At 65.3% G+C, this 112,742-nt stretch carries 107 protein-coding genes, 1 tRNA gene and 1 other RNA gene (2 of these 109 only partly in view); 61 read left to right on the top strand and 48 right to left on the bottom strand.

Annotated elements, in window-relative coordinates; translation table 11 throughout:
• A protein-coding gene (locus tag U0023_RS05130) for an NAD(P)H-quinone oxidoreductase (protein WP_009763410.1) crosses the window boundary here: on the bottom strand, positions 1-559 show its 5' portion. Its footprint begins 440 nt before the window's first position; only the first 559 of its 999 coding nucleotides appear in the window; it begins with the start codon at positions 557-559; the stop codon falls past the left edge of the window.
• Between the two features lie 101 nt (positions 560-660).
• Here U0023_RS05130 and U0023_RS05125 point away from each other — a divergent pair, with 101 nt between their 5' ends.
• The 4 genes from U0023_RS05125 to U0023_RS05110 all read left to right on the top strand — a co-directional run bounded on the left by U0023_RS05125 (position 661) and on the right by U0023_RS05110 (position 2,326).
• Entirely contained in the window at positions 661-867 is a 207-nt protein-coding gene (locus tag U0023_RS05125) for a DUF1192 domain-containing protein (protein WP_009763411.1), read from the top strand.
• An 88-nt stretch (positions 868-955) separates the two neighbouring features.
• Complete coding sequence (locus U0023_RS05120) at positions 956-1,111, top strand: hypothetical protein (protein ID WP_154661133.1); 156 nt, start codon at positions 956-958, stop codon at positions 1,109-1,111.
• A 110-nt stretch (positions 1,112-1,221) separates the two neighbouring features.
• Positions 1,222-1,752 carry a protease adaptor protein RcdA gene (rcdA, locus tag U0023_RS05115; RefSeq protein ID WP_009763412.1) on the top strand — a complete coding sequence of 177 codons (531 nt, stop codon included), beginning with the start codon at positions 1,222-1,224 and terminating at the stop codon, positions 1,750-1,752.
• A gap of 235 nt (positions 1,753-1,987) precedes the next feature.
• Positions 1,988-2,326, top strand: coding sequence for a low affinity iron permease family protein (locus tag U0023_RS05110; RefSeq protein ID WP_009763413.1), 339 nt, complete (start codon positions 1,988-1,990; stop codon positions 2,324-2,326).
• Between the two features lie 78 nt (positions 2,327-2,404).
• Here the strand turns inward: U0023_RS05110 and rpmE are convergent, their stop codons facing one another.
• Entirely contained in the window at positions 2,405-2,644 is a 240-nt protein-coding gene (rpmE, locus tag U0023_RS05105; RefSeq protein ID WP_009763414.1) for a 50S ribosomal protein L31, read from the bottom strand.
• A gap of 164 nt (positions 2,645-2,808) precedes the next feature.
• On the opposite strand from rpmE, the gene U0023_RS05100 reads away from it, so the two are divergent.
• From U0023_RS05100 to pip (U0023_RS05090), 3 genes are all read left to right on the top strand, one after another.
• Positions 2,809-4,608 (top strand): ABC transporter transmembrane domain-containing protein, encoded by a 1,800-nt coding sequence (locus U0023_RS05100; protein WP_040638686.1) that lies wholly within the window; start codon positions 2,809-2,811, stop codon positions 4,606-4,608.
• 129 nt (positions 4,609-4,737) lie between these two features.
• Complete coding sequence (locus U0023_RS05095; RefSeq protein ID WP_009763416.1) at positions 4,738-4,911, top strand: DUF3606 domain-containing protein; 174 nt, start codon at positions 4,738-4,740, stop codon at positions 4,909-4,911.
• 68 nt (positions 4,912-4,979) lie between these two features.
• Entirely contained in the window at positions 4,980-5,933 is a 954-nt protein-coding gene (pip, locus tag U0023_RS05090; protein ID WP_009763417.1) for a prolyl aminopeptidase, read from the top strand.
• 1 nt (position 5,934) lies between these two features.
• Here pip (U0023_RS05090) and U0023_RS05085 read toward each other — a convergent pair whose 3' ends face one another.
• The 9 genes from U0023_RS05085 to tkt form a co-directional block, all read right to left on the bottom strand.
• Positions 5,935-6,963, bottom strand: coding sequence for a peptidoglycan -binding protein (locus tag U0023_RS05085; protein WP_009763418.1), 1,029 nt, complete (start codon positions 6,961-6,963; stop codon positions 5,935-5,937).
• Positions 6,963-7,925, bottom strand: coding sequence for a hypothetical protein (locus tag U0023_RS05080; protein WP_009763419.1), 963 nt, complete (start codon positions 7,923-7,925; stop codon positions 6,963-6,965). Before U0023_RS05080 ends, U0023_RS05085 begins: the two co-directional genes overlap by 1 nt.
• Before the next feature lie 125 nt (positions 7,926-8,050).
• The gene (locus tag U0023_RS05075; RefSeq protein WP_009763420.1) at positions 8,051-8,845 is read right to left on the bottom strand and encodes an inositol monophosphatase family protein; all 795 of its coding nucleotides are present in this window, start codon (positions 8,843-8,845) and stop codon (positions 8,051-8,053) included.
• 129 nt (positions 8,846-8,974) lie between these two features.
• Positions 8,975-9,874, bottom strand: a complete 900-nt coding sequence (locus tag U0023_RS05070) for a tetratricopeptide repeat protein (RefSeq protein ID WP_009763421.1) — start codon at positions 9,872-9,874, stop codon at positions 8,975-8,977.
• Positions 9,874-10,524, bottom strand: a complete 651-nt coding sequence (locus U0023_RS05065; protein ID WP_009763422.1) for a thiamine phosphate synthase — start codon at positions 10,522-10,524, stop codon at positions 9,874-9,876. Before U0023_RS05065 ends, U0023_RS05070 begins: the two co-directional genes overlap by 1 nt.
• Positions 10,525-10,751: 227 nt before the next feature.
• Positions 10,752-11,840, bottom strand: a complete 1,089-nt coding sequence (gene fba, locus U0023_RS05060; protein WP_009763423.1) for a class II fructose-bisphosphate aldolase — start codon at positions 11,838-11,840, stop codon at positions 10,752-10,754.
• A gap of 119 nt (positions 11,841-11,959) precedes the next feature.
• A complete protein-coding gene (locus tag U0023_RS05055) occupies positions 11,960-13,150 on the bottom strand; it encodes a phosphoglycerate kinase (protein ID WP_009763424.1) in 1,191 nt (396 codons plus the stop codon).
• Positions 13,151-13,163: 13 nt separating this feature from the next.
• The gene (gene gap / locus U0023_RS05050; RefSeq protein ID WP_009763425.1) at positions 13,164-14,171 is read right to left on the bottom strand and encodes a type I glyceraldehyde-3-phosphate dehydrogenase; all 1,008 of its coding nucleotides are present in this window, start codon (positions 14,169-14,171) and stop codon (positions 13,164-13,166) included.
• Positions 14,172-14,215: 44 nt separating this feature from the next.
• On the bottom strand, positions 14,216-16,219 hold the full coding sequence (gene tkt / locus U0023_RS05045; protein ID WP_009763426.1) for a transketolase: 2,004 nt from the start codon (positions 16,217-16,219) through the stop codon (positions 14,216-14,218).
• Between the two features lie 325 nt (positions 16,220-16,544).
• Between tkt and U0023_RS05040 the strand changes: the two genes are divergently transcribed.
• Positions 16,545-16,841 (top strand): DUF4164 domain-containing protein, encoded by a 297-nt coding sequence (locus tag U0023_RS05040; RefSeq protein WP_322883771.1) that lies wholly within the window; start codon positions 16,545-16,547, stop codon positions 16,839-16,841.
• Positions 16,842-16,844: 3 nt separating this feature from the next.
• Entirely contained in the window at positions 16,845-17,213 is a 369-nt protein-coding gene (locus tag U0023_RS05035) for a cell division protein ZapA (protein WP_009763428.1), read from the top strand.
• Positions 17,214-17,423: 210 nt separating this feature from the next.
• Here the strand turns inward: U0023_RS05035 and U0023_RS05030 are convergent, their stop codons facing one another.
• Positions 17,424-17,705, bottom strand: a complete 282-nt coding sequence (locus tag U0023_RS05030) for a hypothetical protein (RefSeq protein ID WP_009763429.1) — start codon at positions 17,703-17,705, stop codon at positions 17,424-17,426.
• 178 nt (positions 17,706-17,883) lie between these two features.
• Between U0023_RS05030 and ssrS the strand changes: the two genes are divergently transcribed.
• The 13 genes from ssrS (at position 17,884) to tolB (ending at position 28,213) form a co-directional block, all read left to right on the top strand.
• A non-coding RNA gene (gene ssrS / locus U0023_RS05025) (6S RNA) lies at positions 17,884-18,040 on the top strand.
• Positions 18,041-18,044: 4 nt separating this feature from the next.
• Positions 18,045-18,626: a 5-formyltetrahydrofolate cyclo-ligase gene (locus tag U0023_RS05020; protein WP_009763430.1), complete on the top strand. Its 582-nt coding sequence runs from the start codon at positions 18,045-18,047 to the stop codon at positions 18,624-18,626.
• Positions 18,627-18,639: 13 nt separating this feature from the next.
• Positions 18,640-19,461, top strand: coding sequence for a TIGR00282 family metallophosphoesterase (locus U0023_RS05015; protein ID WP_009763431.1), 822 nt, complete (start codon positions 18,640-18,642; stop codon positions 19,459-19,461).
• Between the two features lie 57 nt (positions 19,462-19,518).
• Complete coding sequence (locus U0023_RS05010; protein WP_009763432.1) at positions 19,519-20,211, top strand: exopolysaccharide biosynthesis protein; 693 nt, start codon at positions 19,519-19,521, stop codon at positions 20,209-20,211.
• Between the two features lie 248 nt (positions 20,212-20,459).
• Positions 20,460-21,206: a YebC/PmpR family DNA-binding transcriptional regulator gene (locus tag U0023_RS05005; RefSeq protein ID WP_009763433.1), complete on the top strand. Its 747-nt coding sequence runs from the start codon at positions 20,460-20,462 to the stop codon at positions 21,204-21,206.
• 107 nt (positions 21,207-21,313) lie between these two features.
• Entirely contained in the window at positions 21,314-21,817 is a 504-nt protein-coding gene (gene ruvC / locus U0023_RS05000; RefSeq protein WP_009763434.1) for a crossover junction endodeoxyribonuclease RuvC, read from the top strand.
• A 160-nt stretch (positions 21,818-21,977) separates the two neighbouring features.
• Entirely contained in the window at positions 21,978-22,595 is a 618-nt protein-coding gene (gene ruvA, locus U0023_RS04995; RefSeq protein WP_009763435.1) for a Holliday junction branch migration protein RuvA, read from the top strand.
• A gap of 93 nt (positions 22,596-22,688) precedes the next feature.
• Positions 22,689-23,735 carry a Holliday junction branch migration DNA helicase RuvB gene (ruvB, locus tag U0023_RS04990; RefSeq protein WP_009763436.1) on the top strand — a complete coding sequence of 349 codons (1,047 nt, stop codon included), beginning with the start codon at positions 22,689-22,691 and terminating at the stop codon, positions 23,733-23,735.
• 46 nt (positions 23,736-23,781) lie between these two features.
• Entirely contained in the window at positions 23,782-24,189 is a 408-nt protein-coding gene (gene ybgC, locus U0023_RS04985) for a tol-pal system-associated acyl-CoA thioesterase (RefSeq protein WP_040639013.1), read from the top strand.
• A 305-nt stretch (positions 24,190-24,494) separates the two neighbouring features.
• On the top strand, positions 24,495-25,238 hold the full coding sequence (gene tolQ, locus U0023_RS04980) for a protein TolQ (RefSeq protein WP_009763438.1): 744 nt from the start codon (positions 24,495-24,497) through the stop codon (positions 25,236-25,238).
• 12 nt (positions 25,239-25,250) lie between these two features.
• Positions 25,251-25,697 (top strand): ExbD/TolR family protein, encoded by a 447-nt coding sequence (locus tag U0023_RS04975; RefSeq protein WP_009763439.1) that lies wholly within the window; start codon positions 25,251-25,253, stop codon positions 25,695-25,697.
• Between the two features lie 29 nt (positions 25,698-25,726).
• Complete coding sequence (tolA, locus tag U0023_RS04970; protein WP_009763440.1) at positions 25,727-26,851, top strand: cell envelope integrity protein TolA; 1,125 nt, start codon at positions 25,727-25,729, stop codon at positions 26,849-26,851.
• 27 nt (positions 26,852-26,878) lie between these two features.
• A complete protein-coding gene (tolB, locus tag U0023_RS04965; RefSeq protein WP_009763441.1) occupies positions 26,879-28,213 on the top strand; it encodes a Tol-Pal system beta propeller repeat protein TolB in 1,335 nt (444 codons plus the stop codon).
• 41 nt (positions 28,214-28,254) lie between these two features.
• On the opposite strand, the gene U0023_RS04960 is transcribed toward tolB, so the two are convergent.
• Both U0023_RS04960 and U0023_RS04955 read right to left on the bottom strand, forming a co-directional pair.
• A complete protein-coding gene (locus tag U0023_RS04960) occupies positions 28,255-28,869 on the bottom strand; it encodes an HdeD family acid-resistance protein (RefSeq protein ID WP_009763442.1) in 615 nt (204 codons plus the stop codon).
• 201 nt (positions 28,870-29,070) lie between these two features.
• Positions 29,071-30,582 (bottom strand): phospholipase D-like domain-containing protein, encoded by a 1,512-nt coding sequence (locus U0023_RS04955; protein WP_009763443.1) that lies wholly within the window; start codon positions 30,580-30,582, stop codon positions 29,071-29,073.
• A gap of 259 nt (positions 30,583-30,841) precedes the next feature.
• Here U0023_RS04955 and pal point away from each other — a divergent pair, with 259 nt between their 5' ends.
• From pal to glmM, 5 genes are all read left to right on the top strand, one after another.
• Complete coding sequence (gene pal / locus U0023_RS04950; protein ID WP_009763444.1) at positions 30,842-31,342, top strand: peptidoglycan-associated lipoprotein Pal; 501 nt, start codon at positions 30,842-30,844, stop codon at positions 31,340-31,342.
• A gap of 112 nt (positions 31,343-31,454) precedes the next feature.
• Complete coding sequence (gene ybgF, locus U0023_RS04945; protein ID WP_009763445.1) at positions 31,455-32,420, top strand: tol-pal system protein YbgF; 966 nt, start codon at positions 31,455-31,457, stop codon at positions 32,418-32,420.
• Positions 32,421-32,451: 31 nt separating this feature from the next.
• Entirely contained in the window at positions 32,452-33,477 is a 1,026-nt protein-coding gene (tilS, locus tag U0023_RS04940) for a tRNA lysidine(34) synthetase TilS (RefSeq protein ID WP_009763446.1), read from the top strand.
• 145 nt (positions 33,478-33,622) lie between these two features.
• On the top strand, positions 33,623-35,542 hold the full coding sequence (gene ftsH, locus U0023_RS04935) for an ATP-dependent zinc metalloprotease FtsH (RefSeq protein ID WP_009763447.1): 1,920 nt from the start codon (positions 33,623-33,625) through the stop codon (positions 35,540-35,542).
• Positions 35,543-35,770: 228 nt separating this feature from the next.
• Positions 35,771-37,126 (top strand): phosphoglucosamine mutase, encoded by a 1,356-nt coding sequence (gene glmM / locus U0023_RS04930; RefSeq protein WP_009763448.1) that lies wholly within the window; start codon positions 35,771-35,773, stop codon positions 37,124-37,126.
• A gap of 208 nt (positions 37,127-37,334) precedes the next feature.
• Here glmM and U0023_RS04925 read toward each other — a convergent pair whose 3' ends face one another.
• Both U0023_RS04925 and U0023_RS04920 read right to left on the bottom strand, forming a co-directional pair.
• Positions 37,335-40,496, bottom strand: coding sequence for an efflux RND transporter permease subunit (locus U0023_RS04925; protein ID WP_009763449.1), 3,162 nt, complete (start codon positions 40,494-40,496; stop codon positions 37,335-37,337).
• 58 nt (positions 40,497-40,554) lie between these two features.
• On the bottom strand, positions 40,555-41,826 hold the full coding sequence (locus U0023_RS04920) for an efflux RND transporter periplasmic adaptor subunit (protein ID WP_009763450.1): 1,272 nt from the start codon (positions 41,824-41,826) through the stop codon (positions 40,555-40,557).
• A 209-nt stretch (positions 41,827-42,035) separates the two neighbouring features.
• Here U0023_RS04920 and U0023_RS04915 point away from each other — a divergent pair, with 209 nt between their 5' ends.
• The 5 genes from U0023_RS04915 (at position 42,036) to purU (ending at position 47,246) form a co-directional block, all read left to right on the top strand.
• Entirely contained in the window at positions 42,036-42,830 is a 795-nt protein-coding gene (locus tag U0023_RS04915; protein WP_245272988.1) for a hypothetical protein, read from the top strand.
• Between the two features lie 35 nt (positions 42,831-42,865).
• Positions 42,866-43,210: a hypothetical protein gene (locus U0023_RS04910; RefSeq protein WP_040638690.1), complete on the top strand. Its 345-nt coding sequence runs from the start codon at positions 42,866-42,868 to the stop codon at positions 43,208-43,210.
• A gap of 190 nt (positions 43,211-43,400) precedes the next feature.
• Complete coding sequence (locus tag U0023_RS04905) at positions 43,401-44,573, top strand: phosphoserine transaminase (protein WP_009763453.1); 1,173 nt, start codon at positions 43,401-43,403, stop codon at positions 44,571-44,573.
• Between the two features lie 179 nt (positions 44,574-44,752).
• A complete protein-coding gene (gene serA, locus U0023_RS04900; protein ID WP_009763454.1) occupies positions 44,753-46,345 on the top strand; it encodes a phosphoglycerate dehydrogenase in 1,593 nt (530 codons plus the stop codon).
• A gap of 37 nt (positions 46,346-46,382) precedes the next feature.
• Positions 46,383-47,246 carry a formyltetrahydrofolate deformylase gene (purU, locus tag U0023_RS04895; protein WP_052600647.1) on the top strand — a complete coding sequence of 288 codons (864 nt, stop codon included), beginning with the start codon at positions 46,383-46,385 and terminating at the stop codon, positions 47,244-47,246.
• A 137-nt stretch (positions 47,247-47,383) separates the two neighbouring features.
• Here purU and U0023_RS04890 read toward each other — a convergent pair whose 3' ends face one another.
• Positions 47,384-48,289 (bottom strand): DMT family transporter, encoded by a 906-nt coding sequence (locus U0023_RS04890; protein ID WP_009763456.1) that lies wholly within the window; start codon positions 48,287-48,289, stop codon positions 47,384-47,386.
• Between the two features lie 76 nt (positions 48,290-48,365).
• Between U0023_RS04890 and U0023_RS04885 the strand changes: the two genes are divergently transcribed.
• Together U0023_RS04885 and U0023_RS04880 are read left to right on the top strand one after the other, a co-directional pair.
• Positions 48,366-49,229, top strand: coding sequence for a type 1 glutamine amidotransferase (locus tag U0023_RS04885; RefSeq protein WP_009763457.1), 864 nt, complete (start codon positions 48,366-48,368; stop codon positions 49,227-49,229).
• 133 nt (positions 49,230-49,362) lie between these two features.
• Positions 49,363-50,286, top strand: coding sequence for a PepSY-associated TM helix domain-containing protein (locus U0023_RS04880; protein WP_040638691.1), 924 nt, complete (start codon positions 49,363-49,365; stop codon positions 50,284-50,286).
• Positions 50,287-50,715: 429 nt separating this feature from the next.
• Here U0023_RS04880 and U0023_RS04875 read toward each other — a convergent pair whose 3' ends face one another.
• Positions 50,716-51,225 (bottom strand): DUF2244 domain-containing protein, encoded by a 510-nt coding sequence (locus tag U0023_RS04875; RefSeq protein WP_009763459.1) that lies wholly within the window; start codon positions 51,223-51,225, stop codon positions 50,716-50,718.
• A 20-nt stretch (positions 51,226-51,245) separates the two neighbouring features.
• Here U0023_RS04875 and nth point away from each other — a divergent pair, with 20 nt between their 5' ends.
• Positions 51,246-52,001, top strand: a complete 756-nt coding sequence (gene nth / locus U0023_RS04870) for an endonuclease III (RefSeq protein ID WP_009763460.1) — start codon at positions 51,246-51,248, stop codon at positions 51,999-52,001.
• A 57-nt stretch (positions 52,002-52,058) separates the two neighbouring features.
• Here the strand turns inward: nth and U0023_RS04865 are convergent, their stop codons facing one another.
• Both U0023_RS04865 and U0023_RS04860 read right to left on the bottom strand, forming a co-directional pair.
• Entirely contained in the window at positions 52,059-52,325 is a 267-nt protein-coding gene (locus U0023_RS04865) for a hypothetical protein (protein ID WP_009763461.1), read from the bottom strand.
• A gap of 3 nt (positions 52,326-52,328) precedes the next feature.
• Positions 52,329-53,126: an undecaprenyl-diphosphate phosphatase gene (locus U0023_RS04860; RefSeq protein WP_009763462.1), complete on the bottom strand. Its 798-nt coding sequence runs from the start codon at positions 53,124-53,126 to the stop codon at positions 52,329-52,331.
• Between the two features lie 178 nt (positions 53,127-53,304).
• On the opposite strand from U0023_RS04860, the gene U0023_RS04855 reads away from it, so the two are divergent.
• Positions 53,305-53,997: a glutathione S-transferase family protein gene (locus U0023_RS04855; RefSeq protein ID WP_009763463.1), complete on the top strand. Its 693-nt coding sequence runs from the start codon at positions 53,305-53,307 to the stop codon at positions 53,995-53,997.
• On the top strand, positions 53,895-55,136 hold the full coding sequence (gene queG / locus U0023_RS04850) for a tRNA epoxyqueuosine(34) reductase QueG (RefSeq protein WP_083861437.1): 1,242 nt from the start codon (positions 53,895-53,897) through the stop codon (positions 55,134-55,136). Before U0023_RS04855 ends, queG begins: the two co-directional genes overlap by 103 nt.
• A 42-nt stretch (positions 55,137-55,178) precedes the next feature.
• Here the strand turns inward: queG and U0023_RS04845 are convergent, their stop codons facing one another.
• Both U0023_RS04845 and U0023_RS04840 read right to left on the bottom strand, forming a co-directional pair.
• Positions 55,179-56,111 carry a GNAT family N-acetyltransferase gene (locus U0023_RS04845; protein WP_009763465.1) on the bottom strand — a complete coding sequence of 311 codons (933 nt, stop codon included), beginning with the start codon at positions 56,109-56,111 and terminating at the stop codon, positions 55,179-55,181.
• Between the two features lie 177 nt (positions 56,112-56,288).
• Positions 56,289-57,827 (bottom strand): YifB family Mg chelatase-like AAA ATPase, encoded by a 1,539-nt coding sequence (locus U0023_RS04840; protein ID WP_009763466.1) that lies wholly within the window; start codon positions 57,825-57,827, stop codon positions 56,289-56,291.
• Positions 57,828-58,110: 283 nt separating this feature from the next.
• On the opposite strand from U0023_RS04840, the gene U0023_RS04835 reads away from it, so the two are divergent.
• Complete coding sequence (locus U0023_RS04835; RefSeq protein WP_083861438.1) at positions 58,111-59,223, top strand: sensor histidine kinase; 1,113 nt, start codon at positions 58,111-58,113, stop codon at positions 59,221-59,223.
• Positions 59,216-59,668 (top strand): response regulator, encoded by a 453-nt coding sequence (locus U0023_RS04830; RefSeq protein WP_009763468.1) that lies wholly within the window; start codon positions 59,216-59,218, stop codon positions 59,666-59,668. The genes U0023_RS04835 and U0023_RS04830 overlap by 8 nt, the downstream gene beginning before the upstream one ends.
• A gap of 9 nt (positions 59,669-59,677) precedes the next feature.
• Here the strand turns inward: U0023_RS04830 and mutS are convergent, their stop codons facing one another.
• Positions 59,678-62,398, bottom strand: a complete 2,721-nt coding sequence (mutS, locus tag U0023_RS04825) for a DNA mismatch repair protein MutS (protein WP_009763469.1) — start codon at positions 62,396-62,398, stop codon at positions 59,678-59,680.
• Positions 62,399-62,548: 150 nt separating this feature from the next.
• Between mutS and U0023_RS04820 the strand changes: the two genes are divergently transcribed.
• A complete protein-coding gene (locus U0023_RS04820; RefSeq protein WP_009763470.1) occupies positions 62,549-64,840 on the top strand; it encodes an NADP-dependent malic enzyme in 2,292 nt (763 codons plus the stop codon).
• Positions 64,841-64,859: 19 nt separating this feature from the next.
• On the opposite strand, the gene U0023_RS04815 is transcribed toward U0023_RS04820, so the two are convergent.
• The gene (locus tag U0023_RS04815; RefSeq protein WP_009763471.1) at positions 64,860-66,026 is read right to left on the bottom strand and encodes a DUF305 domain-containing protein; all 1,167 of its coding nucleotides are present in this window, start codon (positions 66,024-66,026) and stop codon (positions 64,860-64,862) included.
• Positions 66,027-66,221: 195 nt separating this feature from the next.
• Between U0023_RS04815 and U0023_RS04810 the strand changes: the two genes are divergently transcribed.
• The gene (locus tag U0023_RS04810) at positions 66,222-66,833 is read left to right on the top strand and encodes an HAD family hydrolase (protein WP_009763472.1); all 612 of its coding nucleotides are present in this window, start codon (positions 66,222-66,224) and stop codon (positions 66,831-66,833) included.
• A gap of 129 nt (positions 66,834-66,962) precedes the next feature.
• Positions 66,963-69,428 (top strand): ATP-dependent helicase HrpB, encoded by a 2,466-nt coding sequence (hrpB, locus tag U0023_RS04805; RefSeq protein ID WP_009763473.1) that lies wholly within the window; start codon positions 66,963-66,965, stop codon positions 69,426-69,428.
• Between the two features lie 263 nt (positions 69,429-69,691).
• On the opposite strand, the gene U0023_RS04800 is transcribed toward hrpB, so the two are convergent.
• The 4 genes from U0023_RS04800 to aroA form a co-directional block, all read right to left on the bottom strand.
• The gene (locus tag U0023_RS04800; protein ID WP_009763474.1) at positions 69,692-70,069 is read right to left on the bottom strand and encodes a methylglyoxal synthase; all 378 of its coding nucleotides are present in this window, start codon (positions 70,067-70,069) and stop codon (positions 69,692-69,694) included.
• A gap of 12 nt (positions 70,070-70,081) precedes the next feature.
• Complete coding sequence (locus U0023_RS04795) at positions 70,082-70,885, bottom strand: DUF1194 domain-containing protein (protein ID WP_009763475.1); 804 nt, start codon at positions 70,883-70,885, stop codon at positions 70,082-70,084.
• A 215-nt stretch (positions 70,886-71,100) separates the two neighbouring features.
• A complete protein-coding gene (gene cmk / locus U0023_RS04790; RefSeq protein ID WP_009763476.1) occupies positions 71,101-71,742 on the bottom strand; it encodes a (d)CMP kinase in 642 nt (213 codons plus the stop codon).
• Between the two features lie 7 nt (positions 71,743-71,749).
• On the bottom strand, positions 71,750-73,099 hold the full coding sequence (gene aroA, locus U0023_RS04785) for a 3-phosphoshikimate 1-carboxyvinyltransferase (RefSeq protein WP_009763477.1): 1,350 nt from the start codon (positions 73,097-73,099) through the stop codon (positions 71,750-71,752).
• Between the two features lie 174 nt (positions 73,100-73,273).
• On the opposite strand from aroA, the gene U0023_RS04780 reads away from it, so the two are divergent.
• The 3 genes from U0023_RS04780 to U0023_RS04770 all read left to right on the top strand — a co-directional run bounded on the left by U0023_RS04780 (position 73,274) and on the right by U0023_RS04770 (position 76,225).
• Positions 73,274-73,657, top strand: a complete 384-nt coding sequence (locus U0023_RS04780; RefSeq protein WP_009763478.1) for a TIGR02300 family protein — start codon at positions 73,274-73,276, stop codon at positions 73,655-73,657.
• Positions 73,658-73,737: 80 nt separating this feature from the next.
• Positions 73,738-73,813, top strand: a tRNA-Ala gene (locus U0023_RS04775).
• A 195-nt stretch (positions 73,814-74,008) separates the two neighbouring features.
• Complete coding sequence (locus U0023_RS04770) at positions 74,009-76,225, top strand: malate synthase G (protein ID WP_009763479.1); 2,217 nt, start codon at positions 74,009-74,011, stop codon at positions 76,223-76,225.
• A 34-nt stretch (positions 76,226-76,259) separates the two neighbouring features.
• Here the strand turns inward: U0023_RS04770 and U0023_RS04765 are convergent, their stop codons facing one another.
• On the bottom strand, positions 76,260-77,294 hold the full coding sequence (locus U0023_RS04765; RefSeq protein ID WP_009763480.1) for a 5-oxoprolinase subunit C family protein: 1,035 nt from the start codon (positions 77,292-77,294) through the stop codon (positions 76,260-76,262).
• On the bottom strand, positions 77,291-78,010 hold the full coding sequence (pxpB, locus tag U0023_RS04760) for a 5-oxoprolinase subunit PxpB (RefSeq protein WP_009763481.1): 720 nt from the start codon (positions 78,008-78,010) through the stop codon (positions 77,291-77,293). Before pxpB ends, U0023_RS04765 begins: the two co-directional genes overlap by 4 nt.
• Positions 78,011-78,233: 223 nt before the next feature.
• On the opposite strand from pxpB, the gene U0023_RS04755 reads away from it, so the two are divergent.
• The gene (locus U0023_RS04755; RefSeq protein ID WP_009763482.1) at positions 78,234-79,019 is read left to right on the top strand and encodes a 3-hydroxybutyrate dehydrogenase; all 786 of its coding nucleotides are present in this window, start codon (positions 78,234-78,236) and stop codon (positions 79,017-79,019) included.
• Between the two features lie 162 nt (positions 79,020-79,181).
• Here U0023_RS04755 and pip (U0023_RS04750) read toward each other — a convergent pair whose 3' ends face one another.
• Positions 79,182-80,126: a prolyl aminopeptidase gene (gene pip / locus U0023_RS04750; protein WP_009763483.1), complete on the bottom strand. Its 945-nt coding sequence runs from the start codon at positions 80,124-80,126 to the stop codon at positions 79,182-79,184.
• Between the two features lie 168 nt (positions 80,127-80,294).
• Here pip (U0023_RS04750) and U0023_RS04745 point away from each other — a divergent pair, with 168 nt between their 5' ends.
• The 4 genes from U0023_RS04745 to U0023_RS04730 all read left to right on the top strand — a co-directional run bounded on the left by U0023_RS04745 (position 80,295) and on the right by U0023_RS04730 (position 84,434).
• Positions 80,295-81,368, top strand: coding sequence for an extracellular solute-binding protein (locus U0023_RS04745; RefSeq protein ID WP_009763484.1), 1,074 nt, complete (start codon positions 80,295-80,297; stop codon positions 81,366-81,368).
• A 268-nt stretch (positions 81,369-81,636) separates the two neighbouring features.
• Entirely contained in the window at positions 81,637-82,722 is a 1,086-nt protein-coding gene (locus tag U0023_RS04740; RefSeq protein ID WP_009763485.1) for an ABC transporter ATP-binding protein, read from the top strand.
• Complete coding sequence (locus U0023_RS04735; RefSeq protein ID WP_009763486.1) at positions 82,719-83,588, top strand: ABC transporter permease; 870 nt, start codon at positions 82,719-82,721, stop codon at positions 83,586-83,588. The genes U0023_RS04740 and U0023_RS04735 overlap by 4 nt, the downstream gene beginning before the upstream one ends.
• Before the next feature lie 6 nt (positions 83,589-83,594).
• Entirely contained in the window at positions 83,595-84,434 is an 840-nt protein-coding gene (locus U0023_RS04730) for an ABC transporter permease (RefSeq protein WP_009763487.1), read from the top strand.
• Between the two features lie 235 nt (positions 84,435-84,669).
• Here U0023_RS04730 and U0023_RS04725 read toward each other — a convergent pair whose 3' ends face one another.
• Genes U0023_RS04725 through U0023_RS04700 form a run of 6 tightly spaced genes read right to left on the bottom strand, consistent with a single transcriptional unit; the run spans position 84,670 to position 91,001 of the window.
• Positions 84,670-85,743, bottom strand: a complete 1,074-nt coding sequence (locus U0023_RS04725) for a dipeptidase (RefSeq protein ID WP_009763488.1) — start codon at positions 85,741-85,743, stop codon at positions 84,670-84,672.
• A gap of 36 nt (positions 85,744-85,779) precedes the next feature.
• The gene (locus U0023_RS04720) at positions 85,780-86,559 is read right to left on the bottom strand and encodes an ABC transporter ATP-binding protein (RefSeq protein ID WP_009763489.1); all 780 of its coding nucleotides are present in this window, start codon (positions 86,557-86,559) and stop codon (positions 85,780-85,782) included.
• Between the two features lie 15 nt (positions 86,560-86,574).
• On the bottom strand, positions 86,575-87,411 hold the full coding sequence (locus U0023_RS04715; RefSeq protein ID WP_009763490.1) for an ABC transporter ATP-binding protein: 837 nt from the start codon (positions 87,409-87,411) through the stop codon (positions 86,575-86,577).
• Positions 87,408-88,340 (bottom strand): ABC transporter permease, encoded by a 933-nt coding sequence (locus tag U0023_RS04710; protein ID WP_009763491.1) that lies wholly within the window; start codon positions 88,338-88,340, stop codon positions 87,408-87,410. Before U0023_RS04710 ends, U0023_RS04715 begins: the two co-directional genes overlap by 4 nt.
• A complete protein-coding gene (locus tag U0023_RS04705; protein ID WP_154661138.1) occupies positions 88,340-89,398 on the bottom strand; it encodes an ABC transporter permease in 1,059 nt (352 codons plus the stop codon). Before U0023_RS04705 ends, U0023_RS04710 begins: the two co-directional genes overlap by 1 nt.
• Positions 89,399-89,405: 7 nt before the next feature.
• Positions 89,406-91,001 carry an ABC transporter substrate-binding protein gene (locus U0023_RS04700; protein WP_009763493.1) on the bottom strand — a complete coding sequence of 532 codons (1,596 nt, stop codon included), beginning with the start codon at positions 90,999-91,001 and terminating at the stop codon, positions 89,406-89,408.
• A gap of 230 nt (positions 91,002-91,231) precedes the next feature.
• Here U0023_RS04700 and argH point away from each other — a divergent pair, with 230 nt between their 5' ends.
• The 4 genes from argH (at position 91,232) to U0023_RS04680 (ending at position 94,888) form a co-directional block, all read left to right on the top strand.
• Positions 91,232-92,596 carry an argininosuccinate lyase gene (argH, locus tag U0023_RS04695; protein WP_009763494.1) on the top strand — a complete coding sequence of 455 codons (1,365 nt, stop codon included), beginning with the start codon at positions 91,232-91,234 and terminating at the stop codon, positions 92,594-92,596.
• 169 nt (positions 92,597-92,765) lie between these two features.
• Positions 92,766-93,200 (top strand): Hsp20 family protein, encoded by a 435-nt coding sequence (locus U0023_RS04690; protein WP_009763496.1) that lies wholly within the window; start codon positions 92,766-92,768, stop codon positions 93,198-93,200.
• 25 nt (positions 93,201-93,225) lie between these two features.
• Positions 93,226-93,492: a BQ00720 family protein gene (locus U0023_RS04685; protein ID WP_009763497.1), complete on the top strand. Its 267-nt coding sequence runs from the start codon at positions 93,226-93,228 to the stop codon at positions 93,490-93,492.
• A gap of 352 nt (positions 93,493-93,844) precedes the next feature.
• Positions 93,845-94,888 carry an AraC family transcriptional regulator gene (locus U0023_RS04680; RefSeq protein WP_009763498.1) on the top strand — a complete coding sequence of 348 codons (1,044 nt, stop codon included), beginning with the start codon at positions 93,845-93,847 and terminating at the stop codon, positions 94,886-94,888.
• Between the two features lie 89 nt (positions 94,889-94,977).
• Here the strand turns inward: U0023_RS04680 and U0023_RS04675 are convergent, their stop codons facing one another.
• The 5 genes from U0023_RS04675 to U0023_RS04655 all read right to left on the bottom strand — a co-directional run bounded on the left by U0023_RS04675 (position 94,978) and on the right by U0023_RS04655 (position 99,402).
• The gene (locus tag U0023_RS04675) at positions 94,978-95,388 is read right to left on the bottom strand and encodes a hypothetical protein (protein ID WP_009763499.1); all 411 of its coding nucleotides are present in this window, start codon (positions 95,386-95,388) and stop codon (positions 94,978-94,980) included.
• Between the two features lie 347 nt (positions 95,389-95,735).
• Positions 95,736-95,945, bottom strand: a complete 210-nt coding sequence (locus U0023_RS04670) for a hypothetical protein (protein ID WP_154661139.1) — start codon at positions 95,943-95,945, stop codon at positions 95,736-95,738.
• Positions 95,946-96,225: 280 nt separating this feature from the next.
• On the bottom strand, positions 96,226-97,563 hold the full coding sequence (locus tag U0023_RS04665) for a TRAP transporter large permease (RefSeq protein ID WP_009763502.1): 1,338 nt from the start codon (positions 97,561-97,563) through the stop codon (positions 96,226-96,228).
• Positions 97,563-98,147, bottom strand: coding sequence for a TRAP transporter small permease subunit (locus tag U0023_RS04660; RefSeq protein ID WP_009763503.1), 585 nt, complete (start codon positions 98,145-98,147; stop codon positions 97,563-97,565). Before U0023_RS04660 ends, U0023_RS04665 begins: the two co-directional genes overlap by 1 nt.
• Positions 98,148-98,265: 118 nt before the next feature.
• Positions 98,266-99,402, bottom strand: coding sequence for a TRAP transporter substrate-binding protein (locus U0023_RS04655; RefSeq protein ID WP_009763504.1), 1,137 nt, complete (start codon positions 99,400-99,402; stop codon positions 98,266-98,268).
• Positions 99,403-99,690: 288 nt separating this feature from the next.
• Here U0023_RS04655 and U0023_RS04650 point away from each other — a divergent pair, with 288 nt between their 5' ends.
• Complete coding sequence (locus U0023_RS04650; protein WP_009763505.1) at positions 99,691-100,065, top strand: hypothetical protein; 375 nt, start codon at positions 99,691-99,693, stop codon at positions 100,063-100,065.
• 82 nt (positions 100,066-100,147) lie between these two features.
• On the top strand, positions 100,148-100,678 hold the full coding sequence (locus U0023_RS04645) for a DUF2243 domain-containing protein (RefSeq protein ID WP_009763506.1): 531 nt from the start codon (positions 100,148-100,150) through the stop codon (positions 100,676-100,678).
• Here U0023_RS04645 and U0023_RS04640 read toward each other — a convergent pair.
• The 3 genes from U0023_RS04640 to ggt form a co-directional block, all read right to left on the bottom strand.
• The gene (locus tag U0023_RS04640; RefSeq protein WP_009763507.1) at positions 100,653-101,843 is read right to left on the bottom strand and encodes an O-succinylhomoserine sulfhydrylase; all 1,191 of its coding nucleotides are present in this window, start codon (positions 101,841-101,843) and stop codon (positions 100,653-100,655) included. The two genes, U0023_RS04645 and U0023_RS04640, sit on opposite strands and share 26 nt — an antisense overlap.
• Positions 101,844-101,927: 84 nt before the next feature.
• Complete coding sequence (gene rfbD / locus U0023_RS04635; protein WP_009763508.1) at positions 101,928-102,833, bottom strand: dTDP-4-dehydrorhamnose reductase; 906 nt, start codon at positions 102,831-102,833, stop codon at positions 101,928-101,930.
• 64 nt (positions 102,834-102,897) lie between these two features.
• Positions 102,898-104,655: a gamma-glutamyltransferase gene (ggt, locus tag U0023_RS04630; protein ID WP_009763509.1), complete on the bottom strand. Its 1,758-nt coding sequence runs from the start codon at positions 104,653-104,655 to the stop codon at positions 102,898-102,900.
• A gap of 189 nt (positions 104,656-104,844) precedes the next feature.
• On the opposite strand from ggt, the gene U0023_RS04625 reads away from it, so the two are divergent.
• Positions 104,845-105,075 (top strand): hypothetical protein, encoded by a 231-nt coding sequence (locus U0023_RS04625; protein WP_009763510.1) that lies wholly within the window; start codon positions 104,845-104,847, stop codon positions 105,073-105,075.
• A 158-nt stretch (positions 105,076-105,233) separates the two neighbouring features.
• The gene (locus U0023_RS04620) at positions 105,234-106,568 is read left to right on the top strand and encodes an MFS transporter (protein WP_009763511.1); all 1,335 of its coding nucleotides are present in this window, start codon (positions 105,234-105,236) and stop codon (positions 106,566-106,568) included.
• Here U0023_RS04620 and U0023_RS04615 read toward each other — a convergent pair.
• Complete coding sequence (locus tag U0023_RS04615) at positions 106,520-107,680, bottom strand: transglycosylase SLT domain-containing protein (RefSeq protein WP_052600592.1); 1,161 nt, start codon at positions 107,678-107,680, stop codon at positions 106,520-106,522. The genes U0023_RS04620 and U0023_RS04615 overlap by 49 nt on opposite strands.
• Before the next feature lie 494 nt (positions 107,681-108,174).
• Between U0023_RS04615 and U0023_RS04610 the strand changes: the two genes are divergently transcribed.
• Positions 108,175-109,026, top strand: a complete 852-nt coding sequence (locus U0023_RS04610) for an ABC transporter substrate-binding protein (RefSeq protein ID WP_040639026.1) — start codon at positions 108,175-108,177, stop codon at positions 109,024-109,026.
• Between the two features lie 9 nt (positions 109,027-109,035).
• On the opposite strand, the gene cobU is transcribed toward U0023_RS04610, so the two are convergent.
• Together cobU and U0023_RS04600 are read right to left on the bottom strand one after the other, a co-directional pair.
• Positions 109,036-109,581 (bottom strand): bifunctional adenosylcobinamide kinase/adenosylcobinamide-phosphate guanylyltransferase, encoded by a 546-nt coding sequence (cobU, locus tag U0023_RS04605; protein WP_009763514.1) that lies wholly within the window; start codon positions 109,579-109,581, stop codon positions 109,036-109,038.
• Between the two features lie 6 nt (positions 109,582-109,587).
• On the bottom strand, positions 109,588-110,979 hold the full coding sequence (locus tag U0023_RS04600; RefSeq protein WP_009763515.1) for a sensor histidine kinase: 1,392 nt from the start codon (positions 110,977-110,979) through the stop codon (positions 109,588-109,590).
• Positions 110,980-111,229: 250 nt separating this feature from the next.
• Here U0023_RS04600 and U0023_RS04595 point away from each other — a divergent pair, with 250 nt between their 5' ends.
• Both U0023_RS04595 and U0023_RS04590 read left to right on the top strand, forming a co-directional pair.
• Positions 111,230-112,294, top strand: coding sequence for a lysylphosphatidylglycerol synthase domain-containing protein (locus U0023_RS04595; protein ID WP_009763516.1), 1,065 nt, complete (start codon positions 111,230-111,232; stop codon positions 112,292-112,294).
• Between the two features lie 54 nt (positions 112,295-112,348).
• On the top strand, positions 112,349-112,742 hold the 5' portion of the coding sequence (locus tag U0023_RS04590; RefSeq protein ID WP_009763517.1) for an ATP-binding protein. It continues 905 nt past the right edge of the window; 394 of the gene's 1,299 nt are visible here — the first part of the coding sequence; its start codon is at positions 112,349-112,351; the stop codon falls past the right edge of the window.

Genomic DNA, 112,742 nt, shown 5'->3' with positions numbered 1-112,742 from the left:
AGGCATCGCATTTGTCCCGGCTGCCGGCCGTGGCGATGACCGTGGCGCCGAACGCCTTGGCAAGCTGGATCGCCGTGGTGCCGATGCCGGAGGTTCCCCCATGGACCAGGAGCGTCTCGCCCGATCGCAGGCGGCCCCGGTCGAACACGTTGGTCCAGACGGTGAAAAAGGTCTCCGGGATGGCGCCCGCCTCCTCGAACGAGAGGCCCGGGGGGATAGGAAGGACATTGCTCTCGTGGACCACGGCATAGTCCGCATAGCCTCCGCCCGGCACCAGGGCCATGACGGGTTCGCCGACCGAAAATCGGGCGGCGTTCGGCCCCGTGGCCGCCACTTCGCCCGCGATTTCGAGCCCGAGGATATCGGGAGCCCCGGGAGGAGGCGGGTAGCCGCCCTGGCGCTGGATCACGTCGGGGCGGTTCACGCCCGCGGCCTTCACGCGCACCAGGATTTCGCCCTCCTTGGGCTTGGGAACGGGGCGCTGGACCACCTTGAGAACCTCCGGTCCTCCGCTTCCCTCGGCAATGACGGCGCGCATCATCTCCGGGATCTGCCCCATTTTTCCCTCCTTTGGTCAACAATCTCCCGGGATATAGGCTTCGTTGGCAAGGAATACATGCCAGATTGACCGAATGACCAACCGTTGAAGAGGAGAATGCCATGGCCCTCGATCCCTTCGCCGATGAACCGCGCCAGATCATGAAAGGGCACGAGATCGGCCAGGATCTCTCGATGCTCTCCATCGACGAACTCGACGAGCGCGTCGAAGTGCTGGAGCAGGAGATCGCCCGCATCAAGGAGGCGAGGGACCGGAAGGAAAACTCCCGCGCGGCGGCGAGCGCCTTCTTCAAGCTGGGGCAGGGCTAACGCCGCTGTAATAAAGGAACGTCCTTAACGGCGCATTAACCATTCCCGGATAGACGTAAAGGCATCCGGGACCCTTCCTGGATGCCGAGTGGCTTTGAAGCCCACTCTGTTCGACGCTTCCCTGTTAGACTTCAAGAGCCGCTCCGTGCGGCTCGATTTTTATGGAGTCGACGCGGCGCTCTTCGCCGAGCGCGTTCTCGGAAGCGAAATCGGGCCCACTTGTCCCGACGAGGCGCCGCCTTAACCTTAAGAAGAGGTTACCGAGGCAAGCCCGATCAGTCCGTCCTATACTCATCTCAACAGTTCGTACCTGCCGCCCGCAAGGAGCGGGAGGCAGTTTTTTGGGAGATGTGCGTGAACGAACCCGACGTGATCCAGCTCGATGTCGATCCTGTCCGGTTCGGGCAGAGCTTCGTGGGGTCCGAGGCCTTCAAGGCGCTCTTCCAGGAGGGCATGGAGCTCATCGAGGAAACGGCTGCCTATCTCGACGGCCCGGGTCGGGAGGAATCCCGCCACCTGCCGCGCCAGGCGAGCCTCGTCTATGCCAGCGAGAGCATGCGTCTCACGACCCGCCTCATGCAGGTCGCGTCATGGCTTCTGCTCCAGCGCGCCGTTGCGGAAGGAGAGATCACGGCCGATCAGGCGCAGCTGGAAAAGAACCGTGTTCGCCTGAACTCGCAGGACACTGCGACCACCATCGCGGAATATGAGGGGCTTCCCGTCCGCCTGCGGGAGCTGATGGGTCTCGCGACCCGGCTTCACGCCCGGATCCTGCATCTCGAGCGCCTCATCACCGAGGCCGAGGAGGCTCCCCGTCCCCCGGCATCGAACCCGGTCGCCGCCCAGCTCGGGATGCTGCAGCGGGCCTTCGGGGCGGTAGAGTAGGCGGGAGGATCGGCTACGTTGCCGCACCCGGCACTAACGCCTCCTTGAAGGGTTGAATCCCTTGCCTGAGGGACTACACCTAACGTGTCGGCCGCTCTTGTGCCGTCAACCTAAGGATATGCAACCCATGTCAAGCGACAGTCGAAAGACCATGCCGTCTCGGGTCCGCGCAGAAGACTGATCGCTCAGCTCTCCTGTGATCGGGCCCGTGGCGGCTGGTCGCGAGGAGAGTTCCATGAAAAAGTTCATCACGAACCGTTTCGAAATCCTGTCCGAGTGGATTTCCGACAACCTGGGCAGCCCCTATGCCTTCATGGCGGCCTGCCTTCTCGTGGCCGTTTGGGCCATTTCCGGCCCCGTCTTCCAGTTCTCCGATACGTGGCAGCTCGTGATCAACACCGGCACCACGATCTGCACCTTCCTGATGGTGTTCCTGCTACAGAACACGGGCAACCGCACCATCGACGAGATGGAGCAGCGCCTGCGCTCGCTGGAACTCCTGAACCGGGAGCTCCTGCGCGAGGTCCGCACCCTGAAGGCGACCGACGAGTCCCCTGTCAGGGAGGCCGCCTGAAGCAGCCTTCGGACAAAACCGCCAAAGAAAAAGCCCCGCCGAAGCGGGGCTTTTCGATTCCGGTCGGAGGGACGCGGATTACTTCTTCGCGCCGAGGCCCAAGCCACCGAACTTCGAGTTGAAGCGCGACACGCGGCCGCCGCGATCGAGCAGCTGCTGCGTACCGCCGGTCCAAGCCGGGTGGGTGTTCGGATCGATGTCGAGGTTGAGGGTGTCGCCCTCTTTGCCGTAGGTCGAGCGGGTCGTGTACTCGGTGCCGTTGGTCATGACCACTTTGATGAAGTGGTAATCGGGGTGATCGGTTTCTTTGCGCGCCATTGCCATAGTCCTTGTTGCGGCCAGCCAGACCTGGTCAGCCCGCAATGTTGAGATCGAGCCTGAATTGATGAATGCGCGCCTATACCTCACTTAAGACCTTGAAACAAGCCGGGGCAAAGGTGCTAAACCGCCCCGTGTGGCGATTCCGTAAAACGCAAGGTGTCATGGCCGATCATTCCCAAGGGCAGACCCGCCCCAAGGCTGCGCTCAGCGCCCTGAAGCCGCTCATCCCCTATGGCCTGGCCTATAAGGGACGGATCGCGGCGGCGCTGGCGGCGCTCGCCGCAGCCTCCGGCGCCACGCTCGTCGTGCCGATCGCGGTGCGGCGGGTCATCGATTTCGGCTTCTCGGACGAGGGCCGCGCCTATATCGGCGCCTATTTCGCCCTCCTGGTCGTGGTGGTGGGCGTCCTCGCCCTGGCCAGCGCCCTTCGCTATTACTGCGTCATCACTCTCGGCGAGCGGGTGGTGGCCGATCTGCGCGCCGCCGTATTCCGGCACCTGACCTCCCTCGATCCCGCCTTCTTCGACCAGACCAAGAGCGGCGAGATCGTCTCCAGGCTCACGGCCGACACCACCCAGGTCAAGGCGGCCTTCGGGGTCAGCATCTCGATCGCCCTGCGCAATCTCTTCCTTTTCCTGGGCGCCACCGCCCTGATGATCATCACGAGCCCGAAGCTCTCGGCGCTCGTTCTTCTCGCCATCCCGGTCATCGTCCTGCCCCTGGTCTTCTCCGGGCGCGCCGTGCGGCGGCGCTCGCGGGCGGCACAGGACCGGCTCGCCGACGCATCGGCCTATGCGGCGGAGGCCATCGGGGCCGTGCGGACCATGCAGGCCTTCGGCATGGAAAGCCTCACCGCCGCCCGCTTCACGGCCGCCGCCGAGGAGGCCTTCGATGCGGCCAGGCTCTCCACCACAATGCGGGCCTTCCTGACCGGTGCCGGCATCTTCCTGGTGTCTGCCAGCGTGGTCGGCGTCCTTTGGTACGGCGCGCAGGATGTGCTGGCCGGGCAGATGACGGGCGGGCGCCTGTCGCAATTCGTGCTCTATGCGGTCTTCGCCGCAAGCTCCCTCGGCCAGCTCTCGGAGGTCTACGGCGAGCTTGCCCAGGCAGCCGGCGCGGCGGAGCGCCTCGGCGAGATCCTCGCGGCGAAGCCCGCCGTCGAGAGGCCGCAGAACCCGAAGCCCCTGCCGGAGCCGCCGCTCGGCACCGTCGCGTTCGAGGACGTGCATTTCGCCTATCCGACCCGCGCCGACCAGCGCGCGATCCACGGCCTGAGCTTTGCGGTGAAATCCGGCGAGCGGGTCGCCATCGTCGGGCCTTCGGGGGCGGGCAAGAGCACGATCCTGCAATTGCTGCTGCGCTTCTACGATCCGCAGAGCGGCACGATCCGGGTCGACGGGGTCGCGGTCCACGAGGCCGATCCCGCCGCCCTGCGGGCCCGGATGGCCCTCGTGCCGCAGGAGCCGACGATCTTCGCCGCCTCCGTCCTCGACAACATCCGCTACGGCCGCCCCGAGGCCACGGAGGACGAGGTTTTCCGCGCCGCCGAACTCGCCTCCGCCGACGGCTTCATCCAGGCTCTTCCGGAAGGCTACCGGACGATGATCGGCGAGCGCGGCGTGACCCTCTCGGGCGGCCAGCGCCAGCGTCTGGCCATTGCCCGGGCGATCCTGAAGGACGCCCCGATCCTGCTCCTCGACGAAGCGACCTCGGCGCTCGACGCGGAGAGCGAGCGCAAGGTCCAGACGGCCCTCGACCGGCTGATGGAAGGACGCACCACCCTGGTCATCGCCCACCGCCTCGCCACGGTCCGGTCTGCCGACCGTATCCTGGTCATGGACAAGGGCGTGATCGTCGAAGAGGGCACCCACGAGACCCTTCTCGCCCAGGGTGGCCTCTACGCGCGTCTCGCCCGCCTCCAGTTCACGAGCGCGCACGGGCATCACGAGGCGGCCGAATAGGCGCTGCCTCAAATTGATGCACGGGCATGGGCTGACATCCGGCTTGTCCTTCCCATCTGACCTGCCCATGGGACCCGAAACCGTTGCGTCGGACCGAAGGCACGCTTGGGATTGGCCGGGAACGCAGGCATGGGCGTCAGCAGGAGACATCCGCAGGACTCGACCCGGATCAACATCCTCGAGCCGTGGGATCTCCAGTACTGGTCCGACCGCTGGAACGTCCCGCGCCCGCAGGTGGTGGAGACCATCCGCCGCGTCGGCGATCAGGTCCAGGACGTCGCCCAGGCTTTGGGGAAGGGGTAGGCGGAAGACGCAGTGATTACCCTTGCATCATGCCTGGCATGGCGGTGCCGGCATGGTAAGCATGGCCCATGCCCGACCTCTATTCTCCTATTGATCCCTATGACTCCGGCATGCTCGATGTGGGCGACGGTCACCGCGTTTATTGGGAAACCTGCGGCAATCCTGCGGGGAAGCCTGCTCTGGTGCTGCATGGAGGGCCAGGGTCCGGCTGCACGGTAAATGCGCGGCGGTATTTCGACCCGGGCGCCTACCGCATTGTGCTCTTCGATCAGCGCGGGAGCGGGCGCAGCACCCCGCATGCCAGCAATCCCGGCATCGACCTCTCTACCAACACCACGCCTCATCTCGTCGCCGATATCGAACGCCTGCGGCAGCATCTCGGAATCGAGCGATGGCTGGTGCTGGGCGGCTCGTGGGGCTCGACCCTGGCACTCGCCTATGCAGAGGAATATCCCGAGCGCGTGACCGAGATGGCCCTGTTCAGCATCGCGACCACGACGGATTCGGAAATCGCGTGGATCACCCAAGGTGTCGGAGCCTTCTTCCCCGAGGCCTGGAGCCGATTCAGGGCTGGCGTGCCCGAGCCGTACCCGGATGGAAGCTTGGTCGAGGCCTATCACCGTCTCCTCATGCATCCGGACGCCGCAATCCACGAGAAGGCCGCGCAGGATTGGTGCGATTGGGAAATGGCCATCGTGGCCGTGCATCCCGCCCACAAGCCTCACCCGCGATACCAGGATCCAGCGTTTCGGTTAGGCTTCGCGCGGCTCGTCACCCATTACTGGCGGAACAGGGCTTGGCTTGAGGATGGTGTCCTGATGCGGAACGCGAACCGCCTCGCGGGCATTCCCGGCATCCTCATTCATGGCAGGCTCGACATCGGCGGTCCGCTCGTCACGCCCTGGAATCTCCAGCGACACTGGCCGGGCAGCGAACTGATCGTCGTGGGCGAAGCCGGGCACGATGCACGCGATCCCGGCATGACGGAGAGCATCGTCGCGGCGACCGATCGCTTCGCGTAGATCACCGCTCCGTCAGCTTCAGCTCGATGCGCCGGTTGCGGGCGTAAGCCTCTTCCGTGTTGCCGTTGTCGAGGGGCTGGAACTCGCCGAAGCCGGCGGCGACGAGGTGCTGGGGCTGGACGCCACGGGCGATCAGGGCCTGGACCACCGCGATGGCGCGGGCCGACGACAGGGCCCAGTTGGACGGGAATTGCGACGTCGCGATGGGGCGCTGGTCGGTGTGGCCGTCGACGCGAATCACCCAGGGAATATCCGGCGGCACCTGACGCTCCAGCTCGATCAATGCGGAGGCGATGCGGTCGATCTCGCCGGAGGCCTCCGGGCGCAGGGTCGCCTGGCCGGCCGGGAAGAGAACTTCGGACTGGAACACGAAGCGGTCGCCGACGATGCGCACGTCCGGCCGGTTGCCGAGGATCTGCCGCAGGCGCCCGAAGAAATCGGACCGGTAGCGCGCCAGCTCCTGCACCCGCTGGGCCAGGGCCACATTGAGGCGGCTGCCGAGATCGGCGATGCGGGCCTGGCTTTCCTTGTCCCGGTTCTCGGAGGCCGCGAGGGCCTCCTCCAGGGCCGCGAGCTGGCGGCGCATGGCGGCGATCTGCTGGTTGAGGATCTCGACCTGGCTCATGGCCCGGCCGGTGGCCTGACGCTCGGTTTCGAGCTGCGTGCCCAGCTCCTGCGCCTGGGCCTGTGCGGCGCCGCCGCTGTCGAGGAGGCCCTGGAGGCGCGCCCGCTCGGCCTCGTTGGCGCGCAGGGTGGTCTGCAGGGACGTGACCGTATCCTCGATGGTGCGCCGGTTCGAGCGCTCCAGGGAGAGAAGGTCGGTCAACTCGGCGATCTGCCGATTCAGGCGGTCGAGGACCGTGTCGCGGCCTGACAATTCGCGGGACAGGAAGAACTGCCCGACCGTGAAGACCGAGATCAGGAAGATGATGGCCAGAAGCAGGGTCGACAGGGCGTCCACGAAGCCCGGCCAGTAATTGAGCTGGCTGCTGCGTCCCCGCCGACGTCCTCCCGCGCTCGACACCGGCATCAGGGCAGCCTTTCACGGGAGATGCGGTCGAGAACCTGCTTCAGCTCCTTCTCGCGGGCGGCCTGGGCCTCGACCCAGTCGCGGATCATCTGCTGCTCCGCCCGCATGTGCTGGACGAGGCCCTGGACACCCTCGGCCAGGTTGGCCATGGCCTGGGTCGCGGCCCTGCCGCCTGCGCCATCGTTGACGGCGGCGGTGAGCCGGTTCAACGCCACCGTCAGGTCGTGCGAGGTGCCGGGGCGCATGGTGGTGTCGGTGGGCGTGTCCAGGGTGGAGACCGCAAGCCAGTCCTCCAGCTCCGTGTAGAAGCGGCTCTGGGCCTGGCCGGCCTGGAGGTCGAGGAAGCCGAGGACGAGGGAGCCGGCAAGGCCGAACAGGGATGCGGAGAAGGACAGGCCCATGCCCTGGAGCGGGCCGGCAAGCGAGTTCTTCAGCTCGTCGAAGAGAACGGCGGTGTCCTGCCCGGTGCGCAGCGACGAGATGATGCGCCCGACCGAGCCGACCGTGTCGATGAGACCCCAGAAGGTGCCGAGGAGGCCCAGGAAAACCAGGAGGCCCGCGAGATAGCGCACGATCTCGCGGCTCTCGTCGAGGCGGGCCCCGATGGAGTCCAGGACCGAGCGGGTCGCCGCGACGGAAAAGCCGGCTTGGCCGGGCCGGTTGCCGAGGAGGGCGGCCAGGGGGGCCAGCAGGACCGGCGGGGAGGGGGCGACGAGCCCTTCCTCGGTCTGACGGAGAGTATTGACCCACCGTACTTCCGGAAAAAGCCGCCAGGGCTGCCGGATGGCCAGTACGATGCCGATGAACATGACGCCCAGAATCAGGGCGTTCAGGCCCGGATTGGCCTGGAAGGCCGCCCAGATCTGCCGGTAGAGGATGAAGGCGACGAACCCTGCCAGAACCAGGAAGACCGCCATGCGGATCAGATAAATCCGCGGTGGGGTAAGGGGTTGGTCCGCCATCGTTATCCTGTGCATTGGTGCTTCGGAGCTGCACCAATGTGACCGCGCCTGTCCGAAGGATCAAGCGCGACCATGGCCGACTTCAACGGGACGAACAGAAATATCGGCCGGAAACGGCCCGGGACTTACCCCTTGGCCTTCTTCAGGAGCTTGAGCAGCTCGCGGTGCATCACCTCGTTGCCGCAGGCGACGGAGCCCTTGGCCATGGGGTCGCTGCCGCCGTCCGCGTCGGACACGAAGCCGCCCGCCTCGCGGATCATCAGGATCCCGGCGGCGATGTCCCAGGTGTTCAGGCCACGCTCCCAGTAGGCGTCGAAGCGCCCGCAGGCCACGTAGGCGAGGTCAAGGGCGGCGGCGCCCCAGCGGCGCATGCCGCCCACATTGCCCATGACGGCGGCGCATTCGCGCAGGAAGAGGCCGTGGTCGCCCTTGCCGATATGCGGCAGGCCGCAGGCGACGACCGCATCCGGCACGTCGGTGCGGGCCGCCACACGGATGCGGCGGTTGTTGAGATAGGCGCCCTTGCCCTTCTCGGAGATGAAGAGCTCGTCCTTGGCAGGATCGTAGATCACGCCGGCGACGATCTGGCCGTCGCGCTCCAGGCCGATCGAGATGGCGAATTGGGGCAGGCCGTGCAGGAAGTTGGTGGTGCCGTCGAGCGGGTCGATATGCCAGCGATGGCTCTGGTCGGTGCCCTCGACGACGCCTTGCTCCTCCATGACGAAGCCGTAGCCGGGACGGGCCTTTTCGAGCGCCTCGCGCAGGATCTTCTCCGCCTTGCGATCGGCCGCGGAAACGAAGTCGCCAGGCCCTTTCCGAGAGACCTGCAGGTTCTCCACCTCACCGAAATCGCGCTTGAGCGAGCGCGAAGCCTTCATCACGGCATCGGTCATGACGGTCATGAGGGGCGAACGGATCATCGGGCAAGTCCTGGCAAAGAGCGGTTTTGAAATGAAGAGTGGTCGATGGACCACGCGAGGGTTCGCGTCAAGCGGTGGTCAACCGAGCAGCGGCGCGAATGATCCCTCGCAGGGTGGACTCTCATGCGCTCAGCGCATGCCGAGCCGTTCGGCCGCGAGCTTTTCGGCGCGCTTGCGGTCCTCTGCGCTCAGGTCCTTGAAGGCCTGGTCGAGCCAGGGATCGGCGAGGCCCTGGGCGGCCGCCAGAATGTGCCAGGCCGCCCCATCGACCTTGTTGGCGGGAACGCCGCGGCCGGCGACCAGCAGGCGAGCGAGGCGGTTCTGGGCGATGGCGTTGCCCTTCGCAGCGGCCCGGCGGAAATAGCGTGCGGCCTGGGATTCGCTGGCCGGTACACCATCCCCGTTAAAGAGCAGGATCGCGTATTCCACCTCGCCGACCGAGCTGCCGTTGCTGGCCGCGCGTTCGAAGAGGCGGGCAGCCTCGGTGGAGTTCCGCTCCACGCCCCGGCCTTTGAGGTAGAGCACGCCGAGGGCGTGCTGCGCATCGGGGATCTCGGCCGCCGACGCCTTCCGCAGCAGCTCGACGGCCTTCTTCAGGTCCTCGTCGTTGCCGCTGGTGAGCAGGAGCAGGGCAAGGTTATGCGAGGCCAGCGCATTGCCCTTGGCGGCGGCCTGTTCGAGCCAGGTCCGACCTTGGGCGGGGTTCTTGGGCATGCCGCGCCCGTCGAGGGCCATGAGGCCGAGGGACGCGAGCGCGTTGGCGTCGCCGCGTCCTGCCGCCAGACGGTACCACTCGGAGGCCTTCTTCGGGTCCATGGCGACCCCGAGGCCCTGATTGTAGAGCTCGCCGAGAAGCGTCATGGCGGCGGCGTCGTTAGCGTTCTTCTCAAGCCGCAGGTTCGCCTCGCGGAAGGCCGTCTGGTAGAGGCCGCGCTGATAGGCGCCATAGGCGAGGTCGGGCTCCGCTGCATGGCTCAGCGTCGCGGAGGCCGCCAGAAAGGCCGCGCCGATGATCCAGGACGAGCGCATCAGCGCGTGGCCTCCTGCCGCTCCAGGATCTCGGCCGCCGCTTTCACGGCGGCCGCGGGGCCCTCCGCATGGGTCCAGACCGCGTCGCCGAGGGCGACGAATTCGGCGTTCGTGGCCGCCAGGGGCTCGACCGCGTCGAGGCTCGGGGCATAGGCGACGCAGGGCGTCTCGAAGATCTCGGCCCACCAGGAGGCGCGCTCCACCACGCTTTCCAGGGACGGCAGGGAGCCGTCCGGGCGCGGTTCGCCGAAGAGCAGGTAATCGGCCCCAGCCTCTCCCAGGGTCATGGCGTCATCCTTGGTGCGGATCGCCCCCACGCCGACGGCGCGCTCGGATTTCAGTCTCTCGCGCAACTCGCGCACGAGGGCCGGATCGCCCGGTACATGGACACCGTCGGCGCCACCCCGGGCGGCGACATTCGCGAGATCCGCCTTGCCGTCGGATGAGACGAGCACGGCTGCTCCGTGTTCCTGCGCGGCCGGGGCGAGCGCCTTCACCAGATTGATCAGGCTCCGCTCGTCGGCGGGGGCCAAGCGCAGAAGGACGGCCGCCACGGATCCGGCTCCGCAGGCTTCCGCGAGGCGCGGCGCGAAGGAGGAATCCTCCAGGACGGGGGTGATGAGGTAGAGGCGGGCGGCAGTGTCGGCCATGGATCACAGGTCACAAAAAGGGAAGACTGGTTCCCATAACGAAAACGGGGCCATCTTGCGAGGCCCCGCTTGTCGATCATGATTAAGGCGAAAGACTGATCGGTGAAATCTCGGTTGAGCCGTTCCCGTCATGGCCGGCCTTGTGCCGGCCATCCCGGTACTGTGAGGCGCCGGGCCTCTCCGATCGAGATCACCGGCACAAGGCCGGTGATGACGTGGAGGGTTTCTTACTCCGCCGCCTGACGGCTGGTGCCGAAGGTCGGGTCGAGTTCGCCCGAGGCGTAGCGCTTGGCCATCTCGGCAAGCGTGAACACGCGCTTGATCTTCGAGGCCTGGCCGGCGGTGTTGAATTCCTGCAGGCGCTGCTTGCAGAGCTTCGTCATGGCCTCCATGGCGGGCTTCAGGTACTTGCGCGGATCGAACTCGCCCGGGTTCTCGGTCAGGATCTTGCGGATCTGGCCGGTCATCGCCATGCGGTTGTCGGTGTCGATGTTGATCTTGCGCACGCCGTGCTTGATGCCGCGCTGGATCTCTTCCACCGGCACGCCCCAGGTCGGCTTCATCTGGCCGCCGTACTGGTTGATGATGTCCTGCAGGTCCTGCGGCACCGAGGACGAGCCGTGCATCACCAGGTGGGTGTTCGGGAGCTTCTTGTGGATCTCCTCGATCACGTGCATGGCGAGGATCGCACCGTCGGGCTTGCGGGTGAACTTGTAGGCGCCGTGCGAGGTGCCCATGGCGATGGCGAGCGCGTCGACCTTGGTCTCGGCCACGAACTTCACCGCCTCGTCGGGATTCGTCAGCAGCTGGTCGTGCGACAGCTTTCCCTCGGCCCCATGGCCGTCCTCGGCTTCGCCTTCACCGGTTTCCAGGGAGCCGAGCACGCCGAGCTCGCCTTCCACCGAGATGCCGCCGAGATGGGCCATCTCCACCACCTTCCGGGTGACGCCCACATTGTAGTCCCAGTCGCCCGGGGTCTTGCCGTCGGCCTTGAGCGAGCCGTCCATCATCACCGAGGTGAAACCGGCCTGGATCGCCGTCATGCAGGTAGAGGGCTCGTTGCCGTGGTCGAGATGCACGCAGACCGGGATGTGCGGATAGATCTCGGTCACCGCGTCCATCATGTGCTTGAGCATGACGTCGTTGGCGTAGGAGCGCGCACCGCGGCTCGCCTGGATGATCACCGGCGCGTCGACCTCGTTGGCCGCCGCCATGATCGCCAGCGCCTGCTCCATGTTGTTGATGTTGAAGGCAGGCACGCCATAGCCTTGCTCGGCTGCGTGATCCAGAAGCTGCCTCATGGTGATGCGTGCCATCTCGTCCTCCTTATTGGGCGGGTCGTTTTAAACGCGCCGAAACTGAACCTGAGCTTAAACGGGCCCGGAACCGCATGTCCCGGGCGAGAAAGGGTTAATATCCTCGCCGGGAAGGTCCTTCAGGCCCTCAGCGCTTCCACGCCGGGCAGCGACTTGCCTTCGAGCCATTCGAGGAAGGCGCCGCCTGCCGTCGATACATAGGTGAAGTCGTCCGCGACGCCAGCGTGGTTGAGCGCGGCCACCGTATCGCCGCCGCCGGCGACGGAGACGAGCTTGCCCTCCTTGGTGCGCTGGGCCGCATGGCGGGCGGCCGCGACCGTGCCCTGGTCGAAGGGCGCGATCTCGAAGGCGCCGAGCGGGCCGTTCCAGACGAGCGTCGCCGCGTCGTTGATGGCGGCCGAGATGCGCTCGACCGATTGGGAGCCCACGTCCAGGATCATCTGATCCTCGGGGATCGCGTCGATGCCGTAGGTGTGGTTGGGGGCGCCCGCCTTGAACTCGTAGGCGCAGACGCCGTCCACGGGCAGGATGATGGCGCAGTTGGAGGTGCGTGCCTTCTCGATGATGCGCATGGCGGTGGCCGCCAGGTCCTTCTCGGCCAGCGACTTGCCGATCCCGAGCCCCATCGCATGGACGAAGGTGTTGGCCATGCCGCCGCCGATTACGAGCGCGTCGACCTTGGCCACGAGATTTTCGAGAAGGTCGATCTTGGTCGAAACCTTGGCGCCGCCCACGATGGCGACGACCGGGCGCTTGGGAGCCTCGAGACCCTTGGTCAGGGCATCGAGTTCCGCCTGCATGGTGCGGCCCGCATAGGCCGGCAGCGCCCGGGCGAGGCCCTCGGTGGAGGCGTGGGCGCGATGCGCGGCCGAGAAGGCGTCGTTGACGTAGAGGTCGCCGAGCTTCGCCAGTTCCTGGACGAAGGCCGGATCGTTCTTCTCCTCGCCCGCGTGGAAGCGGGTGTTCTCGAGAAGAAGCACGTCGCCGTCCTTGAGGGCGTCGACGGCCTGGGCGGCGCTTTCGCCGATGCAGTCATCGGCGAAAGCGATCGGTTTCCCGAGATGCTTCGAGACCGCTTCCGCGACGGGCTTCAGGGACTCCTTGAGATCGCGCCCTTTCGGGCGTCCGAAATGGGCGAGAAGGATCACCCTTCCGCCCTTGTCGGCGATCTCCCGGATGGTGGGAAGGACGCGCTCGATGCGCGTCGCGTCCGTCACCCGGCCGTTCTCCATCGGGACGTTGAGGTCGACCCGGACGAGAACGCGTTTTCCCTTGACGTCGGCCTGGTCGAGCGTGCGGAAGGCGGTCATGAAGCGGCCTCCCTTAGATGAGCTTCGCCATGGCGACGGCGGTGTCCGCCATGCGGTTTGAGAAGCCCCATTCGTTGTCGTACCAGGACAGCACGCGCACGAAGTTGCCCTCCATCACCTTGGTCTGGTCCAGGTGGAACACGGAGGAATGCGGGTCGTGGTTGAAGTCCGACGAGACGTTCGGCTGGTTGGTGTAGCCGAGGATGCCCTTCAGCGGGCCGTCGGCCGCAGCCTTGATCGCCGCGTTGATCTCTTCCTTCGTGGTGTTCTTCTTGGCCACGAACTTGAAGTCGACCACGGAGACGTTCGGGGTCGGCACGCGGATCGACGAGCCGTCGAGCTTGCCGTTGAGGTCGGGCAGGACGAGGCCCACCGCCTTGGCGGCACCGGTCGAGGTCGGGATCATGTTCAGGGCCGCCGCGCGGGCGCGGTAGAGGTCCTTGTGCATCTGATCCAGCGTCGGCTGGTCGTTGGTGTAGGAGTGGATCGTGGTCATGAAGCCCTTCTCGATGCCCACCGCCTCATGAAGCACCTTCGCCACGGGGGCGAGGCAGTTCGTGGTGCAGGAAGCGTTCGAGATGACCACATGGTCCTTGGTCAGCTTGTCGTGGTTGACGCCGTAGACGACCGTGAGGTCGGCGCCGTCGGCGGGAGCCGACACGATGACGCGCTTGGCGCCGGCGGTGAGATGCGCGGAAGCCTTCTCCTTCGAGGTGAAGATGCCGGTGCATTCCATGGCGATGTCGACGCCGAGCTCACGATGCGGCAGGGTCGCCGGATCCTTGATCGCCGTCACGCGGATCTTCTGGCCGTTGATGACGAGGAACTCGCCGTCGACCTGCACGTCCGCCGGAAAGCGGCCATGGACGGAATCGAAGCGGAGCAGGTGAGCGTTCGTCTCGACCGGGCCGAGGTCGTTGATGGCAACCACCTCGATGTCCTTGCGGCCGCTTTCCACGATGCCGCGGAGGATGTTGCGTCCGATGCGACCGAATCCGTTGATCGCGACCTTCACCGTCATAGTCTTAGCTCCCTTGTGTAACGAGGCCTCAGGTTTCTCGTGCCTCAGAGATTATGTGTCCGAAGAACCTTTTCAGCCACGGCCTCGGGGGTGATGCCGAAGTGCTTGTAAAGGTCCTTGTAGGGCGCACTGGCGCCAAACCCATGCATGCCGACGAAAATTCCGTCGGGGCCGATGACCGAATCCCAGCCGAAGCGCACGGCGGCCTCGACCGCGACCTTGATCGGCGCATCGCCGATGATCTCCCGGCGCACCTTCTCGGGCTGGGCCAGGAACAGGTCGAGCGAGGGCACCGACACGACGCGGACGGCGAAGCTCTGTTGCTCCAGGAGCTTCTGGGCCGCAAGCGCGATCTCCACCTCGGAGCCCGATGCGAAGATCGTCGCGCGGGCCTGGCCGTTGGCCGGCGACAGCTCGTAGGCGCCGGTGGCCGAGAGGTTCTGCGCGCCGCCTTCCTTGCGGACCTGCGGCAGGTTCTGGCGGGTGAGCGCGAGCGTCGTCGGGCCGTCGGTGCGCTCGAGCGCCATCTGCCAGGCTTCCGCCGTCTCGATGGCGTCGGCCGGACGGAACACGCGCATCTTCGGCATGGACCGCAGGGCGGCCAGGTGCTCCACCGGCTGGTGGGTCGGGCCGTCTTCGCCGAGGCCGATGGAATCGTGGGTCATCACATAGATGGCCGGGATGCCGGCGAGCGACGCGATGCGCATGGCGGGCCGCGCATAATCGGTGAAGACCAGGAAGGTCGCGCCGGCCGGAACGTAGCCGCCATGGAGCGCGATGCCGTTCATGGCCGCCGCCATGCCGTGCTCGCGGATGCCGTAATGGATGTAGCGGCCAGCAAAGTTGCCCGGCGAGATGGCGGTCAGATTCTTGGTCTTGGTGTTGTTGGAGGGCGTCAGGTCCGCGGAACCCAGCACCAATTCCGGCACGGCCTCGGTGATCACCTCGAGGGCGATCTCGCTGGCCTTGCGGGTGGCGACATTCTGCGGCTCGGCGACGAGCCGGTCCTTCAGCTTGGCGATGGCCGAAGTGAGGCCTTCGGGGCGCACACCCTTCACCCGGCGCTCGAACTCGGCGCGGGTCTCGGGCGCGAGAGCCTTCAGGCGGTCTTCCCAGGCCTTGCGCTGGCGGCGGCCCTTCTTGCCGGCCTTCGCCCAGGCGTCACGGATGTTGTTCGGGATTTCGAAGGGAGCATGGCCCCAGCCGTAAGCGGTCTTGGCGCCCGCCAGCTCCTCGGCGCCCAGCGGCTCGCCGTGGGCCTTGGAGGTGCCGGCCTTCTTGGGGGCGCCGTATCCGATGGTGGTCTTGCACGCGATCAGGGTCGGCTTGTCGGACTTCTGGGCGCGGGAAATAGCGCGCTGCAGGGCCTTCGGATCGTGGCCGTCCACCCGCACGGCATTCCAGCCGCAGGCCTGGAAGCGCTTCACCTGGTCGACCGAGTCCGAGATGGAAAGCGGGCCGTCGATGGAGATGCCGTTGTCGTCCCACAGGACGATCATGCGGTTGAGCTTCAGGTGACCTGCCAGGGCGATGGCCTCATGGCTGATGCCTTCCATCAGGTCGCCGTCGGAGGCGAGCACGTAGGTGTGGTGATCGACGAGGTCGTTGCCGTATTCGGCGTTCAGCATCCGCTCGGCGAGCGCGAAGCCGACCGCCGTGGCGATGCCCTGGCCCAGCGGGCCCGTGGTGGTCTCGACGCCCGGCGTCATGAAGTTCTCGGGATGGCCCGGAGTCTTGGAATCGAGCTTGCGGAAGTTCTTCAGTTCCTCGACGGTCATGCCTTTGACGCCCGTCAGGTGGAGGAGGGCGTAGAGCAGCATCGAGCCGTGGCCGGCCGAGAGGATGAAGCGGTCGCGGTCCGGCCAGGTCGGGTCGGCGGCATCGTATTTCAGGAACTTCGTGAACAGCACCGTCGCCATGTCGGCGGCGCCCATCGGCAGGCCCGGGTGGCCGGATTTGGCTTGTTCCACGGCGTCCATGGCAAGGACGCGCACGGCGTTCGCCAGATCGGAATGAGTGACGCGATCGGCGGAGACGATATCTTGCACGGCGAGATCCACAAGGCTTGAGGCCCCGCAACGGGGCGGTCTGTCTGGAAAAGGCCCGGGCTCCTTAACACGCGGCCAAGGCGAGTCAAAGACCGGAGGGGTGTAATCCCCGCCCGGAGCGGGGCTCGAATGACCAAGAGCGCATCGTGTAACCCGGAAAACCGGGTCCACTTTTCCGCACGATGCCGGAGCACCGGACCCAAAAGTGGGATCCACTTTTGGGCTCGCTCCGATGCTCCTCTCATTGGAGAACGCATCGTGTAACCCGGAAAACCGGGTCCACTTTTCCGCACGATGCGCTAGTGTCGTGGGCGATTCAGGAGGCATGATGGCGCCCACACTCGAGGAAGCGATGAAGCGGCTGGACATGGCCCTGGGCCTTCTGGAGGCCTCCGTGTCCCGTCGCCTGGAGGCCGACAGGCGGCGCGGCGCCCTGGAAACCGAGCTCCAGCTCATGCAGGACGACCGGGCCCGTCTCGCCGTGGAACTCGACGGCGCGCTCACCCGGCTCCACCGCTTCGAAGCGGCGACCGACGATGTCGGTCGGCGGGTCCGCCAGGCCATCGGGGCCGTCCAGACCGTCCTCGCCCAGGCCGGCCAGCTCGAACCGGAGGAGGGCTAGGCCATGCCTCAGGTGACGGTGACGATTGCCGGGCAGACCTATCGCGTTTCCTGCGCCGAGGGCGAGGAGGGGCATCTCGAAGGTCTTGCGGCGTCTTACGATGCCCGGATCGAGGAGATGCGAGCCGCCTTCGGCGAGATCGGCGACCTGCGCCTCCACGTCATGGCGGCCATCGCCCAGGCGGACGAGCTGCACGAGACGAAACGGCGGGTTGCCGCGCTGGAGGCCGAGGTCGCGGCGCTCAACAGCATCAACGCCTCCCGGGACGAGCGTCTGGAGCGGATCGAGACGAGGCTCGCCGAGGGCGTCCAGATGGCGGCCAAGCGGATCGAGGATCTGGCGCGCAGCCTGAACGGGGCAGGGCAAAGCTAGTTTTTCGGGTATGGCAGGTCGATTCCTGCCACGCCATGGCCGGGCTTGTCCCGGCTATCCCGCTTGCATGAAGCGACACGCTTTTCGAAGCGAGATCACCGGTACAGACGCCGGTGACGATGCGAGAGGGGCAAAAGCCGGCGGAGCCGGTTGAACGCCGCCGGCTTTTGCCCTGATCTCAAATCTCGTCCAAGGGGAGAGAATAAGCCCTCAATTCAGCGAGAGACGATACTGACGCTGCCGGAGCTGGGTCAGCAGCTCCACATAGGGCTCCCGCTTTTCGCGATGGGCAGTCTCGATCTTCTTCCTGATGTAATCCTTCAATTCCTGGTCGGGCATGTTCTTCTCGACCTTGTCCAATTCAACCTCATACTCGAAATCGATATTGCCGATCATGTGCAGCACTTCCCTCATCATGGAATCAATGCTGGGAGAGGCGGTGCATTCTTTCCGATACAACTCTTTGAAATTATTACGTTTCAGATGGGCCATGTTTCCTCCATCGAGCGATGGCACATCCCCCACGAGAACAGATTGCGCTCATTTCGGCTCACACGCCACCCCGTAATTTCCCGGAGAGGGTCCCGTTGCCCGTGCCGGGCCGCAAAGATCTCCGGCCCAGCTCCTTTTTCCCCTTCCCCCGGGACCTTCTCGTCCCTATGTAGGGAAGGCGGGGCTGCGGGGCGCGTTAGGAGTTCATTTTCCCCGGGGCCTTATCGATCCTGAAGGGAGCTGTCCCTGACCCGGTCCGTGGACCGGGACATACGGCGCCCACCTACTTTGTAGGTTCCCGGGATCGCTTCTCCGACGGTTTCTGTGGCTCCGCACCTCATGCAATCTCCTCCCCCTCCAGCCTTGAAAGAGCGCCTGCGCGGCGAGGTTCTCTCGCGCCGCGATGCCCTCGACAAGGACTTCCGCCACGAGGCCGGCCGGCGCATCGCCGAGAGCGCCCTCGGCTTCCCCGATCTGAAGGACGTCACCCCCATCGGAGGCTATTGGCCGATCCGTAGCGAGGTCGACCCACGCCCTCTCATGGAAGCGCTGATCGGGCGCGGGCAGGATGTCGCTCTCTCCCAGATCCTCCATCCCCACTTGAGCTGGCGCCTGTGGCAGCCGGGCGACGTGCTGGTCAAAGGCGGCTTTGGCGTGCGCGAGCCCGGCCCCGACGCGCCGGAGGTCTTTCCCAAGGCGCTCATCGTGCCGCTCGTCGCCTTCGACTGCCGGGGAGGGCGCATCGGCTACGGCAAGGGGCATTTCGACCGGGCCATCGCGGCGCTCGAAGCGCAGCATCCGGTCTTGACCATCGGTCTGGCTTATGCGGTTCAGGAGATCGACGAAGTGCCGGTCGAACCCCATGACAGGCTCCTCGACGTTATCATCACCGAAGCCGAACTCATTCGGACCGTGTCCTAGTCAAGGATTCATCATGCGTCTTCTTTTCCTCGGGGACATCGTCGGGCGGCCCGGCCGCAACGCGGTGATCGAGCGGCTGCCGTCCTTACGCGACCGCTGGCGGCTCGACTGCGTGGTCATCAACGGCGAGAACTCCGCCGGGGGCTTCGGCATCACGGAGACAATCTGCGACGAGATCCTGGCCGCCGGCGCCGATGCCATCACGCTCGGCAACCATTCCTGGGACCAGCGCGAGACGCTCGTGTTCATCGAGCGCCAGCCTCGGCTCATCCGCCCGGCGAACTACCCGGCCGGAACGCCGGGACGTGGCGCCAACCTCATCGACACGCGCTCAGGCGCTCGTGTCCTCGTGGTCCAGGCGATGGGCCGTCTCTACATGGACGCCCTCGACGATCCCTTCGCGGCGGTCGACCGGGAGCTGGAAACCTGCCCCCTAGGTCAGGTGGCCGATGCGGTGATCGTCGACTTCCACGCGGAGGCGACGAGCGAGAAGGAGGCCATGGGCCACTACCTCGACGGGCGGGCGAGCCTCGTCGTCGGCACCCACACCCATGTGCCCACCGCCGATCACCGGGTGCTGAAGGGCGGCACCGCCTATATGTCCGACGCGGGCATGTGCGGCGATTACGATTCCGTCCTCGGCATGCAGAAGGAGGAAGCGATCCGCCGCTTCATCCAGAAGACGCCGGGCGCCCGCCTGGAGCCGGGCCTGAACGAGGGCACCCTGTCCGGCATCGCGGTCGAGACGGACGATCGCACCGGCCTGGCCTCGCGCGTGGCCGCCGTGCGGCTCGGGCCGAACCTGGAAGAGACTTGGCCGCGGTTCTGGGATTAGAGAGCCGCCCTTTACCTCGTGCAACACCGCCCCCATCTTGGCGCTACGGAGGACAAGGTGGACGCCAAGATCGAGCCGGCCAGCGCCAAACGACCCCCTTACCATGAGGAAAGCGAGCTCCATCGCGCCCACGAGCACCAGAGCGCCTCCGCGGTTCTGCGCGCCGTGATCGACGAGGCCAAGGGCGAGACGATCTCCATTCGAGAGATCATCGAGGCCTTCGGCGAGCGCGCCTTCGGCTTCGTGCTGATCCTGTTTTCCCTGCCGAATTGCGTGCCGGCCCCGCCCGGCATTGCCGGCATCGTCGGCACGCCGGTACTGATCTTCGGCATTCAGATGATGCTGGGCCATACGAGACCCTGGCTGCCGGGCTTCATCCTGCGGCGCAGCGTCTCCACGGCGAAGTTCAAGCGCCTCATCGACATCGCGGAGCCGAAGCTCCAGAAGCTCGAGAGCTACTGCAAGCCTCGCCTGCTCCCGCTCTTCGGACCGTTCGGGGATCGGGTGGCCGGGTTCTTCGCGTTCCTGGTGGCCGTATCGGTGCTGATCCCGTTCCCTGGAACCAATTTTCCGCCCTCCATCGCGCTCGTCATCGCGTCCATCGCCATCATGGAGGAGGACGGCTATCTCCTGATCGTCGGGTACCTGATCGGCCTAGCCGGGCTCGCCTATACGGCCACGGTGCTGGGCGCCTCCTATCACCTGATCCTGGCGACCATCCACAACCTGCCGTCCTGGCTCGGGTTCTAAAGCATCGGACCCAAAAGTGGATTCCACTTTTGGGATCCAATCCGATGCCTTCTTTTTGAATGAGAGCATCGTTTCGAGCGGAAAACCGGATCCACTTTTCCGCACGATGCTCTCGTTTTTCAGGAACCTGTCGAGAGGGCCTTTGCCTCAGGCCCTTCGCCGCCTTATAAGCCTGCCATCGTCAACTTTTCAGGCCTGACGGGCGCTTGTCCATAAGCCGCCTTCGGCCCAACTATCCGGAGATCCCGATGGCCGGGCATTCACAATTCAAGAATATCATGCACCGCAAGGGCAAGGTCGATGCGGTGCGCTCCAAGGTGTTTTCCAAGCTCGCCCGCGAAATCACCGTGGCGGCCAAGATGGGCATGCCCGACCCCAACATGAACCCGCGCCTGCGCGCCGCGATCCTCGCCGCCCGCGCCGAGAACATGCCCAAGGACAACATCCAGCGCGCCATCAACAAGGCCTCCGGCGGCGACGCGGAGAACTACGACGAGATCCGCTATGAGGGCTACGGTCCCGGCGGCGCCGCCATCATCGTCGAGGCGATGACCGACAACCGCAACCGCACCGCCTCCGACATCCGCTCCTACTTCACCAAGAGCGGCGGCAACCTGGCCGAAACCGGCGCCGTCTCCTTCATGTTCGACCGGGTCGGCTATATCGAGTTCGGTCCCGACGTGGCGGATGCCGATGCCATGCTGGAAGCCGCCATCGATGCCGGCGCCGACGACGTGGTCTCTTCCGAGAACGGCCACGAGATTTATTGCGACCAGGGCTCCCTCAACGAGGTGACCAAGGCGCTCGAGGACAAGTTCGGCGAGCCCAAGGCCTCCAAGCTCGTCTGGAAACCCCAGACCCCGGTCGCGGTCGACGATGAGACCGGCGAGAAGCTCATGAAGCTCATGGAATCGCTGGAGGAGCACGACGACGTGCAGAGCGTCTACGGAAACTTCGAGCTCTCCGATGCCCTGATGCAGAAGATGGCGGAGTGATATTGGTTGTGCGTCATGCCCGGGTCTGAACCGGGCATCCACGTCTTCTTAACCGTTGATGGCGTGGATGGCCGGATCAAGTCCGGCCATGACGATGGAGAAAGAAAGTGACCGAACGCGTCCGAATCCTCGGCCTGGATCCTGGCCTGCGCAACACGGGCTGGGGCGTCATCACGGTCGAGGGGACGAAGCTTTCCTATGTGGCCTGCGGGGTCGTGACGTCGGACGGCGACCTCGACCTGGCGCTTCGCCTCAAGCAGATCCACGACCGGCTGACCGAGGTGATCCGGACCTGGACGCCCGACGAGGTCTCCGTCGAGGAAACCTTCGTCAACAAGGACGCCCAGGCGACCCTGAAGCTCGGACAGGCCCGCGCCATGTCCCTGCTGGTCCCGGCCCTGCACGGCCTGCCGGTGGCGGAATACGGGGCGAACCAGGTGAAGAAGACCGTGGTGGGCGTGGGACACGCCGAGAAGGACCAGGTCCAGGCCATGGTCAGGATCCTGCTGCCCAAGGCCGAGTTCAAGAAGGCGGATGCCGCCGACGCGCTCGCCATCGCCATCGCCCACGCCCATCACCGTAAGGCCCGCGCTTTGGTGGCGAGCCTCTGAGAAGCATCATCCCGGACGCAGCGTAAGCGAAGACCCGGCCCGTTGTGAGAACAAAGCGCGACCAAAGGCTTCCTTTTCAGGAGAAACAGTGTTTTATCCTGCACACGATCCCGGGTTCTGCTCCGCAGCCCCGGGATGACCATGAGGAGCGAAGACTGACGTGATCGGCAAACTCAAAGGCGTGGTGGATTCCTATGGCGAGGATTTCGTGATCCTCGACGTGCACGGGGTCGGCTATGTGGTCCATTGCTCCTCCCGCACCCTCCAGAATTTGCCGTCCACCGGCGAGGCGGCGACCCTGTCCATCGAGACCTATGTGCGCGAGGACATGATCCGTCTGTTCGGCTTCCGGTCGGATTCGGAGCGCGAATGGTTCCGCCTGCTCCAGTCGGTTCAGGGCGTCGGTTCCAAGGTGGCCCTCGGCATTCTTTCGGTGCTCGACCCCGGCAGCCTCGCCACCGCCATCGCCACTGGCGACAAGGCCTCCGTGGCGCGCGGCCCCGGCGTCGGTCCCAAGCTCGCCCAGCGCATCGTCTCCGAACTCAAGGATAAGGCCCCGGCCTTCTCCCCGGTCGACCCGGCCCTCATCCGCCTCACCGGCGCCGTGGAGGACAAGAGCGCGCCCGCCCCGGTGGCCGATGCCATCTCGGCGCTCGTCAATCTCGGCTACCCCCAGGTCCAGGCGTCCGCCGCCGTGGCTGCCGCCATGAAGCAGGCGGGCGACGAGGCCGAGGCGAAGACGCTGATCAGGCTAGGGCTGAGGGAGCTGGCTCGGTAGGTCAGCTTCAGTCAACGTTCCTGTTTTGATCTTGTTAAGAATGGCGTATTAGAGCGTCATCGCCTATATGAAGTCCCTGGAAGGTAAGCCTCTTTGACCGATTCCCGCCGCCTGCTCAGCCCTGAAAAGCGCGAGGACGATGTCGATGCGTCGATCCGGCCGCTCTCGCTCGACGATTTCACGGGCCAGAAGGCCGCGCGGGCCAATCTCCAGGTCTTCATCGATGCCGCCAAGGCGCGCGGCGACGCCCTCGACCACGTGCTCTTCGTCGGCCCGCCGGGGCTGGGCAAGACCACGCTGGCGCAGATCGTGGCGCGCGAGCTCGGGGTCAATTTCCGCTCGACCTCCGGCCCGGTGATCGCCAAGGCGGGCGATCTGGCGGCCCAACTCACCAATCTCGAAGAGCGCGACGTGCTCTTCATCGACGAGATCCACCGCCTCAACCCGGCGGTCGAGGAAATCCTCTATCCGGCCATGGAGGATTACCAGCTCGACCTGATCATCGGCGAAGGCCCGGCCGCGCGCTCGGTGAAGATCGAGCTGCCGAAATTCACGCTTGTGGGCGCCACCACCCGGGCGGGCCTGCTCACCACGCCGCTGCGCGACCGGTTCGGCATTCCGATCCGGCTTGAGTTCTACACCGTCGACGAGCTGGAGCTGATCGTGCGGCGCGGCGCCCGCGTGCTGGGATTGGGCATGAGCGAGGAGGGCGCGAACGAGATCGCCCGCCGCTCGCGCGGCACGCCCCGCATCGCCGGGCGCCTGCTGCGCCGCGTGCGCGACTTCGCCATCGTGGAGGGCGTCCAGACCGTTTCGCGCGATCTCGCCGACAAGTCCCTGCGCCTCCTGGACGTGGACCCCATCGGCCTCGACCTGATGGACCGCAAGTACCTGACCATGATCGCCAATTCCTTCGGTGGCGGCCCGGTCGGCATCGAGACCATCGCGGCGGCTCTGTCCGAGCCCCGCGACGCCATCGAGGACATCATCGAACCCTATCTCATCCAGAAGGGCTTCGTGCAGCGCACTCCGCGCGGCCGCATCCTCACGCCCCACGCCTTCAAGCATCTCGGCATCCCCGAGCCGTCTCGCGAGACCTCGACGCAGTTCGGGCTGTTCAACGGGGACGGGGATGAGTGACAGGCGCGAACAGCAAGGCGTTGTCGGCTCTCACCTCTCCGGCTTCATGCAGGACGGCGCGCACGTTCTCCCCATCCGCGTCTATTACGAGGACACGGACTTCTCCGCCCGCGTCTATCACGCGAGCTATCTGCGCTTCATGGAGCGCGGACGCACGGAGCTCCTGCGGGCCGTCGAGGTGGCGCAGTCCGACCTCCATGCGGATATGGGCGGGCTCGCCTTCGTGGTGCGCAAGATGGCCATCGACTTCCTCGGCGGCGCCGTCATGGACGACGTGCTCACCATCGTGACCCGGCCGAAGGAGATGCGCGGCGCCTCCATGACGCTCTCCCAGGAGGTGCGCCGGGGCGACGAGGTGCTCGTGAGGGCCGACGTGATGGTCGCGGCCGTCCGGGGAGGGCGGGCGGTCCGGATCCCCGACGAGCTGCGGGCGGCGCTGAGCGCGAATTCCTAGGACTGCAACCTGCCCCATGGTCAGGACGCGCGGGGGCTCTGCCTCCAGTGCATGTCAGCCGGAATTTCCATATTTATTTCAGGGTATTCGCCTCTGCGCGGCCGCAGTTAAACCAGACCTTAACCTTACCCTGTGCCTAACAGGTGACGGTCTGGAATGATCGCGAGTCTTGTGACCCGGTGCCCTTATTTTCGACAGATTCAGGGGCGAACGAACGGTAATACAAGAACAGATTTTCCTAGAACCTGTTGCGGGACGCCCTGGATTGCCTTCCGGGACTGCTCCAAGAGCGAGGACGAGAGATTATGAACCCGGCTGATGTGGCCCAGGCCGTCCCTGTGGCCCACGAACTGTCCTTCTTCGGCCTGTTCTGGCAGGCTCATTTCATCGTCAAGCTCGTGATGCTGGGCCTGCTCGCGGCCTCCGTCTGGTGCTGGGCCATCATCATCGACAAGACGCTGCTTTACTCCCGCTCCAAGCGCGCCATGGACCGCTTCGAGGACGTATTCTGGTCCGGCCAGTCGCTCGAGGAGCTTTATCGCTCCCTCCAGAGCCGCCCGGCCACGGGGCTCGCCGCCGTGTTCGTCGCCGCCATGCGCGAATGGAAGCGCTCCTTCGAGGGCTCGGGACGCTCGTTCCAGAGCCTGCCGCAGCGCATCGACAAGGTGCTCGACGTCACCATCCAGCGCGAGGTGGAGCGACTGAACTCCCGCCTGACGGTGCTGGCCTCCATCGGATCTGCCGGCCCCTATATCGGCCTGTTCGGCACGGTCGTGGGCATCATGAATTCCTTCACGTCCATCGCGGCCTCCAAGAACACGAGCCTCGCCGTCGTGGCGCCCGGCATCGCGGAGGCGCTGTTCGCCACCGCCATCGGCCTGTTCGCGGCCATTCCGGCGGTGCTCGCCTACAACAAGCTGCAATCGGAGGTCGGCAAGCTCCAGACCCGGTTGGAGGGCTTCGCCGACGAATTCTCGGCCATCCTGTCGCGCCAGATCGACGAGCGCATCGGCGGCCATGCGGGGCATCACCCCGCCAATGCCGCGTAAGGGAGACCGGGCATGGCCATGATGGCAGGAGCGGCGGGAGGCGGCGGACGGCGGCGCAGGCGCGGCCGGACTCCCGGGGCGATCAACGAGATCAACATGACGCCGTTCATCGACGTCATGCTGGTGCTGCTCATCATCTTCATGGTGGCCGCGCCCATGATGACCGCCGGCGTGCCGCTCGACCTGCCGCAGACCAAGGCCGCGCCGCTGAATTCCGACGCGACGCCCGTGACGCTCTCCATCAAGGCGACCGGTCAGGTGTTCCTGGGCGAGACCGAGCTGGTGGACGAGGCCATCGTCGGCAAGCTCGCGGAAGTGTCGAAGTCGGGCTTCGACGAGCGGATTTTCGTGCGCGGGGACAAGAAGGTCGATTACGGGCGCGTCGCGCAGGTGATGTCGATCGTGACCACGGCAGGCTACAAGCGCGTCGCCCTCGTGACCGAGGTCGATCAGCGCTGAGCGGGATTGAGGACAAGGGGCAAACACACGTGGCGTTGAAGCTGAAATTCAACACCTCCGAGCCGGGCCTTTGGGTCTCGGGCGTCACGCATGCGTCGCTGTTGGCCGCCGCCCTGATCGGCCTGTCGGTCGGGAGCGAGTTCCCCCCCGCCGAGGAAGGCATCCCGGTCGAGATCATCACCGACAACCAGCTTTCGCAGATCACCAAGGGCGAAACGAACGCCAAGGCTCCGCAGCCGAAGCCGCGCGCCGAGCGCGTCGCCGACAAGGCCGAGCTCAAGGATCCGGGCGATGACAAGCGCGACGCGCCGGCCCCGCCCAAGAGGCCGGCCGAGATGAAGGTCGCCGAGAAGGAAGAGCCGGTCGCCGCCCAGCCTCCGCCGCCCGCGCCGCCCACGCGCTCGCAGGAGGAAAAGGCCGCCCAGGCCAAGGCCGAGGAAGAAAAGAAGCTGCAGGAAAAAGCGGAAGCCGAGGCGATCGAAAAGGCCAAGGCCGCCGAGCAGGCCAAGATCGAGGCGGAAGCCAAGGCGAAGGCCGAAGCGGAGGCGAAAGCCAAGGCGGATGCCGAGGCCAAGAAGATCGCCGAGGCGAAGGCCAAAGCGAAGGCCGAAGCCGAAGCCAAGGCGAAAGCGGAGGCCGAGAAGAAGCTCGCGGAAGCCAAGGCCAAGGAAGAGGCCGAGGCCAAGGCGCGCAAGGAAGCCCAGCTCGCCAAGAAGCTCGACATGGGCGACCTGAAGCAGTTCCTGGACAGCAAGGAAAAGCACCAGTCCACCGGCGCGACCGGGCCGGAGGTGCAGAAGACGGCCGCCCTCGGCACCGCGACAGGATCCTCCGCGAAGCTCTCCCCAAGCCTGCGCGATGCGCTCATCGGGATCCTGGTGTCGCAGATCGAGCGCTGCTACAGCGCGCCGATCTCTGCATCGGGCGGCCAGGTGACCGCACCCATCCTCGACATCCGCCTGAACCAGGACGGATCGCTCAGCACCGAACCCCGGATCCTCCAGGCGGGGAGCAGCTCGACCGACCGTGCGGTCGCCGATGCGGCCGTCCGGGCCATTCGCAAGTGCCGCCAGTTCGAGATTCCGGCGAAGTTCGTCCCGTATTACGCGGATTGGAAAGTATTGAACGTCCAGTTCGATCCTCCTCTCTCTTAAAGCCCTTCAAGCTTGAGACACCATCCCATGATCACTCGCTTCGTTTCCCGTCTTCTCGTCGCGCTCGCCGTCGTCATGCCGATGGCGGCCCTCGCGCCGTCCGCACAGGCCCAGCTCTCGTTCCGCGTCGGTCCCGGCGGGCAGTTCCAGCCCATGCCCATCGCCGTTGCCGATTTCTCCGGCGAGGGCGATCTCGGCCAGCGGGTCTCCGGCATCATCACGAGCAACCTGCAGCGCTCGGGCTACTTCGCGCCGCTCGACAAGTCCCGTTTCCCGGAGCGTCCGTCCTTCGACGCTGCGCCGCGTTTCGACGCCTGGAGGATGGCGGGCGCGCAGGCCCTCGTCACGGGCCGCGTCTCGCGCGATCCGGCGGGCCGTCTTCGCGCCGAGTTCCGCCTGTGGGACATCGAGTCGGGCCAGCAGCTCACCGGCCAGCAATACGTGACTGACGCCAATTTCTGGCGCCGCGTCGGCCACATCATCTCGGATGCGGTCTACACCAAGGTGACGGGCTTCGGCGGCTTCTTCGACACGCGCATCGTGTTCGTCGATGAATCGGGTCCGAAGGAGAACCGCCGCAAGCGGCTCGCGATCATGGACCAGGACGGCGCGAACGTGCGCTACCTGACTCAAGGAGACACGTCGGTCGTGACGCCGCGCTACTCGCCCGCCACGCAGGACATCACCTATTCGGCCCAGGCCGAGGGCCAACAGCCGCGCGTCCAGGTGATCAACCTGGAGACCGGCACCCGCCAGGTGCTCGGCAACTTCCCCGACATGGCCTCCTCGCCGCGCTTCGCGCCGGACGGACAGCGGATCGTCATGAGTCTGCAGCAGGGCGGCAACGCCAACATCTTCATGATGGACCTGGGCTCGCGCAACACCACGCGCCTGACCTCCACCGCCGCCATCGACACCTCGCCGTCCTTCTCGCCGGACGGCAGCCAGATCGTGTTCGAGAGCGACCGCGGCGGCAAGCAGCAGATCTATGCCATGAACGCGGACGGCTCGAACCAGCGCCGCATCTCCTTCGGCGACGGCTCCTATTCGCAGCCGGCCTGGTCGCCGCGCGGCGACTACATCGCCTTCACCAAGCAGCGCGCGGGCGGCTTCGCCATCGGCATCATGAAGCCCGACGGCTCGGGCGAGCGCATCCTGACGGAAGGCTTCCACAACGAGAGCCCGACCTGGGCGCCGAACGGTCAGTACATCCTGTTCTTCCGCGATCCAGGCGGACAGGCCGGCGGCAAGCTCTACATGGTCGACATCACCGGCCGCGTGGAGCAGCCGGTGCCGACCCCGTCCTTCGCGTCCGACCCGACCTGGTCGCCGCTGTTGAGCGAAAGCCGGCAGAGCAACTGATCAGACGAGAAAAGGGCCCCGGCGGGGCCCTTTTTTATGGCTCAGGCCCGCAGCGGCGTCGCGCCGCCGGGTTCGTCCCTGTAGCCCTTGAGCTTGAACGCGAGCATCAGGAGCGAAATGCCGAACACGAGCGCGTAGGCTCCCAGCCACCAGGTCAGCACCACGGCGCCCACGAGAGGCGCCACCAGCAGCGAGACGCCGAAGAGCACCGACACGATGCCGCTGAAGATCATCCAGCCGCGGCCGTAGGCCGGGTTCAGCTTGAACGCCGCGACGATCATCAGGACGCCGGTGATCAGCGACCACACGGCCATCAGGGTGACGAAGAACACGACCGTCAGTCCCGGCATCATGAACGCGATGACGCCGACCAGGATGTCCAGGATCCCTTCGAGGATCAGGAGGCCCCAGCGCTGGTTGTTGGACGCGGCCCTGACCGCGGCGATGATCCCGAACACGCCGTCGACCAGCATATAGGCGGCGAAGACCCAGACCAGCGACAGGAGCGTGGCTCCGGGCATGAAGAAGGCGATGAGCGCGAAGATGATCGCGAAGACGCCGCGAAGAGCCAGGGCCCACCAGTTCTGGGCCAGGATCCGGCTCATGGCATGGGTGCGGTCAAGGGTGTCGAAAGGGCCGGTGGTGCCTGTAGCCATAGGAAGTCCTCCTCGAAAAGGGACATTCAGCCTTGAGCATCGGACCCAAAAGTGGATCGCACTTTTGGGATTCGATCCGATGCCTCACTCTTGGACGGGCGCATCGTTCGGTGCGGAAAACCGGATCCACTTTTCCGCACGATGCGCCTGCTCCAGAAACGCCAAGCTTGACCGTTGGTTTCCCGGTTCTTCGTTCGGCTTCTACTCTCCCGGCGAAGTCTCGCTCTCTCTGATCTTGGTCAGCCTGCGCCGCAGGGCAAGCTTGCGGCGTCTGAGGCGCACGCGGCGCTTGAGGCGGAGGGCGCGGATGAGGAGCGCGAGGCCGAGCCAAATGAGACCGATGACGATCGGCGACACGATCAGGACGGGGAAGGCCGTTACCAGGATGGCCAGCGCCAGCAGCGCTCCGCCGATGATGGCGACGCTGCTCGCCTCGGTGGCCGTGAGCGAGCGCGAGCCGACGGCCTTGCCGACCGTGCTCGACAGGGCGAGGGCACCCGCCGCCAGCCGGCGGACGCCGCCTTTCTTGAAGCGGTGGCCCCGGCGCGAGCGCATGTTCCGGGCCTGACGGCGTCTCGACTGCCAGCCGGGCACGATCTCGGTCGCATTGGCGAGATCCGCCAGGTACATCGCCTCCATGGCTTCGGCGAAATGGGCGTCCTCGACCACCACGTCGAGCTCCCAGTTGGTCGCCCAGCTGGCAATGTTGAGATTGGTGGAGCCGACGCGCGCCCAGCGGCCATCGACCACGGCGGTCTTGGCATGGAGCATCGAGCCGTTCCACTCGAAGACCCGGATCCCGGCCTCGATCAGCGAGCGATAGCCGGCGCGCACCACCGGCTGCAGGGCGGGGACGTCGCTCGATCCGGGAACGAGGAGCCGCACGTCCACCCCGTCGCGGGCGGCTTCGCCCAGAGCCTGCACGTAGGATGTCGTGGCGACGAAATAGGCGTCCGTGAGCCAGAGGTTGCGCTGGGCCGTCGCGGCGATGAACTGGTCGACCCGGTAGGTCCGGAACATGCCGGGTTCGCCGCTGATGACCCGGGCGGCCACCGAGCCGGCCTGCGGGATCAGGTCCGCATGGGGCAGCTCGGATTTCGGGATCGCCTTCATGCCCGCGAGAACCCAGCTCTCGGCGAAGGTCGCATCGAGGTCGGCCACCACCGGGCCTTCAAGGGAAAGGCCGGTGTCGCGCCATGGCTCGGCGCCGTTCTTGCCGACCCAGTTGTCGGAGATGCACAGGCCCGACACGAAGGCGATGCGCCCGTCGACCGTGATCAGCTTGCGATGGTTGCGCCGGATCCAGAACGGGTCGGTCAGGCGGGGCGGATTGAAGACGCGGGCCTCGACGCCCGCCTCACGGAGCCGACGCCAGTAATGGGGCAGGGCGCGGAACGAGGATCCGAGCCAGTCGTAGAGCACCCGCACACGAACGCCGGCGCGGGCACGTTCCATCAGGGCCTCGGCGAACTCGCGTCCCGTATCGTCATCGGCGATGATGAAGTTCTCGAAATGGACGACTTCCTTCGCCGACCGGATCGCCTTCAGCCAAGCGGGATAGTTCTCCCGCGAATCGCGGAGGAGGGCGATGGCGTTGCCCTGGCGCAGGTCGCTGTCGGCGATGCGCGAGAAGGCGCGCTCGAGGCGCAGATCGTCCAGGGCTTTGCGATAGGGATGCGCATGGCTTCCGGGCTGGGTCGTCACGATGTTCATGACCTCTCAACGCTCGAAACAGGCAATCGGCAGCAGCCCAGCTTCATCGGCCGGCATTCTCCTAACTTTGGGGTAGGAATAAACGCGGCAGCCCGAAACCGTTCACACTTGATTAACCCTAACCCCAACTTCCACAACTTGGCCATAATTCACCTTAATCCCCGGAAGTCCCTTCGCGGTTGACGGAACCCTCCCTTAACCATCCTCCCGATATGAAAGACACAACGTTCGGCAAACGTATGTGTAAGGAGTATTGCCAATGATGACGCTGCGCGCCGTCAAGTTCGCCGCTGCTATCGTCCTCGCCCTCGGGGCGGCGGCGTGTTCGTCCAACAAAGATGGTATGGCCGATGGAGCCGGAGGCTTCGGGGCCGGCGGTGCCGCCACCCCGGGCAGCGCCCAGGATTTCGTCGTCAACGTGGGTGACCGCGTGTTCTTCGAGACCGACTCGACCGACCTCACCCCCACGGCGGTCGCGACCCTCGACAAGCAGGCCCAGTGGCTGCAGCGCTACCCGCAATACACCTTCATCCTCGAAGGCCATGCGGACGAGCGCGGCACCCGCGAGTACAACTACTCGCTGTCCGCCCGCCGCGCCCAGGTCGTCCGCGACTACCTGATCTCCCGCGGCATCCCGGGCAACCGCTTCCGTACCGTGTCCTACGGCAAGGAGCGTCCGGTCGCGGTCTGCAACGACATCTCCTGTTGGTCGCAGAACCGCCGCGCGGTCACCGTGCTCGGCGGCGGGGCCGGGGCATAAAGCCCCACCCATTCAAGCCCTCGTGAACCCGCAAAGCGCCGCCACATTCTCGCCGTGGCGGCGCTTTTGTGTTATCGGCCTCCTCGTTCGAGGACCCTCACGGTATCCCAGCATGTTTCGACGCCTGTTTGTCTTTTCAGCCTTTGCTCTCGCTCTGGCCACGACCTCGGTCTTTCCCGCCGCCGCTCAGGATGCGGCCGACGCGATCGTGCGCCTGAACCGGCTCGAGAGCCAGTTCCGCCAGCTCTCCGGCCAGATGGAGCAGCTCCAATACGAGAACCGCCAGCTCAAGGAGCAGCTCCGCAAGTTCCAGGAGGACGTGGAGTTCCGCTTCCAGGAGAGAAGCGGCGGCTCGCGCTCCGCGACCCCGCCGACCGCGACGCCGTCGCGTCCCGCCCAGCCGGCGCCGGCCCAGCCTCAGCGCCGGAGCGACGTATTCGATCCCTCCCAAGCGCCGGATGCCCCCGGCGCTCCGCGTCCGCTCGGCACCACGGCGCCGTCCACCCCTCTGACGGCGGACGCGAATCGCCCCATGCCGCTGCCCGGCGGGCAGCTTGCGGAGTTGATCGAGCAGGATGAGCAGGGCCTCGACGGCGCTCCGATGGACGGCGGCGGGCATGAGGGTATGACAGGCCTTCCGCAGGGGGCCCTTGCCGAGCGCCCCGGCCCGAGCGTCGCGGCGACGAGCGTGGGCAACCCGCGCTCCGATTTCGACGCGGCCTATGCCTCGTTCACGCAGAAGCAGTACGACCAGGCCGAGATGGGCTTTCGCCGCTTCCTCCAGTCCAATCCCCGGGACAAGCTCGTGCCCGAGGCAACCTTCTGGCTAGGCGAGACGTATCTTCAGCGTGGCCGCTACCGCGAGGCCGCGGAGCAGTTCCTGAACGTCACGGCGGAGCATCCCGATGCCGCCAAGGCGCCCGATTCCCTGTTGCGGCTCGGCATCTCCCTGAACGGGCTCGGCGCCAAGGATCGCGCCTGTGCCGTCCTCGCGGAGCTCGACCGAAAGTATCCCCAGGCCTCGGCTCCCGTCCGCCAGGCGTCCGACCGCGAGCAGAAGCGCATCAAGTGCAGCTGAGCCGCTGACGATTTTCGACAAGGGCCGCGTGATGGCCGCGTCTCCGCCTCCCGATGATGCGCTCTCGGACGACGGGCTGGAGCATCTCTTTACTTCCTTGAACCACGCCGCGGGCATCATCGCGGCCGTATCCGGCGGCCCCGATTCGATCGCCCTGATGCATCTGCTCGCCCGCTGGCGCGTGGCCGGCTCCCGGCCTCCCATTCTGGTCGTCACCGTCGATCACGGCCTCCGGCCCGAGGCCGCCGACGAGGCCGCCTTCGTCGCCCGGGAAGCCGACGCTCTGGGCCTGCGGCACCGGATTCTCGCCTGGGCGGGAGACAAGCCCCGGACCGGTATCCAGGAGGCCGCCCGGGAGGCGCGCTACCGGCTCCTCGCCGATCTTGCCCATGCGGCCGGGGCGTCGCATCTCGTCACGGCCCATACCCTCGACGACCAGGCCGAGACGATCATGATGCGTCTGGCCCGGGGCTCGGGCCTTGCCGGGCTCGCAGGCATGCGCCGGGAGACGGAGCGTCGCGGCATCGTCCATGCGAGGCCGCTTCTCGGATGGCCGAAGGCGCGCCTTCTCGATCTCTGCCGGAGCCAGGGCTGGCGCTTCGTCGAGGACCCGTCCAATGCGAACACGCTCTATGCCCGTGTCCGTTGGCGCAGGCTCATGCCGCTTCTCGCGGCAGAAGGGCTCGATGCCGAGCGCCTGTCCCGCTTCGCCGAGCGCGCCGCCCGGGCGGACGAGGCCCTCGACCTGAAGGCGCGGGAAGCCCTGGAAGGGGCGGGACTCGTCGAAGAAGGCGGGCGCCTTTCGTTCAGGGGCGGCATCCTTGCGAGCGAGCCCCTTGAAATCGCCCTGCGGGCGTTGGAGCAGGCCCTTCGCAGGGCGGGCTTCGGGCTCGATAACAGCCGTCTGAACCGGCTCGAAACCTGCGCGGAGCGTCTGAGAAGGGCCGTCGGGGCAGGGGAGGCCTTGAACCTCACCATCGCCGGGGCGCTCGTGCAGCTGGATCGCGCGGGCAAGGTTTCGATCGGACCGGAACCGCCGCGGCGGCGGGGTCGTTAGCCAAATCTCTTAGCCAACGTTATCGGATCGCGCCGTATAGGCGCCGCATTCCCTTGGCAAGGCGAGACGGTGTGCCTACATTGAGTTTAACCGCACGGGGAGACCTCCCCGCGCTTCATCTCCCTCTGGGGCAGAACCTGATCCGATGAATTCAAATTTCCGCAACTTCGCCTTGTGGGTCGTCATCTTCCTCCTGGTGCTGGCGCTCGTGACCCTTTTCCAGAGCCCGGGCCAACGGGGCGGCGGCAGCGATATCGCCTATAGCCAGCTCCTCAGCGAGGCCGATGCGGGACGCATCACCAGCGTCGTCATCTCCGGTCCGGAGATCAGCGGCACCTACACGGACGGCCGCACCTTCACGACCTATGCGCCGAGCGACCCGATGCTCGTGACGAAGCTGCAGCAGAAGGGCGTGCAGATCACTGCCCGTCCGCAGTCGGATTCGACCCCCTGGTTCATCGCGGTCCTCATGAACATCCTGCCCATCGCGCTCTTCATCGGCGCCTGGGTGTTCCTGTCGCGCCAGATGCAGAGCGGCGCCGGCCGGGCCATGGGCTTTGGCAAGTCCAAGGCGAAGCTCCTGACGGAGGCCCATGGCCGCGTCACGTTCGATGACGTCGCCGGCATCGACGAGGCCAAGGAAGACCTGCAGGAGGTCGTGGAATTCCTGCGCGATCCGCAGAAGTTCCAGCGCCTCGGCGGCCGGATCCCGCGCGGCGTGCTGCTCGTCGGCCCCCCCGGCACCGGTAAGACCCTGACGGCTCGCGCGGTCGCCGGCGAGGCCAACGTGCCGTTCTTCACCATCTCGGGCTCGGACTTCGTCGAGATGTTCGTCGGCGTCGGCGCCTCCCGCGTGCGCGACATGTTCGAGCAGGCGAAGAAGAACGCCCCCTGCATCATCTTCATCGACGAAATCGACGCGGTCGGCCGCCATCGCGGCGCCGGCCTCGGCGGCGGCAACGACGAGCGCGAGCAGACCCTCAACCAGCTCCTCGTGGAGATGGACGGCTTCGAGGCCAACGAGGGCGTGATCATCATCGCGGCCACCAACCGTCCCGACGTGCTCGACCCGGCGCTCCTGCGCCCGGGCCGCTTCGACCGCCAGATCGTCGTCCCCAATCCGGACGTGGTCGGCCGCGAGAAGATCCTGCGCGTCCACGTGCGCAAGGTGCCGCTGGCGCCCGACGTGGACCTGAAGGTCATCGCCCGCGGCACCCCCGGCTTCTCGGGCGCCGACCTCATGAATCTCGTCAACGAAGCGGCGCTGCTCGCCGCCCGCCGCGGCAAGCGCATCGTGACCATGCGCGAGTTCGAGGACGCCAAGGACAAGGTGATGATGGGCGCCGAGCGCCGCACCCTCGTCATGACCGACGACGAGAAGCGCCTGACCGCCTATCACGAGGCCGGCCACGCCATCGTGGCGCTCAACGTCCCGGCCACCGACCCGGTGCACAAGGCCACCATCATCCCGCGCGGCCGCGCGCTGGGCATGGTCATGCAGCTGCCCGAGCGGGACAAGCTGTCCATGTCCTACGAGCAGATGACCTCGCGCCTGGCCATCATGATGGGCGGCCGCATCGCCGAGGAGATGATCTTCGGCAAGGACAAGGTCACCTCGGGCGCCCAGTCCGACATCGAGCAGGCGACCCGTCTCGCCCGCATGATGGTGACCCGCTGGGGCTTCTCGCCCGAGCTCGGCACCGTCGCCTATGGCGAGAACCAGGACGAGGTGTTCCTCGGCATGCAGATGGGCCGCCAGCAGAACGTGTCGGAGGCCACCGCCCAGAAGATCGACTCGGAGGTTCGCCGCCTGGTCGAGGACGGGCTCAACGATGCCCGGCGGATCCTGACCGAGAAGGCGCACGACCTCGAGGCCCTGGCCCGCGGCCTGCTCGAATACGAGACCCTGACCGGCGAGGAGATCCGCAATCTTCTCGACGGCCAGCCTCCGGTGCGCGACACCGGCGAGGCTATCACTCCCAGCCGCGGCTCCGCCGTGCCCACCGCCGGCCGCGGCCGGCCGCGGGAGAGCGACGGGGGCATGGAGCCCCAGCCGCAGGCCTGAAGAGGCAGTCTGTAACCCGTAAAATCCAGAGCGCCCGCCCTATGGCGGGCGTTCTCTTTTGTTTACCTCAAAGATCTAATACTCCCTAAGGACTCGACCGAAGGCTGTAACAATCGCTTATCACTTGTGATGGCGCGCATTGGCTCTGAAGCCTTGACCGAATTCAGGGAGGTTGCTTTGAAAAAGCCAAGGCGCGGATTAGCGCTACGGAATGCGGAGACAAAGCACGTGCGTAAATACTTCGGGACCGATGGAATTCGGGGCCGTGCCAACGGGATCATCACGCCGGATCTGGCCCTCAGGGTCGGGCAGGCGGCCGGGATCATGTTCCAGCAGCGCGGCGAATACCGACACCGGGTCGTGATCGGCAAGGATACGCGGCTGTCCGGCTACATGATCGAATCGGCCCTCCAGGCCGGGTTCACCTCGGTCGGCATGGACGTGCTCCTGCTCGGTCCGATCCCGACCCCGGCGGTCGCCATGCTGACGCGCTCCATGCGGTGCGACCTGGGCGTCATGATCTCCGCCTCCCACAATCCCTACGAGGACAACGGCATCAAGCTGTTCGGTCCCGACGGATTCAAGCTCAGCGACGAGATGGAGCTTCAGATCGAGGCTCTGATCGATTCCGACCTGACGCGGCGTCTGGCCGATTCCGCCACCCTCGGCCGCGCCAAGCGCATCGAGAGCGTCCAGGCCCGCTACATCGAGTTCGCCAAGCGGACCTTGCCGCGCCAGATCGACCTGGAAGGCATGCGCGTCGTGATCGATTGCGCCAACGGCGCCGGCTACAAGGTCGCCCCGGAGGCCCTGTGGGAACTGGGCGCCGAGGTCATGTCCATCGGAGTCGAGCCCAACGGCTTCAACATCAACCACGATGTCGGCTCCACCGCGCCGGATGCCCTGATCCACAAGGTGCGCGAGCTGCGCGCCGATGTCGGCATCGCCCTCGACGGCGACGCGGACCGGGTGCTGATCGTCGACGAGAAGGGCCACAAGGTCGACGGCGACCAGCTCATGGGCGTCGTCGCCCGGTCCTGGAAGGAGGACGGCCGCCTCTCGCAGGCCGGCATCGTCGCGACGATCATGTCCAATCTCGGCCTGGAGCGGTACCTGAACGGCCTGGGCCTCGGACTCGTGCGCACCGCCGTCGGCGACCGTTACGTGCTCGAGCACATGCGGGCCAACGGCTACAATCTCGGCGGCGAGCAGTCGGGCCACATCATCATGTCCGACTACACCACCACCGGCGACGGCCTGGTGGCGGCGCTCCAGCTGCTGGCGGTGGTCAAGAGCCTGGGCAAGCCCGTCTCGGAAGTCTGCCATTGCTTCGAGCCGCTGCCGCAGGTGCTCAAGAACGTGCGCTACAAGTCCGGCAAGCCCCTGCAGGAAGCCTCGGTCATCAAGGCCATCGAGTCCGGCCGCGAGACCCTCGGCAATGGCGGCCGCCTCGTGATCCGCCCCTCCGGCACCGAGCCCGTGATCCGGGTCATGGGCGAGGGCGACAACGCGGACCTCGTCAACCGCGTGGTGGACGACGTGGTGGAAGCCGTTACCCAGGCGGCGTCCAAGGCTGCGGCTTAAGAACCTCGCCCTTCTCGTTTCAAAGTAAAAGCCCCGGCGGGATGATCGCCGGGGCTTTTACTTTACCCGCGTCATCACCGGTCTCATGCCGGTGATCCCGTTCACTTGAAGTGCCGAGCTCTTCCAATCGGGATGGCCGGCACAAGGCCGGCCATGACGTGGCAGGGTGTGAGCGCAAGGCTTCCCGGCAAGGCCGAGAGACCCGGCCTCACTCCGCCGCTTGCGCCGGCGGCACGTCCTTCCTCCGCGACGGCAGGTCGTCCCCGTGAGCCACTTGGCCCGTCTCGGCGCGGAGCTTGTCGAGCAGCTCGCTCACGTAGGTTGCGGGCTTGGTGAAGCCGCCGATGAGCAGGTAGATCGACGGGACCACGAGCATCGTCAGCATGGTCGACACCGTGACGCCGCCGACGATCACCGACCCGATGGCGTTGCGCGCCTCGGCGCCGGCGCCGGTGGACCAGGCGAGCGGGATGGCGCCGCCGATCATGGCGATCGAGGTCATCAGGATCGGCCGCAGGCGCATGACCGAGGCCTCGATCACCGCATCCCGCACCGAATATCCGCGCTCGCGCAGCTGGTTCGAGAATTCGACGATCAGGATGCCGTTCTTGGTCATGAGGCCGATGAGCAGGATCATGCCGATCTGGCTGTAGATGTTGAGCGTCTGGCCCGTGATGAACAGGGCCAGCAATCCGCCCGTCACCGCGAGCGGCACGGTGAGCATGATGATGAACGGGTTGATCCAGCTCTCGAACTGCGCGGCCAGGACCAGGAACACCACCAGGAGCGCCATGGCGAAGGTCAGGTAGATCGCGCCGGTGGAATCCAGGAAGTCCTTGGACTGGCCCGTATAGCCGATGCGCACCTCCGCCGGCAGGTTGTCGCGCACGATCTGCTGGAGGATGTCCAGGCCTTCGCCGATGGAGACGCCCGGCGCCAGCGAGGACTGGATCGTGATCGACCGCAGGCGGTCGAACCGGTTCAGCGCCTGCGGGGCGGCCGATTCCGTCAGGGTCACGAAGGAGGAGAGCGGAACGAGTTCGCCGTTGGCGGCGCGCACGAAGGTGTTGGTGAGGTCGTTGGGCGTCGCGCGGTCCTGGGCGCGGGCGCGCATGATCACCGGGTATTCGTCGCCGCGGCTGACGAAGGTCGAGACTTCGGTCTCGCCGAACATCAGCTGGAGCGTGTTGCCGATGTCTTCCACGGAGACGCCGAGATCGGCGGCGCGCTGACGGTCGATCTGCACGCGGATGTCCGGCTGCGACTCGCGGTAGTTGGAGTCCATGTTGACGAACTTGCCGGTCTCCTGGGCCTTCTGCATGACGATGTCGCGCCAGCCGCGGATCGTCTCGTAATCGGGTCCGCCGAGCACGAACTGGATCGGCTGGCCGAAGCCGCCTGCGCCGCCGAAGGCCGGCGGATTGACCACCGACACGCGGGCTCCGGGGAAGTTCGACACCTTCGGAGTCATCTGGCGCACGATGTCCTGCTGGGTCTGGGTTCGCTCCTCCCAGGGCACGAGGCGCACGATCACAATGCCCTCGTTGACCGGGGAGGGGCGTGCGAAGCCCGGGGCCACCTGGCTCAGCATCGAGGCGACGAGGCCCTGCTCCTGCAGGGGCATGAGGGCCTTCTCGACCTCTTTCACCCGGTCGCGGGTATAGTCGAGGCTCGCGCCTTCCGGCGCCTGGAGGCGGACGATGATGGCGCCGCGATCCTCCGTCGGGGCGAATTCCTTCGGCAGGGACTGGAACAGGCCGTAGGCCGACAGCGAGACCAGGAAGCCGACGAAGAGAATGACCACCGGAACCCCGAGGGCGCGGGAGAGCAGCCAGCGATAGCCGCCGTTCATCTTCTCGAAGAGCGGCTCGGTCATGCGCTGGATCCGGCCATGGGCGGGAACCATGAGCTTCGAGCACAGCATCGGGGTGAGCGTGCGCGCGACGACGCCGGAGAAGAAGATCGCGGCCGCGAGGGTGATGCCGAACTCGCGGAAGAGCTTGCCCGTGTTGCCGGTCATGAAGGCGAGCGGCACGAACACGGCCATGAGGGTCGCCGTGGTGGCGATCACCGCGAAGCCGATCTCGCGGGCGCCGTCGAAGGAGGCGAGCAGCGGCGGCTGGCCTTCCTCGATGCGCCGGTGCACGTTCTCGATCTCCACGATGGCGTCGTCCACCACGATGCCGATGGCGAGCACGATGGCAAGCAGGGTCAGCACGTTGATGGATGCGCCGAAGAAGGCCATGACCATGAAGGCCGCGATGATCGAGACGGGAATCGCCACCATGGCCACGATGGTGGAGCGCCAGTCGCGCAGGAAGAGCAGGATCACCAGGATCACGAGCGCGACGCCTTCCACCAGCGTGTGCAGCACGCCCTCGATGGAGGCGCGGATGAACTGGCTTTCGTCATAGGCGACTTCCGCCGTCGTGCCGGGCGGCAGCGAGCCCTTGAGCTCCTCCAGCTCCTTGCGCACGCCGTCGACGACGGACAGCGTGTTGGCGGTCGACTGGCGCACGACGCCGAGACCGATGGCGGTCTCGCCCGATTGGTAGAACTCGAACCGGGTGTCCTCGGGGCCTACCTCGACCTGGGCGACCTCGCCGAGCCGGACCAGGTAACCGTTCTTGCTGCTGACGATGACCTGCTGGAACTGCTCGGGCGTCGCGAGGCGGGAATCGGTCTTGACGGTGAATTCGCGCTGGCTCGACTCGATCCGGCCGCCCGGCAGCTCCACGTTCTGGCGCTTGATGGCGGTTTCGAGGTCCTGCACGGTCAGGCCGCGGGCGGCGAGCGCCGGCCGGTCGACCCAGATCCGCATGGCGTAGCGGCGCTCGCCGCTGAGGTTCACGTTGGCCACGCCCGGCACGGTGGAGAGGCGGTCCACGTAGACGCGCTTGAGAAAATCGCTGAGTTCGAGTGCATCGAGGGTGGTGGACGTGACGCCCACCCACAGGATCGCCGAGGCGTTCGCATCGACCTTGCGGACCACGGGCGTGTCGGCGCCGTCCGGCAGTCGTCCGGTGACGCGGGAGATGGCGTCGCGCACGTCGGAGGTGGCAGCCTCCGGATCGCGGGAGACCTCGAACTCGATCGAGACCGACGAACGGTCGTTCTGGCTCTGGGACGTGATCTGGCGGATGCCCTCGATGCCCGCCACCGCGCCCTCGATGATCTCCGTCACCCGGCTCTCGATCACCTCGTTCGAGGCGCCGCGATAGACGGTGGAAACCGATACGACCGGGCGGTCGACCTGCGGATACTCGCGAACCGGCAGGTTCATGAGCGATGCGAGGCCGCCCACGATCAGCAGCAGGCTGACCACGACGGCGAAGACGGGACGGCGAATGAAGAGGTCTGAAACCTGCATATCGGCTCGGCTCTATACCAGTAAAACGAAAACCTCCCGCCGAAGCGGGAGACAAAGACTACTTCCGCTCGGCGGCCTGTGCGGCGCCGATGGCCTGGGGCACGTTCAGCGAGGAGCGGGAGGGCTGCTCCCGATTGGCTGCCGGAACGGGCGCGGCCGGCGCGCCCGAGCCCACCGGGCGGGCGACGACCTCGGCCCCGGGGCGCACGCGCTGGACGCCCAGCACGACGATGGTCTCGCCGGCCTTCAGCCCGTCGACCACCTCGACCTTGCCGCCCTGGCGCTGGCCGATGGTGATGACGCGGCGCTCAACCTTGTTGTCCTTCACCGGATAGATGATGTGGCGCAGGCCCTCGCTGACGATGGCCTCCTCGGGCACCACGACGGCGTCGTCCTTGGTCGACACTTCGAGGGCCACCGACAGGAACATGCCGGGCTTCAGGGCCTCGTCTGCATTATCGAACTCGGCCGTCAGGCGGGCCGTGCGGGTCGTCTGGTCAACGCGCGGGTCGATGGTGGAAACGCTGCCCTTGAAGGTGCGGTCCTTATAGGCCGCCGAGGTAGCGTTGACCGTCTGGCCAGGCTTGAGCCGGCCCAGGAGGTTTTCCGGCACCGCGAAGTCGAGGCGCACCTTGGACAGGTCGTCCAGGGAGGTGATGCGGGTGCCCGGAGCCACATAGGCGCCGAGGGAAACGGAGCGGGTGCCGACCCGTCCGGCGAAGGGCGCGCGGATGATCAGATCCTCGAGGCGGGCTTCGGCCGCCTTGCGCTGGGCGCGGGCGGACGCGATCGAGCCGTCGAGCGACTTGATCTGCGCGGTCAGGTCCTCGACCTGGGCTCCGGTGCCGGCGCCGGTGCGGCTGAGCGCCTGGGCGCGTTCCAGCTTGATGGCGACTTCGTTCCGGAGGGCTTCGGCGCGACCGGCCTCGGCGATGGTCTGCTCGATCTCGGCCCGCCGCTCGGCGGCGTCGAACTGGACCAGCATGTCGCCGGCCTTGACCTTCTGACCTTCGTTGAAGCCGATTTCGCCGACGATGCCTGCCACCTTGGCGGTCACGGTGATCGATTCATAGGCACGGACCGTGCCGACCGATTCCCGGGTCTCGACGATGCGCCCGGTCTTGACCGTATCGACGTCCACGGTCGCGGGACCGGTCGGGCCGCCGCGTCCGCGGCCTCCGGGAGCGACGGCCTGCTGGCCTGCGGGTTGGCCCACATACGCGCCGATCACGGGCAGATTGGCCAGATGGCCGCCCTGGTAGGCGTACCAGCCGCCAAAGCCTGCTGCCCCCAGCACGGCAATGACAGCGAGTTGACCGGACACACGCATGCTCGCTCCTAACTCAGTCGTTCGACCTTATTGGCTTCTTGGTCGTAATTGTCGGAAGTGTTCCTAGCATAATACATGCCAAGCGCTGCGAACATAACGCAGCAAGCACGATGTTTTGTATTACGATTTCGTAATCTCAATTTCTTCCGGACGAGGTCAGGAGTTCAGCCAGACTCAGAAGTTGCGACAAGCTTGACAATGTTCATCATTTGTTCTATGAATTAATTCATACTTTTGAATGGATTTTTTATGGATTCGTGGACTTTGGAGGAGAATTGGAGGGCAGCCCGTTACGCGCTCTCGCTCAATTGGAGCTTCGGCGACTGCGCCTGTCCCTGATTCTCAAACGGTTCAACCCGAGCCAGCCGCGCGTGCCCGCTGGGAATCCCGGCGGTGGGCGTTGGACGGACGGAGGAGATGGCGAGGGTTCTTCGCGCATCGAGTTCGTTTCCAACCGCCCCAGACAAGGTGGCGGCACCCGCGTCATTCGCGGTCGAGCCTACGAGACGACGCCAGCTCAAGAGGTGCGCCTCGACGTGTCGGCTGCCCGTGCCCGGGCTCTGGTGCAGGAGGTCCAACGACACGATCCGAACTGGCGACCGACGCCGATCATCTACGAGGGAGTCGAGGGGGCCATCCTCGCCAATGAAGCTGCAGCCATGCAGGCTGCGGCTCGCTTGAGGGAATTGCGCAGACCGGAGCCCGTCCGCGGACCAATGGAGGAAATCCTCATGCCCAACGGGCAGCATGTCGGGACGCGGTATAGGAGCGCGGACGACACGACGCGTACCGTAACGTCTTCCGAATTCAACAGCCTGCTCGAGACCCTTACGCCGGCCTCGCAGATCGTTCAGTCTCCTTCGGGGTATCGGGGTCTCTGGTATCGTCGCCCTGATGGATCAATTTTTGGTGTTAGACGAAGCGAAGAGAATGGCATCACAATCGATGTCATTCAGAACAATCATCCCATTCTAAGAAGCGGTTACAAAGTGCATCAGCAATGACACAGGAACTCAGGCATAAATATTTCGATCGCTCCATGAGCGAATGGATCAAGATGGTAGCCAACGAATTGCCGATCGATGCGGTCGGCATGTGGCAGATCGTGCCGGGTGGCCGACATGGCTTCGGTCTCGAAGGCGAGGCGTTGACGGATTATGTCCGTCGCTGCATCGCCGAGCTGCTGTCGCGCGGCGCCGTGCCGGTCATCGGCGGTGGGCTTGAGGGTGAGCACGAATGGATCGCGCAGCAGCAATATGGCTCACGGTCGGACGAGATCATCGAGAATGTCGTGCGCGAATGGCTTGCCAACGGAGCAAAGGACGAGGACCCCGGCGGCCTTTGGTTTGCCCGACGGGAGCGCGCTTGGTTTCCTCCGGCTTGAAGTGAGCATTTCATGCTGTGCGAAATGCAATGAATGAAAGAGGGCTTCCTTTAGGAGTCAATCTGGCGCGCGCGGCGGCACGCTCTAAAGTCGGTGCCAAATCGCCTTGACCCGCCTCGCCAGTTCCATCATACCAGTTGGCGGGACACCTCTCCCCACCGAGAGGCGCCCATCTGTAAGGATGGATTACATGACGAACCTGCCCGCCGCGCGTCCGCGCGCGCCCTTCTTTTCGTCCGGCCCCTGCGCGAAGCGCCCCGGATGGTCCTTAGCAAACCTGAAGACCGACAGCCTCGGCCGCTCGCACCGCGCGAAGCTCGGCAAGGCGCGCCTGAAGCTCGCCATCGACCTCACCCGCGAGGTGCTGGAGGTGCCGGCCGATTACCGCATCGGCATCGTGCCCGCCTCCGATACCGGCGCCGTCGAGATGGTGCTGTGGTCGATGCTGGGCGCCCGCCCTGTCGACATGCTGGCCTGGGAAAGCTTCGGCGAGGGCTGGGTCACGGACGTGGTGAAGCAGCTCAAGCTTGCCGACGCCCGCGTCATCAACGCGCCTTATGGCGAGCTTCCCGATCTCTCCCAGGTCGATACGAAGAACCGCGACGTGGTCTTCACCTGGAACGGCACCACTTCGGGGGTGCGCGTGCCGAACGCCGACTGGATCGCGGCCGACCGCGAGGGCCTGACGATCTGCGACGCCACCTCGGCGGCCTTCGCGCAGAAGCTCGACTTCTCGAAGCTCGATGTGGTGACCTTCTCCTGGCAGAAGGTGCTGGGGGGCGAAGCGGCCCACGGCATGCTCATTCTCTCGCCCCGCGCGGTGGAGCGGCTCGAGACCTACAAGCCTGCCTGGCCCCTGCCGAAGATCTTCCGCATGACCAAGGGCGGTAAGCTCATCGAGGGCATCTTCGAGGGTGAGACCATCAACACGCCTTCGATGCTCGCGGTCGAGGATTACATCGACGCGCTCGAATGGGCGAAGTCCATCGGCGGATTGAACGCGCTCGTCGCCAAGGCCGATGCCAACGCCAAGGTCATCCACGACTGGGTGGCGCGGACGCCCTGGATCGCCAACCTGGCCAAGGTTCCGGCCGCCGCCTCCAACACCAGCGTGTGCCTCGTGATCGCCGATCCGGATGTGGTGGCCAAGGGTCCCGAGGCCGTGGCGCAGGTCGCCAAGGGCATCACGGCCGCGCTCGACAAGGAGGGTGTCGCTCTCGACATCGGCGCCTATCGCGATGCGCCTCCCGGCCTCCGCATCTGGTGCGGCGCGACGGTCGAGCAATCCGACCTCGAAGCCCTGACGCCCTGGCTCGACTGGGCCTTCGCGCAGGAAAAGGCGAAGCTCGCGAAAGCGGCTTGATGCTGCATGGCCCTCTCCCCTCTGCGGGAGAGGGTGCCCTGCAAAGCAGGGCGGGAGAGGGGCGGCTTTCGATACGGGCTGCCTCGCCCATCCATAAGACCCGTTCTTCCCCTCTCCCGGCCTCGCTCCGCGAAGCCACCCTCTCCCGCAGAGAGGAGAGGGATTTCATAAGGTGCATCATGCCCGCTCCCCGCGTTCTCATTTCCGACGCTCTCTCTCCCGCCGCCGTGCAGATCTTCAAGGATCGCGGCATCGAGGTCGATTTCCAGCCGGATCTCGGCAAGGACAAGGAAAAGCTCAGCCAGATCATCGGCGACTACGACGGCCTCGCCATCCGGTCCGCCACCAAGGTGACGGCGAAGATCCTCGAACAGGCGAAGAACCTGAAGGTGATCGGCCGCGCCGGCATCGGCGTCGACAATGTCGAGATCCCCGCCGCCACGGCGAAGGGCATCATCGTCATGAACACGCCCTTCGGCAATTCCATCACCACGGCCGAGCACGCCATCGCGATGATGTTCGCCCTCGCGCGCCAGATCCCGCAGGCGGATGCCTCCACGCAGGCCGGCAAGTGGGAGAAGAACCGCTTCATGGGCGTCGAACTCACGGCCAAAGTGCTCGGCGTGATCGGCTGCGGCAATATCGGCTCCATCGTGGCCGACCGCGCCATCGGGTTGCGCATGAAGGTGATCGCCTACGATCCGTTCCTGTCGCCGGAGCGCGCGGTCGAAATCGGCGTGGAGAAGGTAGAGCTCGACGATCTCCTGCGCCGCGCCGACATCATCACGCTGCACGTGCCGATGACCGAGAAGACGAAGAACGTGCTCTCGGCCGAGAACATCGCCAGGACCAAGAAGGGCGTGCGCATCGTCAACTGCGCCCGCGGCGGTCTCGTCGACGAGGCGGCGCTGCGCGCGGCGCTCGATTCCGGCCATGTGGCGGGAGCTGCCTTCGACGTGTTCGTCGAGGAGCCTGCGACCTCCAATCCGCTCTTTGGGCATCCCAACGTGGTCTGCACGCCGCATCTCGGCGCGGCGACGACGGAAGCGCAGGAGAACGTGGCCCTGCAGGTGGCCGAGCAGATGTCGGATTACCTGCTGCAGGGCGCGATCCAGAACGCCGTGAACTTCCCGTCGATCACCGCCGAGGAGGCGCCGCGCCTGAAGCCGTTCGTGGCGCTCGCCGACAAGCTCGGCTCCTTCCTGGGTCAGCTCACGGAAGCGCCTATCAAGGGCATCCGCATCGAATACGAGGGCGCCGTCGCGGAGATGAACACCCGCGCGCTCACCTCCGCGGCGGTCACGGGCGTGCTGCGGCCCTTCCTGCAGGACATCAACATGGTGTCGGCGCCCATCGTCGCGCGCGAGCGCGGCATCACGGTGGAAGAGGTCAAGCGCGAGAGCGTGGCGCGCGATTACGAGAGCTTCATCCGCATCATCGTCGACGCGGAGGACATGGCGCGCCACGCGGGCGGCACCGTGTTCCAGGACGGCAAGCCGCGCGTGACCGAGATCCGCGACATCATGGTCGATGCCGAGTTCGCGCCGAACATGATCTACGTGCGCAACGACGACAAGCCCGGCTTCATCGGACGCTTCGGCACCTTGCTCGGGGAATCCGGCGTGAACGTCGCGACCTTCGCGCTCGGCCGCGACAAGCCCGGCGGCGATGCCATCTGCTTCGTGTCGGTGGACGAGCCCGTGTCGGACGAACTCCTGCGCAAGATCGAGGAGATCCCGCAGGTCAAGCGCGCCCGCGCGGTGCGGTTCTAAGACGCGCAGGAACGAAGAGGAACGCATCATGGCGCCGATTCCCTCACAACGCTTCGTCCTGACTCTCGCCTGCGCGAATCGTCCGGGCATCGTGGCGGCCGTGGCGGGGCATCTGTCGGAGGCGGGCCTCAACATTCTCGACGCGCAGCAATACGACGACACGCAGACGGATCGCTTCTTCATGCGTGTCGTGTTCAATCCCGTGACGGGCGAGAGCGACATCGAAGCGCTGAGAAGCGGCTTCATGCCGCTCGCCGAACGCCTCGGCATGACGTGGACGATGAGCGATCAGGGGCGCAAACAACGCGTCATGCTGCTGGTCTCGAAATTCGACCATTGCCTGGCGGACCTGCTCTATCGCTGGCGCATCGGCGAGCTCGACTTCGAGCCTGTCGGCGTGATCGCCAACCATCCGGCCGAAACCTACAGCCACGTGGATCTGGGCGACGTGCCGTTCCACTGCCTTCCCGTCACCAAGGACACCAAGCTCGAACAGGAGGCGCAGGTCTGGGAGATCATTCGCGACTCCAAGGCCGATCTCGTGGTGCTCGCGCGCTACATGCAGGTGCTGTCGGACGGTCTCGCGGCGAAGCTCGCGGGCCGCTGCATCAACATCCACCACTCGTTCCTTCCCAGCTTCAAGGGCGCGAAGCCCTATCACCAGGCCCATGCCCGCGGCGTGAAACTGATCGGCGCGACCGCGCATTACGTGACGTCCGATCTCGACGAGGGTCCGATCATCGCGCAGGACGTGGAGCCGATCACGCATCGCGACTCGGCGGAGGATCTCGTGCGCAAGGGCCGCGACATCGAACGTCGCGTGCTGGCCCGCGCCGTGCGCTACCACCTGGAGGACCGCATTCTCCTCAACGGCCGCAAGACAGTGGTGTTCGCGGATTAGCGGCCTTCTGAAAACCCTTTGTCGTCATGGCCGGGCTTGTCCCGGCCATGCACGTCTTGAACGGCGGCAAAGGCGCGGATGCCCGCAACAAGTGCGGGCATGACGGGGAGGGCAGTATCCTTGTCGTGGCCCTTCGCTTACCGCCGCCGCTCCGCCAGCCAGATGCCGCCGAGCACGAGGGCCAGTCCGATCGCGTGGTAGAGGGCGAAGGGCTCGCCGAGCAGGACCACGGCGAGCAGCGCGCCGAACACCGGCACCAGGTTGACGAAAAGCCCGGCCCGGGTCGGGCCGATCAGCTCCACGCCGCGGATGAAGAAGATCTGCGAGAGCAGCGAGGGCAGGAGCGCCACATAGAGCAGGATGAGCCAGCCCTTGGGCGTGGGAAACTGCGCGGTCCCCTGGAGCATCTCCACGCCGACCAGGGGCAGGGAGCTGCCGAAGGCCACGAGGGCCATGGCGGCGAAGAACACGAGGCCGGGCATCGCCGGGCGATAACGCAGGCCCAGCGTGTAGACCGAATAGAATACGCACGCGATCAGCATCCACACGTCGCCGATATTGATCGCCAGCGTCTTCAGGATCTCCCAGTCGGCTTTGACCGAGACCGTGATCACGCCGACCAGCGTGACGATCATGCCAATGATCTGGAGCGGAATCACCCGGGCGCGGAAGACGGCGATCATGCCGATGAGCACGAAGACCGGGATCGAACCCTGGAAGATGGTGAGGTTGACCGCGCTGGTGTGGTGGGCGGCGGCATAGAAGAGCGCGTTGAACGCGGTGAAGCCGGAGACGCCCATGACGAGAGTGTAGAGCCATCGCTCCCTGAACGTCTTCCGCTCGGCTACGAGCTGCCGCCCCACGAGCGGCATGAGGATCGCCACCACGACCACCCAGCGCAGGCAGGTCAGCACCATGGGCGAGACTTCGCCGATGGCGAGCCGGCCGGCGATGCCGTTGCCGGCCCACATGAGCGTGGTGAGGACCAAAAGCAGATAGGACTGCCCCCAGAGCCCCTGCCGCAGCGTTTGCAGAAATTTCATCGGAGGGTGGACCTTATGACGCTTGCGGCGGTGTGCCGTTCGGCTAAACCGGCACGAAAGAAAGCGGGTGACACGCATGGGCTTAAGGTTTCTGGTGGTCGAGGGCAATACGCGGGGCGCAAGGCAGGCCCACAAGGAAGCCTATGGACTCATGCCGTCGGAATCGTATGCGGCGGTGATTCAGGGCATCGTGGGCGAGACCGTCTGCGACATCGCCTTCCCGGCGGATCCGGGAGCGAACCTGCCGGATGCGGCCGGGCTCCAATCCTACGACGGCATCGTGCTGACCGGGTCGCATCTCAACATCTACGACCGCACCCCCGACATCCTGAGCCAGATCGACCTGATGCGGGCGGTCTATGCGTCCGGAACCCCGTCCTTCGGCTCCTGCTGGGGCCTGCAGGTGGCGGCCGTCGCGGCGGACGGGGACGTACGGCCCAACCCTCTCGGGCGCGAGGTGGGGCTGGCCCGCAAGCTGACAGCCACCGACCAGGGGCGGAGCCACCCTCTGCTCGAGGGGCGGCCCGCAGCGTATGACGCGCCCGCCATCCATCTCGACATGGTGACGGCCCTGCCTGGCGACTGCACGGTGCTGGCCTTCAACGCCGTGTCTCCCGTCCAGGCCGCCGAGATCCGCCAGGACGGAGGCGTGTTCTGGGGCGTGCAGTATCACCCGGAATTCTCCTTGGGCGAACTTGCCGTCATCCTGGGCCGCCGGACCGAGATCCTCGTGAAGGAAGGCTTCTGCCGGACCGCCGAGGACGCCATGGCCTATGCGCAGGACCTGAGCACCCTCGACAAGGATCCGGCCCGCTTCGATCTGGCCTGGCGTCACGGCGTCGACGCGGAGGTCCTCGATCCGCAGCGCCGCACCCGCGAGATCCGCAACTTCATCGAGCACCGCGTGAAGACGGCCAAAAGCGCCCGAGGGCGGGCATAAGAGGCTCAAGCTTCGCCCTGCTCCTGGTCGTCCTGGGCGGATCCGGCGCAGCACATTACGGGATCTTAACTTGAGGTCCTGCCCGGCCGGCACGATCATGAGGCTCACCTTGTGCTCGGAGTTGGACCCGCCCATGAGCAAGGCTCTGTTGCTGCGACTGCATCGGTGGGTGGCCCTGACTTTCGCCCTGCCGCTGCTGGCCGTCATCGTGTCCGGGTTAATCCTTTCCTTCGAGCCCATCGTGGAGGAGAGCGCCATCAAGTCGGGCTCCGTCTCGGCGGAAACGGTCGAAGAACTGCTCCAGCGGTACGACCCGCAGGGCACGGCGCGCGCTCTCGTCCTGCGCCCGGAGGAGAACACGCTGACGATCACCGGGGTGCGGCCCGGCGGCGGCGTGGCGATCGATCTCGCGACCGGTGAACCCGTGAACCTTGCGGCAAGGTCGTCCCCCGACGTTTTCGAAACGGCGCGTCAGATCCACGAGCACCTGCTCCTGCGGGGCGGGTGGCTGGTGATCGCCTCGACGATCGCCATGCTCGCGCTCGCCTCCCTGGGAATTCTCATGGGTTGGCCGAGGCTGCGCAATACGCTGCCCGGCTGGCATAAGGGCGTGGGCTGGTTTCTGCTGCCGCTCGTCGTCCTCAGCCCGCTGACGGGCCTTCTCCTGGCGTTCGGTATCTCCTTCGCGCCCGCTCCAGCGTCCTCCGCCGCCTCCGGCCCGCCTCTGCCCCTGCGGGAGGCGGTGCGCGTGCTCGCGGTCGAACACGACCTGTCGTCCCTGAGCTGGATCCGGCCCCTCGGCCGCGGCCTCGTGGCCCGCGTGGCCGAAGACGGGGAAATGCGAACTTACGCCCTCAACCGGCAGGGAGCCGTTCCCATGCCCCGCAGCTGGCCGCGTCTCATCCATGAGGGCAGCTGGGGCGGCTTCACCCTCGCCATCCTGAATCTCGTCACGTCGGTCGCGCTCCTGGGCCTCCTGGTCACCGGCAGCTGGATCTGGCTGCGCCGCCAGTACCGCCGCCTTTCCGGCCGCCAGCGGCTCGCTCGGATGACGTGACAGCAATTGTCTCCCGGCATCCCCCTCGGGAGAGGGGATGGCGCTTGCTCACGTCATGGCCGGGACAGGCCCGGCCATGACGGCAAGGCTCCGAGAGCAACGTTATGTTCTCACTTTGTTCTTGACAGGGGCGTGGACCTTGGCTATATCGTTGCACAGCCTGATCCGACGAGGGGCGCGCTTCGCGAGGCGTCGCACGGTGTGGGATCCGGCACGGTCCTGTCCGCCGGTCACGCAGCCGGCGGCAGGAGGCCCTTGGCAGCCCTGCGCTGGTCCAAGTCGAAACGCCTAAAAGAACCGTGCGCGAGGAGCCGTCGGGTTCTTCTAGCTAACTTAACACAGCGAGCCGGACGGCCCGTCGCGCCACCCTCGATCTCCTGAAAGGCTCGCAGCGCAAGCTGCGGGCCCCAAACGGCTGGAATTTTTTGCTCAATGACCCCGTTTCACATCCGCCAGGGCCCGTCCGAGGGCATCGGCCAGGGTCTCCCGCTCCGGCGGAGACAGGTCGCGCGCGATTTCCACATGCACGTTGCGGAAGTTCAACGAGAGGTGCTGCATGCCGTACTCATCGTCGATTTCGCGGTCGATGCGGGTCCAGAGCGGGTTGAACTGCCAATCCTTCACGTCGCCGCAGGGGCTCACCTTGCGGAACAGAAGCCGGATCGGCGTCAGCTCCAGAAGCTCGAAGGCCTGGCCCTGGCGGTAGCTGACCCGGAAGGCGATGTAGAGGCCCAGGAAATCGAGACCGAAGAAGCCGGCCACCGGCCAGAACCCCATGATCACGAAGGGCAGGCTCGCCACGATCGAGGTGAGGCAGACCAGCACCATCAGGGTCCTGAAGCCCTGCGGGCTCAGGGACCGGTGCGGACGGATCACGGCCGAGAACACCGGCCGCTCGAACCGGTCGATCTCGCCATAGGATGCCTTGCCGCTTGCCATGCCTCAAGTATAACGCAGAAATGTCCGATCTGAAGCCATCCCCCCGACGTATCGCCAAGGCAAATTCGAGCTCGAAATCGAAGCCGGCCGTTCCGGCGAAGGCGGTCGGGAAGGCGCTTCGCAAGCGCACCCCGAAGCCCGTCGACCGGGCGACGATGGTCGAGGTCTTCCGGCGCCTGCACGCGGCCAACCCGGAGCCCAAGGGCGAGCTCGACTACACCAATCCCTATACGCTGCTGGTCGCCGTGGCGCTCTCGGCGCAATCGACCGATGTCGGCGTCAACAAGGCGACGAGAAACCTCTTTCCCGTCGCCGACACGCCGCAGAAAATGCTCGCTCTCGGCGAGGAGGGCCTGCGCGGGCACATCAGGACGCTCAACTTCTACAACACGAAAGCCAAGAACGTCATCGCGGCTGCGAGGCGCCTCGTGGACGAGTTCGGTGGCGACGTGCCGAATTCCGTCGAGGTGCTGGAAACCCTGCCGGGCGTCGGGCGCAAGACCGCGAGCGTCGTGGTCAACATCGCCTTCAAGGATCCGCGCATCGCGGTCGACACGCATATCTTCCGCGTTACCAACCGGATTCCGCTGGCCATCACCAAAACGCCCTTGGACACGCAGGTCGCGCTCGAGGCCCTCATTCCGGACGAGTACCGGCTGCACGCCCATCACTGGCTGATCCTGCACGGCCGCTACATCTGCAAGGCTCGCCGCCCCGAATGCTGGCGCTGTCCGATCAACGACCTGTGCCGCTATCCGGACAAGACGATTCCGTAGAGCGTCGAACGCGAAAGTGAGAACCGGCTTTGCGCGAAAAGATGCGTCCGACAAATTCTAGATCGGAACGCCCGTGGGCCTGAGGCATCGGGGCGCAGCCGGCACGCAGGCGATGCCCGGCGTCGAGCAGGCAAGTCCATCGGGCGTGCGGCGACACACGACACATCCATCGGTCCACTCGGCGCAGGCAGGTCCGCCCGGAGGACCGCCTTCGGTCGCAGGCTGCGGGCCGATGCCCGCACCCGCGATCACGGCGAGAAGCACCGCCATGAGGGCGGCCGCGATGGACAGCGTGATCGCGAGCGCCTCGTCGCGCGACGGCATCGATCAGCCGTAGACGATCAGGGCGGCGAGGCCCGCGGCGCCCACGATGATGCGCCAATAGGCGAAAGGGGTGAAGCCGTGGCGGGACACATAGTCCAGGAACAGCTTCACCACGACGAGCGCCGCCACGAAGGCGGACACGAAGCCTGCCCCGATGAGCACGGCGTCGTTGGCGGAGAGGAACTTGTAGTTCTTCAGCAGGTCGTAGGCGAAGGCGCCGGCCATGGTCGGCATGGCGAGGAAGAACGAGAATTCGGCCGCGGCGCGCTTCGAAGCGCCCATCAGCATGGCGCCCACGATGGTGGCGCCCGAGCGGGAGACGCCAGGCACCATGGCGGCGCATTGGATGAGGCCGATCTTGAAATACATTGACAGGGGGAAGCGGGTCGCGTCGGTCTTGGTCGCCTCGAGCGGCATGCGGTCGATCGCCATGAGCACGAAGCCGCCTACGATGAGGGTCATGCAGACGATCCAGGGATCGAACAGCACGTCCTTGATGAAGCCGTGGAGCAGGGCCCCGATCACGGCGGCCGGCAGGAAGGCCACGAGGACACCGATGACGAAATGGCGCGCCATCGGATCGTACGGCAGGGCCTTGGCGATGGACCAGAGCTTGTTGAAGTAGACGGACAGGATCGCCAGGATCGCGCCGAGCTGGATCAGGACCTCGAAGGTCTTGCCCGTGGACTCGAAGCCGAGGAAATGGCCCACGAGGAGCAGGTGGCCGGTGGAGGAGACGGGAAGGAATTCCGTCAGACCTTCGATGAGGCCGAGAAAGAGCGCCTCGATGATTTGCGACATCGTTGAAAATCCTGAAAACGGCGCCAGATGCGGGAGTACGTCGTGTCTGTCAAGCAAGGTTTGCGCCGCCGGCGTAGCCCTTTTGCATCACGGACATGAGATTCACCAATATTCCTTACCAACCCTTAACGAAGCACGGCCTTATTCTCGCCGCCTGTTTCGCGTCACTCATAGATTCATGGCCATCCTGCATTCTTATCCGTTTTGCCCGCAGTCGCGGTTCGCGCGTCTCATTTTCGCGGAGCTCGGCCTTGAGCCGGATATGATCGAGGAGAAGCCGTGGGATCGGCGCATTCCCTTTCTGGAAATCAACCCGGCCGGAAATCTGCCGCTCCTGATCGACGATAACGGACTTGCCGTCGCAGGCCCATTAAGCCTTGCGGAGTATCTCGACGAGACACGGGGAGAGGACCTGCGGGACAGGCGTTTCCTGCCCCGGGACCTGGAGCAGAGGATCGAGGTCCGCCGCCTGCTCGACTGGTTCCTGGTCAAGTTCCACGGCGAGGTCTCGGATTACCTTGCCACAGAAAAGATCTATAAGCGGTTCATGCCCATCGAGCTGGGGGGCGGTCCGCCGGACATGGGCGCGATTCGCGCAGCCCAGACCAATGTGCGATACCATCTCAAATACATCGGTTTTCTGATTTCCGCGCGGAATTGGCTGGCCGGCGACCAGATGACCTATGCGGATCTGGCGGCGGCGGCCCATCTGTCGGTGGTGGATTATCTCGGCGACGTGCCATGGGACGAGGACGAAACAGCGAAGCATTGGTACGCCAGGATCAAGTCCCGGCCGTCCTTTCGCGCGCTCCTCGCGGACCGGGTGCCGGGGATGGCGCCGGCGGGACATTACGACGACCTGGATTTCTAGACGGCAACGCTCTCAAGGCGGCGTTCGTCGAGCGCGCGAGGGCGCTCGGCTTCGACACGATCCGCATCGCCACGCCGGATTCGATCCCGCTGGCGCCGGAGCGGCTCAAGGCTTGGCTCGAGGCCGGCCATCACGGCTCCATGGAATGGATGGCGGAAACCGCCGAGCGCCGTGCGGATCCGAGAACCCTCTGGCCCGAGGTGCGCAGTATCATCCTGCTCGGGCTGAACTATGCTCCCTCCGGGAACCCGTTGGCGGAGCTGGCGCGGACGGATCGCGGCTACATCTCGGTCTATGCCCGCAACCGAGACTATCACGACGTGATCAAGGGCAAGCTCAAGGAGGCGGCAGGGTTTCTCGCTTCCAAGGCCTCGTCGGACGTGAAGGTCTTCGTCGATACGGCCCCCGTCATGGAGAAGCCGCTCGCGGAAGCGGCAGGCCTCGGTTGGCAGGGCAAGCACACGGTCGTGGTCTCGCGCGAGTTCGGCGACTGGCTTTTCCTGGGCGCGATCTTCACCACGGCGGAGCTTCCGCCCGACGCGCCGGAGCGGGACCATTGCGGCTCATGCCGCCGCTGCCTGGACATCTGCCCGACGAACGCCTTTCCCGCGCCCTACCAGCTCGATGCGCGGCGCTGCATCTCGTATCTCACCATCGAGCACAAGGGACATATCCCGGCGGAGCTTCGCCCTGGCATCGGCAACCGGATCTTCGGCTGCGACGATTGCCTCGCCGTCTGCCCGTGGAACAAGTTCGCCCAGGCGGGGCGCGAGGCGCGGTTGGTGCAGCGGAACGATCTCGCAGCGCTGCCGCTGGCGGAGCTGGCGCGGCTCGACGATCCGAGCTTTCGCGTCCGGTTCGCCGGAACGCCAGTCAAGCGGACCGGACGCGACCGCTTCATCCGCAACGTGCTCATCGCCATTGGCAATTCACGGGATGCCGCCCTAGCCGACGAAGCCCTGCGCCTCCTCGACGATGCCTCGCCGCTCGTGCGGGCAATGGCGGTCTGGGCCCTTGCTCGCCTGCTTCCGCCGGAGGCTTTGGCCCGTCACGCCGAAGAGCGGTTGAAGCGCGAGGACGATCCGGATGTACGCGAGGAATGGCGGCGGGGAATGACAGCGGCTAGGGCGGTGGCCTAATCGACGCTGGCCTTGAGGGCTTCATCATTCCGCGTCAGATGCTCACGCCGCGTGCCGGTTCGCCGTTGGGCCGAAATGGTCGATGTAGCGCGGGTTGATGGCCGAGACGGGCAGGACGACGAGCACGTCCGTGGTGCCGAACTGCCGGTCGATCACCGCTCCCGTGCCGAAAGTCGCGCCCAGGCGCAGATAGCCCTTGATCAGAGGCGGCAGGGCATGGAGCGCCGCCTTGGGGTCGATGGCCTCCTTGGGCAGGATGTCCATCGCCGTGAAACGCTCCGGCAACGCACGGGCCTGCCATTGAGCAGGCGCGGCGGCATAATGGTGCAGGAAGCTCAAGGGAAGCGCCAGATCCTGCGGCTCGGTGCCCTCGAGGCTGGCGCAGCCCATCATCACGTCGATGCGGTGATGGAGGACATATGCCCAGATGCCGTGCCAGAGCAGTTCGACCGTGCGCTTGTTGCGATAGGGTTCGAGAACGCAGGAGCGGCCGAGTTCGAGGAAACGCAGGCCAGGATGGGCCTTGAGCAGGGGCGCGATGTCGTATTCACCCCTGGTGTAGAAACCGCCGTGGCGGTTGGCGACGTCCTGGCGAAGCAGGCGGTAGGTGCCCACCACTTTCGGCTTGGCGGAGCGGAAGGGTTTCGGCTTCACGGCGTGGTCGATCACGAGGAGATGGTCGCAAAGGGCATCGTAGGCATCCACGTCCCGGCGAGAAATCAGCGCGGCTCCGTTGGGAGAAGCCGACATTTCCTCGTAGAAAACCTTGAAGCGCAGGCGCTGGGCCTTTCGGATTTCCCGCGTCGTCGTGGCGAGACGCACCTCCAGCGAACCGATGCGACCCAGCACGGGGTCGAGGCTGCCGTAATCGCGGACGATCCTGTCGGTGCCGGGAATGAGCTTGGTCAAGCCATGGGGGCGAAGCCCCGAAATGGCCGGAAAAGCTGCCGTCTCCTTCGACGGGGAAAGATTCATCGCTGCCTCACGGGATCGTGCCTCCGGTTCAGGCCCAAGCTTGGCCATGGCCGGCTTCCGTCATGACATAAAACCCATTCGAAACTGTTTTGTGACAGAAAACATAAATGTCCCCCTGGAAAATATCGAGATCGGCACTGGATTCCGGAAAAAGGCCGTGAGCGATCGATCGTATCCTCAGGTGGCCGCCGGGCGACGGTCTGCATGGGCGCGGTAGGACAAGGCTTCGGCCACATGGATGCGCCGCACGCGATCCTCCCCGTCGAGGTCGGCGAGGGTGCGACCCACCTTCAGCACGCGATGGAAACCGCGCGCCGACAGGCGCATGGTCTGGGCGGCATCGCGGATGAGGGACAAGCCCTCCGGGTCGGGTTGGGCGATCTCTTCCAGAAGTGCGGGCGGGCAGGCCGCATTGGTGGTGACGCCGTTGAGGTTCAGGGCCGCGTAGCGTTTGGCCTGCCGCTCCCGGGCGCGGGCGACGCGGGCCGCGACCTCGGCCGACCCTTCCACAGGCGGTGGCAGGATCAGGTCGGCGGCTGTGACCGCCGGAACGTCGATGGCGAGATCGATGCGGTCGAGGAGAGGGCCCGAGAGCCGCGCCTGATACTGCGCGATGCAGCGCTCGTTGGGCTGGCGACGACAGACATAGCCCGGCTCGGCGGCTTGCCCGCAACGGCAGGGATTCATGGCGGCGACGAGTTGAAACCGCGCCGGGTACGTCACGCGGTGATTGGCCCGGGCGATCAGGATCTCGCCGGCTTCCAACGGCTGGCGCAGCGAATCGAGCACCTGCGGCTGAAACTCCGGCAGCTCGTCGAGGAAGAGCACTCCATGGTGGGCGAGCGATGCCTCACCCGGACGGGCATTGAGGCCGCCGCCTACGAGCGCCGCCATGGAGGCCGAATGGTGCGGCGCCCGGAACGGACGGCGGTCGGACAAGGCGCCGTCGGCCAGGAGTCCGGCAACCGATTGGACCATCGAGACCTCCAGCAACTCCCGCGGCGAAAGCGGGGGCAGGATGGAGGGGAGGCGCTGCGCGAGCATCGACTTGCCGGCCCCAGGGGGGCCGTTCATCAGCAGGTTGTGCGATCCGGCCGCGGCGATCTCCAGCGTCCGCTTAGCGCTTTCCTGTCCCTTGATGTCGCGCAGATCCGGCAGGTTGCCCGAGGTCGGCATGAGAGCCGGTTCGGGCCGTGCCATCACCTGCGTGCCCTTGAAATGGTTCGCGAGCTGGATCAGGGAGCGTGGTGCCAGAATCTCGATGTCGCTGCCGGCCCAGGCCGCCTCCGACCCGCAGGCCTCGGGGCAGATCAGTCCGTGCTCGCGCTCATAAGCCGCCATGGCGGCCGGCAGGGCGCCGGCCACCGCCGTGATGGAGCCGTCGAGGGCCAGCTCGCCCAGCACGGTAAATCCGTTTAAGGCATCGCCCGGAATGGCCCCGATGGCGGCCATGACGCCGAGCGCGATGGGGAGATCGTAATGGCTGCCTTCCTTCGGCAGGTCGGCTGGCGCAAGATTGACCGTGATCCGTTTCGCCGGCAGGGCGAGGCCTGAGGCGATCAGGGCGGAGCGGACCCGCTCGCGGGATTCCGCCACGGCCTTGTCCGGCAGGCCGACGATCATGAAGACAACGGAGCCGGGCGTGATCTGGACCTGCACATCGACGGCACGCGCCTCGATTCCCTCGAACGCGACGGTGGAAACGCGCGTAACCATCCCTGGACCTCCTTGACGGAGTGATGTTAGCGCGGCGGTTCGAAATGCGATAGTGTTTCGAATTCTGCTCCGCAGCGGCGGCGCGACTTGTTGATGCAAAAGCGGAACCCTGCCGTCGTCGTCGCGTTGAGTCCCACTATGTCGCGAGCCGGATTTCGGAAAACTCGCGGGAGCACAAGGGTTCTATCATCGACGGGGCAGTTCCTGGCATGGAGCGGTTTTTCTATTTGAACGAGCCGGCACGGCGCCGCCGTGAGATCCTACGCGGCGTTCTCAAGTCGTAATGTTGGCAGAAACCCACATATCCCCTTCAGACCGAGCGGCTGACCTCCGGGATGCTCCTTTCAGGGCTGCGTTCCAATCCTTGCGCATGCCGATTGTGATGGTGGATCCGCATCAGGTTCATGCGCCTGTCGCTTTCGTCAACCAGGCTCTTCTCGATCTCACGGGATATTCTCAGGAGGAGGTATCGGGCCGGAACTGGCATCTCCTCCACATGCCGGGATCGGGCCGGGATGACTTGAACGCCGTCGATGTCGCCCTTCATGCCGGAGAGCCATTCGAAACCGAGTTTCTCGGACGTCGGAAGAACGGCTCCGCGTTCAGGTGCTCGCTGGCCCTCTCGCCCGTCCATGACGAGGCAGGCCATCTCCGATGGGTCGCTCTCGCGCTGACCGAGATCGGCCCGGCGCACCGTTCAGACCGGGAGGATACCGACCAGAGCCGGCACTTGGAGGAGCAGGTGGAGCGCCGGACCAGGGATCTCCAAGCCGCCCTCGACCGAAAAACTTCGCTGCTCCACGAGGTCGAGCATCGGATCAAGAACACGCTCCAGATGACCGCCTCCCTGGTCCTCCTGAAGGCCCGCCGCCTGCGGGATCCGGAGGCGAGGAGGGTCCTGCAGGAAACTGCCGAACGGGTCAGCGCACTCTCGGCCGCCCACCGGCTCCTCTCCGCGGCAGGGGACGGAGGCCGGTTCAACCTGAAGGAATTCACCGCGGAGCTGGCCGGAGAGCTGGTCACGACTTTGCCGAAGGGACAGGTCGACCTCGACCTCGACATCCAGCCGCTCGGCGTCCCAGCCCCCAAGGCGACCGCGCTCGCGCTTCTCATGAACGAACTTATCGGCAACGCCGTTAAGCATGCTTTCCCAAATGGCCGCCGGGGTCGATTGACAATCGAGATCGGACGGACGGAAAACGGCCTGAAAATCGCCGTCGCGGACAATGGCGTCGGCCTCGATCATGCTCCCCCGGCCGAGGGAAGTTTTGGGAAAACCTTGATCACGATGTTGGTCCAACAGTTGAAGGGGCAGTTGACTTGGCGCGATCAGAAGCCAGGTACACGTGCTGAAATCGTGATGCCCGTCGATGCGCAGGAGATGAAGTTTGAGTAGCGAGAAGCCGTTGCGCATCCTCATTGTCGAGGATGAAATCCTGATCGCTCTCGAGCTTGAAAGCCTTCTGCAGGATCTGGGACATGAAGTCGTCGGGATGGCCGCGTCCTCCGAGGAGGCTCTGTCCCTCGGCCAGAAGCTCCGGCCGGACCTCGCATTCGTCGATGTTCACCTGGCCGACGGGCCGACCGGCGTCGATGTCGCGCGCAGCCTCTCGGCGAACCATCGGGTCACAGTGCTGTTCATGACGGCGAACGCCAAGCGCATCCCCGAAGATTTCGCCGGCGCCTGGGGCGTCATCGCCAAGCCCTATACAGAGCGCGGCGTCCGCGAAGCCCTGAGCTATGTCATGGTCGGGCAACTCCGCGAGCCCGACGAGGCCCGAACGGTGACCTTCGTCCCTTTCGGCGCCGCTCTCCGGGAGCGTAGCTCTCAGATTTCCTAAGGCTTCTTCCTATCGCTGCGCCTTGAGCCGGTAGAGCGCATCGAGCGCCTCCCGGGGCGTCATCGCGTCTGGATCCAGGGCGTCTAGCGCCTCCCGCAAGGCGTCTCGCTGCGGCGTCGCAGCGGGCTCGGCCCGGAACGGAACGGCGAAGAGCGGCAGATCGTCGACGAGCGCGCGCTTGGGCGCTTCGCGATCGGACTTTTCCAGCTCGCTCAGGATCGTCTTCGCCCGCTCGACGACGGGGCCGGGCAGGCCTGCAAGACGTGCCACCTGCAAGCCGTAGGAGCGGTCGGCGGCTCCGGGCACGACTTCGTGCAGGAACACCACCTCGCTGTTCCATTCGGTGACCTTCAGGGTCGCGTTGGAAATCCGCTTCATCCGTTCGGCGAGCGCAGTCAGCTCATGGAAATGGGTAGCGAACAGCGCGCGGCAGCGATTAGCCTCGTGCAGGTGCTCGATGGCCGCCCAGGCGATGGAGAGCCCGTCGAAGGTGGCGGTGCCCCGGCCGATCTCGTCGAGGATGACAAGCGAGCGGGCGGTGGCTTGGTTGAGGATGGCGGCGGTCTCCACCATTTCGACCATGAAAGTCGAGCGGCCGCGCGCCAGATCGTCGGCGGCGCCAACGCGGGAGAAGAGCCGGTCGACGATTCCGATATGAGCTTCTCTCGCGGGCACGTAGGATCCCATCTGGGCGAGCACCACGATCAGTGCGTTCTGGCGCAGATAGGTGGATTTACCGCCCATGTTCGGGCCAGTGATCAGCAGGATGTGGCCTGCGTCCTTGCCTGAGAGGTTCGAGTCGTTGGCGATGAAGGGAACGCCATCGCGCTTCAGCGCCGCCTCGACCACCGGATGACGGCCGCCCTTGACGGCGAAGGCGAGGCTCGCGTCGACCACGGGACGGGTCCAGTCGAGGCGCATGGCGAGATCGGCCAGGGAGGCGGTCACGTCGATGACGGCAATGGCTTCGGCGGCGGCCGCCACGTCGGCTGAAAGGGCGAGGAGCGTCTGCACCATCTCGTCGAACAGGGCGAGTTCGATCTTCAGGGCCCGATCGGCCGCGGACGCGATCTTCGATTCGAGCTCGCCCAGTTCCATCGTCGAAAAGCGCATGGCGCCCGCCATGGTCTGGCGATGGACGAAGGTGTCCTTCCATGGCTCCTTGAGAAGGTCCTCGCCCACGTTCTGCGGCACTTCCACGAAATAGCCGATCATGTGGTTGTGCTTGACGCGTAAGGTCCGGCAGCCGGTCTCGGTGGCGTAGCGCGCCTGAAGGGCGGCAATGAAGCGGCGGGAATCCTGCTGCAGCTCGCGCAACTCGTCGAGATTGGAATCGAAGCCCTGGCGGACGAAGCCGCCATCGCGCTTGAGCAGTGGCAACTCGTCGGCAAGCGCCGCGGCAAGCCGGTCCGCCACATCGGTCCGCAGGCCCTGAAGCACCTGCGCGGCCGCCAGCAGCTCCTTCGGCAGATCGGGCGCAATCGCCAGTTCGAGCCCGAGTTCGCGGGCCGCGAACAGGCCGTCGCGCACGCAGGCCAGATCCCGTGGCCCGCCGCGTCCCAGGCTCAGGCGCGAGATGGCGCGGGCCAGGTCGGGCGAACGCTTGAGGATGCGCCGCAGGCGATCGCGCAGGTCGTTGTTCCCGACGAGGGTCGTAACGGCATCCTGCCGGTCGCGGATCCGGTCGGGATGGGTGAGGGGGCCGGCGAGCCGCTCGGCGAGGAGCCGCGCACCGCCCGGCGTCACCGTGCAGTCGATGGTGGCGAGAAGGCTGCCCGCCCGCTCTCCGGACAGGGTCCGTGTCAGTTCCAGATTGGCCCGGGTGGCCGCATCGATGGCGAGCGCCGCGCCCGACGTGTCCCGGGAAGGCGGGTTGAGCGCCGGGCGGCTGTCGATCTGCGTCTTCTCGATGTAGAACAGCGCGCTGCCCGCCGCCGTGATCTCGGCGGGGCTGAAGGCGCCGAAGGAATCGAGGGTCGCAACCCCGAAATAATCCTTAAGCCGCCGTTCGGCCGAGGCCGGATCGAGGCCCTCGCGGGACAGGGGCGTGATGGATGCGCGGGTCTCCTGCCAGAAGCTCCGGAGGTCCGGATCGTCGTGGATCACGTCGGGGACCAGGATTTCGCGCGGCTCGAAGCGGGCGATTTCGGCGGAAAGGCCGGTGCCGTCCGTCTCGCTCAAGACGAAATGACCTGTGGAAATGTCCACGGCGGCCAACCCGTAGCACCATTGGGTGTCGGACGCGCGGCGTCGCGCGATGGCCAGCAGGTAATTCGCCCGGCCGGGTTCCAGCAGGCGCTCCTCGGTGATCGTCCCAGGGGTGACGAGGCGCACCACGTCGCGGCGCACGACGGATTTGGAGCCGCGCTTCTTCGCCTCCGCCGGATCCTCGGTCTGCTCGCAGACGGCGACCCGGTGCCCGAGGCCGATGAGGCGCTGGAGATAGTCGTCGGCCCGCTCCACGGGCACGCCACACATGGGGATGTCCTGCCCCTGGTGCTTGCCGCGCTTGGTCAGCACGATGCCGAGCGACTGGCTGGCGATCTCGGCATCCTCGAAGAACAATTCGTAGAAGTCGCCCATCCGGTAGAACAGCAGGCTGTCCGGATTGGCCGCCTTGATCTCGATATACTGGGCCATCATGGGCGTGACCCGGCTGTCCTGCGCGGGTGCGGGCGCGGCGTTCGACGGGGCGGTCTCGGAGGATTGATAGGCGGCTTGGGACGACATCCGGTCTGTTTAGCAAAGCTGGCCTGCCCTTTCATCCGTGTCATAGGGTCCAAAGGGCGGATGTGGACAAGTCTTGAGAAAGACACCCCCTATGCCTTAAGGTCGCATCCCCTTTTTGGAAACGCCCACCCTTAAAAGAAACCATATCCCATGACCGACGATCAGCGCCCGATCCGCCGCAAACGCCCCACCTTCACCGATCAGGAGGCGCTGCAATTCCACGCTCAGGGAAGACCCGGCAAGCTCGAAGTCGTTCCGACCAAGCCCATGGCGACCCAGCGGGACCTGTCGCTGGCCTATTCGCCGGGCGTCGCGGTGCCGGTGCTGGCGATTGCGGAAAACCCGTCCCTCGCCTTCGACTACACGACCCGCTCAAACATGGTGGCGGTGATCTCGAACGGAACCGCCATCCTCGGTCTCGGCAATCTCGGCGCACTCGCCTCGAAGCCCGTGATGGAGGGCAAGTCGGTGCTCTTCAAGCGCTTCGCCGACGTGGATTCCATCGATCTGGAGGTCGACACCGAGGATGCGGATGCGTTCATCAACTGCGTGCGCTACCTCGGCCCCTCCTTCGGCGGCATCAACCTGGAAGACATCAAGGCGCCGGAATGCTTCATCATCGAGGAGCGTTTGCGAGAGTTGATGGACATTCCCGTCTTCCACGACGACCAGCACGGAACGGCGATCATCGCGGCGGCGGGGCTCATCAATGCGCTCCACCTGACCGACCGCGACATGGCGAAGACCAAGCTCGTGGTGAACGGCGCCGGTGCCGCCGGCATCGCCTGCACGGAACTCCTGAAGGCCATGGGCTTCGCGCCCAACAACGTCATCCTCTGCGACACCAAGGGCGTGATCTACAAGGGGCGCACCGAGGGCATGAACCAGTGGAAATCGGCCCACGCGGCCGAGACGGATGCCCGCACTCTGGCGGATGCCCTGAACGGCGCCGATGCGGTGTTCGGCCTGTCGGCCAAGGGCGCGTTCACGGATGAGATGATCCGCTCCATGGCGCCCAATCCGATCATCTTCGCCATGGCCAATCCCGATCCGGAGATCACCCCCGAGGAGGTGGCGCGCATCCGTGACGACGTGATCATCGCCACCGGCCGCTCGGATTATCCGAACCAGGTCAACAACGTCCTCGGCTTCCCGTACATCTTCCGCGGCGCGCTCGACGTCCAGGCGACCACGATCAACATGGAGATGAAGATCGCCGCCGCCCAGGCGCTGGCGGAACTCGCCCGCGAGGACGTGCCGGACGAGGTCGCGGCCGCCTATCAGGGATCGCGTCCGCGCTTCGGGCGCGAATACATCATCCCCGTGCCGTTCGATCCGCGCCTGATCCATACGATTCCCATGGCGGTGGCGAAGGCCGCCATGGAGACCGGCGTCGCGCGCCGTCCCATCGTCGACATGCGCTCCTACAAGGCGCAGCTCTCGGCCCGGCGCGATCCGGTGGCCGGCACGCTCAACCGCATCTTCGAGCGGGTGCGCAAGTTCCCGAAGCGCGTGGTCTTCGCGGAGGGCGAGGAGGAGCAGGTGATCCGGGCCGCCCTGTCCTTCGTCAACCAGGGCCTCGGCAAGGCCATTCTCGTCGGCCGCGAGGACCGCATCCAGGAAACTGCCACGCAGGCCGGTATCGAGCTCGAAGGCCGCGAGGGGATCGAGATCCACAATGCGCGTTTGTCGCATCGCAACGCGACCTATGCGCAGTTCCTCTATGAGCGCCTGCAGCGCAAGGGTTACCTGTTCCGCGACTGCCAGCGCATGATCAACCAGGACCGCAACCACTTCGCCGCTTCCATGGTGGCCCTGGGCGACGCGGATGCCATGGTGACGGGCGCGACGCGCAACTATTCGACGGCGCTCGCCGACGTGCGCCATGTGATCGATGCGAAGCCCGGGCATCGCGTCATCGGCATCTCGCTCTGCCTCGCGCGCGGACGCACGGTTCTCGTTGCGGACACGGCCATCCACGAGATGCCGAGCGCTCAGGAGCTCGCCGAAATCGCCATCGAGTCCGCCGGCGTCGCGCGCCGTCTCGGCTACGAGCCGCGCGTGGCGCTCCTGTCGTTCTCGACCTTCGGCCATCCGAAGGCGGAGCGCGCGGAGAAGATCCAGGAAGCCGTTGAGATCCTCGACGGCATGCGCGTCGATTTCGAATATGACGGCGAGATGTCGGCCGACGTGGCGCTCAACCGGGACGTGATGGCGCAATACCCGTTCTGCCGCCTCACCGGTCCGGCGAACGTGCTCGTCATGCCGGCGTTCCACTCGGCGTCCATCTCGACCAAGATGCTGCAGGAACTCGGCGGCGCGATGGTTCTGGGTCCGCTTGTCGTGGGCCTCGACAAGCCGGTGCAGATCGTCTCGCTGGGCGCGACCGACAGCGACATCGTCAACATGGCGGCGCTTGCGGCCTACAATATCGGCGGCTGAACCTCACTTGACGGCTCCCTCAATGCGCGTGCATTGAGGGAGCCGCTCCCCGTTGGTCGGCGCGGGCTTCTCCTGCGGGCAGGAGGAGGGACAGGGTGGCGGATTTCACCGCCGCGAAGCCTTGGCTGCCATGCATCAGCTCGATCTCGCCCCGCTGGGCATGGCGCGTGGCATGGGCCATGAGCCGGAGACGGAGGTCGCTAGCACCGCGCAGGGCTCTGTCGGCCATGAGGATCGCACCCTGGTGATGGGTCGTCATGAGGCTGATGAAGAGCGGATCGAAGGCATTGCCGTTCGCGCCGCGCAGGCTGTCCATCTGCGCTGGCGAGAGCATGCCCGGCATGGACGCATGCTCCTCGGGAGAGGCTGGCGGCAGACCCCCGGCGAACCAGCTGCGCCACCATTGCTGGAAGATGGCGATCTCGCCTTTCTGATCGGCCGCCATGAGATGAGCGAGATTCTTGAGATAGGGATCCTGCGCCTTCTCGACGGCGAGCCGCGCAAGCTCGACGCCTTGCGCATGATGAGCCGCCATGCGGCGCATATAGCTCTGATCGAAGGCCGGGTTCTCTCCCATCCAGGGCAGTTCCCGGTTCTGCCAGCCCAGAAGGGCGACGAAGCCGAGCGCCAGAAGAGTGACGGCGGATAACCCGCTCCATACGGCGGTGAAGCGTCCGTGCCGCGAGGGGAGGCGCCCTCTCAGCCAGTCGCGCAGCCAAGGAAAGAGCGGATACATCATGGCCGAGAGGGCGTGAACCAGGAAGCCGATCCAGTAGGGCTGGTTCAGGGTGAAGATCGGCTGCCAGAAGGGGATGAGCGGCACCAGGGAGAACCATTCGAGCGCCGAGGTGAACAGAGCCCAGGGCAGGGCGATCAGGAGAAGGGTTTGCGGCTTCAGGTCGGCGGTCCAGCGCCCGAACAGCCCGAAGAACACGAGGGCCCACGAGAAGTCGGCCCATTGATGGAAGAGGATGCCGGCCGCTATGGACGACCAGGACGGCTCGCTCTGGAGCATGCCGTCGCGCAAGGGAATCGTCGCCACCACCATCCAGTCCACAACCGCGTCGCGCCCGATCCTGGCGGCGAGGAATTGGCTGACGAGAGTCGAGAAGGTGCTCGAGATCAGACCCAGGAGCGCGGCGGCGCGCCAGTTCAAACCTGTCTGCGACTTCAGAAACCCGGCCATCCCGCCTCCGCGCATCGAGCAAGTGGGGTGGAAACGCCCGAGCGGCGACGTTGATCCGGTCAAGCTTCAGGTTCGGCCCGGGCTCCGGTCTGCTCCCTCTAAATTCGAAGGCTGTCCGCCAATCTTGGGAGTGGTGCGCGTGCCGCGGGGCGGATAAACATGGGCGAACGGAATTAAAGGGAAGCGTTTCTGACCATGGGGCAGCCTCAAACCGTCGTGTTCGATATCGGCAACGTCCTGCTGCGCTGGGATCCCCGCAATCTCTACCGTCGGATCTTCGACGACGAGGAGCAGATGGAATGGTTCCTCGCCCATGTCTGCACCCATGACTGGAACGTGGAGCAGGACCGGGGCCGCGACTGGGACGAGGCCGTGGCTCTTCTCGTGAAGGATCATCCGACGCATGAAGCGCAGATCCGCGCGTTCCACGAGCGCTGGGACGAGACCGTCTCGGGTGCCTTCGACGACCATGTGGCCCTCCTGCAGCGCCTGCGGGAGGCGGGCGTGCCGAACTACTGCATCACGAATTTCTCCGGCCCCAAATTCGTCCTGGCGCAGCAGCGTTTCCCGTTCCTGTCGGGGTTCGACGGCATCATCGTGTCCGGCGACGAGCGCCTGCTGAAGCCCGATCCGGCGATCTATCACCTACTCCTGGACCGCTACGGGCTGAGAGCCGAGGATTGCGTGTTCATCGACGATTCCAAGGCCAATGTGGAAGGTGCCCGCAATGTCGGCATGCACGCCATCCATTGTGTCGAGCCCATCGACTTGGCGGCGGAACTGCGCCGGTACGGCTTTCCGGTGTGACATTCCATTCCGGTCATTCGCCGGCCTTGTGCCGATGATGACGTGGACGGTGTCCTCACGGCGAGCCATGACCGGCGAATGACAAGCGATCACACTTGCCCTTCAGGTCCGCTTGAGCCATCAGGCGGCATGCGTGTTTTCGACACCTCCCTTCCCATCGATGCCGTTCTCGGCGAGCTGACGGCTGCCCTGCGCGCACGTCCCAATGCGGTGCTCGTCGCTCCGCCCGGGGCGGGCAAGACCACGCGGGTCCCGCTGGTGCTGCTCGACGAGCCCTGGGTCGATGGCGGCAAGATCATCGTCCTGGAGCCCCGGCGGCTGGCCGCCCGGGCGGCCGCGGCGCGCATGGCGCAGACGCTCGGCGAGGCCGTGGGAGAGACGGTGGGCCTGCGCGTCCGCCTGGGTTCGAAGATCAGCCGCAGGACTCGGATCGAGGTCGTGACCGAAGGTGTTTTCGCCCGCATGATCCTGGACGATCCGTCCCTCGATGGCGTTGCCGCCGTTCTCTTCGACGAGTTCCACGAGCGCTCCCTCGACGCGGATCTGGGGCTTGCCCTGGCTCTCGATGCCCAAGGAGGACTGAGGGAAGACCTTCGCCTCCTCGTCATGTCGGCGACGCTCGATGGCGCCCGAGTGGCGAAGCTGTTGAGCGATGCGCCCGTCGTCGAGTCGGAGGGCCGCGCCTATCCAGTCGAGACGCGCTATCACGGGCGCGATCCCAACCGTCGCATCGAGGAGCAGGTGACGGATGCGGTGACGCGGGCCCTGCGGGCGGAGAGCGGCTCCCTCCTGGTCTTCCTCCCGGGGCAGGGAGAGATCCGCCGGGTCGAGACCTTTTTGCGCGAGCGCGTCAGCGATCCGACGGTCGATATCGCGCCGCTCTACGGGGCGTTGGAGCGGGGCGAGCAGGATCTCGCGGTCAGCCCCGCTAAACCCGGCCGCCGCAAGGTGGTGCTCGCCACCTCTATCGCCGAGACGTCGCTCACCATCGAGGGCGTCCGCGTCGTCATCGATTCGGGCCTTGCGCGCGTGCCGGTCTACGAGCCGAATATCGGGCTCACGCGCCTCGAAACCGTGCGTGTCTCTCGCGCCGCCGCCGACCAGCGCCGGGGACGTGCGGGGCGCACCGAGCCCGGCGTCTGCTACCGCCTCTGGGAGGAAGCCGCCACGGGAGCGCTCGAGCCGTTCGCGCGCCCGGAGATCCTGTCGGCGGATCTGGCGCCGTTGTTGCTCGATTGCGCCGCCTGGGGCGTCACGGATCCCATGTCGCTGGCTTTCCTCGACCCGCCTCCTGCGCCCGCCTTGAAGGAGGCGAGAGCATTGCTGCAGCAGCTCGGGGCTCTCGATGCGCAGGGACGCATCACGGAGACGGGACGCCGCCTGCGCGATCTGCCCCTGCCGCCGCGTCTGGCGAGGATGGTCATGACCGCGGGCGAGACCGGACAGGCGCGCGAGGCTGCGGAGATCGCGGCCGTTCTCGTGGAGCGCGGACTGGGGGGCGATGCGGTGGATCTGGCGGAGCGCGTCGAGCGCTTCCGCCGGGACCGGTCGGGCCGGGCGCAGGACATGCGGCGCATGGCGGAAGCCTGGGCCAAGGGGGGCAACGGTTCCGGGTCAGGCGAACCGCATTCCATCGGCGCGCTGCTGACGTTGGCCTATCCGGACCGGATCGCGAAGGCGCGTGGCAAGACGGGCGAATACCTCATGGCGAACGGGCGCGGCGCCGTGCTCGAAGCGCATGAGCGGCTGGCCAGGGAGCCTTATCTCGCCATCGCAGAGATCGCCGGCGGAGCCGCCTCCGCGCGCATTCTGGCGGCGGCCGCGATCGCGCCGGAAGCGATCGAGAGCCTGTTCGGCGCGACGATCGAGCAGCGCGACGAAGTCGCCTTCGACCGACAGGCCAGGGCCCTGCGGGCGCGGGGCGTCAGGCGCCTCGGGGCCCTGCTTCTCAACGAGCGCCCTTTGAAGGTCCCGGCCACCGAGGAGGCGGCGCGGGCGCTTGCGGAGGGGCTCGTCTCAATAGGCCTCGATGCCTTGCCCTGGTCGAAGGCGCTGGCCCAATGGCGCGAACGCGTGATGTTTCTACGCAAGGCCGAAGGCGAAGAATGGCCGGACCTGTCGGACGAGACCCTCGACCGCACGGCCGAAGAATGGCTCGCACCGCATCTCGTCGGGAAAAACGGCCTCAGCGACCTCGGCCCCGACCTGCTGAGCGAAGCCCTGCGCGGCCTTCTGCCTTGGAACCTGCAGCGACGCCTCGATGCGGAGGCCCCTACCCATATCGAGGTGCCGACCGGATCGCAGATCCCGATCGACTACGGGGCCGAGGAAGGGCCGGTGCTCGCCGTGCGCGTGCAGGAATTGTTCGGGCTCGACAAGCATCCCACCATCGCGGCGGGACGCGCGCCGCTCATCCTGCACCTGCTCTCTCCGGCCCACCGCCCGATCCAGATCACCCGCGACCTGCCGGGCTTCTGGCGCGGCTCCTGGGCGGCCGTGCGGGCCGACATGCGCGGGCAGTACCCCAAGCATCCCTGGCCGGAAGACCCGCTCACGGCACCGCCGACACGGCGGGCCAAGCCACGCGGGACTTGAAAAGACCGCGCAGCGCAGTCTTCACAAATCGTTCCGTCCTATCCTCAACCTCATCCTGAGTGTTTGGCCGGCAATGCGCTGTCAGTTCCTCTGACGTCACCACCGCCCTGGACTTGTTCCGGAGACCCGTGCCGGTGATCCTGATCGATTGAGACGCGGTGCTTTTCGGATCGAGATGGCCGGCACAAGGCCGGCCATGACGAAGAGGGAAACGATTGATCGATCAGACTTTCAGGATGAGGACAAAGAAGATTGTCCAGGATTTACTCCCGGAACGACTCGATCAGCCGTTCCGCCGTGGCCGGGTTGAGGGCCATCGGGATGTTGTAGACGAGGGCGAGGCGCATCAACGCCTTCACGTCCACGTCGTGCGGGTGGGGCGAGAGCGGATCGACGAAGAAGAAGAGCGCGTCGATCTTTCCGTCCGCGATCATCGCGCCGATCTGCTGATCGCCGCCGAGCGGCCCGCTCTTCAGGCGCGTGACGGAGAGAGACGGGCAGCGTTCCATCACGCGTCCGCCGGTCGTGCCGGTGGCGAAGAGGGTGAAGGGCCGGATGTCGTTTTCGTACTTGGCCACGAATTCGGCCATGTCGGCCTTCTTGGCGTCGTGAGCCACGAGCGCCAATGTCAATTGCTTCATGGGAGGAACAGCTCAATTGCTCCAGCGGTCACGCCACTGCATCTCGCCGGCCATGCAGTTGGTGCGCGGAGGGGACTGAATGCGGTTGATCAAGGACTGCTCGGGCATCAGGTTGGCAACTTCCAGCAGGATCTTGGTCTTGATCGCCTCGATGAACTGGTCGCGTTCGCGGGCCGGTACCGTGAACGCGCCTTGCCCGCCGATGACACAGTCCCTGTAATAAATGTCGAGATCCGGGATGTCGAGGTAGCCGGGCTGGCGCAGCATGATCGGCAGACCGTTGATGATGATGCCCTTGGCCACGGCCGCGTCGCGCGCTTCGATCACGAGGCGCCCCTGGTTGTTGGGCCCATCGCCCGAGATGTCGATGACACGGCGCGCCGCGTTGAGGCCGTTCTCGTCGAAAAGCTTCACGCTGAAGTCGATTGCGCTGGAGATCGAGGTCCGCTGCGCACGGCGTAAGGGGGTCGAAGAAATCCTGTCCGCGAAGGCCATCAGGCTTTCGGAATTGTCCAGGACCGTCCAGGGAATGATGACCTTCTGGTCGGGCGAGCCCGCCCATTCCACGTAAGTGACGGCGATCCGGCCCAGCATCCCGCCGCGGATCGCGTCGTGCACGGGCTTGGAGCGAAAGGCCTGGGCGAAGCCCTCCCGCTGCAGGGCCTGTTCGTCCGTATCCATGGAGAAGGAGATGTCGACGGCGATAACCAGGGCGAGGTCGACCTCCGTATCGGGCTGGGCCTGGGCGGGCGCAGCGAACAGCCCCAGGAGGCAAGCAAGGCCCGTGGCCAAGCGGATGAAGCCGGAACGAACCATCGGTGTCTCCTTGTCGGGAGCCGGATCGGTCTTGGGAGTGTGCCAGCTTCTGAAACTAAGGCAAGGACACGCTGGGACCAGGGGCGGTCTCAGGCATGCCGGCACGGGACTTCCGTTCCGCACGGTGCCCGCGAGGGGAGGCGCCGTCCGTTGGGCGAGCCCTCCCACGTGATCGCCGGCACAAGGTCGGTGACGACGTGGGAGTATGCGGCGATTTACCGACCGACCTTCGCGGGCCGCTTGCGCTCGACGAGATCGAGCGCCGCCCGGAAGGTACCGTCGGCATCCAGGTGCGTCGTGTCGAGGGTCATGGCATCGGCGGCGGGTTTCAAGGGAGCGGTGCTCCGGCTCATGTCGCGCTCGTCGCGGCGGCGGATATCCAACAGGATGGTTTCGTATTCCGCCTGCTCGCCCCGGCTCAGCAACTCCCGGTGGCGCCGGCGGGCCCGTTCCTCGGGGGCTGCGGTGATGAACAGCTTCACCTCCGCATCGGGGCACACCACCGTCCCGATGTCCCGCCCATCGAGCACCGCGCCCGGTTCCTGAGCACCGAACTGGCGCTGGAAGGCGAGAAGCGCATCGCGGACCGGCTGATAGGCGGAGACCACGGAGGCGGCCTCGCCCATGGCGGCCCCGCGCAGGCGGGAATCGTCCTCCAGATGGCTGACGTCCAGGTTCTGCGCCGCTTGCGCGGCGGCGTCCCGGTCGGTGAGAGGGATGCTGCGTTCCATGAGAACGCGGGCAACGGCCCGGTAGAGCAGTCCCGTATCCAAATGGGCGAAGCCGAAATGTTCGGCCAGACGCTTGCCCAGGGTCCCCTTGCCCGAGGCGGCAGGTCCGTCGATGGCGATGATCATGGGCGGCTCAATCCTGGATGGTGGCGCCAAGCTCGCGCATGAGCGGGATAAAGGACGGGAAGCTCGTGGCGATCATGGCGCCGTCATCAACCGTCATCGGCTGGTCCGTCGCCAGACCCATGACCAGGAACGCCATGGCGATGCGATGGTCGAGATGGGTGGCCACAGGGTTGCCGCCCCCGCGGACCTTGCCGCCCGACCCGTGGACGAGAAGGTCGTCGCCGTGGATCTCATGCTCGACCCCGGCCTCTGCGAGACCTGCGGCGACGGCTGCGAGGCGGTCGGATTCCTTTACGCGCAGCTCATGTAGACCCTGCATCCGGGTCGTGCCTTCGGCGAAGGACGCCGCGACGGCGAGGATCGGGTATTCGTCGATCATGGACGGCGCCCGGGCATGGGGAACCGTGACGCCCGTGAGGCGGCTGTGGCGGACGCGCAGGTCGGCAACCGTCTCGCCGCCCTCGTCGCGCTCGTTCAGGCGCTCGATGGAGGCGCCCATCTCGATCAGCGTGGTGATCAGGCCCGTGCGCAGGGGATTCATCATCACGCCCTCGATCACCACGTCGGAGCCTGGGGTGATCAGGGCCGCCACCAGGGGGAAAGCCGCCGAGGAGGGGTCCGTCGGCACGACGATATCGGTGCCGCGCAGCTCGGGCTGGCCCTGGAGCGTGATGGCGCGGCCGTCCGCGCCGTGCGGGACGACTTCGACGCTCGCCCCAAAATGGCGCAGCATCCGCTCCGTGTGGTCACGAGTGGCTTCGCGCTCGATCACCGTGGTCTTGCCCGGTGAATTGAGGCCGGCGAGCAGGATCGCCGACTTGATCTGGGCCGAGGCCGCCGGGGTCTCGTAGGTGATCGGGAGCGTCTCCTTCGGCCCGCGTAGGGTGAGCGGCACCCGTCCGCCCTCGGCTTCGCTGACCACTGTCACGCCCATCTTCGTCAGCGGGTCGAGGATCCGACGCATGGGGCGCTTGCGCAGCGAAGCGTCGCCGTCGAAGGTGCTCGTGATCGGGTGGCTTCCGGCGACGCCCATCATGAGGCGCGAGCCGGTGCCCGCATTGCCGAAATCGAGAACGTCCTTGGGGTCCGTTAAGCCACCGATACCTGCCCCGACAATCCGCCACCGGCCCGGAGCCTCGCGGGTGATGGTGGCGCCGAGCGCCCGGCAGGCCTCTGCGGTACGCAGCACATCATCCCCTTCCAGGAGGCCTTCGACCCGGGTCTCGCCGATGGAGAGAAGCCCGAAGATCATGGAGCGGTGGGAGATCGACTTGTCGCCGGGCACGCGGATGCGCCCCTTCAGGGGCGTTCCAGACCTGCTGGCGACAGGGGACGGCGATCCATGCGCGTGCGACATTTTCGGGTTCCTCGAGCTCCTTATCCGGCCGGGCTCGTAACACGGAGGGTTCCCGCCGTCACGCGCAAGCTGGCATGAGCCTTCGCCTGCTCTTGCAATTTCCTATTTGACAAGCCATTCCCTCATGACTAACGGAGCGTTCCCAACCTTTCACTCTTAATCAAGGCAATCACCGTGGCCAAACCGGAACTCGGCTTGAAGCGCCAGTGCATGAGCTGCGGCGCGAAATTCTACGATCTCAACAAAGACCCGGCGGTCTGTCCGAAATGCGGCACCGTCTTCCAGGCCGTCGCCATGAGTCGCGTCGCCGCCCCCGTGGCTGCCCGCGCTGCCACCCCTGACGAGGACGAGACCGATATCGAATCGACCGGTCCGGAGATGGTCTCCCTCGATGAGGTCGAGGCCGGCGAGAACGAGAAGGACATTCCGGTCGACGACGATATCGACGTGGGCGACGACGTGGCCGACGACGACACCTTCCTCGAGGACGAGGAAGAGGGCGACGACGACGTGTCCGACCTGATCGACAGCGATCTGGAAGACGACGAAGAGGCTTGAACCTCGGATCGGAGGCGACTATAGAGACGCCTCTGCTTCGACAGAGACCGCCGCGGCACCCCAAGCGCCGCGGCCGGAATGGGGCCATAGCTCAGCTGGGAGAGCGCTTGCATGGCATGCAAGAGGTCGGCGGTTCGATCCCGCCTGGCTCCACCAATTCCTTCAAAAAGAGCCGCCTTCCGGCGGCTTTTTTGTTGCGCGATTTCAGCCGGAGCGCTGAATCTACTCCCAAAGCGTAAGGCTTTGGGCGGATCGTTCGTCCTTTTGCTCATGGAAATGATGTCGATCTTCTTTTTTAGTCGCAGTGCCTTAAGCTAAGGCAAAGCCCTTTAGCCACCGAAAGCGGAAACGATGACAACGCGTGTCCAGACGAACGGCCTCCAGGTTGCACCGGCTCTTCACGATTTTATCGAGCGGGAAGCGCTGGCGGGCACGGGGGTAGCGAGTGCGGTGTTCTGGAGCGGCCTGGCCGGACTCGTCCGGGACTTCGCGCCCCGGGACCGGGAGCTGCTCGCCGTCCGCGACAAGATCCAGGGCCAGATCGACGAGTATCATCGCAGCCGGGCCGGGAAAGCCTTCGATCAGGCGGAGTACGAGCGTTTCCTGCGCGACATCGGCTATCTCCTGCCCGAGCCGGAGGATTTTTCCGTCCAGACCCAGCATGTGGACGACGAGATCGCCCGCATTGCCGGTCCCCAGCTCGTGGTCCCGGTCTCCAATGCCCGCTATGCGCTCAATGCCGCCAATGCCCGCTGGGGCAGCCTCTACGATGCCCTCTACGGCACCGATGCGATCCCGGAGGAGGACGGCGCCACCCGCGCGGGCGGTTACAACAGGGAAAGGGGCGCCAAGGTGGTCGAGCGCGCCCGCGAGGTGCTGGATCGGGCGGCCCCGCTCGCCGGCGGCAGTCACCGGGACGCGGCCGGCTATGCGGACCGGGACGGCGCGCTCATCGTCACCCTCAAGGACGGCACCGAGACCGGCCTGATCGATCCGACCCAGTTCGTCGGCTACCAGGGCGATGCGGCCAGCCCGTCCTCCGTGCTGCTGCGCCACAACAACCTGCATCTCGACATCCGCATCGACCGCGCGCATCCGATCGGCGCCGAGGATCCGGCCGGCATCGCCGACGTGGTGCTGGAATCGGCCGTCTCCACCATCATGGACCTGGAGGATTCGGTGGCGGCCGTGGACGCCGAGGACAAGGTCCAGGTCTACCGCACCTGGCTCGGGCTGATGAAGGGTGACCTCGTCGAGAGCTTCGAGAAGGGCGGCAAGACCGTCGAGCGCCGTCTCAATCCCGACCGCCTCTACACCATGCCGAGCAGCGGCGAGCTGCGCCTGCACGGGCGCAGCCTCATGCTGGTGCGCAATGTCGGCCATCACATGTTCACCGATGCGGTGCTGGACGAGGCGGGCGAGGAGATCCCCGAGACCATTCTCGACGCCGCCGTCACGTCGCTGATCGCCCTCCACGACCTCAAAGGCACGGGTCCGCTGCGCAACAGCCGCGCGGGCTCGGTCTATATCGTGAAGCCCAAGATGCACGGGCCGGACGAGGTGGCCTTCGCCAACGACCTCTTCGCCGCCGTCGAGGACATGCTGGGTCTTGCCCGCACCACGCTGAAGATGGGCATCATGGACGAGGAGCGGCGCACCACCGTCAACCTCAAGGCCTGCATCAAGGCGGCGGCCGAGCGCATCGTGTTCATCAATACGGGCTTCCTCGACCGCACCGGCGACGAGATCCACACCTCGATGGAAGCCGGCCCCATGATCCGCAAGAACGACATGAAGGCGACCGCGTGGATCAAGGCCTACGAAGACAACAACGTGGATGTGGGCCTGCTCTGCGGCCTGCCCGGGCGGGCGCAGATCGGCAAGGGCATGTGGGCGGCGCCCGACAAGATGGCCGACATGCTGGTGCAGAAGATCGGCCATCCGCAGGCCGGCGCCAGCACCGCCTGGGTGCCGTCGCCCACGGCCGCGACGCTGCATGCGCTGCATTATCATGAGATCGACGTTCCCGTGCGCCAGGAGGAGCTGAAGGAGCGCCCGCGCGCGAAGCTCACCGACATCCTGACCATTCCGGTGTCGCAGTCGAACTGGGCGCCGGATGCGGTACAGCAGGAACTCGACAACAACTGCCAGGGCATTCTCGGCTACGTGGTGCGCTGGGTCGACCAGGGGGTCGGCTGCTCCAAGGTGCCGGACATCCACGATGTGGGCCTGATGGAGGACCGCGCGACCTTACGCATCTCGAGCCAGCACCTCGCCAACTGGCTGCGCCACGGCATCGTGTCGAAGGACCAAGTGATGGAAACCCTGCGCCGCATGGCTGCGGTGGTGGACCGGCAGAATGCGGGCGACCCCGTCTATCGCCCCATGGCGCCCAAATTCGAAGGTCCGGCCTGGCATGCCGCCTGCGATCTGGTCTTCAAGGGCGCCAAGCAACCCAACGGCTACACCGAGTGGATCCTCCACGCGCGCCGCCGCGAGGCCAAGGCCGCAGGAGCACCGGACCGCGGCGAGGAGAGCGGCGTCAAAACGAAGACTCAGGCGAAATAAGCCGACAAGGGCGCCGCTGGTTCGGCGCCCTTTTTCAATCGTGATGCTCGGCGGATGCGGGGGCGAGCGCGTCGACCGTACCGCTGATCAGGTTGCGGCTCAGAAGGTGCTCCGTCGTGAGCGCGAAGCGAACGGGCGCGAGGCTCGAGGGCAGGGAGGCCGTCCAGTCCCTCAACCGGCGTGCGGCGGCCAGGGCTTCGTCCCGCTCCACGGCCCTGAAGCGTACCTTCGCTCCCGGACGCATCTGGGCGAAGCGGGCGAGATCGGCGCTGATCACGGTGGCGATCTTCGGATAGCCTCCCGCCGTCTGCCGGTCGCGCATCAGCACGATGGGCTGGCCGCTGCCCGGCACCTGGATATGACCGTCCACGATGCCGTCCGAGACGATGTTGAAGCCTTTGGCGTGTTCCAGCTGCGGGCCGGTGAGCTGGAAGCCCATGCGGTCGGCCTGCGGGCTGATGGTGAACTCGCTCTCCAGAAACGTCCGGATCGTTTCCGGCGTGAAATAATCGTCCTGCGGTCCCAGCATCACGCGGATCGGGCCGCTCTCCTCGATCATGTCGACGGCAAGCTGCATCGGCTCGCGGTCCTGGGCATCCGGCCGGCAGGGGAGGTGGTCTCCCGACTTCAGCGGGGCGCCCTTCAGGCCGCCCAGGCGGGAGCGTAGATGGAACGACAGGCTCCCCAGCTCCCGCTCGACCGCGAAGCCTCCCGCGACGGCAAGGTAGGCGAAAGTGCCGGTCCGCGGATGCCCGACCTCTAGAACCTGACCTTCCTTGAGGAGAACGGAGGTCTTGGGGGCGACAGGCGTTCCATCGACGCTGAAAGAAGCTCCGGCGCCGACGAGCGCAACATGGAGGTCGCCGCCCTCGCACGCGAAGGCGCCGCCGAGATTCACGAACTCGATGGCAGCCGTCTCGGGCGAATTGCCGACGAGCGCATTCGCCATCGCCAGCGCACGGCGGTCCATGGCGCCCGATGGGGAGACGCCGAAGCCCTGGTAGCCGAGGCGCCCGCGATCCTGCAGGGAGGTCATCGGGCCGCAGGATTTCACCACGAGATCGGTCATGGGCGCACCTCCTCGGCCACGGGTTCGCCGGCGAGCGCCGCCTTCTCCAGGGCGTCCCAGCGGGATGCCTCGACCGGCTCGAAGATGATCTCGTCCCCGGCCGCGAACAGGAAGACCGGGTCGCGCCCCGGCGCATAGGGCCGAACTGGCGTCAGTCCGAGATTGTGCCAGCCGCTCGGCATGTCCATGGGGGCGATGCCCGCCTGCTCGCCGCCGATCATGATCGTGCCGGCCGGGATTTTCGCCCGGGGATGAAGCCGGCGGGACGTGGCGATCCGCTTGTCGAGGCCGCCGAGATAGGTGAAGCCCGGCAGGAAGCCGATCATGTAGATGCGGTAGATGGCCGAGGAATGGATGTCGATCACCTGGTTCGGCGTCAGGCCGTGCAGGCTCGCCACGTCTTCCAGATCGATGCCGTATTCTCCCCCATAGACGACCGGCACGCGCCAGCGCCGGCCGACGGCGTTGCGGGGCGGCAGGTTCTGCGTTTCCGCTTCGAGAAGGTCGACCAGGGCGTCGTAATCCGTGGTCACCGGATCGAACTGGATCGTGAGCGAGCGATAGGTCGGCACCGTCTCGATCAGTCCGGCCGGGGCGCGGCTCCGGACGATGTCGTCCAGCGCGAGGACCATGCCGTTGATGTCCGGGTCGATCGTGGTGCCGAACTCGACGGTGACGGCGCTGTCGCCGCAGGGAAGGATTTTCGGTGTCGGCACGATGCACCTGTTGACGATCCGGAAGGGCCTGAGGCCGGCATCTCATATTGCCGTCGATCCCGCAACGGGTGTGGCCGGCAGCGGGCCATGCACCCGAAGCAGGTGAGGGGCTGCCCAAGGGGCACCATTCCATGCTCCTATTTGCTAGGCTCAACCTCGCCCTGTTCTTTGTGATATGCCACCCCATCTGATGCCTGGTGCCCAGGCTTAAGCGGAGTAGATCATGACTTTGACATCCAAGACGGCGGTCGTGACGGGCTCGACCAGCGGCATCGGGCTGGCCATCGCCCGCGCGCTCGCCCAGGCCGGCGCCAACGTGGTCCTCAACGGCTTCGGCGATGCGGACGCCATCGAGACGGAGCGGGCCGGCATCGAGCGCGAGTTCGGCGTCAAGGCGCTCCATTCGCCGGCCGACATGGCGAAGCCGGCCGAGATCGAGGCGATGATCCGCCTGGCCGAGCGGAGCTTCGGCGGGGTCGACATCCTGGTCAACAACGCGGGCATCCAGTTCGTCTCGCCGGTGGAGAATTTTCCGGTCGAGAAGTGGGACCAGATCCTCGCCATCAACCTGTCGTCCGCCTTCCACGCGATCCGGGCCGCGGTGCCGGGCATGAAGGCGCGCAAATGGGGCCGCATCGTCAACACGGCCTCGGCCCATTCGCTGGTCGCCTCGCCGTTCAAGTCGGCCTATGTGGCGGCCAAGCACGGCATCGCCGGCTTGACCAAGACGGTGGCCCTGGAGGTGGCGGCCGACGGCATCACGGTCAACTGCATCAGCCCCGGCTATGTCTGGACGCCGCTGGTCGAGAAGCAGATCCCCGACACCATGAAGGCGCGTAACATGACCAAGGAGCAGGTCATCAACGACGTGTTCCTGGAGGCGCAGCCCACCAAGCAGTTCGTCACCGTCGATCAGGTGGCGGCGCTCGCCGTCTTCCTGTGCTCGGACGCGGCCAGCCAGATGACCGGCGCGAACATCGCGATGGATGGCGGCTGGACCGCCAAGTAGGTCATTTCCTCATTGTCCCGGGTCGATTTATTTCACCCGGATGGTCCCCGCACCGTCATCACCGGCCCTGTGCCGGTGATCTCGATCGGAAGAGCGTGGAGCTTCAGAGTATCGGGATGGCCGGAACAGGCCCGGCCATGACGTGACGGATAAGGATAGGCGTCACCCCCTCGCAAAAGCATCCGTCGCCTCGATGAGGTGATGCGTGATGCCCGGCTCGCTCACCGCGTGGCCCGCATCCGGCACCATGATGAACTTCGCCTCGGGCCAAGCCCTATGCAGCTCCCAGGCGGTCTTCGCCGGGGTGGCGACGTCGTAGCGGCCCTGAATGATCACGCCCGGAATGTCCTTCAGACGATGGGCGTCGCGGATGAGCTGTCCCTCCTCGAACCAGCCCTCATTGACGAAATAGTGATTCTCGATCCGGGCGAAGGCGATGGCGTAATGCTCGTCGCCGAACTGATCGCTGTATTCCTGGTTGTGCAGGAGCGTGATCGTCTCGCCCTCCCAGAGGCTCCAGGCACGGGCCGCCTTCGCCCTGACAACCGGATCGGGATCGATCAGGCGCTTGCGGTAGGCCGCCATCAGATCGCCTCGCTCCTCCTCCGGGATCGGGGCGAGAAAACCTTCCCACTTGTCCGGGAAGATCCAGGACGCGCCCTCCTGGTAATACCAGAGCAGCTCCGAGCGCCGGAGGGTGAAAATTCCGCGCAACACCAGCTCGGTCACGCGCTCCGGATGCGTCTCCGCATAGGCAAGGGCGAGGGTCGAGCCCCAGGAGCCGCCGAACACCATCCACTTCTCCACACCCAAAATGGCCCGCAGGCGCTCGATATCGGCCACGAGATGCCAGGTGGTATTGGCCTCCAGGCTCGCATAAGGCGTCGAGCGTCCGCAGCCGCGCTGGTCGAAGAGCAGGATGCGATACTTGTCCGGATCGAACAGCCGGCGCTGAGTCGGGGTGCAGCCGCCGCCCGGGCCGCCATGAAGGAAAACCACGGGTTTTCCTTTCGGGTTGCCGCACAATTCCCAATAGACCCGATGACCATCGCCTACGTCGAGCAGGCCATGATCGTAGGGTTCTATTTCGGGGTAGAAGGTGCGCATCGCGAAAGCTCCTTTGGCAAAGCCTATCCATACAGAGGCTCATGAGGAGTGTCAGCTCTTCGGCAATTGTTGAGCCGGCTTCAAACCCTCTAGCGCGTCGTGCAAGTGTCATATAGTTTTGCAACTGGGGAACATGGGTGAAAAGCCCAGCCACACTGGAGGATGAAGATGTTGACCAAACGCACCAGCCTGAAGCTGGCAACGGCCCTTGCCGCTCTCATGGTCGTCGGTTCGGCGCAGGCCGCCGAGAAGCTGCGGCTTTTGACCTGGGCCGATTATGCCCCGAAGGACGTGATCGATCAGTTCACGAAGGAAACCGGCATCGAAGTCGAGGTGACGCTCTCGAACAACGAGGAGATGATCTCCAAGCTGCGCGCCACGCAGGGCGCAGGCTTCGATCTCGTCCAGCCGAGCCAGGACCGCATCGCGGGACCGCAGGCGGAGTTCGGCATCTACAAGCCGCTCGACCTCTCGAAGCTCAAGTCCGATCAGTTCATCGCCTCCATGCTGGAAGCGACCAAGAAAAACACCACGGTCGGCGGCAAGGTCTACGGCGTTCCCCATATCTGGGGCACCGACGGTCTGATCGTGAACACCAAGGCCGCCCCGAAGGTCGCCGATTACAACGATCTCTGCGATGCCGCGATTGCCGGCAAGGCCAGCTTCCGCGCCAAGCGTCCCGCGCTCATCGCCTTCGCCTTCGCCAACGGCATGGATCCCTTCGCGTCCTACGGCGACGCCAAGGCATATGCGGCCATGATGGACAAGGTCGGCGCCAAGCTCGCCGAGTGCAAGAAGAACGTGAAGTTCTTCTGGGATGGCAAGGACCAGCTCCTCAACGCCCTGCGCTCCGGCGAGGTGGTCGCGGCCATGGCCTGGGATACGGGCGGATGGAAGCTCAACTCCGAGAATCCCGACATCAAGTTCATCGCCCCGAAATCGGGTGCGCTGGGCTGGGTCGACACATTCGCGATCCCCGCCAAGGGCCGCAATGACGACGCCGCCTACAAGTGGATCAACTTCAACATGAAGCCCGAGATCGCCGCGAAGGTCGCGGCCTCCGCAGGCAACTTCACGGCTTCGAACGGCGCCGACAAGCTCATGCAGGGCAAGCTGAAGGACCAGTTCGCCGAAAGCTTCCCGAAGGCCGCCATCGACAACATTAAATGGTATCCGGCCGTGCCGGCCGGCATCGAGGAGATCGAGGGCAAGGTTCTCGATCGTCTGAAGGCCGGTTCGTAAAAGCCCGTCCTGGAGCATCGGACCCGCGTTCGGGTCCGATGCTCAATCTTGTCAGCGCATCGGTCGACGCGGGCCCATAGGGGTGCGTTCGTGAAAACCGGGTTCTCTTTTTGCACGATGCGCTTATGTACCACCGCCCCGGCGGCACCGGATCCAGCACTGGAACGTCCTTCGTAGGGACCTGTCCGATGCTCGTTTCAAGCAGCGCATCGTTCGGATTTGCACGGTGCGCTGGCCGGGACAATGACTTTCTTTGCGTGGCAGCGTTATGGCCTCTTCAACTGATCTCGACATCGTCAACGTCACCAAGCGTTTCGGCACCCATGCGGCGGTCGATGACGTGACGTTCAGCGTCGCTCCCGGTGAGTTCTTTTCGATCCTTGGTCCCTCCGGCTGCGGCAAGACGACCCTGATGCGCATGATTGCTGGGTTCGAGCATCCGACCTCCGGCGACATCCGAATCCGCGGGCGCTCGATGATCGGCGTTCCGGCCAACAAGCGGCCCGTCAACATGGTGTTCCAGAGTCTCGCGCTCTTTCCCATGATGAGCGTGGGCGAGAACGTGGCCTATGGGCTCAGCTGCCGCGGCGTGCCTCGTGAGGACGCGGAGGAGCGCGCCGAGCGCATGCTGGAGCGCGTCGGCCTGAAAGGCTTCAGCGAGCGTCGCGTGACGGCCTTGTCCGGCGGTCAGCGGCAGCGCGTGGCCATTGCCCGCTGCCTTGTGCTGGAGCCTACTCTCGTGCTCCTCGACGAGCCGCTCGGCGCCCTCGACCTGAAGCTGCGCGAGCACATGAAGATCGAGCTGAAGCAGCTGCAGGGCACCTTCAACACCACCTTCGTGTACATCACGCACGACCAGTCCGAAGCGCTCGTCATGTCCGATCGCATCGCCGTGATGAATCAGGGGAAGTTCGAGCAGGTAGGCAGCCCGCGCGATCTCTATCACAACCCGGCCACGCCCTTCGTCGCAAGCTTCGTCGGCGAGACGAACCGCTGGCCCGGTGAGATCGTATCCTCGTCCAACGGGACCGTTGCTCTGCAACTGCCTTCGGGGATGGTGACTCAGGGGACGGGCCGTGTCTCGCAGAAATCGGCCGTCGCCTTCGTACGGCCAGAGGCGATCGCTCTGGCTCCGAGCCAGCCGGCCTTGCGCGACCTTCCTAACCGCTTCGAGGGACGGGTTTCGGCCGTGCTCTTCGACGGAGCCAATTCCAGCCTGCTCATCGAGACGCTGGGCTTCGACCAGCCGGTGCGCGCCGTGCTGCCGCAGGCAGGTCCCCTGGCCGGAATCGAGGTCGGCGCGCCGATCCACGTGGGCTGGACGGCGGACGCCATGAAGGTCTTCGCCGCATGATGACGAAACAGGCATCGCGCCTCACGTTCTTCCTGCTGGTCGCGCCCGCGATCCTGTGGCTCGGGCTTCTCATCGTGCTGCCGCATGTGGAGATCCTCATCCTCTCCTTCAGCGAGCGCGTGGCGCCGCGAATCTATGCTTTCGGTTTCGGCAATTACCTCGAGTTCTTCACCGAGCCGCTTTACTGGCGCACTTTCGCGCGCACGGCCTTCATGTCGATCCTGGTGACCGCCCTGACCCTCGTGCTCGCCTTCCCCATCGCGCTCTACATCGCCCGCGTGGCGCAGGGCCGTCTGAAGGCGATGCTGCTGCTGCTGTGCCTCCTGCCGTTCTGGGTGTCGGAGCTCGTGCGCACTCTCGGATGGATGATGCTGCTGCGCGAGACGGGCGTGGTCTCCTATATCCTGCGGGCGGTCGGCCTCGCCGACCAGCCGGTGGAGCTTCTCTACAACGACGGCGCCGTGATCCTGGGCCTCGTCTACGGTGGCCTGCTGTTCATGATCGTGCCGCTCGCCAATGCGCTGGAAAGCCTGGAGCAGTCCGTCGTCGAGGCGGGCTTCGATCTCGGCGGCAGCCGCTGGACGGTTCTGCGCCGGATCGTCATTCCGCATGCGATGCCGGGTATCGTGGCGGGCTCGATCATCGTGTTCATGCTGACCGTCGGCAATTTCGCCACGCCGGTGCTGCTCGGCGGCAAGAATGGCCTGTGGTTCACCGAGCAGATCTACGCGCAGTTCATCACGCGCTTCAACTGGCCACAGGGCGCGGCCTTCGGCATGCTGCTTCTGCTGCTCTCCTCGGCCATCGTGTGGCTGGGCCTGCGCCTCACCGGCCAGAGCCTCGGCACCACCCTGAAACAGGCCTGACAGACCATGAACCGCCCGTCCATCGCTTGGAAACTCTACATCGCGGCGTTCTACGTCTTCCTGTTCGCGCCGCTGCTCATCGTGGCGATCTTCGCGTTCAACGCCAGCCCGTTCCCGTCGCCGCCCTGGCGGGGCTTCACCCTCGAATGGTTCATCGGTACGGGCGAAGTGTTCGGCAAGCCGGGCGTTCTGGCGGACCCGATCTGGCTCGACAGCATCGCCAACAGCTTCAAGGTCGCGGTTCCCGTAGCCGTGCTCGCGGTTCTCCTCGGCACGGTCAATGCCTGGGTGCTCGAGCGGGCCGAGTTCCGCGGCAAGACCTTTCTCGCCATGATGATGCTCTGGCCGCTCGTCATCCCCGGCGTGGTGCTCGGCATCTCGATTCTCGCCTTCTTCTCCCGGCTGGCGAACGGCCTCGAGGAATGGCTTCAGACCGATCTCGACTTCCTGCGGCCCGGATTGACCCTCGTGATCCTGGGACAGCTCTCCTTCATCCTGACGATCTCGACCCTCATCATCGCGGCGCGCCTGCGCAAGTTCGACCGTTCGCTGGAGGAGGCGGCCTTCGATCTGGGCGCCAGCCGCGCCCGCGTGCTGCGCACCGTCACGCTGCCCTTCTTGAGCCCCGCACTCATCGGCGCCGGGCTCGTGGCGCTGCTCATGTCGTTCGAGAACTTCAACACGACGCTGATGCTGGTCGGTTCCGACGCGCCGCTGCCGATCACCATGTACGGCCAGATGCGCGAGGGCGCGACCCCGGCGATCAATGCGGTGAGCCTGCTGCTGATGCTGGGCGTCGGCGGGATCGCGAGCGTGTTCGCGCTGACATCGAAGGCGGAGCGTTAGGTTTCCCGCCACGTCATCACCGGCCTCGTGCCGGTGATCTCGATAACGTGAAGTGCGGCGCTTTTCTTATCGAGATGGCCGGGACGAGCCCGGCCATGACGTTGTGGGTGTCATCCCCGGCGGCCGCAGGCCGGGAAGGGGATCCAGGATCAAGCGCAACGCTTTGGATTCCCTTCCTCTCCGCTGACGCTTCGGCCGGGAATGACAATGAGAAGTGCCGGCAGTCCCGGAAAACTCACTGACCCCAGGTGCGCTCCAGGACGTTCACCCAGTTCTCATGGCAGAGCTTGCGCAGGGTCGCTTCGTCGTAGCCGTGGCGACGCATGGCGTCGACGAGGCGGGGCAGGCCGCGCGCGTCGCCGATCTCGGCCGGGATGGTGGCGCCGTCGAAATCGGAGCCGAGGCCGACCCCGTCGACCCCCACATGCTCGATCAGGTGATCCATGTGGCGGATCATCTCCTCGAGCGGCGTGTCGTCGTTGCGCTGGCCGTCGGGGCGGATGAACGAGGTGGCGAAGTTCACGCCGACCATGCCGCGGCTCTCGCGGATGGCGGCGAGCTGCTTGTCGGTCAGGTTGCGCGAGTGCTGGCAGATCTCCCACGCGTTGGAATGGGTGGCGACGAGCGGCGCATCGGAGAGACGCGCCACGTCCCAGAAGCCCTTCTCGTTGAGGTGCGAGAGGTCGATCATGATCTTCAGGCGGTTGCAGGCGCGCACCAGCTCGAGGCCGCGATCCGTCAGGCCCGGGCCGGTATCCGGCGTCGACGGATAGCGGAACGGCACGCCGTGGCCGAAGATGTTGGGGCGGCTCCAGACCGGACCGATGGAGCGCAGGCCGCTCTCGTAGAGCACGTCCAGCATGTGCAGGTCGGGGTCGATGCCCTCGGCGCCCTCGATATGCAGGATGGCCGCAAGCCGGCCGGTGTCGAGGCACTGGCGGATGTCGGCGGCCGTGCGGCAGATCTTCACCTCGCCCTTCGAAGCGCGCTCGATGCGGATCAGGAGCGAAGCCATGTGGACGGTGACTTGCTGGCTCGGTGCGAGCGCCAGCTGCGCCGGAAGGGGGACGTCGTAGCGCGATTGCGTCATGAGCGCGTCCACGTCGACGCCGGTGCCGTCGCTCTCCGACGGCACGTAGACGGCGAAGAACCCGCCGAGGAGGCCGCCCTGCTTCATGCGCGGCCAATCGAGATGGCCGATATTGTCGCCCTCCAGGAAAGCCCGCTCCGGCTGGAGCTTGCCGCGCATCAGGCGGAGGAGGACGTCGTTGTGGCCATCGAAGACGGGCATCGGGGAGGAGCTGGACATGGTGTTGTGCCAAACAGTTGGATTAAAGAAACGGTTTCACCCAGCCAGGGACTGGAGCGGCGGTTTCGTGGTTCGCGTAAAGCCCTGGCTCGCCTGGATCAGGGACTGGGTATAATCGTTCGAGGCCGCGCCCGAGCGCAGAGCCGCAGAGGTGGTTTCCTCGACGGCCTCACCGTGGCGCATGACCAGGAGCCGCTCGCACAGATGCGCCACGACGGCGAGGTCGTGGCTCACCAGGATATAGGTCAGTCCCATCTTGCGGCGCAGGTCGTCGAGCAGGTTGAGGATTTCCGCCTGCACGGAGGCGTCGAGCGCCGAGGTCGGTTCGTCGAGAAGCAGGACTTTCGGGCGCAGGATGAGCGCGCGGGCGATGGCGATGCGCTGGCGCTGGCCGCCCGAGAGCTGGTGCGGGTAGCGGAAGCGGAAGGAGGGGCCGAGGCCCACCTCGCGCAGGGCCTGGAGGATGCGCGCTTCAGCATCCTTCTCGCCATGAATGGCGAGCGGCTCCGAGAGTGTGCGGTCGACCGTGTGACGCGGATGGAGCGAGGCGTAGGGATCCTGAAAGACCATCTGCACCGTCCGGTAGAAGGCCTTCGTGCGCGGCGTGGTGACTTCCTTGCCGTCGACGAGGACGCGCCCGCCGGAGATCGGCGCCAGGCCGCAGATGGCCCGCAGCACCGTCGACTTGCCGGAGCCGGATTCGCCCACGAGCCCGTAGGCCTCGCCGGGCTCCACATGGAAGCTCACGTTCTTGACCGCATCGACCCTGAGGCGGCCGGTGCCGAAGACGACTTGTAGATTCTGAATATCGAGCATCGGATCTTTCACCTGTCACAGCGCCCAGGCAGGGTCGCGGTTCAGGGTGGGAAGCGGGCGAACGTCGTCGGCGAGCGTCGGCAGGCAGCGCATGAGCCCCTGCGTATAGGGATGCTTCGCCTCGCGGAGGTTCTTCGCCTCCAGCTCCTCGACCACGCGTCCAGCATACATCACCAGCACCCGGTCGCAGAAGGAGGAGACGAGCTTGAGGTCGTGCGAGATGAAGATCAGCCCCATGCCGCGTTCGGTGACGAGTTCGTCGAGGATGCGCAGGACCTCCATCGACACGGTCACATCCAGGGCCGAGGTCGGCTCGTCGGCGATGAGCAGGTCGGGATCGGTCACGAGCATCATGGCGATCATGGCGCGCTGCCCCATGCCGCCCGAGACCTCGTGCGGGTAGAGCGAGAACACCCGGGCCGGATCGCGCATCTTCACCGCTTCCAGCATGGCGAGCGCCTTGTCGCGGGCTTCCCCGCGACTGGCTTTGGCGTGGGCCTGATACGCCTCGATGATCTGCTCGCCGATGGTCATGACCGGGTTCAGCGAGTATTTCGGGTCCTGCATCACCATGCTGATGCGCCCGCCGCGCAGGGTGCGCAGCGTCCGCTTCGAGGCGGTGAGCAGATCGATCCCGTCGAAGGCGAGGCGCTTGGCCGTCACTTCGCCCGGAGGAGGGGTGAGCCCGAGAATGGCACGCCCCGTCTGCGACTTGCCGGAGCCGGACTCGCCCACGATGCCGAGGCGCTCGCGGCCGAGCTGGAAGGTCACGCCCCGCACCGCTTCCACGGTGCCGGTGCGCAGATGGAAGCGGACGCGCAGGTCTTCGACGTCGAGAAGCGGCTTGGTCATTTGGCAGCCTTCGGATCGAGAACGTCACGCAGGCCGTCGCCCAGCAGGTTGAAGCCGAGGCTCACCACGAAGATGGCGATGCCGGGCATGGCGGCGACCCACCATTGGTCGATGAGATAGTTGCGGCCCGTGGCGACCATCGCGCCCCATTCAGGCATCGGCGGCTGCGCGCCGAGCCCGAGGAAGCCGAGACCCGCTGCCGTCAGGATGATGCCGGCCATGTCGAGGGTCACGCGAACGATGAGCGAGGAGACGCAGAGCGGCACCACATGACCCAGGATGATGCGAGGCGTGGAGGCGCCCTGCAGCTTCACGGCGGCGATGAAATCGCTGTTGCGAACCATCAGGGTCTCGGCCCGCGCGATGCGGGCGTAGGGTGGCCATGAGGTGATCGCAATCGCGATGATGGCGTTCTCGATGCCCGGGCCCAGGGCCGCCACGAAGGCGAGGGCCAGGACGAGGCGCGGGAAGGCCAGGAAGATGTCGGTGATGCGCATCAGCACCGTGTCGACCCAGCCGCCGAGATAGCCCGCGACGGTGCCGACCAGGAGGCCGATGGGCGTCGCGATCAAAGCCACCAGCACCACGACGAAGAGGGTGATGCGCGAGCCGTAGACGATGCGCGAGAAGATGTCCCGCGCCTGGTCGTCCGTGCCGAGCCAGAAAGTCTCGCTTGGGGGCAGCAGGCGCTGGGTGCGCAGGTCGCCGCCGGCCACCGGCGAATAGGGCGCGATGACGTCGGCGAAGAGCGCGACCAGGATCAGCAGCAGGACGATGCCGAGGCCGATCACGGCGAGCGGGTTGCGGGAGAAGGCGCGCCAGCCGAGATAGAAGCGGCCGAGGCGTGCCTGCCAGCGGGAATGCGGCTCCGGCGAGAGCAGCCAGGCCCGCCAGCCGGTCGGATGGGAGAGAGCAGGGGAGCCAGCCATCAGCGGGTCCTCGGATCGAGCAGGCGGTAGAGCAGATCGGACACGAGATTGAGCAGCACGAAGACGGTCCCGATCACGAGGGTTCCGCCGAGCACCGCGTTCATGTCCGCGTTCTGCAGGGAATTGGTGATGTACTGGCCAAGGCCCGGCCATGCGAAGACCGTTTCCGTGAGCACGGAGCCTTCGAGCAGGTTCGCATAGGACAGGGCGATCACTGTGATGAGGGGAACGGCCGCATTGCGCAGGGCATGGCGCCAGATCACGCGCATCTCGGACAGGCCCTTCACCCGCGCGGCGATCACGTATTCCTGCGCCAGCTCGTTGAGCATGAAGGAACGCGTCATGCGGCTGATATAGGCGAGCGAGAAATAGCCGAGCAGACAGGCGGGCAGGAGGACGTGCGAGACGGCATCCCAGAAGGCATCCCACTGGCCCTGCATGGCCGTGTCCAGAAGAACGATGCCGGTGACGGGCGTATAGAGATAGGAATATGTCACGTCGATTCGGCCCGGGCCCGCGACCCAGCCGAGTTTCGCGTAGAACAGCAGCAGGCCCATCAGGCCGAGCCAGAAGATCGGCACCGAATAGCCGACGAGGCCGAGGACGCGCACGAACTGATCGAGGAGGCTGCCGCGCTTGACGGCAGCGAGAACGCCGAGAGGAATGCCCACGATGACACCGATGATCGTGCCGAGCGTCGCGAGTTCCAGCGTCGCCGGGAACACGTTGATGATATCGGTCATCACCGGGTTCGTGGTGAGAACGGAATTGCCGAAATCGCCGGTCGCGGCCTTCTTCACATAGATGACGAACTGCTCGATCAGGGGGCGGTCGAGACCGAGTTCCTGACGGGTTCGCTCGTAGACATGGGCCGGCGCCCGATCGCCGACGATGGCGATGACGGGGTCGATGGGAACGACGCGGCCGATGAAGAAGGTGACGGCGACAAGGCCGAGGAGAGTCGTCGCCAGGACGATGACGAACTGGACGACTTTTTTAAGGAAGGAGCGGAGGGCACCGACGTGCCCTCCGCCCCCGTTCATGACTGCTGAAACCATCGAAGCGTCAGTTCTTCTTCGCTTGGGACACATCGTTGTCGCTGAACGACGGGCCGAGAACGAAGTTCTGTACGTTCTTGCGCACGGCCGCGACTTCAGTCTGCTGCAGGAAGATCACGAACGGACCATCGTCGAGAACCGCCTTCTGCAGCTCTTTGTACATCTGCGCGCGCTTCTCGGCATCACGCTCCATCACGGCGGCGCGGGTCTTGGCGGTCAGCGGACCCGGATCCCAGGCATTGCGCCAAGCGAGCGGCTTGGCCTTCGCGTTGTCCGAGTTGTCGTCGTTCGCCGCGAAGGTGTCGGCGTTGGAGTTCGGGTCCTGATAATCCGAGCCCCAGTTGCCGATATAAATATCGTGCTGGCGGGCACGGTACTTGGTCAGGGCCTGCTTGGAATCCATCGGCAGGATTTCGAGCTTGATGCCGGCCTGGGCAAAAGTCGCCTGCATGGCCTGAGCGACGCCCGTGATCTCCGCCGTGGAACGGGTGTCCATGGTCACGGAGAAGCCGTCCTTCAGTCCGGCCTTGGCGAGAAGCTCCTTGGCCTTGGCGACGTCGAGCTTGTACGGATTGTTGCTCTCGGCGCCGAGGAAGCCCTTGGGCAGGAAGTTCTGGTGAACCTCACCCTTGCTCTTCATGATCGTGTCGGCGATCGCCTGGTAGTCGACCAGGTACTTCAGAGCCTGGCGAACCTCGGGCTTGGCCAGGTTCGGGTTCTTCTGGTTCAGGCCGAGATAATAGACCGTACCCTTCGGAGCGCTTTGAACCGTGATGTCCGGGTTCTTGGAGACGGCTGCGATCTCTTCGGGGTTCAAGCTGCGGGCCACATCGACGTCGCCCTTCTCGAGCAGCAGGCGCTGGCTCGCGGTCTCCTTGATGTGCCGGTAGATCACGCGGGCAAGCGGCGTCTTCTGCTCGTAGTTCGGGTTGCGCTCGAGAACGAGGACCTCGTTCGCCTTCCAGTCCCGCATAATGTAGGGGCCGGAGCCTGCATACTTGGTCTTCAGCCAGTTGTAGCCCCAGTCGCCGTCCTTCTCGTTCTGCGTCAGCAGCTTCTTGTCGACGATGGAGGCGACCGAGTTACCGAGGCAGTAGAGCACCAGGGTCGGGGCGTAAGGCTTGTCGACCTCGAAGGTCAGTTCAAGCGGGCCGGTCTGCTTGATCTTGTCCTTCATGTTGTCCTTCGTCAGGCCGAACTGGCCGAGGATGAAGGCGGGGGACTTGTCGAGCGCCACGGCGCGCTGGAGGGAGTAGACCACGTCCTCGGCGGTGATCGGGTTGCCGGAGGCGAACTTGCGGTTGGGCTTGATCTTGAACGTGTAGGTCTTGCCGTCCGGAGACACGGTCCAGGACTCGGCGACCTGCCCGGAGATCTTGGACACGTCCTTGATGTCGTAGGTGATCAGGCGCTCATAGGTGTTGCCGATGATCTCGGATGCATTCATCTCGAACACCTCGGCTGGGTCGAGCGAGATGATGTCGTCGCTTTGCCAGGCCTGGACCAGGGTGTCCGGCGGGGTCGCCGCCATCACGGCGGAGAAGGAGGTCGCCATCGTGGCAACCATGGCTGCGGATAGGAGGAATTTCGGAAGTCGCTTCATTGGCCATTCCCTTACGGCGATCAGAGCGCCTGTTGTTGCGCCAGTATGAATGCAAATCACACAAGCGCTGTCGAGTCTAGCAACTGGTTTTAAACTGGCAAACATTGCGCACCGTGCTTAATGGGAGGGCAGGGTGGCCTGAGACGGCAAATTGTGGCAAAGGCACCCCGACCCTCTTGATCGGATGAACGACCGTGTCTGAAGAAGCCAAAAAGTCAGGTGCCAACACCATGTGGGGCGGGCGATTCTCGTCTTCGCCCAGCGCGCTCATGGAAGCCATCAACGCCTCCATCGGCTTCGACAAGCGACTGGCTTCCCAGGACATCCAGGGCTCCATCGCCCACAGCGCCATGCTGGCCAAGCAGGGGATCATCGCCGAGAGCGACCGGGACGCGATCCATCAGGGGTTGCAACGGGTGCTGGGCGAGATCGAGTCCGGCTCCTTTACCTTCTCGACGGCGCTCGAAGACATCCACATGAACGTGGAAAGCAGGCTTCGCGAGATCGTCGGCGATCCGGCGGCCCGCCTGCACACGGCCCGCAGCCGCAACGACCAAGTCGCCACCGACACAAGACTCTGGGTGCGCGAGGCCCATGACCGGACGGACGAGCAGCTCACCATCCTGATCCGGGCGCTCCTCGACAAGGCCGAGGCCCATGCCGCCACCGTGATGCCGGGCTTCACCCATCTCCAGAGCGCGCAGCCGGTCACTTTCGGTCATCACCTGATGGCCTATGTGGAAATGTTCGGCCGCGACCGGGGCCGCTTCCGCGATTCCCGCAAGCGCCTGAACGAGTGCCCCCTGGGCGCCGGCGCTCTTGCCGGAACGTCCTTCCCCATCGACCGGCACATGACCGCCCGGGCGCTCGGCTTCGACGGGCCGACCCGCAATTCGCTGGATACCGTGTCCGACCGGGACAGCCTCCTGGAGTTCATGGCGGCGGCCTCCATCTGCGCCATGCACCTGTCGCGCCTGGCGGAAGAAATCATCATCTGGATGTCGGCGCCCTTCGGCTTCGTGAAGCTCCCCGACCGCTGGACCACCGGGTCCAGCATGATGCCGCAGAAACGCAATCCCGATGCTGCCGAGCTGGTGCGCGGCAAGAGCGGCCGCGTCGTCGGCTCGCTGGTGTCCCTGCTGACCGTGATGAAGGGCCTGCCGCTCGCCTACGCGAAGGACACGCAGGAGGACAAGGAGCCGCTCTTCGACGCGGCCGACACCATCGAGATCGTGCTCGCGGCCATGACCGGCATGATCCAGGACCTGGAGCCCGTGCCGGAGCGCATGGCGGCGGTCGCCGGCGCCGGGTTCTCCACGGCGACGGATCTCGCCGACTGGCTGGTGCGCAGCCTCAACATCCCCTTCCGCGATGCCCACCACATCACCGGCCGCATCGTCTCGGAGGCGGAGAAGCGCAGCTGCACCCTGGAGGAGCTCCCCCTGGAGGCCATGCAGGCCGTCGAGCCGAAGATCCACCAGGGCATCTACGACGTGCTGGGGGTCGAGAACTCCGTTCGCTCCCGCACGAGCTTCGGCGGCACCTCGCCCGTGCGCGTGGCCGAGCAGGTCGCCTGGTGGCGGGAGCGGGTCTGATCCGTCCCGTTAACCGTCGCTCCGGGCTCCGGGCGGCGCGCGCCGCCAAGCCCTTGATAGGGCAGGATGCCATCGCCATATTGCCGACAGCGGCCCCTTCCGGGGCCACTTGAGCGCCGCATGAGCGGGCTCAAACCCACCGAAGTGCCTCCAACCTTGGGCTTCGAACATGTCGCGTCAGTCGCCCTTTGGGCATCCGTTCCTGTTAGGCTTCGATGAGATCGAGCAGGCGCTCGACCGTGTCGCTAAAGCGGCAGGAGACGGTTATCCGCCCTACAATATCGAGCGGCTGGCTCGCACCGAACACGCTCCCGAGCGCCTCCGCATCACCCTGGCCGTCGCCGGATTTACCCGGGACCAGCTGGAAGTGACCCTGGAGGAGAACCAGCTCGTCATCCGGGGGCGTCAGTCCGACGACAAGACAAGGCACTTCCTACATCGCGGCATCGCCGCCCGTCAGTTCCAGCGGACCTTCCTCCTTGTCGACGGCATGGAGGTCATGGGGGCGGACCTGTCCAACGGCCTGTTGTCGATCGATCTCGTCCGGCCCGAGCCGGAACGGATCATCCGCAAGATCGACATCATCGCATCGGACAAGGTGTGACGGCATCCGCATCAAGGAGATGTCCATGAATTTCGATATCAAGAACCATTCCGAGCCGGTCCTCGACATTGCCGAGTTGGCGACCCTGGGCTTGGGCCAGATGGCCTATGTGAAGCCGGTCGAGTCCGACGAGGTCGCGCGGCTCTTCCCGCAGGCGCCGAAGCTCCAGCCCGGCATGCGCCTCTTCGCGCTCCTGTCCGCCAGCGGCGAGCCCATCCTGCTGACCGACAATCACGACGCGGCGGTCGCCAATGCCTGGGCGCACGACCTGACGACGGTAAGCCTCCACTGACGAGCCGGCCCCAGAAGTGCAGATCCACTTTTGGGGCCTGTTTCCAGCCGCAGGTATTCCTTGTAGATGACGCGACGGCCCTTTAGGATTGCAAGTTCTCGCAGTGCAGGCAGCGAGCGAAAATGGAATTCAGGGGCGCTACTTCAGGTTGTTTCATAGTATTCCGCTCGACTGAGCGCGCGTCCACTTCTGTCAATTCGAAGAAACAAAATTTCAAACTTCCTATTCGCGGTAATAGATGGGTCTTCACGGCCGACGATATTCAGTGCCGCACCCCGCCAATAACCGGGTGCCGCAGGGCCGCCCGGGCCTTTGACCGGTCGTGCTCCCGCATCGGCTCGTGAGCCGAGACATGGCTACCATCGCGCCCCACGACGTCCAGCCCCAGAGCTTCACGGTCCAGCTCCATCCTGCGCCGGCCAGCCAGATCATCGACGAGATGGTGCAAGCGAAGCGGCTCGACGAGCTGGAGAACGCCCTCAATCTCATCTCTCCGCAGAAATTCGCAAATGCGTCGGCTGGCGATCATGCCAATGGGAAGCTCGCCTTCCGAGGCAAGGCCGAGCTCGGGATCTTTCATGCCCAGATCGGGCGGGACATCGACGTGATCCTGGAGCCGGAGGAGGCGGATGACCGGATGGCTTTCGTCGTGGCATCGTCGGGAGCAGGAGAGTTCTTCTTCAGGGGCAGGACCTATTCCCACTCGGCGAGCCGGGCCATCATCATGCCGTCCGGCTCGGAACGGGCATTTCGGATCGCGCAGGAAACGGAGACGATGGCGCTCCTCGTCAGCCGCGTGACAATGGCGGAATGCTGCGCCAAGCTCCTGGGTCATGACATTCCCGGCTTCATCGACTTCGAGGTCTCGGCCGATCTCGACACTCCGGCCGGGCGCAGCTGGCTGCGCCTGCTCGGCTATGCCGAGGCCCAGATGTCCGACCCCTATTCCTTCGTCCGGCACTCGCCGATGGCCTGGCGCCAGTTCGAGCAGCAGCTGCTCACCGGCTTCCTGCTCTCGCAGCAGCACGAATACTCGCAGGCTCTGCTCGCCCCGCAGGCGGCGGCGGTGCCGTTCTATGTCAGGCGCGCGGAGGCCTACATCGAGGCGCATTTCGCCGAGCCGCTGTCCCTGGCCGATATCGCCGCGCAGGCCGGGGTGAGCGCCAGGAGCCTGCAGAACGGGTTCCAGAGCTTCCGCCACATCACGCCGATGATGTTCCTGCGCTCCGTGCGGCTGCACCGGGCGCATGCGGCGTTGCAGGCGGCCGATCCGGCGCTGGTGACGGTGACGGAGATCGCGCTGGCCTGCGGCTTCCGGCATGTGGGCGAGTTCGGCATGGCCTATCGCCGCGTCTTCGGCGCCACCCCCGGCCAGACCCTCAACAAAAGGCGTTGAGCATCATCCGGTCTCATGCCGAGGCCGTTCTCGACAGCCGCGGAAATCGGGGTGCCGGGGTGGTGAGTTCCGCCCCGGCACGATGCCGGTCACTCGGCCGGCGTCAGATGAGGCGTCGGCGACGAAGCGGCGTCGCGGGACGGCTTGAAGACGAAATAGGCGAACAGAACCATGGCGGCGAGCACGACCAGGGATGCAATCCCAGCAAGCGGATCGAAAGCTTCATATCCCAGATGAAGAGCGGCGACCGCGATGGTCAACAGAACAGTCCCAGCCGACCATACAGCGACCTGGACCAGGGCCAGCCGGCTCTTATCGAGGGCGGGCCGGCGCTCGTAATAAATGCCGAAAAGGAAGAGCGACACCCACCCGAGCAGGTTGAGATGTGCATGAGCAGGCATGATCGAATGATCCTGGGAAGCGGCCATGCCAATTCCCATCGCCATACCGGCGATGACGAAAAGAACGGCAAGCCTGAAGCTGAGTGACGACGCGGTCATAAGGTCCTCCTGAAAGTATTCCCGGCTGTTTGCTTATGTTTTCACTACACCGGCGAACAGAATGTCCGATGTGTGGAAAATCACAACTGTGATTCCATGAATGTGGCGTTTATATACGTTATTTCGTATGGCTATGTAAATAGGGTTACGGAGCGAGGTTTAAGCCGCTCAACGTGCTCCGTGCAAAAAGAAACGGCCCGCAAAAGGCGGGCCGTTTCGACAATTCTCGTCGAGGTCAGCTGCGTTGAGTCACACGCCCCTCGCGCGAACCCGCGGTCTTCTGCTTCCGGGTTTTCGCCTTCTTCCAGGATGGTCTCATCCGGGCTTTCCGTGCCATTGCCACACTCCTACGGTTCGGGGTTTCCTTCAGCCATCGTGATAGGACGCTCGGTCCTGTCCAGACCCTTGCGCTGATCGTTCTCTTCCAGCCGGCGGTCGGCGGAGGATCCTTCGTTCCGGATCCGATGCCCGGAATTGCCCTCGGTCGGAGGCGCGACGCTGGTGTTCACGCTCCGCTCGGCCAATCCTCGATCACGGCCTTCAGACTTGCCGGACATGGGCTCATCCGTTTCGTTGAGCATCGCCGCGCTGCGAGCCGGATCCCGTGCCCTGCAGGCTCCGGAGAGCATGTTCACAGCGCTCCACGTGGCTTTCCGCGCGCCGCTGCATCTCCTGGGCGTTATGACAAGGATTCTCGACATCCTGATGGCAGAACTGACATCTCATGATCGCCTCCTTTTGCAGCATGAGCAGGAGGCCAACGTGAAGGCGATGCCAGGGTTCCGTTGCTCGAAAGGCCGCTCCACGGCGAAGCTTCGAAGGTGCGGTCCGCTGATCTCAGCCGTAGAGATAGCGCGGCAGCCAGAGGCCGATTTCCGGAAAGGTGTAGAACATCGCCATGGCGACGATCACGAGCAGCAGGAACGGCATGACGCCGGCGAAGATGTCGTTGATGTTCACGTGAGGCGGCGCGATTCCCTTCAGATAGAAGGGCGCCATGGCGACCGGCGGCGACAGGAACGACGTCTGGATGTTGAGGGCGATCAGCACGCCGAAGAAGACCGGGTCGATACCGAAATTGTCGAGGAGCGGCAGGAAGATCGGCACGAAGATCACGACGATCTCCGTCCATTCCAGCGGCCAGCCGAGCACGAAGATGATCACCTGCGTCATGATCAGGAACCAGAAGGGCGACAGGTTCAGATGCGTGACGAATTGCTCGATCGGCTGATGACCGCCGAGAAAGGCGAAGATCGACGAGAAGATGAAGGAACCCACGAAGAGCCAGCACACCATGGCCGATGTGCGCGCGGTGAGGATCACCGATTCCTTGAGCTTGCCGAAGGTGAGGGAGCGGTATGCGGCCGCGAGCAGGAGACTGCCGAGGGCGCCCACGGCGGCGGCTTCCGTCGGCGTCGCGATGCCGAAGAAGATCGCGCCGAGGACGGAAAGCATGAGCACGGCGAGCGGAAAGAACGACGTTCCCAGCGACCAGACGATCTTCACAAGGGGATATCGCCGGTTCTCCGCCGGTATCTTCGGAGCGAGGCTCGGATTGAGGGCGCAGCGGACCAGAACATAGAGGATGTAAAGCCCGGCGAGCATCAAGCCCGGAAACAGGGCTCCTGCATAAAGCTTCGGCACGGACACGCCCGCCGTCGCGCCGTAAAGGATCAGCATCACGCTCGGCGGGATGAGGATGCCGAGACAACCGCCTGCGCAGACCACGCCGGCCGACAGGCGTATGTCGTAGCCGGCGCGCAGCATGGCCGGGAAGGCGAGAAGACCCATGAGGGTCACGACCGCGCCGACGATGCCCGTCGCGGTGGCGAACATGGCGCAGGTCACCAGGGTCGCGATGGCGAGCGAACCCGGCAGCCCGCCGACGGCGATCTGGATCGAGTGGAACAGGCGGTCGAGGATGTTCGCCCGTTCGATGATGTAGCCCATGAAGACGAAGAGCGGAATGGCCACGAGCGTATCGTTCGTCATCACCGAATAGGCGCGCTGGACAACCAGCGCGAAGACGATGTCGCCCATGGCGAAGTAGCCGAAGCCGAAGCCCAACGCCATCAGCGTGAACGCGATAGGAAATCCGAACATGATGAAAACCACGAACAGGCCGAGCATCAGCACGCCCAACTCGGGATTCCCCAGCTCCCATGATGCCAGCATCAGACAGTCCCCTTCGTAAGGCCTTCTTGTTCGGCTTGTTCGAGAATGAGCTTTTCCGTTTCTTCCACGTCGTGAAGGCGCGGGGGCCAATCGCCGTTGCGCAGGCACGCGATGCAGCGGATGAGTTCCGCCAGCCCTTGGAACGCCATCAACACGCCCACGATGGGAATGAGCGCCTTGAACGGATAGATCGGCGGCCCGTTCGGCGAGTTCATCGAATGCTCGTTCATCATCCAGGACATCTGCGTGAACGGCAGGCCGGCATAGATGAACGCAAGGATGCCGGGAAAGAAGAACAGGACGTAGAGCACGAGATCCAGTCCCGCTTGCCGTCGGGGAGGCCAGTTGCGATAGAGGAAATCGCCTCTCACATGATTGTTGCGGGCCAAGGCATAGGGTCCGGCCACCATGAAGAGCAGGCCGTAGAGCATGTAGCTCGCATCGAAGGCCCATTCCGTGGGCGAGCGCAGCACATAGCGCGAGAACACCTCGTAGCAGACGGCGAAGGTCAGGGCGACGATGGACCAGGCGACCGCTTTGCCGATGAACGTGTTGATGCGGTCGATGAGATAGGCAAAGCGCATGGATCGAAGCCTTTTCACGAGTCTTCGGGACGTGTCGTGGGAGCGGCACGCGCGGCGCCGCTCCAGGTCTGGGGAAAGGGCTTTTCAGGCGTGAACGGTCGGGCGCCGGTTTGTTGCGTCAGGTCGCCTTGAAGAAATGCTCGTAGGCCATCTCGCGCGACGGTTCGTTCAACCGCTCATAGGCATAGGTGCGCTGCACCCAGGCCTTCTGGCTGTCGATCACTTTCTTGAAGAACGGGTCCTTCGAGAACTCGTCGATGACCTTGTTCCAGGCGTCGAGCTGCGCCTGCAGCACGGATTCCGGTGTCTTCGTCACCTTGACGCCGCGGGCGCGGATGGCCTCAAGATCCTTCGAGTAGCGGTCGAGGGCCTTCCAGGACATGTCGGCGGATTCCGACTCCGCGGCATATTTGACGATGGCCTTCAATTCGGGCGCGAGCGCGTCGTACTTCGTCTTGTTGAAGAGGAGCTCGAAGGTCTCGCCCGATTGGTGATAGCTCTGGAGCATCAGGATCTTCGACACGTCGGGGAAGCCGAGCACCAAGTCCGAGGACGGGTTGTTGAACTCGGCGCCGTCGATGACGCCGCGCTCCAGCGCCGGAACGATTTCGCCGCCGGCCAGAATGGTGACGGCGGCGCCGAGCTGGCGATTGAGGTCTGCGGCCAGCCCCACCGTGCGGTATTTCAGGCCCTTGAAGGCATCTGCGGACGTCACCTCGCTCTTGAACCAACCGAGCGGCTGCGCCGGCATGGGACCGGAGAGGAAGCCCACGATGTTGAGCTTCAGGATCTGGTTCTGAAGCTCGTTGTAGAGATCGTAGCCGCCACCGTAATTCATCCATCCGAGGAAGGAATTCGCGTCCCAACCGAAGGACGGGCCGGTGCCGAACAGCGCGTAGGCTTTGTTCTTGCCGTACCAATAGGCGGCGACACCGTGGCCGCCGTCGAGAATGCCCGCATGGACGGCATCCTGCAGCTGGAAGGCTGGAACGATGGCGCCGGAGGCGAGAACGTCGATCTTCAGACGCCCGCCGGACATGTCGTTCACGCGCTTGGCGAAGTCGTTACAGAATTCGTGGAAGATATCGCGGTTCGGCCAAGTCGATTGGAATTTCCATGTGGCCGTCTGGGCTCTGGATACCTGGGGAGCCGCAATCGTTGCCGCTGCTCCCAAGCCGGCAACCTGCAGGAACCGGCGACGCGATTGCTTGGATACGCTCGAAGACTTTGACGTAGACAAATGACCTTTCTTCACGGCTTCCTCCCTCACCCCTGTTTATTGTGAAGGATCGCGTTTTCTTGTGATGGCACGCGTTATTCCTTACTCGATGGTGCGTCATTTTGGCAGGGCATGCAAGTAGGGTAGAAGAACTCTGATCGACGCGTGAAGAGAGCCGATTTTTTACTTTCGAAGATCATACTAATGCTACGACATTAGTCGTAGGTGCAGTGCATGATGACCGCTCTTCGATAGGTCAGTTACGGTAATTCGTGAGGAACCAAGAGGCCCGTGGCCTGTTCACACCCATTCGTGGAGGTTCCGATGAAAACTGCTTTCCTTCTCGCCGCCGGTCTCGTTTGCCTTGCAACAGGCGCCCTGAGCCAGGAATCATCGCGAGATCGTGATGATGCCGGACGCGGCGGCTGGCACGACAGGCGTGACGGATGGGATCGCGACATGGACCGCCGCCGAGGCTCGATGATGCGCGACGACGATGAGGAAGGCCGCGGCAGCCGCGACGGGCGGGGAGCGCGCTTCTTCCTGCGCAGCGGCGACACGCAGCTTCGCGTCGTCTGCGGCAATCGCGAATCCACGCAAACCTGCGTCGACGCGGCTTTGCGAATGTTCGACCGCATGCAGTCCCAGCAGGGAACGGCGGCGAGAACGCCCTCGGCTCCCGCCCAGCCGCCTCAGTGAGGCTTACTTTTTGAACAGCGCCGCGTTGGGTGCGGAAAGCCGGATTCACTTTTCCGCACGATGCTCCAGGATCTGATGCGCCATGCACAGTGAGACGTCTCGTCCAAGCGCAGGCTTTCCCGTCTCAGCCGGCATCTTCTTCGGTCTCGGCCTCGGAGGGTTCTTCGACGGGATCGTCCTGCATCAGCTGCTTCAATGGCACCACCTCGTCACGGCTGCCGGCTACCCGCCCGACAGCATCGAGAACCTAAAGGTCAACACGTTCTGGGACGGGCTCTTCCACGTGCTCACCTACGCGTTCGTCGCCGTCGGCCTGGGGCTTCTCTGGCGGGCTGCGCGGCGCACCCACATCAGCTGGTCGAGCAAGCTGCTCTTCGGCACGCTGCTGATCGGCTTCGGGCTGTTCAATCTGGTCGAGGGGCTCGTCAACCATCAGATCCTCGGCCTCCACCACGTCAACGAGACCGTGCCCCGGGAGCAATGGATCTACTGGGACCTCGGTTTCCTGACCTGGGGCGCGGCCATGCTGGTTGCCGGGTGGCTCCTGCTGCGATCAGGCCGGCGCGAGACCGGATCGCAATTGGAAGTCAGACGCTCTCAAGGGCATTGGTAAGATCTGCCAGTAAGTCATCACGATGTTCCAGCCCGACCGACAGGCGCACGAGGCCGTCCGGGATGTTCATCTCTGCCCGCTGCTGCGGGGTGAATCGCTGGTGGGTCGTTGTCGCCGGATGGGTGACGAGGCTTTTCGCATCGCCCAGATTGTTCGAGATCCGGACGAGCCGGAGAGCGTTCAGGAATTGGAAAGCCCCGGCTTTTCCGCCCTTTACGTCGAGGGCGATCATCGTGGAGGCGCCGCTCATCTGGCGCCGGATCAGGTCCGCCTGGGGATGGTCGGGGCGTCCCGGGTAGATCAGCCGCTGGAGCTTGGGGTGGTCGTGGAGCGCATCCGCGAGATAGCCGGCCGTGACCGTCTGCCTCTCGACCCGCAGGGGAAGCGTCTCCAGGCCCTTCAGGAGAACCCAGGCATTGAAAGGCGATATGGAAGGTCCTGTCATGCGCAGGAACTGCTGAACCTTGGTCTCGATGAACTCGGTCGAGGCCAGGATCACGCCGCCCAGACATCGGCCCTGTCCGTCGATGTGTTTCGTTGCGGAATAGACGACGCAATCGGCCCCGAGGGCCAGGGGCTTCTGGAAGAGGGGCGTGGCGAAGACGTTGTCGACGGTCAGCGTCGCGCCGGCCTCGTGGGCAATGGCGGCCACACCCGCGATATCGATGACGTCCAAGCCCGGATTGGTCGGCGTTTCAAGCAGAAAGGCCTTCGTCTCCGGCCGGACCGCCGCGCGCCACTGGTCGAGGTCCTGTCCATCGACGAGGGTACAGCCAACGCCGAAGCGAGGCAGGAAATCCTCCACCACCCACCGGCAGGACCCGAAGAGCGCCCGCGCCGCCACCACATGGTCGCCGGCCTGGACCTGCCCGACCATGGCGGCCGTCACGGCGGCCATGCCGCTCGCAGTCGCCCGCGCCGCCTCGGCTCCTTCCAGGGATGCGATGCGCTGCTCGAAGGCATCGACCGTGGGATTGGAATAGCGGCTGTAACTGTAGCCGGGCTCCTCGTTCAGGAAGCGCCGTTCGGCGCTTTCCGCGCTCTCATAGACGAAGCCCTGCGTCAGGAAGAGCGCCTCCGACGTCTCGCCGAAGGGCGTGCGTTGGTGGCCCTCGTGAACGAGGCGGGTTTCGAGGCGGTAATCGGGGTGCTGCGGCGAGGTCATGAAACGATCCTACGATTGTTCTTTAAAAAGAACAATCGTCTTATTTTGCGGACGGTTTCATAATATCCTTCTCTTGCTCCGCCGTCAGCGCAAGACTTCCTTCCGCGCTTCCTCGATCAGCCGCTTCACGCAAGACTCGAGCGAGGAGCGCCAGGGTGGGAACTCGACACCATGGACATCCTTCAGCTTGCCGCAATCGAGCCTGGAATTGGCTGGGCGCTTGGCCGGCGTCGGATAGTCGGCCGTCGCGATCGGCCGGACTTTGGCCGAGGGGCCGCCGAACCGGGCAGACAAGGCGAAGATCTCCTTGGCGAATTCCGCCCAGTTCGCAAAGCCTGTTCCGGTCATGTGAAACAGCCCGCGCAGACTCCGGTCCTCGGGTCTTTCGAGGAGATTGCGGCTGACCGCGAAAATGCCGTCGGCGATGTCGAGGGCGCTCGTGGGCGATCCGTATTGGTCTCCCACCACCCCAAGCTCGTCCCGGTCGGCGGCGAGGCGCAGCATGGTCTTCACGAAGTTCTTGCCGAAGGGGCTGTAGACCCAGGCGGTGCGCAGGATCACGTGATTCTCCGCCTCGGCCGCCACGGCTTCCTCGCCCAGAAGCTTCGAGGCGCCATAGGCTCCGAGCGGCGAGACCGGATCATCCTCGCGGTAGGGGCGGTCGGCCGTGCCGTCGAAGACGTAATCGGTGGACAGATGGATGACCGGTATGTTCATGGCCGCTGCCGTACCGGCCACGACGCCTGCGCCGATGCCGTTGATGGCCTCAGCCAGCTCCCGGTCGGATTCGGCCTGGTCCACGGCCGTATAGGCGGCGGCATTCACGATCACGTCGCCGCCGGTGTCGATCAGGGCGTCTTCAATGCCCGACGGATCGGCAAGATCGAGCTTGGGTCGGCCGACGAGCACTGCCTGCGCGCCGTGAGCCCGCGCACGCTCCGCCAGCGCACGCGCGACCTGTCCTTCCTTGCCGACGACGATGATACGCATGGACCCCCGCAATCCTCTTCGATGATGCAAGCGGCCCTATCGGAATAGGGCCGCCTGAGCAAGATCAGTCGTTGCCGATGGCAACGCCCTCACGACGGCTGTCGGCGCCGCCGACCAGCCCGTCGGGCGTCACGACGATAGCATGGATGCCGGAATTCTGGTCGATCAGCTTGACCTCGTGGCCCTTCGCTTCGAGAGCGGCCTTCCAGCCTTCGGCTTCCGTCCCGGCTTCGAGTTCCGTCGGGCCGTTGCGGCTTCCCACATTGGGAAGATCGGCGGCAACCTGGGGGTCGAGCTTCCAGTCGAGAAGGCCCACAAGGGTCTTGGTCACATAGTTGATGATCAGGCTGCCGCCCGGAGAACCCACGACGGCATAGAGCTTGCCGCTGCCATCGAGCACGATGGTCGGGGCCATGGAGGAGCGAGGGCGCTTGCCGGGCTCGACACGATTGGCAATGGGCTTGTCGTCCTCGGTCGTGGCGAAGGAGAAATCCGTCAGCTCGTTGTTGAGCAGGAAACCGCTCTTCGTCATCAGCCGCGATCCGAACCCGTCCTCGATGGTGGTCGTCATCGACACCGCGTTGCCGTTGCGATCCACGATGGACATGTGGCTCGTGCCGAACTCGATCCCGTCGGACGGGCCCCAGAGGAAGGTCTTCTGGAAGGGCGGGTCGCCGGGCTTCGCCTTACCCATGGACTTGCCCGGATCGATCAGCGCGGCGCGGCTCTTGATGTAGCCGGGATCGGTCAATCCCCTGACCGGCACGTTCACGAAGGCGGGGTCGGCCACGAAGAGAGCCCGGTCGGCGTAAGCCAGGCGGCCCGCCTCGGCGATCCAGTGCACCGAATCCGGCCCGGGCTTCAGGGAGGCCATGTCCTGCGTTTCCAGGATGCCCATGATCTGCTGCACGGCGACCTGACCGGAACTCGGCGGACCCATGCCGCAGATCCTGTAGGTCCGGTAGTTCCCGCAAAGGGCTTCGCGCTCCTGGACCTTGTAGCCCTTAAGATCGTCCAGCGTCATGTCGCCGGGATTCGTGGCATGACCCGTCACCGTGGTCACGATGTCCTGGGCGATCTCGCCCGTATAGAAGGCGTCGGCGCCTTTCTCGGCGATGGTCCGCAAGGTCTTGGCGAAGGCCGGGTTCTTGAGAACCGTTCCCACGGCCTTCGGCGTGCCGTCAGCCTCATAGAAATAGGCCCGCGCCACGGGATCGTTCTGGAGAAATTTCTCCTGGGTCAGGAGCCCATTCAGGCGCGGCGAAATCGCAAAGCCTTCCTCTGCGAGGCGGGCCGCCGGTTCGATCACCTGCTGCCAGGAGAGCTTGCCCCAGTTCCTGTGAGCCGCTTCGAGCAGGCGCAACGTTCCCGGCACGCCGACCGAGCGGCCGCCGACCACGGCATCGTAGAATTTCATCGGCTTGCCGTCGGGCCCGAGAAAACGCTCGGGCTTGGCTGCGGCCGGAGCGGTCTCCCGACCGTCGAGGGTGGTCATGGTCTTCCCATCCCAGAAAACCATGAAGGCGCCGCCGCCGACACCGGAACTCTGCGGCTCCACGAGATTGAGAACGAGCTGCACGGCAACCGCCGCGTCGACGGCGCTCCCACCGGCCGCCAGGATCTCCCGTCCGGCCTGCGCGGCCAGGGGATTGGCGGCGGCAACCATGTCTTTCGTCGCCGTTCCGACGGATTTGGCCGTGAGCCCCGTGGGAGCCTCCGGTGCGGGGGCGAGAGCCTGCGCGCAAACCGGGCCGGGGAGGGCGATGCCTGCGAGAAGGCCCAGGCTTAGAAGATTTCGTCGAAGAGCGTTGTGAGTGATCATGCGGCGTGCTTCCTCTCTGGTTCTTCGGTCCCATGGGGAAGGATCAGCCTAACAAAGGATCATCCCTTTGCGCCACTTCCATCAGATCTACGAAAAGAAGAAAATCCGCATTTGCTGCGATGCAATAACACACTCCTGTCACTCTTTTCCGGCAGGGTGCGATTCGTGATGCGGAGAAGGGAGCAGGACATGTATTCATATAATCTGTTCCGAAGCACGAAACCGGACGGACTGGTTTGTGCCGTCCCGGAAGAGCGCTCCGTCCCTTCATTCGTCGTCGAGCCGCATTGGCAATTCGGCGGGCGGATCGAAAGCCAGGACGCTCCTCTCGGGTTCGACCGGAAGGCCGCCATGGAAGGCGTGCGCTTCAACGGTTTCTATCTTTTTGCGAGCTTTCAGAAGGACCGCCCGGGCCATTGAGGTCCGGCGGTTTTCCTCGCATGTCCGGATGATCCGGCCGGGCATGCCGAACCGACTAAAGAACACCTCCTCAACTCCGATCGAAACTTGATCTTAAGCGGCACCTGTTCTCTATCTGACGGACTTTCACGCCCGCCGCTTTTCATGCCGATTCGATTGTGAACTCCTCCCTCGCCCTTATCTGGACCATCACGGCCGCAACCACCCTGCTGCAGGCCGGCAACGGTCTGCTTCAGGCGCTCATGCCCTTGCGCATGCAGGCCGAGGGGATCTCGGTCGCGTCCATCGGCGTCGTGGCGGCTGCTTACGGGCTCGGCTTCTCGACAGGCTGTTTCCTGGCCCCGAGCTTCATCCGGCATGTGGGTTACATCCGGGCCTTCGCCAGCCTTGCGGCGGTGGTGGCTGTCCTGATCCTGGCCATGACCCAGGCGCACTCGACCTTGGCCTGGATCCTTCTGCGTGGACTGACCGGCGTCACGCTCGCCTGCATCTTCACCGTGACGGATGGGTGGATCAGCGCCCGCGCCACTTCGAGCCATCGCGGGCGGATCCTGTCGATCTACATGATCTGCACCAAGGTCGCCCTGATGCTGTCTCCCCTCGGGATCGGCCTCGGCAACATCCGCACGGACGGCTTGTTCATGACCGTCAGCGCCTTGATCACGCTCTCGCTCCTGCCGATCGCCGCAACGACGACGAAGGAACCGGCCGCCCCGCAAGGCGTGCGGATCGAGGTCCGGAAGCTGTTCGCCGCCGCGCCATCCGCCGTGGTCGGCGCTTTCGTCGTGGGATTGGTCAATGGCCCGGTCATTGCCATCACGCCCGTTTTCGGCGTCAGCATCGGATTGAGCCAGGACCAGGCGGCGGCCCTTCTCTTCGCCCTGCAGGCCGGCAGCCTGGCCATGCAATGGCCGCTCGGGTGGCTCTCCGATCGGGCGGACCGGCGCTATGTGATCGCTGGTCTGGCCGCAGGGACGAGCCTCGTGTCGCTTTTGATCCTCTGGGCCAGCGCCCAGGGCGCAAATCTGCTGGTTCTATGGTCTTTCGCAGCCTGGGGCGGCTTGGCTCTCTGCATCTACTCGGTCTGCGTGGCCCATGCCTGCGACATCGTCGATCCGGGTCAGATCGTGTCCACCGTCGGGACATTGCTGTTTTCCTGGGCCGCCGGCGTCACCGTCGGGCCTCTGTTCGGCGCAGCCGCCATGGAGATGATGGGGCCGAAGGGGTTGTTCATCTACTCGGGCGTGGCTTCGCTTGGGCTCGTCGCGTTCATCGTGATGCGGATTCTCCAGGTGGACCGCTCACCGGCCAAGGGCGGCTTTACGGTCGTCGCGACCACCAGCTCGGCCGCCGCAAGCCTGACGCACCGCACGGACGTCCAGCCTGCCGAGGGCCAGGCCTCCGCGGAAGACAGGCCGCATGGGGTGGACGCACTTGCGTCCGATCAGAAGCCTGAGGCGTCAGCCGTAGCGCGGGCCGACACGGCCTCGTAACGATTGAGCCTCTTGTCGATCATCCCGTCGATCTTGTCGTAGACCTCGGCCACGCTGAGCTGGCGGGTCTTCTTGCCGTCCTTGGTGAAGAACAGCGACTTGTTGGACTTGGCTGCGGCCGGGAACGCATCCGGAGCGCTCTTCTTCGGGGTGTCGTCCACCAGGGCGATGAATCGGCTGGCGCTGTCGACGCCGAAGAAGTGAGAAAGGTAGAACTCCGACCGGCTCAGCTGGCGCCCGAGCTTGGCTTCGATCTTGGCCTTGTCGCGCTTCATCATCTCGGCTGCCATGAGGGCCGAGATGAAGGGGTTGCGGCGCAGGCCGAGAATGTGCTGGCGCATGATGGGATCCGCGACATCGATCTTGGCCCCGGCACCTGAAATTGCCTCGGCTTCGGCCGTCAGTCCATGGAGAGGACCGAACGAGCGGACCGCATCGAGCCACGTGCTGGTGATGAACTGGAACAGGCCGACGGCGGAGGACGTCGAGGCCTTGTTGCCGGGCAGGAAGCTCGATTCCTTGTCGGCCAGGGCCATCATGTAGACCGGATCCGCGCCTGTGAGCTTGGATGCCCGCAGGATCGTATCGACGATCCAGACGGGAACCCGCATCTCCTCGAATTCCATGAATTCCGTGAGTTCGCGGGAAACCGGTTCTTCGTCCTTCGCGCTCTCGGAGACGGGTGTATCGATCAGAGGTATGGACAGGATGATCTGCTTCTGAAGTTCTGCAACCGTCGTATCCGCGGGCGCCACCGGAACGATGGCTTCAAGCGGATCGGCGGGGGCTGCTTCGTGATCGGACATGGAGAACGGGGCTGCCGCATGAGCTGGCGGCAACCGGATGGCATCCGGTCCGGCGCCGAGGGCCGGCGGCAATGCGGTCCAGGCCTCGGCGGCCGAGGCGGAATGCGTGTGAACCGCCGTACCGATGGCAATCGTCAGGCATGCGCTGAGACCGAAGCACTTGGTGAGGTCCAGCAGAGTTCTCCCTCCCTGCGAGGGTACGCGGCAGGCGTCGACGAGCGACCGGAAACCGGTCTTCTTTTGGTTCTCAAGGCAAATAGCCGTCTGCTGGCATGCGTCCTGAGACGCTGTCAGAGCGATTTGCATATGGATATGTCCCCGCAAATGCACCGTTTCTCCGCCACGGCGGGTGCACGGTCGTTCTTCGTTTGACGAGGCAAGTATGTGATGGGCTGATATGTCCAGAATGGGTCAGCTTGGCGTTAAAAATTCGATTATGTTCCAAGGTGCGACCATTTGTACGAGTTTATTAATAAGCGTTCATCTTCGAATAAGGCTTAGTTTTTAAGGAAAAACTTTGCTGATGATAAACATGACTGACGGCATGATGCCGCAGATGGAATAATACGATAGAGTAAGATGAAAATAGCTTATTAAGCTGCACTTTGCGCAGGCTAATACTAACGTCTAGAAGCGCCTTTGGTAGAGCCGTTCGGCACGGCGGCTGTTTGATTTCCCATCCCGTCCTCCAACGTAGACTGGCGCTTGATCGCACCGCCGATCCGCCAGGCCCGCGGGCATTCTCGTCGCTATGTTTCACATGCTAGAGAATGGGCACGAAGGAGATCGAGAACGCTCCCATGTTTCACCGCTCCGTAATTTGCCGTGCAGCATTGGTCCTGCTGCCGTGCCTGGGTCTCTTCATCGCCGGGGCAGGGGCTCAGACAAGGCCGGAGCGGGTTGCCTCGCTCAATCTTTGTACCGACCAGCTTCTTCTGGCTCTGGCCGACCGGGGCCGGATTTCGTCCCTAAGCCGTCTTGCCGGGGACCCCTCTCTCTCGTTTCTCGCCGACAAGGCCGCCGGACTGCCCCGGAACGACGGCGGCGCCGAAGCTGTCCTCTTCGCTCGGCCGGATCTCGTGCTGACAGGCACCTATGGCCAGCAGGAGCAGGGCGTTCTGCTGAGGCGGCAGGGGCTGGACGTGATGACTTTCGCGCCTTGGACGAGCTTGGAGCAGGGGCGCAGTCAGATCCGCGCCCTGGCCCTCAGGCTCGGCCATCCAAACCGTGGCGAGGATCTGATCGCTCGCATCGATGGCAGCCTGGAACGGGCAAGGGGGATGGTATCAGGGCAGCCCAGCCTCCTCGTCTATGAGCGAGGCGGCTGGGTCATGGGACCCCGGTCGCCGATCGGCGAGGTCCTGGTCCAGATGGGATTCAGGCTGCATCAGGGGGCTTTGGGGCTCACCGAGGGCGGCGTCGCGAGGCTGGAGACCATCGTGACGAACCCACCGGATTTCATGCTGGTGGATGAAGCGTCGAACCAGGCGGTCGACAACGGCACGGCGCTTCTCGCGCACCCGGCCCTGACCGAGGCGGTGCCTCGTACCCGGCGTTTGGCGCTTCCCGCCCGGCTGACGATCTGCGGCGGTCCTTCGACACCCGCCGCCATCGACGCCTTGAGCGCCGAGGTGCAGGCCAAGATCCGGTGACGAAGTGGGCTATTCCAGCCTCAGCTGCAGGGCAGGGGCCGGCTTGAGAAGGATCGGGCAGCCCGCCGCCACGAACACGACGGCGTCGCACGTCTCCGCGGTCCGCTGGTTGAGGCGGCCCTGCTCGTCCCGGAACCTCCGTCCCAGGGGCGTCGCGGGCACGATGCCTTGGCCGACCTCGTTGGACACCAGGATCAGTGGGCCGCCCGCATCCCGAACGGCCTGGATCAGCCGATCCGCCTCATGGACCGGGTCGCGCTCCGCCAGGACGATGTTGGACAGCCAGAGTGTCAGGCAGTCGACCAGCACGGCTTGCCCGGGAGCGGTCCGCTCCCGGACGGCTTCCACGAGATCGAAGGGCGCGTCCACCGTTCGCCACGATTCGTCACGCTCGGCGCGATGCTGCGCGATCCGCTCGCGCATTTCCTCATCATAGGCCTGGGCCGTAGCGATATAGGTCCGCTCCGGCGACGCGCTCTCGGCGATCTTCAGGGCGATGCTGCTCTTTCCGGAGCGGGCTCCGCCCAGGACCAGGACACGGCGATAGGTGGACATGATCGCTCAGGAATTCAGGCGGTTGAGCGGCAGGATCATATGGACGAACAAGCCTTCCGGACGCCAATCCCGATCGAGCGTACCGCCGAGCTGCCCCGTGATGCTTCGCTGCGACAGATGGGTGCCAAACCCTTCGAAGGTCGGCGGGGTCTCGATGCGGGGGCCACAGGTCTCCGTCCAGTGAAAGTCGACATTCTCGTCCTGCAGGGTCCAGCGGATGGACAATTCGCCCTCCGGGCAGGACAGGCAGCCGTATTTGGCGGCATTCGTCGCGAGTTCGTGGAGCACGAGGGCAAGGCTCGTGGTCGTGTTCGATCCGACGAGCACGCTCGGTCCCTCGATGGTGATCTTGTTCTGGCCCGCCTGTTGATAGGGCTCGAGAACCGCTTCGATCAGCCGCGCGAGTTCCACGTCCGAACCCTTGCCCTGATCGCCCGCCGAGACGGGCTGCACCAGCTCATGGGCTCGCGACAGCGCGCTCAGGCGCCCACGCAGGGCATTGGCCATGTCCTTCGTATCCTTCGCCGTGCGGGCGGTCATCGAGACCATGCCGTTGGCGATGGCGAACAGGTTCTTCACCCGATGGTTGAGTTCCCGCGTCAGAAGCTTTTGCGTCTCTTCGAGGGCATGATGCTCCGTAATGTCGCTGACGACCCCGTAAAGGCTTATGGCGTGACGGGTATCGTCCCCATTCGCATAAAGAGCCTGTCCGTGTGAGCGGAACCAGCGGAGTTTCCCATCCGGTAGGATGGCTCGGTACTCGCTGTCGTATTTGCCGTCGGACCCGGGTGCGGCAGCGGCGGCGATCCGCTCTTTGACACCTTCCACATCTTCCGGGTGGATCATCGCCCAGGCCTCGTCCAGGGTCAGGCTGTACAATCCGTTGTGAGGAATATGGTAGAGGGCGCACGAGCCCTCGTCCCAGGTGATCAGGTTCTTCTCGAGGTCGATCTGCCACGTCCCGAGATCCGCGGCCTCGAGGGCGAGCCGGTACTGGCTTTCGAGCAGGCGGATGGTCTCGTCGGCCTTCTTCTGTCCATTGATGTTGGTGCTCGTGCCGAACCAGCGGGTGATTTTGCCTGTCAGGTCCTGAATAGGAATGGCTCGGCTGAGGAACCATTCGTAATCGCCCGCCCCCGTCCTGACACGGTATTCCCATTCGTAATCCTGCCCGGCTTCCAGGGATCGGCGCCAATGCTGCAGCACGTCGGGCAGGTCGTCGGGGTGAATGGCCGCTTCCCAGCCGTTTCCGAGAAGCTGCTCGTTGGAAAGACCTGTGAACTCACGCCAACGGCGGTTCACATAGTCGACGGATCCATCAGGGCGGGACGACCAGACGAGTTGAGGCAGAGACTCCGCCAGAACAGCAAATTGCGTTTCTGTTTCCTTGAAATCCACTCAAAACTCCCAGGCCTGACCCTGCAGCCAAGTCTCCGATGCCACGGAATCATTGTTGTAGGCCTTTTCCGAGGCTGACAACCCACATCGGCGGTTCACGGCGATTTCTCCGGCGAAAGAGTAGCGCCGGCCTGCCGAAACCATTAAAAGGCCCCCGACGTCTGGCGGTTCCTTCTGCCAGAGCATAGATGCAGGACAGCCCTCATACCCGATGCGATCTTTTCCACGCTGAGGCTGATTGACCGTTTTCATGAATGATTTGAGTCCCCGCCCGGTGGCCGAGCCGGAGATGTCCTCTGCCGAAGCCCTTCATCCGAAGGAGCGCCGTTCCCGCCGGTTCGCCTGGATCGGGATGGCGGCGAGCGTCCTCCTGTTCGGCGCATCGTTGGTGGTTCTCTGGCACATCGTATCGGAAATCGATGTCAACGAACTGAAAGCGGCTTTCACGGCCGCCAGCCTGCGCCAGATCGGTCTCGCGGTGCTCCTCACCGCCATCAGCTACAGCCTGCTGACCTGCTATGATGCTATTGCCCTGCGGCAGCTCAAGCTGCAGGTTCCCTACCGGACGACCGCGCTCGCCTCCTTCACGAGTTACGCGGTGAGCTTCACGCTGGGGTTCCCCCTGCTGACGGCCGGCACGGTCCGCTACTGGATCTACTCTCCCAAGGGGGTCAGCCCGGGGCGGGTGGCGAGCCTCACCGTGATCGCCGGAGTGACCTTCTGGCTCGGCATGGCCCTTGTCCTCGCCTGGAGCCTGATCAGCAAGGCGGACGAGCTGGCGAGCCTCGTCTACACCCATATCTGGATGAACCAGCTGGTGGGCCTGGGCGCCGCCGCGTTCGTCATCGGCTACATGGTCTGGGTCTCGCTCAAGCGCCGCGCGGTGAGGATCCAGGGGTGGAAATTGGAGCTGCCGGGCTTTCGGCTGTCCCTGGCCCAGATCCTGATCGGGGCGGGCGATGTCTGCGCCGGGGCCGGCGTTCTCTTCGTGCTCCTGCCCGGAGGGCACAATCTCAGCTTCGAGACCTTCCTGGCGGTCTACATCTTCGCCGTCATGCTCGGCGTGGCGAGCCATGCGCCGGGTGGGCTCGGGGTCTTCGAGGCCACGATTCTCCTGGCCCTGTCGAACTATCCCCGGGAGCAGGTCCTGGGGGCGCTGCTCCTCTACCGGCTCTGCTACTACCTCATTCCCTTCGTGATCGCCCTCGCGATCCTCGGGGCCTACGAGATCCGCAATCGCATCCGGGCCGCCCGGCTGTCCTTCAAACCGGACGAGGACGAACCGGCGGGCGAGGTCGAGCTCGGCGGGAGATGACACCGGTGCCTGCCTCTCCTAAAGAAGGGAGACCCTGCCTCCGAGACATCCCCCATGAGCCAACGCGACGACCTATCGCCGGATTCCCTCCGACAGGGCGCCTCTCCGATCCGTGATGCCGCCCTGCGCGGGACGGTCGTGACCTGCTTCGTGCTGGTGTCCGTTTCGCTGGCACGGGGCCATGGGGACCTGTGGCTCCTGGTCTGGGCCGGAGTGGCCGTTCTCGCGGGATTTCTCGTCGCGGGCCCCAAGCGCAGCCTCGGGCTCGGAACCAGGACCAAGTCGCAGCCGAAGGCGACTTCCCGCTCCAGCGTGGCGGAGGCGGTTCTGGCCCAGATCCCGGATCCGGTCATTCTGGTGGACCAGAGGGCCGTGGTGATCGAGGCGAACCGGGCCGCCTACGATCTTCTCGCGGGGCTGAAGACCGGTCACCCCCTGTCCTTCGCCC

The organism is Microvirga lotononidis (assembly GCF_034627025.1).
GTDB lineage: Bacteria > Pseudomonadota > Alphaproteobacteria > Rhizobiales > Beijerinckiaceae > Microvirga > Microvirga lotononidis.
The sequence above is the reverse complement of the archived record's forward strand: the minus strand, read 5'-3'. Positions and strand labels throughout refer to the sequence as shown.

Bases quoted from the DNA above. Each gene is read 5' to 3' on its own strand.
- U0023_RS04705 (WP_154661138.1), bottom strand. From the start codon at position 89,398: ATGGTTTCAGCAGTCATGAACGGGGGCGGAGGGCACGTCGGTGCCCTC.
- U0023_RS05040 (WP_322883771.1), top strand. From the start codon at position 16,545: ATGATGGCGCCCACACTCGAGGAAGCGATGAAGCGGCTGGACATGGCC.
- rfbD (WP_009763508.1), bottom strand. From the start codon at position 102,833: ATGCGTATCATCGTCGTCGGCAAGGAAGGACAGGTCGCGCGTGCGCTG.
- U0023_RS04890 (WP_009763456.1), bottom strand. From the start codon at position 48,289: ATGAAATTTCTGCAAACGCTGCGGCAGGGGCTCTGGGGGCAGTCCTAT.
- U0023_RS04615 (WP_052600592.1), bottom strand. From the start codon at position 107,680: ATGCAAATCGCTCTGACAGCGTCTCAGGACGCATGCCAGCAGACGGCT.
- U0023_RS04955 (WP_009763443.1), bottom strand. From the start codon at position 30,582: ATGAACATCGTGACGACCCAGCCCGGAAGCCATGCGCATCCCTATCGC.
- ftsH (WP_009763447.1), top strand. From the start codon at position 33,623: ATGAATTCAAATTTCCGCAACTTCGCCTTGTGGGTCGTCATCTTCCTC.
- U0023_RS04845 (WP_009763465.1), bottom strand. From the start codon at position 56,111: ATGAATCTTTCCCCGTCGAAGGAGACGGCAGCTTTTCCGGCCATTTCG.
- U0023_RS04960 (WP_009763442.1), bottom strand. From the start codon at position 28,869: ATGGCTACAGGCACCACCGGCCCTTTCGACACCCTTGACCGCACCCAT.
- U0023_RS04855 (WP_009763463.1), top strand. From the start codon at position 53,305: ATGGCCATCCTGCATTCTTATCCGTTTTGCCCGCAGTCGCGGTTCGCG.
- U0023_RS04860 (WP_009763462.1), bottom strand. From the start codon at position 53,126: ATGTCGCAAATCATCGAGGCGCTCTTTCTCGGCCTCATCGAAGGTCTG.
- U0023_RS04680 (WP_009763498.1), top strand. From the start codon at position 93,845: ATGGCTACCATCGCGCCCCACGACGTCCAGCCCCAGAGCTTCACGGTC.
- U0023_RS05080 (WP_009763419.1), bottom strand. From the start codon at position 7,925: ATGGCGGACCAACCCCTTACCCCACCGCGGATTTATCTGATCCGCATG.
- U0023_RS05030 (WP_009763429.1), bottom strand. From the start codon at position 17,705: ATGGCCCATCTGAAACGTAATAATTTCAAAGAGTTGTATCGGAAAGAA.
- U0023_RS05015 (WP_009763431.1), top strand. From the start codon at position 18,640: ATGCGTCTTCTTTTCCTCGGGGACATCGTCGGGCGGCCCGGCCGCAAC.
- U0023_RS04925 (WP_009763449.1), bottom strand. From the start codon at position 40,496: ATGCAGGTTTCAGACCTCTTCATTCGCCGTCCCGTCTTCGCCGTCGTG.
- U0023_RS05085 (WP_009763418.1), bottom strand. From the start codon at position 6,963: ATGCCGGTGTCGAGCGCGGGAGGACGTCGGCGGGGACGCAGCAGCCAG.
- U0023_RS04690 (WP_009763496.1), top strand. From the start codon at position 92,766: ATGTCGCGTCAGTCGCCCTTTGGGCATCCGTTCCTGTTAGGCTTCGAT.
- U0023_RS05125 (WP_009763411.1), top strand. From the start codon at position 661: ATGGCCCTCGATCCCTTCGCCGATGAACCGCGCCAGATCATGAAAGGG.
- U0023_RS04730 (WP_009763487.1), top strand. From the start codon at position 83,595: ATGAACCGCCCGTCCATCGCTTGGAAACTCTACATCGCGGCGTTCTAC.
- nth (WP_009763460.1), top strand. From the start codon at position 51,246: ATGTCCGATCTGAAGCCATCCCCCCGACGTATCGCCAAGGCAAATTCG.
- U0023_RS04715 (WP_009763490.1), bottom strand. From the start codon at position 87,411: ATGACCAAGCCGCTTCTCGACGTCGAAGACCTGCGCGTCCGCTTCCAT.
- pal (WP_009763444.1), top strand. From the start codon at position 30,842: ATGATGACGCTGCGCGCCGTCAAGTTCGCCGCTGCTATCGTCCTCGCC.
- U0023_RS04795 (WP_009763475.1), bottom strand. From the start codon at position 70,885: ATGGTTCGTTCCGGCTTCATCCGCTTGGCCACGGGCCTTGCTTGCCTC.
- U0023_RS04815 (WP_009763471.1), bottom strand. From the start codon at position 66,026: ATGGCCGGGTTTCTGAAGTCGCAGACAGGTTTGAACTGGCGCGCCGCC.
- U0023_RS04735 (WP_009763486.1), top strand. From the start codon at position 82,719: ATGATGACGAAACAGGCATCGCGCCTCACGTTCTTCCTGCTGGTCGCG.
- U0023_RS04720 (WP_009763489.1), bottom strand. From the start codon at position 86,559: ATGCTCGATATTCAGAATCTACAAGTCGTCTTCGGCACCGGCCGCCTC.
- U0023_RS05005 (WP_009763433.1), top strand. From the start codon at position 20,460: ATGGCCGGGCATTCACAATTCAAGAATATCATGCACCGCAAGGGCAAG.
- U0023_RS04685 (WP_009763497.1), top strand. From the start codon at position 93,226: ATGAATTTCGATATCAAGAACCATTCCGAGCCGGTCCTCGACATTGCC.
- U0023_RS04865 (WP_009763461.1), bottom strand. From the start codon at position 52,325: ATGCCGTCGCGCGACGAGGCGCTCGCGATCACGCTGTCCATCGCGGCC.
- U0023_RS04770 (WP_009763479.1), top strand. From the start codon at position 74,009: ATGACAACGCGTGTCCAGACGAACGGCCTCCAGGTTGCACCGGCTCTT.
- U0023_RS04700 (WP_009763493.1), bottom strand. From the start codon at position 91,001: ATGAAGCGACTTCCGAAATTCCTCCTATCCGCAGCCATGGTTGCCACG.
- pip (WP_009763483.1), bottom strand. From the start codon at position 80,126: ATGCGCACCTTCTACCCCGAAATAGAACCCTACGATCATGGCCTGCTC.
- aroA (WP_009763477.1), bottom strand. From the start codon at position 73,099: ATGTCGCACGCGCATGGATCGCCGTCCCCTGTCGCCAGCAGGTCTGGA.
- tilS (WP_009763446.1), top strand. From the start codon at position 32,452: ATGGCCGCGTCTCCGCCTCCCGATGATGCGCTCTCGGACGACGGGCTG.
- rpmE (WP_009763414.1), bottom strand. From the start codon at position 2,644: ATGGCGCGCAAAGAAACCGATCACCCCGATTACCACTTCATCAAAGTG.
- tolB (WP_009763441.1), top strand. From the start codon at position 26,879: ATGATCACTCGCTTCGTTTCCCGTCTTCTCGTCGCGCTCGCCGTCGTC.
- U0023_RS04765 (WP_009763480.1), bottom strand. From the start codon at position 77,294: ATGACCGATCTCGTGGTGAAATCCTGCGGCCCGATGACCTCCCTGCAG.
- U0023_RS05055 (WP_009763424.1), bottom strand. From the start codon at position 13,150: ATGACCGCCTTCCGCACGCTCGACCAGGCCGACGTCAAGGGAAAACGC.
- U0023_RS05065 (WP_009763422.1), bottom strand. From the start codon at position 10,524: ATGGCCGACACTGCCGCCCGCCTCTACCTCATCACCCCCGTCCTGGAG.
- U0023_RS04905 (WP_009763453.1), top strand. From the start codon at position 43,401: ATGACGAACCTGCCCGCCGCGCGTCCGCGCGCGCCCTTCTTTTCGTCC.
- U0023_RS04875 (WP_009763459.1), bottom strand. From the start codon at position 51,225: ATGGCAAGCGGCAAGGCATCCTATGGCGAGATCGACCGGTTCGAGCGG.
- U0023_RS04835 (WP_083861438.1), top strand. From the start codon at position 58,111: ATGTTGGCAGAAACCCACATATCCCCTTCAGACCGAGCGGCTGACCTC.
- ybgC (WP_040639013.1), top strand. From the start codon at position 23,782: ATGCAGGACGGCGCGCACGTTCTCCCCATCCGCGTCTATTACGAGGAC.
- U0023_RS04650 (WP_009763505.1), top strand. From the start codon at position 99,691: ATGAAAACTGCTTTCCTTCTCGCCGCCGGTCTCGTTTGCCTTGCAACA.
- gap (WP_009763425.1), bottom strand. From the start codon at position 14,171: ATGACGGTGAAGGTCGCGATCAACGGATTCGGTCGCATCGGACGCAAC.
- U0023_RS04610 (WP_040639026.1), top strand. From the start codon at position 108,175: ATGTTTCACCGCTCCGTAATTTGCCGTGCAGCATTGGTCCTGCTGCCG.
- U0023_RS04665 (WP_009763502.1), bottom strand. From the start codon at position 97,563: ATGCTGGCATCATGGGAGCTGGGGAATCCCGAGTTGGGCGTGCTGATG.
- fba (WP_009763423.1), bottom strand. From the start codon at position 11,840: ATGGCACGCATCACCATGAGGCAGCTTCTGGATCACGCAGCCGAGCAA.
- argH (WP_009763494.1), top strand. From the start codon at position 91,232: ATGTGGGGCGGGCGATTCTCGTCTTCGCCCAGCGCGCTCATGGAAGCC.
- U0023_RS04910 (WP_040638690.1), top strand. From the start codon at position 42,866: ATGAGCGAATGGATCAAGATGGTAGCCAACGAATTGCCGATCGATGCG.
- U0023_RS04660 (WP_009763503.1), bottom strand. From the start codon at position 98,147: ATGCGCTTTGCCTATCTCATCGACCGCATCAACACGTTCATCGGCAAA.
- U0023_RS04820 (WP_009763470.1), top strand. From the start codon at position 62,549: ATGACCGACGATCAGCGCCCGATCCGCCGCAAACGCCCCACCTTCACC.
- U0023_RS05095 (WP_009763416.1), top strand. From the start codon at position 4,738: ATGGGCGTCAGCAGGAGACATCCGCAGGACTCGACCCGGATCAACATC.
- U0023_RS04645 (WP_009763506.1), top strand. From the start codon at position 100,148: ATGCACAGTGAGACGTCTCGTCCAAGCGCAGGCTTTCCCGTCTCAGCC.
- ybgF (WP_009763445.1), top strand. From the start codon at position 31,455: ATGTTTCGACGCCTGTTTGTCTTTTCAGCCTTTGCTCTCGCTCTGGCC.
- U0023_RS04625 (WP_009763510.1), top strand. From the start codon at position 104,845: ATGTATTCATATAATCTGTTCCGAAGCACGAAACCGGACGGACTGGTT.
- U0023_RS04675 (WP_009763499.1), bottom strand. From the start codon at position 95,388: ATGACCGCGTCGTCACTCAGCTTCAGGCTTGCCGTTCTTTTCGTCATC.
- U0023_RS04670 (WP_154661139.1), bottom strand. From the start codon at position 95,945: ATGTCCGGCAAGTCTGAAGGCCGTGATCGAGGATTGGCCGAGCGGAGC.
- U0023_RS04595 (WP_009763516.1), top strand. From the start codon at position 111,230: ATGAATGATTTGAGTCCCCGCCCGGTGGCCGAGCCGGAGATGTCCTCT.
- U0023_RS04710 (WP_009763491.1), bottom strand. From the start codon at position 88,340: ATGGCTGGCTCCCCTGCTCTCTCCCATCCGACCGGCTGGCGGGCCTGG.
- U0023_RS05070 (WP_009763421.1), bottom strand. From the start codon at position 9,874: ATGCGCTCGTCCTGGATCATCGGCGCGGCCTTTCTGGCGGCCTCCGCG.
- U0023_RS05110 (WP_009763413.1), top strand. From the start codon at position 1,988: ATGAAAAAGTTCATCACGAACCGTTTCGAAATCCTGTCCGAGTGGATT.
- U0023_RS04800 (WP_009763474.1), bottom strand. From the start codon at position 70,069: ATGAAGCAATTGACATTGGCGCTCGTGGCTCACGACGCCAAGAAGGCC.
- U0023_RS05075 (WP_009763420.1), bottom strand. From the start codon at position 8,845: ATGATCCGTTCGCCCCTCATGACCGTCATGACCGATGCCGTGATGAAG.
- cmk (WP_009763476.1), bottom strand. From the start codon at position 71,742: ATGATCATCGCCATCGACGGACCTGCCGCCTCGGGCAAGGGGACCCTG.
- serA (WP_009763454.1), top strand. From the start codon at position 44,753: ATGCCCGCTCCCCGCGTTCTCATTTCCGACGCTCTCTCTCCCGCCGCC.
- U0023_RS04920 (WP_009763450.1), bottom strand. From the start codon at position 41,826: ATGCGTGTGTCCGGTCAACTCGCTGTCATTGCCGTGCTGGGGGCAGCA.
- ggt (WP_009763509.1), bottom strand. From the start codon at position 104,655: ATGATCACTCACAACGCTCTTCGACGAAATCTTCTAAGCCTGGGCCTT.
- U0023_RS04885 (WP_009763457.1), top strand. From the start codon at position 48,366: ATGGGCTTAAGGTTTCTGGTGGTCGAGGGCAATACGCGGGGCGCAAGG.
- U0023_RS04810 (WP_009763472.1), top strand. From the start codon at position 66,222: ATGGGGCAGCCTCAAACCGTCGTGTTCGATATCGGCAACGTCCTGCTG.
- U0023_RS05020 (WP_009763430.1), top strand. From the start codon at position 18,045: ATGCAATCTCCTCCCCCTCCAGCCTTGAAAGAGCGCCTGCGCGGCGAG.
- U0023_RS04740 (WP_009763485.1), top strand. From the start codon at position 81,637: ATGGCCTCTTCAACTGATCTCGACATCGTCAACGTCACCAAGCGTTTC.
- U0023_RS04880 (WP_040638691.1), top strand. From the start codon at position 49,363: ATGAGCAAGGCTCTGTTGCTGCGACTGCATCGGTGGGTGGCCCTGACT.
- U0023_RS04975 (WP_009763439.1), top strand. From the start codon at position 25,251: ATGGCCATGATGGCAGGAGCGGCGGGAGGCGGCGGACGGCGGCGCAGG.
- U0023_RS04755 (WP_009763482.1), top strand. From the start codon at position 78,234: ATGACTTTGACATCCAAGACGGCGGTCGTGACGGGCTCGACCAGCGGC.
- U0023_RS04745 (WP_009763484.1), top strand. From the start codon at position 80,295: ATGTTGACCAAACGCACCAGCCTGAAGCTGGCAACGGCCCTTGCCGCT.
- mutS (WP_009763469.1), bottom strand. From the start codon at position 62,398: ATGTCGTCCCAAGCCGCCTATCAATCCTCCGAGACCGCCCCGTCGAAC.
- U0023_RS04840 (WP_009763466.1), bottom strand. From the start codon at position 57,827: ATGGTTACGCGCGTTTCCACCGTCGCGTTCGAGGGAATCGAGGCGCGT.
- U0023_RS04640 (WP_009763507.1), bottom strand. From the start codon at position 101,843: ATGACCTCGCCGCAGCACCCCGATTACCGCCTCGAAACCCGCCTCGTT.
- tolQ (WP_009763438.1), top strand. From the start codon at position 24,495: ATGAACCCGGCTGATGTGGCCCAGGCCGTCCCTGTGGCCCACGAACTG.
- U0023_RS05035 (WP_009763428.1), top strand. From the start codon at position 16,845: ATGCCTCAGGTGACGGTGACGATTGCCGGGCAGACCTATCGCGTTTCC.
- pip (WP_009763417.1), top strand. From the start codon at position 4,980: ATGCCCGACCTCTATTCTCCTATTGATCCCTATGACTCCGGCATGCTC.
- hrpB (WP_009763473.1), top strand. From the start codon at position 66,963: ATGCGTGTTTTCGACACCTCCCTTCCCATCGATGCCGTTCTCGGCGAG.
- cobU (WP_009763514.1), bottom strand. From the start codon at position 109,581: ATGTCCACCTATCGCCGTGTCCTGGTCCTGGGCGGAGCCCGCTCCGGA.
- U0023_RS04725 (WP_009763488.1), bottom strand. From the start codon at position 85,743: ATGTCCAGCTCCTCCCCGATGCCCGTCTTCGATGGCCACAACGACGTC.
- U0023_RS05100 (WP_040638686.1), top strand. From the start codon at position 2,809: ATGGCCGATCATTCCCAAGGGCAGACCCGCCCCAAGGCTGCGCTCAGC.